Consider the following 107,750-nt stretch of genomic DNA (forward strand, 5'->3'; position numbering starts at 1 on the left):
GCCCGGGGCGGCACCCTGATGTCGCTTCCGGAAGGCATAGCCGCCTCCACCCGCGAATTGGCAAGAGCAACCAGGACGGTTAGGCAGCCGCCTCGCAGAAGGTCACCGTCACCGAACCGTTACCGCGCTCGCGCATCCACTGCGGCGCGTTCTCAGCCGAAACAATCGCACCCTCGCTCACGGACGGTGCAATGTACGAGCCGCCCGCGCCACCTGCGCCGCCCTGCATCGTGTAGCCGATGCCCTGACGCACGCCGGTCGGGCTATTCAGCCACTTCTGGGTCAGCACAATCGAGGAGACGGACTGTGCCGCGCCGGAACCGCCACCACCGTAGCCCGCGCCGCCACCGCCGGACACCACGGACTGGTAGCCGTTGAAGTTCTGCGCGTACGCGCCCTCGTCATGGTAGATGTCCAGGTCCCAGCTGCGGTCCTCGTAGGTGCCCTTCTCGTGCACGCTGGCGGGGTTCTCATCCAGCTGGTAGGAGTATGCGCCCGCGCCGTCGCCGCCGTTGCCCGCGAAGCCGCTCGTGCCCGCGTTACCGGCAACAAACTGGCTGAATAGCACCTGGTTGTTGGTGGTCTCGAAACCGATGACGGGGCCGCTGACCGGCAGGGTACCCGCCGCACCACCGGCACCGCCCGCACCCGCCGCGCCGCCGAAACCGGAGTTGTAGATCAGGACCTTGGAGCGTTCAGCGTTGTAGACTTCGTAGCCGGGGGTGCCGTTGGAGCCTGCCGCCGCGGAGGCACTACCCGCCGCGTCGAACTGCGGGGATGCATCCGAACCGAGGGGCGCCACACCGGCGTCGATCTGGCCGTTGAGGTTGGAGTACCAGGGGTCTGCGTAGGACACGCCGGAGGTGGTCATGCCCGCGCCGCCACCGCCGCCTGCTACAGCTACGACGACGCCGTCGATGAGCAGCGCGGAGGAGCCGCCGCCGGATGCCGCGTACGCCTGGGTCTTGGAGTTTGCCGGGTTGGGGTATTTAGCGTCAACCTGCGCGGTGATGGTGGCGGGGATGGTGTAGGCGGGTACGGAGCCGCCGTTGCCGTATCCTTCACCACCGGCGGTGGGGGTGAGGGAGCCGTCACCAATGCCACCTGCCGCGGCGATAATCTGCACGATGGAGCCGGGGGTTACGGGGATGATGCCGGTGACCTTCGCGCCGGAGCCCGCCTGGGTCATGCGGTTGTTGGTGCCGCCCGCGCCGCCGACCAGTTCAAAGCGGAGCTTGTAGACGTTGTTGGGCACGGCGAAGCTCTGCACGGTCTTGGTACCTTCGTCGGTACCGGAGATGCTGTACGCCGGGCTAGCTGCCAGGATGCAGTCGTTCGTAGCGGCGACGGATGCTGCGTAAGAGGGAATGGTTGCGGAGGCGGCGACGACCGGTGCCGCCCAGGCTGCACCGGCGACGAGCTTGCGGCGGGTCAGGGATGTAGACATGGTATGCCCTTTATTCAGGTGGGGTGATGTGTTTGTGGCGCGGATGCGGGAGCCTGCAGGCCTGCGCCCGGACGCCGAGGAAAAGCATACCTTGAACCTCAGCTTTAACATAAATCCCTAGCTCGAGCACAGTATGGGAGCTCTTGGGCATCTCGCGCCGCTCCCCTCCTGCGCTCCTGCAGGGGAACCCGCCACGCCCGGACGCTCCGCTTCTCCTTGCTTCGCTGCGGAGAGCGCCCGGGCGGGCACCCTGATGTCACTTTCGGAAGGTGCGGCGCGGGCACAATTTCAGCTCACCTGTCCGGCGGAGCCAGCAAAAGATTGAGAAGGTGACAGCCCCCTCCCCCTCCAGTTCGTTATACCGGTATCGCGCACCCAAGCCCTGCCCTTACTGAACCGGGGTCGAGTGTTTTACCTACGAGGCGGAGGGATGGTGTCCTCCGTCGTGACATCGGGGACGCGGAGCGGGGGCGAGCGTATTTTCCGGAAGCGCCCTCAGGGTGCCCGAAGCGAAGCGAGGGCGGGTCCCCTGCGACGGCGCGGAGGAAATATACGGAGCACCGCCTCCAGAATAAACACAAGTCAGCTGAGGAGCACCGCCCCTCTAACCAAAACCAAAAAAGTTAAACACAAAAGCCCTTAGCTCGAAAGCTAAGGGCTTTATCTGTGCGCGATACTGGGATCGAACCAGTGACCTCTTCCGTGTCAGGGAAGCGCGCTACCGCTGCGCCAATCGCGCTCACAAAACAGTTGTTTTGTTGCGAGGTGAGGACGGGATTCGAACCCGCGTACACGGCTTTGCAGGCCGCTGCCTAACCACTCGACCACCTCACCGCATACGCTCCACGAGGGAACGCGTTCGAACTCTTGGAGTCCTTACGAGCGGTTGACGAGACTTGAACTCGCGACATCCACCTTGGCAAGGTGGTGCTCTACCAACTGAGCTACAACCGCATATCAGCGTATTCAATTTGAATCATTCCGTTGGAGTTTTTCGCTCCGTCGTGCTGACAGGTAAATACTATACGGGGTTTTTGAGTGTTTGCCAAATCCTTTGTAGATCATCTTGTGTTCCGCGTGTTTCCGGGGCAGAACGGGGTATTTGGGCTCGTTTTTGAGGTGTGCGAGCAAAATTTATTTTCATGGTGCCGGTCACATTTTTGGGGTTTTGGGGTGGTTACTGTTCCCGTGAACGTGGCGGCGGGCGCACGATGTCCGCTGAGTGTCCGCAAAATTTTTCACAAGGACACGAAAAAGGAGGGGCGAGGATCCAGGCTCCCTGCCCCTCCCCTATGAAATTCGCATCAGAAATCCGCACCGGCAAAAACGCCAGGCTCATATTTTTCTGGAATCTCTAGAGCCCTTCGAAGAAGAGGCGTTCGTAGACCTTGCGGGCGTTGCGAGTTTGGCGCAGGTAGTCCTCTTCGAGGGCGCGGGCACTGCCGGCCGGGTATCCGCACCAGCGGGCGATTGCTTCCAGGTCGGCGCGTCCCGAGGGTAGGGTGTCGGATTGGCGCACGCCGCGCAGTACGTTGCCGCCGCGAATCTTCGTGGCGAGTAGCCAGGCGCCGCTGAGGACTTCAGCGTCCGCGGCGGCGACCAGCCCCGCCTCAACCGCGGCGTTTAGCGCCTTCAGGGTGGAGGTGGTTCGTAGCCCCGGCACGGCGTGCGCGTGGCGCAGCTGCACGAGCTGGACCAGCCATTCCACGTCAGAGAGGCCGCCGCGGCCGAGCTTGAGCTGGCGGGTGCGGTCGGCGCCGTGCGGCATGCGTTCGTTTTCAACGCGCGCTTTCATGCGGCGAATCTGCTGCACCTGTTCGGGCGTGAAAGTTGCCGGGTAGCGGTACGGGTCGATGAGCTCCACGAAAGCCTCGCCGAGCGCCTCGTCGCCCGCGATGGGGCGGGCGCGGGTGAGCGCCTGGAACTCCCAGGTTTCCGCCCAGCGTTCGTAGTAGGAGCGGTAGGAGTCCAGCGAGCGCACGATAGCGCCCTGCTTGCCTTCGGGGCGCAGGTCGGCGTCCACTTCGAGGGGCCGTTCGGCGCGAATGGCGGGCTTGACGGGCTGTTTGAGGAGCGCCAGGGTGCGGTTGACGATGCGTGCCGCCTGTTCCTGTGCGGCGTCTTCGTCGGCCCCGTCGAGGGGTTCGTGAACGAACATGACGTCCGCGTCGGAGCCGAAGCCGTTCTCGGCGCCGCCGAGGCGGCCCATGCCGATGACGGCGATGCGGGTGAGCAGCTTCTCCCCCGCTGTCGCCTCAGCTTCGGCGGGTTCGGCGCCTTCCGGTGCCGTTTGGAGTTCACGCAGGGCAATTTGCAGCGCCGCACCGATTGTGCACTCGTCGATGGCGGCAAGACCGGCGCAGGTGTCCTCAATGTCGACGATGCCCAGGGTCCAGCCCATGGCGGTGCGCAGGGTTTCGCGGCGGCGCAGGTAGCGCACGGCGCGCATCGCCTCGGCGGCGTCCGCGTGGCGTGCCAGCAGGGAGGAAATTTCGGAGGCGAGCGCTTCTTCCCCCAGTGGTTTGAGGTCGGCGACCTTGTCCAGCCAGGCGATGGAGGCGGAGGCGTCCTCAAGCAGGTCGGTCATGGGGCGCGAGCTGGAGAGTAGCTGACTGAGGCGTTCGGCGGCTGCGGGTGAGTCGCGGAGCATGCGCAGGTACCAGCTGGTGCTGCCGAGCGATTCGGAGACGATGCGGAATCCGAGCAGGCCGGCGTCCGCGTCCACGCCGCGGGCGAACCAGCCCAGTAGCACGGGCATGAGGTGTCGCTGAATGTCTGCACTGCGGGAAAGTCCCGTGGTGAGTGCCTTGATGTGGCGCATGGCGCCACGCGGGTCGCGGTAGCCGAGGGCGGCAAGACGGTCCTGTGCCGCCTGTTCGCTGAGCACCACTTCGTCGCGGCTGAGCGTGGAGACGGCGGCGAGCAGCGGGCGGAAGAAGATTCGTTCGTGCAGTGAACGGACGTTCCGTTTAATTTTCTGCCATGCCTTGAGCATCTGCTCGGCGGAGAGCGTGCCGTTGCGTTCCGGGGAAAGGATCGAGCGGGCGAGGGCGCGCTGTTCGGCGTCCTTCTCGGGCATCAGGTGGGTGCGGCGCAGCTGCTGCAGCTGGATGCGGTGCTCGAGCACGCGCAGCTTCTTGTAGTCGCGGCTGAATGCTTCGGCGTCGGTGCGGCTAATGTAGCTGACGGCGGTCAGCGCCGCGAGGGAATCCACGGTGGATTTGGTGCGCACAGCGGGGTCGGTTCGACCGTGCACGAGCTGCAGCAGCTGCACGGTGAACTCGATATCGCGCAGGCCGCCCGGGCCCAGCTTAATCTGGCGGTCCACCTGGTGCGAAGGGATATTGTCGGTCACCCGGGCGCGCATCGCCTGCACGGATTCCACGAAGGATTCACGGGCGGCGGACTCCCACACGAAGGGGTCAATGGCGCGGGCGTAGCGGGCACCCAGCTGCGCCGAACCGGCGATGGGGCGCGCCTTGAGCAGCGCCTGGAACTCCCAGTTTTCCGCCCAGCGCTTGTAGTACTGAACGTAGGATTCGACGGTGCGAACGAGCGGGCCGTCCTTGCCTTCGGGGCGTAGGTTCGCGTCGACTTCCCAGAGGGCGGGTTCGGGTGCGGGGCCCATGATGGCGCGGGTGAGGGCGTGCACGAGCTCCGTGCCGATGGTGGAACATTCGTTCTCGGTGAGCTTGAGCGGGGTGCTCTCCCCTTCTGCCCCGGCATGAGGCGCGGCGCCAGCGGTGGCGGGTTCCACGGGCGCAACCACGTACACCACGTCAACGTCAGAGATGTAGTTCAGCTCGCGGGCACCGCACTTACCCATACCGATAATCGCCAAGTCCAGGGCGTCTACGGCTTCGCCTCGGCGAGGAGCCGCCAGGCCGGGGCCCAGCCCCTCCGCCACTTCGGTGCGGGCAATGGCGAGTGCACCCTCCAGCGCGGCGGCAGCCAAATCGGCGAGGTGACGACCGATGGTGGGCATCATTTCGACCGGGTCTTCACAGCACACGTCGAGCAGGGCGATGCGCGCCAGGGCGGCGCGGTAGGCGACGCGCAGGGTCACGTAGCCGTCCTTGCCGGTCTGTTCGGCGGCAGCGCGCGGACGCTCCGCGTGGGGGTCGGCACCGAGGGCGGTGAGGATATCGCGGCGGTAGGGGGTATCCAGCGGTGCGATGGGGGTCAGGAATTCCCCGTCGGTTTCCGGCAGGATTGACGCCGGGTGCTGGGAGCGAATCAGCGCGCTCTCAGCCGGGTACACCTGCGTGTCGAAGAGCGGATCGATGAGCTCGGGGCGGCGGTAGAGAAAATCGCCAATCGCCTGGGATGCGCCGAGCAGTCGGTACATGCCGAATTCTTTGTCGCCGCGGTTGGCGCGTTCGGCGACCGCCGGGTGCTTCTCGATGAGACGCACGAGGGCGGGCAGGGCAATATCCGGTGAGGGTGCGAGGCGCAGCCCGGCAAAGAGCGCATCCTGCGAGACGTGCTTCAGTTCGGGTGCGTTGAGCCAGCGTTCTGCCTTGGACGGGTCGTGGAAGCCGGTGGCAATCATGCGGGTGTGCAGGCGCAGCTGTGCTTTGCGTTCGGCTTCGGCGCGCTGTTCGTCGTCGAGCGCATCGGGGGCGATGTCGGTCAGCGGCTTGGGTTCTTTGGCGGGGTCAACAATGCGGATGAGCCCGGTGACCGGGTAGTGAGAGCTGTCAGTCATAGCGTGAGAACTGTGGGTAGAGAGTATAAATTTCGGCGGGATAAAAAGCGATGCTGATACACCTGTGGGCGGTACCCGCCGGCGTGTTACCGGTAGCGGGTACCGCCCTGAGGCTGTCAGCGCTCACTCATCCTGTGAGGAGGTGAGAGGATCCAGCCGTTAGAGGATTCCGAGGTTGTGCTTGAGCTCGTAGGGGGTCACCTGAGCCTGGTACTGGTCCCAGTCGGCGCGCTTATTGCGCAGGAACTGCTCGAAGACCTGCTCGCCCAGAACCTCCGCCATGAACTCGGATTCTTCGGTGATATTGATGGCTTCACGCAGGGACGCGGGCAGCGGGTTGTAGCCCATGGCGCGGCGTTCGGCGTTGGTCATGGCGGCGAGGTCTTCGGTCACGGCGGGCATGAGCGGGTACTCGTTTTCGATGCCCTTCAGGCCTGCTGCAAGAATCACCGCGTAGGCGAGGTACGGGTTCGACGCCGAGTCCAGGCCACGGTACTCGATGCGGGCGGACTGCATCTTGTTCGGCTTGTACAGGGGCACACGCACGAGGGCGGAGCGGTTGTTGTGGCCCCAGGAGACGTAGGAGGGCGCCTCGCCGCCGCCCCAGAGTCGCTTGTAGGAGTTGATGAACTGGTTGGTGACCGCGGTGAATTCGGGGGCGTGCTTGAGCACACCGGCGATGAAGTGGCGCGCGGTCTTGGACAGCTGGTATTCGGCGCCGGCTTCGAAGAATGCGTTGGTGTCGCCTTCGAAGAGGGAGAAGTGGGTGTGCATGCCGCTGCCGGCGTACTTGGTGAAGGGCTTGGGCATGAAGGTTGCGTACATGCCCAGCGAGTAGGCGACTTCCTTGATGACGGTGCGGAAGGTCATGACGTTGTCGGCGGTCTGCAGGGCGTCGGCGTGGCGCAGGTCGATTTCATTCTGGCCGGGGCCGGTTTCGTGGTGGCTGAATTCGACGGAGATGCCAACTTCTTCGAGCATGGTCACTGCCTTGCGGCGGAAGTCCTGCACGATGCCGCCGGGGGTGTGGTCGAAGTAGGATTCGTAGTCCACGGGCACGGGGAATCCGTCGGCGCCGAGCTTGGAGGATTCGAGCAGATAGAACTCAATTTCAGGCGAGGTGTAGCAGGTGAAGCCCATCTCCGCAGCTTTGTTGAGTACGCGCTTGAGCACGCCGCGGGTGTCGGATGCGCTGATTTCACCGTCGGGGGTGAGTACGTCACAGAACATGCGGGAGGTGATGTCTTCTTCACCGCGCCAGGGCAGAATCTGGAAGGTGGAGGGGTCCGGCTGCAGCAGCATGTCGGATTCGTAGATGCGGGAGAAACCCTCAATCGAGGAACCATCGAAGCCCAGGCCCTCGTCGAAGGCGCTTTCTACCTCGGCGGGCGCGAGCGCGACGGATTTGAGGGTGCCGACCACGTCGGTGAACCAGAGGCGGATGAAGCGGATGTCGCGCTCTTCGATGGTGCGCAGTACGAATTCCTGTTGACGGTCCATGAGTTGCCCTCTCGGTGCGGGCGCGCATCCGCGTGGTACCCGTCTGTGGGTGGCGGAGGCGCGCTAAATTTGCTGCCGAGGTGTGGAAGACCCTGCTGCGGAAAGCCCTGCATGTCCCATGGGATTCCAGAGGATTCCAGGGGGTTCCGCAGTGTTGCGTGCCAGCGGTGCTGGCGCCTCCTTGCCCCGGCGTGTGTCCTGTTGTTATCTAGCCTATCGGGTTCTGCTCTGTGGCGGGCGGGTGGGAGGTTTCGTTTGTGTAAATTCTCTTTTTCTGCGCCGCGGTAGCTCAGATTCTGGGCGATGCGAGGAGGGGCGCTCCCCCGCTTTTTCTGCGGTGTGGGTTTTACTCAGATGCCAAGCAGGTTCAGATACCTAGCATATGACGGTTCTCGGGGCGGGGAGCGGGGTCGCCTTGCGATAATGGGAGTATGCTACATTCCATTCTTCCCTCGACTGTGCAGTTTCCGTCGGAGCAGTTTCCATTGGCGCAGCTTCCGCTGGCGACCAGCATCGTTGCCGCTGATCCTACCGGTTTAGAGTGGCTACTACTTATTGCCGCCCCCATTGTTTTCTTGGTGTTGTACCTGGTCTGCCTTTTTGCGGTTGCGGTCTTTGGCCCGACAGTCATGAAGAACAGCAAGTCTGGTGGCACGACCTACCTGCTGGATCGCCCCTCCCGCGTGGCGTTTAGGACTCGCACCGTGGCACTCTTTGCGGTGGTGGGTGCGTTTGTAGAGCTTCTTTGGCTCGGTTATACGGGGCGCGTGGGGTCGATGGCGGTCATTCCGATCCTGCTCTTCACGTGGTCGTGGAAGTACACTTTCTTCTTCCTGCCGCTTCAGCTACTTCGTGCCTGGTATGTTCACGCAAGCCGCGGCAAGTATGATGCGCTGTCGGCTGAGGGTGCTCAGCGCCGTGAGAAGCTGAACCGTAAGAGCGCTTACGAGGTGTCGAAGATGATGCAGCGTAACCCGCAGCAGTTCGCGATGAGCAAGGAGCTGCATACGCTGGCGCGCGGTCAGAAGATTGCGGGCATGCGTCCGTTCCAGCACCTTGATGAGGCGGGCAAGAAGCGCCGCGCGAACTATACGGTGGAGCTGGCTGTGGCGCTCATGCAGGCGCGTGCCATGAACCCCGGTAAGCTTCCGTCGGAGGCGTTCGGTGAGGGCATCCTGGGTATGGGTGTTGGCATTGCGTCTGATCGGGCGGTGGAGCAGACCTGGTTGACTCTGTGCACGGAGCGTGTCAACGCGCCGGATGCGCCGAACTACCCGGATTCGCTGGGGCCGGTGGCGGCTCGTTTTTCGCTGTTTACCACGATGTCGCTGTTGCATCCGGTGATGGGTCGCCCCTATTCGCCGTTTACTGCGCCGGATGCGCGCCGTTTTGTTCCGCGTGATTTCTCGGCGGATACGGTGCTGTTGAAGACTGAGGAGTTGGGCAAGAAGGCTCTGATGCAGAGCGCGATTTTCCGTCAGCTTCATGAGCGTCTTCTGCCGTTGCATCAGCAGCAGCCTCAGCTGGTGGATGGTCGCGCCCTGGCGTATTGCGGTGCCCTGCTGGTAAGCGTGGCGAAGGCGGAGGCGGAGAGCCAGCGGTTGACGAGCCAGATTCTGGCGGAGGCTGCTTCTGAGCGTGGCATCCTGTCCTTTGGCGTGTTCTCGCAGATTTCTGAGGATTATCAGTGTGTTCAGCGTCTGCTGAATCTGATGGTGAAGGCGACCGCCGACGTTGAGCGTTTCATCAACGCGGTGGAGGCGCTGGTGCAGATGCATTCTGGTCCGGCGCAGCCTTCCGGTATTGCGTACGAGAAGGTGCAGATGGAGTACATCGCTGCTCTTCTGGACGTTATTGTCTTCTCTTCGCACGCCCCGCTTGCCGGTTCTATTCAGGCGTCTTACGCCCTGCTAAAGGCAGACTATGAGGCGTTTACTTTCAACACCACCGATGAGTTGAGCCGTAGCTACTGGCTGCAGTACGCGAAGAACGCGGTGAACGCCTGCGACACGGGTCTGTCTCAGGGCTATGAGGGTTTCTTCGATAACGATGCGGCGCTCCCGGCGTGGGAGTCCTACGCGGAGGACGTCGTGAAGGAAGTCTGCACCTATTCGATCATGCAGCTGTACTGGGATGCTCTGGTGCAGCAGGCGCTCATTCAGCGCGATTTGCCGCGTGAGTTTAGTGATGCTTCTTCCGCTATTCCGGAGCTGATGAATAAGAACGCCGCCGCGTCGTTCCCGACCTACTACATTAACCTCATCTGGAACTAGGCATAGTTGTTCCCTCGTGGTGAGCGGTACGCCAGGTTGGAGCCGTGCAGGGTTAGAATAGTCAGCATGACTACTGAGCGTTCTTCCGAGATCTCTTCGCCCTACGCGGCACAGCCTGCCGCTACCTCCGCGGTTGCTCCCGCGACTGCTTCTGCGTCGAAGCCTTTTGACCTGGACGCCGTCAAGAAGGTTCGTACCGTTCACCTGGCTCAGGCTAAGGCGACCGGTCAGAAGTTCTCCATGCTGACCTGTTATGACGCTCTGACGGCGCAGATTTTTGATCGCGCCGGCATCGACATGCTGCTGGTGGGCGATTCAGCGGCGAATGTGGTGCTCGGCTACGAGTCCACCCTAACCATTACCCTGGATGAGATGATTCCGCTAGTTGCGGCGGTTTCTCGCGGTGCATCCCGCGCCATGGTGGTTGCCGATCTGCCGTTTGGTTCCTATGAACAGTCCCCGCAGCAGGCGGTGGCGAGCGCTGTTCGCCTGATGAAGGAGGGCGGCGCGCACGCGGTCAAGATTGAGGCTGATGCGTCGATGGCTGAGTGGGTTCGTGCCCTGGTGCGTACCGGTATTCCGGTGGTGGCGCATGTTGGTTTCACCCCGCAGTCGGAGCATGCCCTGGGCGGTTTCCGTGTGCAGGGCCGCGGTGATGCGTCTGAGCGTGTTCGTGAGGATGCGGTGGCGCTGGCTGAGGCTGGCGCGTTCTGCGTGCTGATGGAGATGGTGACTACCCAGACTGCGCAGCTGGTGGATGAGGCTGTGGGCGCTGTACCGACTATTGGTATTGGTGCCTCGAATGTGACGACCGGTCAGGTGCTGGTGTGGCAGGACATGATGGGTGTTCGCGCCGGTCGCGTGCCGCGTTTTGTGAAGCAGTTTGCGCAGGTCGGTCAGGTCATGGAGGACGCTGCGCGTGCTTATCGTGAGCAGGTTCGTTCGGGTGAGTTCCCGGCGGCTGAGCACACTTTTGAGTAGGCTTTAGGCTGAGAAGAAAAGCGTGAGAAGAAAAGCTTGATGAAGAAAGACCCCCGTATCCGGTGCTCCGGGTGCGGGGATCTTTCGTCTCAGACTGTATGTCTATTGGGCGGCGTGCGCCTTGAGCAAGGCTGAGGGCGTTGGGCAAGGCTGAGGGCGTTGGGCAAGGCTGAGGGTGCTCGTTCTTTAGAGCCAGCCGCCGTCCTTTTCCCAGGCGTCGTTGCGTTCGCGGGCGCGGTCCATGGCGTGTGCCGCCTCCTCGTAGGTTTTGAAGGGGCCCCACAGGGAGGTGACGGCGCTCTGCTGGCCGCGTTCAACCTCGCCGGTTTTGAGGTTGTACCAGTACTCTTCGGGGTGCGGGCTGGTGGATTCAGTCGCGGAGTTCAGGGTCTTTTCGACCGCCGATTCGATGGCTTCGCTCAGGTGGTTTTTCTTCTCACTCATGGTTTCTCCTTCGACGGTGAGGGGTTGGTGTTTCTAGCTTCTCACGCGCGTAGGTTCGTGGCAATGAGGCGGGTGGAGCTTCTCACGGCGTTTCCCCTCCACGGTCTTCCGCCCCGGTCTTCCGCCTCTGCCTTCCACTCCGGCTTTTCACCCGCGTAGTTTTGCCGCTAGCGTGCATGAAATTTTATTCACAATCTGGGAAAAAGGTACGGCTTGTGTATCCGCCGCTTTTTTAGCGCCTGAGCAAGGGACACAACCCGCCCACGCCCGGTAAGATGAAACTATGTCTTCAACCAAAACGAATACTTCGCACAATCTTCCTGCAGAGCCCGGTCGAGCACCCGTGGGTTGTCTGACCCCCGGACGCATCACCCCCATGCGCCCGGTCCCCTCGCACATTGTTCGCCCCGAGTACGTGGGTAAGCCCACCGCCAACGAGGGTAACGACTCGAACATGTACACCCCCGAGGAAGTTGAGCGGGTTCGCGCAGCCGGCAAGATTGCGGCAGGCGCCATTGTTGAAGCATCCAAGATTTGCGTGCCCGGCACCACCACCGACGAGATTGACGTGCTGGTCCACGAATACATTTGCGACCACGGCGCGTACCCCTCCACCGTGGATTACCGCGGCTACCCCAAGTCCGTGTGCACCTCCCTGAACGAGGTCATCTGCCACGGCATCCCGGACTCCACCGTGCTGGAGGACGGCGACATCCTCAACCTGGACGTCACCGCATACCTGGACGGCATGCACGGCGATACAAACAAGACCCTACTCGTCGGCAACGTGGACGAAGAGTCCCGCCTGCTGGTTGAGCGCACCGAAGAGTCCCTGAACCGTGCGATTAAGGCTGTGAAGCCGGGCCGCCAGATCAACGTGATTGGTCGCGTCATTGAGAAGTATGCGGCACGTTTCGGTTACGGCGTGGTTCGCGACTACACCGGTCACGGTGTGGGTCGTGAGTTCCACTCGGGCCTCATCATCCCCCACTACGATGCGGCACCCGCCTACGACACTGAGATCCGTGAGGGCATGATTTTCACCATCGAGCCCATGCTGACCCTCGGCACCATCGAATGGGACCTGTGGGACGACGACTGGACTGTGGTCACCCGCGACCGCAAGCGCACCGCGCAGTTCGAGCACACCCTCGTGGTGACCGCTGACGGCGCGGACATCCTGACCCTGCCCTAAGCGCAGCCCTCTGGGTTTCCTACTTGTGCAGGTATTGTGCAGGTACGAGCCCAGCACCTCACTTTTATATCAATTCACCCACTGACAAGCCCGCCCACTCCCCTAGGTTACACGGCAGTAGGCGGGGCGAAAGAGAGAGAAAACCATGAGCGAATACGCAGAACCCGGCGTCATCAACGAGCTGCCCGCCCCCACCCCCAAGGACCTGCAGATTGGTGTGGACATTGGAGGTACCGGCATTAAGGGCGGTATCGTCGACCTGCGCACCGGTAACCTCGTGTCCGACCGTTTCCGCATTGACACCCCCAAGCCTGCAACCCCCGAGGCTGTGGCTGAGGTTGTACGCCGCGTAGTGGATGAGCTGCAGGGCCGCGACCTGGCACCGGACCCCGAGTCCGCTGTCGGCATCGACTTCCCCGCAGTGGTGAAGAACGGCATGGTCTTCTCCGCAGCGAACGTGGACGACTCCTGGATCAACACCGACCTGGAACAGGTCATGAGCGAGGCTCTGGGCGGCCGCACCGTCTACGGCCTCAACGACGCTGACGCAGCCGGTCTGGCTGAGGCAACCTACGGCCAGGGCCGTAACCGTGACGGCCTGATCGCTGTCATCACCCTGGGCACCGGCATTGGCTCCGCCCTCATCAACGACGGCGTGCTGATCCCGAACACCGAGCTGGGCCACCTGGAGATCGACGGCCACAACGCCGAGTCTCAGGCTTCTGCCCGTGCCCGCGAGGTGCACGAGCTGTCCTGGAAGAAGTACGGCAAGCGCCTGTACCGCTACTTCGAGCACGTTCAGATGCTCTTCTCCCCCGACCTGTTCATCATCGGCGGCGGCATCTCCAAGAACCCGGAGAAGTTCATGCCCTACTTTGAGGACCAGATTCGTACCCCCATGGTCATGGCTGCCCTGCGTAACAACGCGGGTATTGTGGGTGCGGCACTGTGGGCTGGCGGCATGCTGCAGGAACGCAAGCGCCGCGGCGAAGCGTAAAGTGTAGCTACAGCTAAAGGGGCTGTTCCTGAGATAGATATCTCGGGAACAGCCCCTTTTTATATGCCGCCGCTCATGTAGCGGCGGCTGAGCTCATTAGCTACTGGGCTGGCCAGTTACTGGGCTAGCTAGTTACTGGGCGATGCGGTCCTCACGCAGACGCGCAATCGCCTCCTCAAAGTCTTCAAGGTTCTCAAACGCCTGGTACACGCTCGCAAAACGCAGGTAGGCGACCGCGTCCAGCTTCGACAGCGGCTCCAGGATGGTCAGACCCACCTCGTGCGCGTTAATCTCCGCCAGACCGCGAGCACGAATCAGCTCCTCAACCTCCTGGGCGAGCTTCGCCAAATCGTCCTCACCCACGGGGCGGCCCTGGCATGCCTTACGCACGCCGGCGGCAATCTTCGAACGGTCGAAGGGCTCGGTCACGCCGGAACGCTTAATCACCGAAATGGTGGTGGTTTCAACGGTCGTGAAGCGGCGAGCGCAGGAGGTGCACTGGCGGCGGCGGCGAATTGCGGCGCCGTCATCGGTGGTGCGGGAATCCACCACGCGCGAGTCGGTGTGCTTGCAATAGGGGCAGTACATTCGTTTCTCCTTGGCTGGGCGCTAGCGCCCGCGTATACAGCGCTCAAGAATATTTATACCTATTCTACCGTGATATAGAGCGGATACACCGTATGTTGTGAGTGAATATACGCTCAGGGTGGACTCTGCTATGCAGAATCCACCCTGTCATTCCCCTCATAGGGGCGTGTTATTAGCGTGCGTTGTTAGCGTCGAATGCAGCTCGGACCGAAAATCGTCTTGATTTCACCGAAGAGGCTCGGGTTCGGTTCCACGCGCACGCTCGCATCCAGAAGCACCAGCTGCTCCTTATCGCGGGTACGCACGAGCATGCGCACATCCGCGGTGCCCTTGTGGTCGCGCAGGGTCTCCTTCAGATCCTTCAGGTTCGCCTCGGTCACCAGGTACTCGGGTACCACGATAGTGATGGGTGCGGCGCGGCCGTCATCGCTGATTTCCAGGATCTGCAGTTCCTGCGCGCTCATGTTCACACTACCGTCGTCGCGGCGCTGCACGCGGCCACGAATCGAGCAGATGAGGTCGTCCGCCAGAGCGGCGCCCATCGTCTCGTAGGCGCGGGAGAAGAACATGACCGTAATGGTTGCGCCCGAGGGGTCTTCCAGCTCCACGGAGGCGTACTGGTTACCGCTGGACTTGGCGATACGGCGCGAAACGCCGGTGAGCATGCCCGCAATGGTGACGGTTTCGCCGTCGCGCACGTGCGAGTCTTCACCAATGATGTCGTGTACCGAATGGCTTGCGGCATCCGAGAGCGCACGCTCCAGTCCGCGCAGCGGGTGGTCCGAAACGTACAGGCCCAGCATGTCACGCTCAAAGTTCAGCTTCTCACGGCGGTCCCACTCGGGCACGTCGGGGATGGTCACGGTCAGCTCATCACCCAGGGCGTCATCCATTCCGAGGGAGCCGAAGAGGTCGAACTGACCCGCCGCTTCCTTACGTTTGACCGCCACGGCCGCGTCCACTGCCGCCTCGTGAATGAGGGACAGCGAACGGCGGGTGTGGCCCAGGTCGTCGAAAGCGCCCGCCTTAATGAGCGACTCGATGGTGCGCTTATTGCACACCTGCAGCGGCACCTTCTTCAGGAAGTCGTTGAAGGACTCGTAGCGGCCCTTCTCCTCGCGGGCGGCAATCATGCCTTCGACCACGTTCGCGCCCACGTTACGGATCGCGCCCATACCGAAGCGGATATCGTCACCGACAGGGGCGAAGGTCAGGGTGGACTCGTTCACATCCGGCGCGAGCACGGTAATGCCCATGGCGCGACATTCATTCAGGTACAGCGCGAGCTTGTCCTTGTTATCGCCCACGCTGGTCAGCAGTGCAGCCATGTACTCCTGCGGGTAATGCGCCTTCAGGTACGCCGTCCAGTACGACACCAGACCGTACGCAGCCGTGTGCGCCTTGTTGAACGCGTAGTCAGAGAACGGCAGCAGAATATCCCAGAGCGCCTTAATAGCGCCCTCAGAGTAGCCGTTAGAAATCATGCCGTCGTGGAAGGTAGCGTACTGCTTATCCAGCTCCGCCTTCTTCTTCTTACCCATCGCACGGCGCAGCAAGTCTGCCTCACCCAGAGTGTAGTTCGCGACCTTCTGAGCAATCGCCATAACCTGCTCCTGATACACAATCAGGCCGTAGGTGGTGTCCAGAATATCCTTCAGCGGCTCTTCCAGCTCGGGGTGAATCGGCTCAATCTCCTGCTTACCGTTCTTACGCAGAGCGTAGTTGGTGTGCGAGTTCGCGCCCATCGGGCCCGGACGGTACAGCGCCAACACTGCCGAAATGTGTTCGAATTCCTCAGGCTCCATGAGCTTGAGCAGCGAGCGCATCGGGCCGCCATCGAGCTGGAACACGCCGAGGGTGTCACCGCGCGCCAGCAGACGGTACGATTCCGGATCGTCCAGCGAGAGGGATTCAAGGTCCAGGTCGATGCCTCGGTTAGCCTTAATGTTCTCCACCGCATCAGAGATGATGGTGAGGTTACGCAGACCCAAGAAGTCCATCTTGATCAGGCCCAGGCCCTCACAGGTGGGGTAATCGAACTGGGTGATGACCTGGCCGTCGGCCTCGCGGCGCATCACGGGGATCACGTCCACGAGGTCCTTGCTGGACATAATCACGCCTGCAGCGTGCACGCCCCACTGACGCTTCAGACCCTCCAGGCCCTTCGCGGTTTCGAACACCTGGCCGTAGATCTTATCGACCGGGTCCTCGATGAGGGCGCGCAAATCTGCCGCCTCGGCGTAACGCTTATCCTCTTCGTTGTACACGTTCGCCAGGGCGATGTTCTTACCCATGACGTCCGGCGGCATCGCCTTGGTGAGGCGCTCGCCGACCGAGTACGGCTGATCCATCACGCGGGAGGCATCCTTGAGCGCCTGCTTCGCCTTAATGGTGCCGAAGGTGACGATCTGCGCGACCTTCTCTTCACCGTACTTTTCGGTCACGTAGTCGATGACTTCGCCGCGGCGACGATCGTCAAAGTCCACATCGAAGTCGGGCATGGAGACGCGGTCGGGGTTGAGGAATCGCTCGAAGATCAGGTCGTGGTCGAGCGGGTTCAGGTCGGTAATACGCATCGCGTACGCGACCATGGAGCCTGCACCGGAGCCACGGCCGGGGCCCACGCGAATACCGTTGCGCTTAGCCCAGTTGATAAAGTCGGCGACCACGAGGAAGTAGCCGGGGAAGCCCATGGAGGTAATAACCCCCACCTCGTACTCTGCCTGCTTGCGCACATTGTCGGGAACGCCCTGTGGGAAGCGGTAGTGTAGGCCCTTCTCGACCTCCTTCACGAACCAGGATTCCTCGTTTTCGCCCTCGGGCACGGGGAAGTTCGGCATGTAGTTCGCCTTGGTGTTGAACTCCACGTTGCAGCGTTCAGCGATTTCGAGGGTGTTCTCGCACGCGCCGGGAATGTCGCCGAACAGGGCGTACATTTCTTCAGCCGAGCGCAGGTAGAAGTTATCCGCGTCGAACTTGAAGCGCTTGGGGTCGGTGAGGGTCGAGCCGGACTGCACGCACAGCAGCGCCGCGTGGGCGGTGTGGTCTTCCTGGCGGGTGTAGTGCAGGTCGTTGGTGGCGACGAAGGGCAGGTTCAGCTTCTTGGCGAGGCGGTGCAGGTCCTCCTGGACGTTGCGTTCAATGTCCAGGCCGTGGTCCATGACCTCGCAGTAGAAGTTATCCTTACCGAAAATATCGCGGAATTCGCTCGCCGCCTGGACCGCCTCGTCAAACTGACCCAGGCGCAGGCGCGTCTGAACCTCACCGGAGGGGCAGCCGGTGGTCGCAATCAGGCCCTTCGAGTAGGTCTGCAGCACCTCGCGATCCATGCGCGGCTTGTACAGCTGACCTTCCAGCGACGCAATCGAGGAGGCACGGAACAGGTTGTGCATGCCCTCAGTGGTTTCAGCCCACATGGTCATGTGGGTGTAGGCGCCACCACCGGAGACGTCGTCGCGGGAGCCGTCGCCCCAGCGCACACGCGAACGGTCGGTGCGGTGCGTGCCGGGGGTCAGGTACGCCTCCACACCAATGATGGGCTTGATGTCGTGCGCTTTAGCCTGGCGCCAGAAGTCGAAGGCACCAAAGAGGAAGCCGTGGTCACTGGTCGCCATGGACTTCATGCCGAGTTCTTTAGCGTGGGTGAACAGGTCACCCAGGCGCGCGGCACCGTCGAGCATGGAGTACTCGGTGTGCACATGCAGGTGCGTAAATTCTTTGGTTGCCACGGGAATCTCCTGGAGGTGTGGGCTGGAGGATGGGCGGTGAATGTGAAGCTGTGTGCGACGGCCCGCGGGCGGCTATAGTTGCCGAGCTGTCTAGCCGAGCTGAGCTGTCTAGCCAAGCTGAGCTGTCTAGCCAAGCTGAGCTGTTTAGCCGAGCTGAACCTTACCCTCGCGCAGAGCGGTCAGCGCGTAGGACAGGTCGAGCGGGTACTCGCTGGTGAAGGTCACGCGCTCGCCGGTGCCGGGGTGGTCGAAGCCCAGGCGGTGCGCGTGCAGCCACTGGCGGGTCAGACCCAGTTCGGCGCTAAAGCGCGGGTCGGCGCCGTAGGTCAGGTCGCCGCAGCAGGGGTGGCGCAGCGCGGAGAAGTGCACACGAATCTGGTGGGTGCGCCCGGTTTCCAGGTGCACCTCCACCAGGGATGCGGGGCCGAAGGCTTCGAGCACATCGTAGTGGGTGATGGAGTTGCGTCCGTCTTCAACCACGGCGAACTTCCATTCGTTGCCGGGGTGGCGGCCGATGGGTGCGTCAATGGTGCCGCGTAGCGGGTCGGGCAGGCCCTGCACGAGGGTGTGGTAGACCTTGTCCACGGTGCGTTCCTTGAAGGCTCGCTTGAGTTCGGTGTAGGCGCGTTCGCTGCGGGCTACGACCATCAAGCCGCTGGTGCCCACGTCCAGGCGGTGCACAATGCCCTGGCGCTCTGCCGCGCCGGAGGTGGCAACCGAAATGCCCTCGCCCATGAGCGCGGAGATGACGGTGGGACCGTGCCAGCCGGGTGAGGGGTGTGCCGCCACGCCCGCGGGCTTGTCCACCACAACGATGTCCTCGTCCAGGTGCACGATGCGGAAGCCGTCCACCTTCTCGGGGCGGATGTCCGCCAGATCGCGCGGTGCGGGTGCATCGACGACGACCTCATCGCCTGCGGAAAGCTTGTAGGACTTGCCAATCTTCACGGTCTTGCCGTTGTTGGTCACGGTCACGTGGCCGTCACGAATCCACCCGGAGGTGCGGGTGCGCGGCGCGTCGAGGGCACCGGCGAGCGCGGCGTCCAGACGCATACCGGCGAGCGCGCCTTCAACGGTGAATTCGGCGCGGATGCGTGCCGTATCTTCGGCGGCGTTGGTGGTTTCGCTCATGCGGCTCTCCTTCGGGTGGTGTTTGCTTAGGTTGTCTGTGTGAGGGGTCGTCTGTGTGAGAACGTCTTAGTAGGCACGTGTGTCGGCAACGTAACCGTCGGCGCGTATGCCGGAACGGGGAGCTACTTGGCGCTCTTCTCTGCCGCATTCTTGTCGTCAGCCTGCACACGGGTTCCGTTGAGGTTCAGGCCCTTGAAGTTCAGCAGAACGATGAACGCCATGCACACGCAGATTGCAGAGTCTGCAATATTGAAAATCGCGAAGTTCGGCACGGAAATAAAATCAACCACGTGACCGGAGCCGAAGCCGGGCTCACGGAAGAGACGGTCGAAAAGGTTGCCGCAGATACCGCCGAGCAGACCGCCCAGCGCGAGGGTCCAGGACAGGGCGCGGGTGCGGCGCAGCAGGTAGAGCACCACGGCTGCGGCGGCGACCATGACGAGGGTGAAGACCCAGGTGACATTCTCACCCATGCTGAATGCGGCGCCGGAGTTACGAATCGAGTACCACCACAGCAGCCCGTCAATGACGGTGATGCGCTCCCCCAACTGCATCTGGGTGACGACCAGGTATTTGGTGCCCTGATCGATTGCGAACACGACGGCGGCGAGCACGAGCGCGAGGATTCCCACGGAGCGAGCCGAGAGGATGCGCACGCGGTGTCCAGTAGCTTCTTCGGTGGTGTTTTCAGCGGCGTTATCGCTAGCCTGTGCGACTGAGGATTCAGCAGTCTTGGGGGTATTGGTCATAGCTCTCCTCTAGTCTGTGCCGGTTGGTGCCCCTACGGTACGGAGGCAGGGCGCGCTCGCGTTCGATAGTGCCCCTCTAGCTTAGCAAATCGGGGTAGCGCATCGAGTATTCGGTGGTGATGTGGCGGGTGCTCTCCCTCGCTTTGCATGCTGGGTTCTTAGGCCGTGCCGGGCGGGCATGAGAATACCGCCCGGTTCTCTCGATCTTCCCCGGTGAATAGCGGTGGAAGAGAAAGAATCCGGGCGGCATACGCCTCAAAGCGTCGTTAGCTTAGCAGCGTCGTTAGCTTATTTAGGCACGCTGATTTATGCGGAAGCCTCGATGGACTTGAGGTTCTTCAGCTCCTGAACCTGTGCGTCCAGGTGCTGCAGCAGCTTGGAGCGGTAGCGGCTCTCGAAGCCGCGCAGAGCCTCAACAGCGATCTCCAGCTCTTCCTTCTCGTCGGTGAGGCGAGAGAGAACCTCTTCGCGCTGCTGCTGAGCTTCGCTCACCATAGCGTCTGCCTTCCTCTCTGCCTCTTCGAGCAGTTCAGCCTTAGCCTTCTCGCCCTGTGCCACGTAGTCGTCGTGAACCTTCTGTGCCATGGCGAGCAGCGCCGCCGCATCCTGAGGTGCAGCCGATGCCGCCGAGGACTGTGCGGGTGCTACAGCCGCTGCGGGGGAATCGGGTGCGTTTGCAGAGAGCTGCTCAACCTGACGCTCCAGAGCGTCACGCTCGGAGTAGAGTGCGCGCAGTTCGACAACGAGCTCGTCCAGGAAGTCGTCGACCTCGTTGCGGTCGTAACCGGACTCTTCGGTGACGATCTTGAAGCTCTTAGTGATCAGGTCTTCGGGGGTGATTGCCATGGGCTTCTCCTCTGGGTATCCCTACGGGGTTTGGTGGTGATGTTGAGTGCCGCGGATTCACCAGCCAGATAGGGCGTGGCCCCAATATTTTAGGGTCCCGATGATTCAGGGCATGGTTATGCCGCGATGCAGTCGTTGGCACCAATTCTACTATTCTTTGGTTTCTGTGCCCGGTTATACGTCGGTTGAATCGTAAAATATTCGCTCGGCGCAAGGGTGGGATTCACCACGCGCTGCGTTTATCCCTATCCCCGCCGTAATCAAGCTCGATATCTGCTCGCGGGTGCATTTCGCATGATTCGACGCCGGCTGTATTCGTCTCTCCCCCCTCGCGGGAGGTTCTTCTCGGCCCAGAAATTGGGTACAGAAAACCCCGCCAGCACGTCATCCCATGTCAGGATGCCAAGCGCAAGCGGGGCTCTCATGCCTAGTTCTCGTATCTCTCCGATGGAGGGGCTACGTTAGGACAGCTTCGCGGTAATCGTCATCATGATGTTCAGCAGGAAAGACAGCAGAACAATCAGAATCAGAAAACCGGTATCCAACGCAACGTTACCCACACGCACCGGCGGAATCAGACGACGCAACAGGTTCATCGGCCAGTCCGTCACCGCGTACACGCCACTGGCGAAGAGCAACACAATGCCCTTGGGGCGCCACTCCGGAGCGAACATGCGTACCCAGTCAAAGAGCATGCGCAGCAGCATGGAGACGTAGAGAACGTACAGAATAATCGTAATGAGGGCGAAAATATAACCCATCTATCAGTCCTTAGCCCTGGTCGAAGGGGAATTCGCCGTCGGTCTCAAAGCCGGCGGGAACCTCGGAGTTAGCCACGCCCAGAACCTCCAGGTTGGAGGGGGTCAGCAGGAACACCTTAGCGGTGACGCGCTCAATGCGGCCCTCCAGTGCGAATGCCAGACCGGATGCGAAGTCCACCAGGCGCTTTGCGTCTGCGTCAGGCATTTCTTCCACGTTCATAATCACGGGGATGTTCTCGCGGAATGCCTCACCAATGATCTTTGCGTCATTGTAGGAGCGGGGGTGGATAGTGGTGATACGACGCAATTCGTCCTCTTCTTCCTCGTAACCGTAGGTGTATCCGTTGGTTTCTTCGGGCTCGTAGCCCTGTTCGTAGTAGCCGTCGTTGGAGTACGTATCGGCGTACTGCTCGGTGTATTCGGTATTCGGCACCGGGGTGTCCTCCCAATTGTCTGCGCTGGCGTCGTCCCAAGTCTGTTCGGTTTCCGCCAGATCAGCTGTGGTTTCAGGTGTATGAGCGGTGGCGTGTGCCGCTGCATCTACGGCTGCTCGTCCGTCGGCAGGTTCTTCTGCGTCCAGATACTCGGTTTCTGTACCGTCATCGTAGCTATCAGCCTGCAGGTACTCTTCCTGTTCAGTATAGGCGGGTTCGTCCTGCAGGTGGTAGGTTTCGCCCTGAGACCCGGCATGCGACTCGGCGACGCTGTACTGTGCCGAGCCGGGCAGTGCTGAGAGCCTGTTGGCGCTATCGGTCTTCTGTGCTGTAGCAGCCTGCCCTGCGGAGGCGTTCGCCTCCTTGCGGGTGTCAGCCTGCACAGCCTGCGGGGATTCTTCCGACGTCGCCTCGGCGTCCTGGTATCGTTCCAGGCCGAGGAAACCCGCCAGACGGCTTTGCTTCGCCATGATTCTCTCGCTGTTCTTTGCTTGTGGTGTACAGGGTCTGCCGTGGTGCTTCGTCAGAAGGTGTGTGCGTGACGGTACGTCATGCACCGGCATGTATATATTACCAGCGCCCACCCCGCGCGGGTGGTCAGGGCACCGATGATTATGCCGCCGCCAGCAGACCCATCAGCTGAAAAGACTAACGGCTAAAGGGCCTAGAGCGCCGGGCGCTTACCCATGATGTCGCTACCCACGCGCACGCAGGTTGAACCCCAACGCACCGCCGCCTCCAGGTCGCCGCTCATGCCGGCGGAAATCTCGGTCGCGTGCGGCACCTGCTCACGCACCAGCGACGCCAAGCCGTACAGCTTCTCGAACGCCTCGTCCGGGTTCATGCCCAGCGGCGCCACCGCCATCACGCCACCGCAACGCAGGTGCTCGTGGTTCTCAATGCGCTCCACAAGCTCCAGCAGCTCGGATGCACTCGTACCGCCGCGCGCGCCCTCGGCAGCGTGGCCAGCGGTCGCGACCTCCGCCAGGGACACCTGCACCAGGCAGGTCAGCGCACCCTGCTCCGCCGCCGCGGGTGCGGGCGCCTCCCCCGCCTCGAAGCGTGCCAGTTGGTTCGCGTACGCCTTCGCCAGCGCATCCGCCAGGGAGGGGCGGTCCACCGAATGCACGCTGGAGGCGTACTTGACCACAGACTTCGCCTTGTTCGTCTGCAGCTGGCCAATAAACGCCCAGTGCGGGGGCTGCACCTCACGCTGGGCGCAGTATGCGGCGAGCTCACGAGCCTTCGCGCTCGCCTCCTGGTCGCGGTTCTCACCGAAGAGGGTCACTCCCCCATCCAGCAGCGCCGCCGCGTCGGAGGCGGGGAAGAACTTCGTGACCGTCACCAGCTGCACCGGGGTGCTCGCCTCGGTACGCACGGCGCTGTGGTCCTGCTCCGCGGTGCGGATACGCTCAAGCACGCGGCGGTAGTTCTGCAGCAGCTGCTCGGCGCGTTCGGGAGTGTACTGCAGGTTCTCTTCTACGTTCATTTCAGACATCTTCTCTCCTTCAGCGGCTTTCTATCTTTAGCAGCTCTAGGCGGCAGGCTCTGCCGCCTTCTCGATCCACACCAGACCTGCGATGCGGCCCGGCTTCTCACCGCGGTTCGTGAACCCGCGATGCGAATACACCTCAGGCTCCTCAAAGGTGCACTGGGCGCAATCCATGCTCACCTGCACCCCTGCCTCTTCCAGCACGGCGCGGGCGCCTGCGGGCAGGTCCAGTCCGGGGGTCTGCTGACTGGTCACCGAATGCACCTGCGGAATCAGCTCGGTGGATTTGGCGCGCATCGCCTCGGGCACCTCGTAGCAGCTACCGCAGATGCTCGGACCCAGCCAGGCGGTAATTTTCTCCGCGCCAAGCTGACGCATCCGTTGCACGGTCTGCTGGAGCACACCGTCGAGCAGGCCGCGGCGGCCAGCGTGAGCCACCGCCAGGATTGGTTGCCAGTTCGCGACCCGCTCACCCACCAGCACCACGGGAATGCAGTCCGCCACCATAATCGCCAGGGGCACGCCCTCACTGCTAATCGCCGCATCGGCGACCGGGGAGTTCTCCAGCACCGCGCGGGCACGCTCAGCGGTACGCTCCTCGGGTGCACCGGGCGCGTAGGATTCCACCGCGTAGTCTTCCGGGTAGGCAATCTGCACGCCGTGCACCTGGTTCAGGTAGAAGAACGGCTCGGTGCCCAGCGCCTCCTCCAGGGCGGCACGGTGGTTGAGGGTGCGCACCAGGGAGGCGTCCATGCCGCCGCCGAGCTCATCGTCCACGTGCAGACCCAGGTTGCCTGCCGCGCGGGAAGTGAAACCCACCCGCACACGCCAAGAGCCCAGGGTGCGGGTATCGGCTGAGGCAAGTAGTGGAGTTTTGGGAGCGTCGCTCATCGTCTATTCCTTCATCAGATGTCAGCAGGTATAACGGCGGGTATAGCAAAGGGGAGCCGAGAACAGCACAATGTGCGTGTTTCTCAGCTCCCCTATAGCTTCATAAGACTCTCAGCCGTGCAACGCCTAGGTGGCGTTCACAGCCGGGCAGACTACTTCAGGAAGTCAGGGACATCCAGGGTGTCGCGGCGAGCCGGAGCTTCCTCCACAACCGGGGGAAGGTCAACGTCGAAGCCAGCAGCGCCGGTGGAAGCCGGAGCAGCAGCGGGTGCGTTGTAGCCGTAGCCGTTAGCAGCCGGAGCAGCGGTGGAACCGCCGAAGGATGCCTGGGTGCGCTGAGCCTGAGTAGCAGCAGCGGTAGAAGCGTTGGAGTTGGTCTCCGGGTTCACTGCGTCGAAGCCAGCAGCAATCACGGTCACGCGAGCCTCATCGCCCAGTGCGTCGTCAATAACAGCACCGAAGATGATGTTTGCGTCGGGGTGAGCAACTTCCTGAACCAGGCGTGCAGCCTCGTTGATCTCGAACAGACCCAGGTCGGAGCCACCCTGAATGGACAGCAGAACGCCGTGTGCACCGTCGATGGATGCTTCCAGCAGCGGCGAAGCGATAGCCAGCTCAGCTGCCTTCACGGCACGGTCCTCACCGGATGCCGAGCCGATACCCATCAGAGCCGAACCTGCACCCTGCATGACGGACTTAACGTCAGCGAAGTCAAGGTTGATCAGGCCGGGGGTGGTGATCAGGTCGGTAATGCCCTGCACACCGGAGAGCAGAACCTGGTCAGCGGACTTGAATGCGTCCAGCATGGAGACGTTACGATCCGAAATCGACAGCAGTCGGTCATTCGGAATAACGATCAGGGTATCAACCTCATCGCGCAGAGCAGCGATACCGGTCTCAGCCTGGTTGGAGCGGCGACGGCCTTCGAAGGTGAAGGGGCGGGTCACCACACCAATGGTCAGAGCACCGAGGGAGCGGGCAATACGTGCCACGACGGGTGCGCCACCGGTACCGGTGCCACCACCCTCACCTGCGGTCACAAAGACCATGTCTGCGCCCTTGAGGACTTCCTCAATTTCCTGCGCGTGATCCTCGGCTGCCTGACGGCCAACCTCGGGGTTTGCGCCCGCGCCAAGACCGCGGGTCAGCTCACGACCAACGTCCAGCTTAACGTCTGCATCGGACATCAGCAGAGCCTGAGCGTCAGTGTTGATAGCAATGAACTCAACGCCGCGCAGACCAACCTCAATCATGCGGTTGACTGCGTTGACGCCACCGCCGCCGATACCAACGACCTTGATGACTGCCAAGTAGTTCTGGGGAGTTCCAGCGTCCATGTATTCCTCGATTGTTCCGTGTTCCAGCTTCGGAAGACCCGCAGCTTAATCTAAGCCTGAAGGTTTCCTCTAAAGAATGACTTTATCTGCTAGGATACCAAACTGTTTTTGTCGGTTCCTAGTCACACAGCGCAATTACCCCCTCTTTTTGCGGATTTCACACAAAAAGGGAGGATAAAGCGCCTGAATGGTTCCCCTAACGGGTCACCGGTACGCGCGGGGCAGACACGTCATAGACGGTCACCTTCTGCGTCTGTGCCTCGGAGGAGGTCTCCTCCTGGGCACGCTTAGCAATAGCCTGGCGCAGGGAGAGCAGGACCTTAGCCTTCAACTCACTCTCTTCAGCGGTTCCCCACTGCACCGTAGTATTATCCCTCAAGGTTAGAGTGATACTTGAGGTTGACGTAGCGCCGGCTTCCTTAACCTGAGCTAGAAGCTCAGAGGGCATCGCCGAAAGCGCGGTAGAAATAGTGCGGAACTCAGCCGAAGTCTGCGGGTCATCACCGCTGAAACGAACCAGCGGCACCGACGTATCGGGCTGAGTTGCCGACTCCAGAAGGCTCACACCATCACTATCAACAGTATGGTACGTATCGCCCTGCTTCACAACCGCAACCGCGGTACGCTCCTTCAGAGTCACCACCAGCTCATGCGGCGGACGGCTCTCCACCTGCACGCTACGAATCACATTATCCTGCCCGATCAGCTCACGCACCTTCTTCTCATCGATGCGAGTGAGCGGAACGCCGCGCAGAGGCTCAAGCTTCTGCTCCACCTGGGTGGTTTCCAGCAGGGACGTGCCGCGCACCGTGATCTTCTGAGTCGCCAACAGGGGCGAGAAGAAGACCAGCACCACATACAGCACCGCGATAATAGCCAGTGCCGAGACGGTGTACAGCAGCTTACGGGCACGAGTCAGAGGCGCACGCTCCTTACGGGGGCGCTCCTCAGCACGCAGACCGTCCAGACCCGGATCCTGACGCAGACGCTCACGGTGAGCCTGACGGCTCGCACGCTCGCGCTCCTTCTCAATCTCCGCTGCACGCTGCTGCTCACGCTCGGCACGCCAACGACCAAAACGGCTCGCGGGACGAGGCTCTTCAACAGCCTTCTCCCCCGCCTTATCGGCGCTTTCTTCAGCTTTCTGAGCGGCAGACTCTTCGCGAGATTCAGCAGAATCGGCAGAAGACTTCTTATCAGAACTCTTCTGAGCAGCCTTCTGATCGGCTACTTCCTTTTCTGCGCTCTTCACCGACTGCGAGGATGCAGTCTGAGCAGATGCACCCTTGGCGGATGAAGTCTTCGACGAAGAATCCTCAAACGCCTCAACATCAAACAGCTCGGGCGCATGCTCAACCTCAGACACGGTACGACCGGTCATCAGCGCAGAACGCACCGAATCCTTCAAAGACTGTGCTGAAGAATGAACCGCCGCAGCGCTCTTGGACGCCGAAGAATCAGCACCGTTCTGACTGGGCGACTTATGCACCACCGGCTTACGCGGCATGTGTCGCACGGAGCTCGAAGACTGAGTAGCGGAAGGCTGATTAGCGGCAGACTGCGCACCAGAAGGCTGAGCAGAAGCCTCCGAGGATGCAACCTCGACAGGCTTCACGGCGTCCACAGACTTCATAGCTTCCGAGGGCTTTGCAGTCCCAGTAGCTTCTGCGCTCTTCACAACCTGAGGCTGGGTGGCCTGCGGCTGAGTCAGCTGAGACTGCGCAGATTCAGCCTGCACAGACTCAGATTTCTTAGCCTCAACCTGCGCATTCTCAGCTACCTGCTGGGCGCGCAAACGAGCACGCGAACGCGGAGCCTTCGGCGCGCGCGAGGAGGAATGCCCCTCCGAAGAGAGACCAGAACTCATCGGCACAGCCTAAGCCTCCGACTTCTTCGACTCGCCACCGTGACGGATTTCCAGGGACTCCAGCAGACGCGCACCCAAAGCGGTCACATCGCCAGCGCCAACGGTCATCACAATATCGCCAGCCTGAGCGCAGGTCACAATATCCTCAATAGCGTCCTCAGCGGTAGCGTAACGAACCTCAGAGAAACCAGCACCGGTAATCAGCTCACTAGTCACACCCTCAATCGGCAGCTCACGAGCCGGGTAAATATCCAGCACATGAGCACGGTCAGCCATCGACAGAGCCTCAGCGAACTCCTTCGCGAACTCGCGAGTACGAGAGAACAGATGCGGCTGGAAAATCACGTACAGGTTGTGGCCATCAGCCACGGTACGACCGGTCTCCAGAGCGCGGAACACCTCGGTCGGGTGGTGCGCATAGTCATCAAAGACCTTCACGCCCGCAACCTCACCACGCAGGGTGAAGCGGCGGTCAGCACCCACAAACTCAGCCAGAGCGCGAGCAATATCGGCAGCCTCGTAACCAGAAATCAACGCCGACGCAAAAGCAGCCGAAGCGTTCAACTGGTTATGAATACCCGGCACCTTCAGCGCAAGATCCTGCTCACCCTCATAACGCACGCCACGGCATTCAAACGACCAGGACAGGTGCGACGACGAGGAAGAACCAGCGCTGGTAATCTCACTAATACGCAAGTCAGCATCCGCCGACTCACCGTAAGTCACCACGGGCACACCCGCCGCACGAGAACGAGCAGCCAAATCAGCCGCGCCCGCATCATCAGCACAGGTCACCACAACACCGTTAGGTGCCAGCGAACCCACAAAACGGTTGAACGCCTCAAAGACACGCTCATCCGTCTCGTAGAAATCCAGGTGGTCCGGCTCAACATTCGTCACCACAGCAATAGCCGGGCGGTAACGCACAAACGAGCCGTCCGACTCATCAGCCTCAGCCACAAAAATCGACTCCGGGCCCTGAGCACCCAGGTGCGCGTTCGTGCCGCGACCAGCAATCACAGTACCCACCGCAAACGACGGGTCAGCACCCAGCTGATCAAACATCACAGAAATCATGGAGCTGGTCGTGCTCTTACCGTGAGTACCGGCAACAGCAACCACCTGAGACTCACCCATCACGGCGGCAAGAGCCTCAGAACGATGCAGCACACGCAGACCCTGCGCACGAGCGGCAACAAGCTCCGGGTTATCCTCACGAATCGCGGTAGAAATCACCACGGTATCAACATCCACAATGTTCTCAGCCTGCTGAGGAACACCCACACGAGCACCCGCAGCACGCAAAGACTCAATAGTAGCCGACTCCGCACGGTCAGAACCGCTCACCGTCACACCAGCCTGCAGCATCAGAGCGGCAATAGCGCTCATACCCGCGCCACCAATACCGATGAAGTGCACACGGCCCAACTCGCTCATCTTCGCACGCTCAGGGAACGGCGGGTTCAGCGGTGCAGGCAACACCATCTCAAGATTCATCAATTCAGTCATTACTTCTCAGCTGCCTTCAATACTGCTTCAGCCATAACGCTCGCCGCGTCACGGATACCAAGTTCATACGCCGCAGCGCCCATGCGCTCCAGCTCCTCCGGATTCGCCATAAGAGCCGGAATCTCACGGGCGAACCACTCACCGGTGACCTCTGCATCCTTCACCAGCAGAGCCGCAGACGACTCCACCAGAGAACGAGCATTCAGAGCCTGCTCACCATTACCAATAGGAAGCGGCACAAAAATCGCGGGAACACCCACAGCGGCAACCTCACTGACGGTCGCCGCACCCGAACGCACCAGCAGAAGATCAGCGGCAGCATACACATCCTGCATGCCGTTGCTGAACTCAATCTGACGGTAATTCGGCGCACTCAGCGGCTCACCATTCTCATCCAGAACAGCCTTACCCTTACCGGTAATGTGCAGAATCTGGAAGTCCCACTCCGCAAAGTGGTCACGGCACGCCGCCACCGCATTATTCAGACTCAACGCACCCAACGAACCGCCGGTCACAATCACGGTCGGCTTCTGCGGGTTCAGGCCCAGGTTACGGCGAGCCTTCGAACGGTGCGCCTCACGGTTCAGGTAGGCAATCTCATCCTTCATCGGCATACCCACCAGGGTCGCGCGCGGGAAAGGAGTATTAGGGAACGCCACACCGGTGAACTTCGCAAACGTGCCACCCAGGCGGTTCGCCAAACCGGGCTTCGCGTTCGCCTCATGAATCACCACGGGAATCTTAGCGCTCAACGCCGACAGATACGCCGGCGGGCACACGTAGCCGCCCACACCAACAACCACATCCGCATCTGCTTCCTTGAGGATGCGGCGGGTCTTCGACAGACCACCAAAGAACTTAGCGGGGAAAGCCAAAGCGTCACGGTTAATGCTACGAGGGAACGCCGCACGAGGAATAAACTCAATATCGAAACCAGCTGCCGGAACCAGCTCGGCTTCCATCTTGTCCGCAGTGCCCAGCATCAGAATCTTAGCGTTCGGCTCAAGATCACGAACCGCACGCGCAATCGCGAGCATCGGATTAATATGACCGGCGGTGCCACCACCGGCGAAGACTATAGAGGGCGCCTTCTTCGTCATAGGTCTTTCTCCCAACACATCGGTACAGCATCATTTTACGCTATCGCACCTGTTCAATAGAGCGCCCCCGCCATTGAGCTATGACTCAACGGCGAGGGCGTTATCTCTTATTCAGCGCATATTCATCACGGGTAGAGGTGCGAACCGCAGCTCACTTCCCCGATTGCCAGCCCCCGATATGCAGGCTTCGCGGAGCGGGTTCCGCGGGGTTTAGCCCTGCTTGCGGGTGCCGCGCTGAGCCGAGTTCCGAGCCGCGCCCTGAGCCGGACGCTGCGCCTGCTGAGCGCTGTTCTTCGGAGTACCCTTTGCCTGGGTGCCCTGTCGCGGCGCTGCCTGACGTTGAGCGCCCTGTCGAGGATTACCCAGTCGCTGGGCACGACGCTGACGGTCCTCCGGATGCAACGGCTGCAGACCCGCAGGTAGCGAACCCGACGGACGGTGCTGTGCGCTACGGGGCTGAGCGCCACGAGGCTGCTGCACTCGCTTCTGCGCGGCGGGCTGCTGAGCGGTACGAGGCTGAGCAGCAGGCTGCTGAGCGGTACGGGGCTGAGCAGTACGAGGCTGAGCAGGCTTACCCTGTGCCGCTCGAGCAGAGGCAGTACTCTTCTGGGCAACACGAGCCTGCTGACCGGTACGAGGCTGAGCGGGAGCCTTCTGCGGAGCTGCCTTCTTCGGTGCAGGCTTCTGCGGGGCAGGTTTCTGCGAGGCCTTCTGTTTCTGAGCTTCAGCCTTCTGCTCCGCCTTCACACGGGCAGCTTCCTCACGAGCCAGACGTGCCTCCTCACGAGCACGACGAGCCTCTTCTCGAGCCTGCGCCGCCTCCCGGCGAGCCTGTTCCTCCTCGCGACGAGCCTGCTCCCGAGCCTGGCGCTCCTGCTCCTTCCGCTGCTCACGAGCTATACGAGACAACTCACGCTGCTGATCCGGCGCAAAACCCAACCAGCGGCGCAACGTACTCTCCGGACCGAAAACAACCTTCAAAGGATTATGTTCCTTCATCAGGTGGCCACCGGCAGCCGCACGAGCTGCCTCCTCCTGATTCAGCACAATCTGCAACGGCGTACGACGCTGCCAATCAGCATTCGCACGACGAACCTCACGCACGCTCTGAGTCTCAATATTCGACGGTGCCGTCGCGCCACGCAACGGAGTCTGCCGCGCAAACGCCAACAACAAACCCGCCGCAAACAACGAAGACAACAGCGACGAACCACCATAGGAGACAAACGGCAGAGGCACACCAATCACCGGCAAAATACGGGACACCATGCCCATATTGATAATCGCCTGAGAAGTCAGCCAAATCATGATGCCGCCCGTAGCCAAACGCACCAGCGGGTCAGTAGTGCGCAGCATAATACGCACCGCACAATACACCAGGCCCGCATACAGCAGCAGAACCGCCAGCGTACCCAGCAGGCCCAGCTCCTCACCAATAATGGCGAAAATATAGTCGTTATGCGCCTCAGCCAAGTAGTTGTACTTCTGACGCGACTGGCCCAGGCCAACACCCAAGAAGCCGCCGGTCGTCAGCGCCACCTCACCAGAATTCGCCTGGTCACAGTTAGCGTTCGTGCACGAGCCCCAAACACCGAAAATACGAGCCACACGGTTCGCGCTACTGAGAACGCCCACCAGCGCCAACGCCGCAAACGCGCCGCCAATCTTCAGCAGCGAGCTACGAGAAGCGCCCGCCAGCCACATCATGCCCACAAAGATGAAGCCGTACACCATGGCGGTACCCATATCACCGCCGAGCATAATCAGCAGCACCAGGGCACCCACACCATAAATCGAGGGGAACAGAGTACGCCAAATACTGCGAGAAATATCGCCGTGGCGGCTGTACACCCATGCCAGCCACATAATAATCGCCAGCTTCGAAAACTCCGACGGCTGAATCTGCACGCCGCCGGGGAATTTCAACCAGTTACGGTTACCGTTCACCTCAACGCCAACGACCACCACAGCAAGCTGCATGACCAACGCGGCAATCAGCATCGCGTTCACCGCAAACTTCTTGTGGTAGACACCCACCGGGATGCGCGTAATACCCGCCATCGCAATCACGCCAAGAACCAAGAACATGATCTGAGACGAAACCTGCGAGAACGGCGACTGACCCTGAGAAATCATGGTGACGCTCGAGGCCGACAGCACCATAATGCAGCCAAAAATAGCCAGACCCAAGGTAGTGACCAGCAGCATCACCGGCACATCCCACAGGTCAGCCTTCAAACCACGACGGTACAGCCTATCGGCACGAGCACGGAACGGCGCAGAGAAATCCTCCCAACCGGCTCGCAAAGACGCCCAACGACCACTCGTAGTCGAACGCGCCGAAGAAGCCGAACGCTCCGAAGATGCGCTGGTACTCACATGCCCTCCTATAGGCCTCAACTGCCACGGATCCGTCGTGGCGAATACACGAAAAAGGTTCAGGGGTGGGACACCGTTACCATCCCACCCCCGAGAAGAACCCGCAGAAAGCACCCCGGTTACCCGAGACGCCCCTGCAGGTAACCTCCTAAGAGTCAGCCAGCTGGGCGGCAACAGCGTTCGCAAACGCATCACCGCGCACCGCATAATTCTTGAACTGGTCCATCGACGCAGACGCGGGAGCCATCAGCACGGTATCCCCCGGATGCGCCAGCTCAGCAGCCTTCGCAACGGCCGCGTTCATCACGGCAATGCCGTCCGAAGAATCAGCCACAGCGGCGGTCATATTGTAGGTCGGAACCTGCGGAGCGTGGTTAGCCAATGCCGACTTCAACGCCGCAGTATCGGTACCGATAATCAGCACAGCCTTCAGACGCTGCGCGTGGGCAGCAATCAGCTCATCGTACTCAACGCCCTTCGACAGGCCGCCAGCAATCCACACCAGCGAGGGGTAGCCGCTCATCGACGCGTTCGCGGCGTGAGGATTCGTAGCCTTCGAATCGTTCACCCACATGATGTCGTTTGCGTAACCCACCAGCTGGTTGCGGTGCGCACCGGTCTTGAAGGAACGCAGGCCAGCGCCCACAGCCTTCGGGTCAATATCAGCCGCACGGCACAGAGCCGCAGCCGCCAAAGCGTTCTCCACGGTGTGCTTCGCAGGCATCTTACCGGGAGCCGGAGCCAAATCCTCCAGAACCACCAGCTCATACGCCTCGTTGTAACGGTTCTTCAAGAAGGCGCGGTCCACCATGATGTCCTCAGCCAGGCCGAGCATCGACACGGCGGGCATCTCAGTGGAGCTGAAGCCAATCGCACGAGCGCCCTCAATAACGTCCGCGTTCTCAACCATGCGCAGGGTGTCCACGTGGTCGGTGTTGAAGATGCAGGCAACCTGAGTGTGCTCATACACGCGAGCCTTATCAGCCTTGTAACGCTCGAACGAACCGTGCCAGTCCACGTGGTCCTCAGCAATGTTCAGAACCACCGAAGCGTACGGGGACATCGAATGGGTCCAGTGCAGCTGGAAGCTGGACAGCTCCACCGCGAAGAACTCATAGGGCTCATCGTCGGCAATGGCGTACACGATGGGCATGCCCACGTTGCCTACCTGAATAGCCTTCTTGCCGGCAGCCTTCAGGATGGAATCGACCATGCCCACGGTGGTGGTCTTACCGTTCGTACCGGTCAGGCACAGCCACTTGGGAGTCGGGCGGTCGTTGCGCTCATTCAGGCGCCACGCCAGCTCCACATCGCCCCAAATCTGGATGCGACGCTCATACGCGTCCAGCATGACCGGGTGGTCGGGACGCACGCCCGGGGAGGTCACCACAAGCTCGGGTTCCTGACCGTCCACCGGGGGCAGTGCGCGCATGTGCTCGGGACCGAACAGACCCTCAACGTTGCCGTAGGCGTTAGCGTACAGGTCGATGCGTTCACGCTTCTCCGGGGTATCAGCCCCGTCGATGACAACGATCTTCGCACCCAGCTGGGCGAGCACATCGGTCACAGCGTCGCCGCTGGTACCCATGCCCACCACGACCACGCGCAGGTTAGCCCAGGGCGCACCCCAGTGAGTCAGCTCCGCGAGGCGCTCGTTCTCATACACCGGGTTCACCGCAATAGCGGCGGCGTTCGCTTCAATGCGAGCTGTATCCGGCTGTTCATTAGTTGACATTAGTGAATCACTCCAGAAGTCTGCGAGAACCAGTCACCGAAGAACAGCGCCAGGGCAACGAGCACGCAGAGGGCGTTAACAACCCAGAGGCGGAACACGGAGTTCACTTCGCCGCTGCTGACGGTACCGGGGGCAATGCCTCGCTTATCAATTGAGTATTTGCCGTTGACGCCGACCTTCTCCATGTGGTGGTGGAAGGGGGTCATACGGAAGTAACGGTGCGCGTGCAGGGGCTTCTCCCCCGCTGCGACCGAACGCTTACGGCTGGTCTTGAACACGAACTTCTGCACAATCACAGAGAACACTTCCAGCACGGGAATCAGAGCGATGACCAGCAGAAGCAGCTCGGTGCGGGTGAACAGCGCGAAAGCAACCATTGCGCCACCGAGCGCCAGGGAACCGGAGTCGCCCATGAAGATCTGTGCCTTCGACACGTTCCACCAGAGGAAGCCAGCCAGCGAACCCACCAGGGATGCGGCAATCAGCGCCAGTGAACCGGGGTCGCGCACATCGTAGCAGGCGGTGCCAGCGCCAGCGGAGCAGGCGTGTACGTACTGCCAGATGCTGATGGTCAGGTAGCCGGAGAAGATGGTCATCATGATGCCGCCAGCCAGGCCGTCCAGACCATCGGTGAAGTTCACCGCGTTCGTACCGGACAGGGAGATGAGGGTAATCCAACCAACCAGCAGGATGGAACCGAAGACCGCGCCCGCCGCGAACAGGTCAATGGGCAGGTCACGTACGAAAGAGATGGCGGTCGACGCCGGACGAGCACCCGACTCATTCGGGAACTGGAACGCCAGGTACGCAAAGGGCAGGGTCACGCCCAGAAGACCAATGGTCTTCTGCTTCTCGGTCAGGCCCTCGTTGCCCTTATTGCGGAACTTCATGATGTCGTCCGCCGCGCCCACACCGAGCATGCCCAGGGTGAAGGCGATGGTCAGCCACGCGGTAGCGGTCGGTACCGGCGCGGTTCCGAAGAGCAGTGCGCTCACCGCCAGGGTCAAGAAGTAGGCGAGAATCGCCGCGGGGATGAAGATCAGACCCGCCATGGTGGGGGTGCCCGCCTTGTGCTGGTGGGCTGCCGGGCCTTCCTCACGGATGAGCTGGCCAAGGTTGAGGGCCGACATCTTCTTGATGAACACCGGCAGCGCGGTGAGGGAGATGAGGAATCCGAAGATTCCAGCAATCAGCACGGTAATCATAAAGCGCTACCCTTCGTTCGTGGTCTGTTCGGTCGAAGTACGGTCGCCGTTAGCGGTGCCGTCCAGGTGAGCGGCAAGGTGGTCGCTCAAATCGGTGGTTTCAACAAAGTCACCGGCAGAAAGCCAGGTCGGTGCCTGCTCTTCCTCAGCACCGAAGGTGTACTCGGCGAAAGCAACCTGGTCACCCAGAATGCCCAGCTTCGCGCCGTTCGAGGACTTGAAAAGCACAATGTCACCGGGGCGAACCTCGGCGCGCAGAATCTGCTCTGCCTCTTCCGGGGTCTTCACCCAGGTCGCCTCATTACCCCAGGAGCCTTCCAGGTGAGCCGCATTGTAGGTGGGCTTCGTCTCGTCGCCCACAGCAATCAGCTTGGAAATGTTCATGCGCACCACGAGGCGGCCGATGCGGTCGTGCTCCTCCAGGGAGGCGTCACCGAGCTCCAGCATGGCGCCCAGAACAGCCCAGGTGCGGTGCGGCTGACCGGTCGCTGGGTCAACGGTGCGGCCCAGCTGCGCCAGGGTGCGCAGTGCCGCCGCCATCGACTCAGGGTTCGCGTTGTACGCGTCGTTAATGACGGTCACGCCGTCGGCACGGTCGGTGCGAGCCATACGCCACTTCGAAGCTGCCGCCGCCTTGTTGAGCGCGCGAGCAATCTTCTCACCCGAAATACCGCTGTTGTAGGCGATCGTCGCCGCAGCCAGCAGGTTGTGCACGTGGTGCTCACCGATCAGCTGCGAGGAAATCTCGTACTCGCTGCCGTCGGGCAGGCGCAGAGTGAACTCGGGGCAGCCGGCGTCGGTGGTGCGCAGGTTCAGCGCCGCCACGTAGCGTTCGTAGGGCTGACCGTTCGCGTCGGTCTTCTCGCCCACGCCGAAGTACGTAATGGGTGCAACCGAACGCGACGCCATACGCAGTACGCGCTCATCGTCAGCGTTCAGCGCCAGGGAACCGGTCGGCTGAACACCCTCAGCCAGCTCGCCCTTGGTGCGCTCAATATTGTCCACGCCGCCGAACTCGCCAGCGTGCGCGGTACCAACCTTCAGGATTGCACCGTGATCGGGGTGCGCAATATTCGCCAGGTACTCGATATTGCCCACACGGTCCGCACCCATCTCAATGACCAGGTAGCGGGTGGACTCATCCGCACGGAAAACGGTCAGGGGCACGCCCACTTCACTGTTGTAGGAGCCGACCGGGGCAACGGTCGGGCCCTCCGGGGTGAAAATGGCGGCAAGAAGGTCCTTGGTGGTGGTCTTACCTGCAGAACCGGTAATACCGATAACGGTCAGCTCACCCTGAGCGCGCATCTGCTCAATGGAATAGCGCGCCAAATCGCCCATCGCTAGCACCACATCGGGCACCTGGATGCTCGGGTAGGGCACGCCCTGCTCATCGAGTACTTCACGCTCGACCAGAGCCAGGGTCGCGCCCCGCTCAAACGCCATGGGGATGAACCTGTGACCGTCAGTGACCGCACCGGGCTTCGCCACGAACAGGGTGCCGGTCTGCACCTCACGGGAGTCGGTAGTGGCGAAGTCTGCGTGCACCTGCTCCTCACGGCCCTCCAGGCCGATAGCGGTGCCGCCGGTTGCCTCAATAATCTGGGCGGCGCTGAGCTTAATCATTCTTCACCATACCTTCAGCGGTCTTAGAGTCACTTTCTTCGAGCATGCGCTGGTAGTCAGGCAGAATCTCGAAACCGTGCGCACGCAGGGCACGGGCGGTTTCAACGCGGTCGTCCAGGGCGATATCCACGCCGTCAACATCCTGTTCGGTTTCGTGGCCGCGGCCAGCAATCAGGATGGCGTCATGCTCGCCCGCCAGGGCAATTGCCGCATCAATAGCGGCGGCACGCGGAGAAATATTCAGGATCTGGGTGGCTCGGCGGTTCTCAGCCTTCTGCGCGCCCTCCTCAACGGCGGCACGAATCGGCTCGGGCGCCTCACCGTGCGGATCGTCATCAGTCACAACCACAATATCTGCATACTGTGCCGCAATCGCACCCATAATCGGGCGCTTGAGCTGGTCACGCTCACCGGTCGCACCGAAAACAATCATGACCTTGCCGTCTCCGGGGCGGTCCATCGCCTCCAGGGCACGGGTCAGGCCGTCAGGGTTGTGGGCAAAGTCCACAATCGCGTGCGGAGCCAAAGAAATCAGCTGCATACGACCCGGCACCACCGGAGTCAGAGCCGAACCGGACGCCAGCTCGGGCAGCAGGCGCTCACGCTCAGCGGAGTCAGTGTCCAGGTACGCCATGAGCGCCGCCAGCGCAGCATTCGAAACGTTAAAATCAGCGGGCAGACCGGTGTAGCATTCAACGCTCTCACCGGCACCATTAGCCACGTGGAAGCGGTGGCCCAGACCCTCACGCTGAACCTTCACCACAGCCCAGTCGCGGGCACCAAACTCTGCGGGCACCTCAGCCAGACCGGCACCGCGCGCAGTCACCAGACGGTGCACCTGCTGCGCACCCATCTGCTCGCAAGCGGCGGAGAACATCTTCTCGCCCCACTCGTCATCAGCAGTAATCACAGCCAGCTCGGCACGTTCGGGGGTGAACAGCTGAGCCTTCGAGTCGAAATAATGCTCCATAGTGCCGTGCAAATCCAGGTGATCCTGAGTCAGGTTCGTAAAGCCAGCAACCGCATACTTCACGCCGTCCACACGGTGGTAATCAATCGCGTGTGAGGAAACCTCCATTGCGGCGCAACGCACCTGATGCTGACCCATAATCGTCAGCAAAGAATGCACGTGAGGAGACTCCGGGGTGGTCATCTTCGAAGGAACCGACACACCATCAATCAGAATCTGAATAGTGCCAATCAGACCGGTCTTCACCCCCAGACCGGTGCGGAACACCGACTCCAGCATGTAGGTGGAGGTGGTCTTACCGTTCGTACCGGTCACAGCATAACGGTGAGTGGCGGGGAACGACGCCGAACCATAAATCAGCGCAGCCAACGGACCCACGTACTCGCGGAGGTTCTCCGTCACCAGGACAGGCACCGGCGCCTCGCCCAGCAGCTGCGCACCGGCAGCATCCGTCAAAATAGCGGAAGCACCCAGCTTCAACGCAGCCTCAGCAAACTGCGCACCGTGCACCTTCGCACCGGGCAGAGCCACGTACAGGTCCTGAGGGCGAACGCCTCGGGAATCCATGCTGATACCGGTGACCTCAACGGCATCAGCGGATTCAGAACCCTGAACACCCTTAGCCGGCTGGGCACTCACCTGAGCGCCCAAGCCCTGCAGATGTTCGCGAAGGTGCGCCAAACTCACCGGGCGCACAGAATTCGGGCGCAGAGTCTGAGCGTCGCCGCCCAGCAGGTTCTGGCCGGGTGCGTGAGATGCGGTATCCATCGTCCTTCTTTCCTCTCCGCTGTCCGAAGCGGTGAGCTCTGTATGGTCAATGCGCTCAAGGCACACAGGGTCATTCAATATTCTACGGTCTTTAGGCTTCGACAGGTGTTCAGTACCGGCGCTTCTTCATCACGAATCAGCTACCGGGCGCCTCTCCCCCGCTCGCCTTTAGCTCGTCTTATTGGGGCTATCCTCAGCAAAAAGCGGAATCAACTCCGGTTCACCGGTAGAACGCGGCACATTATAGGTGTGCAAAGTCTTCTCCATAATCTTGGAGAACTCAGCCGTCGTACCGTTCGCACCCACGCTACCCTCAGGACGCTGCATGGTCACCGCCACCAAGAACTGCGGGTTCTCAATCGGCGCCACACCAATAAAGGACGTCGTGTTGCCGTCGTAGCCGCCCTTCTCACTCGGAGTTTCCGCAGTACCGGTCTTACCGCCCACGCGGTAGCCGGTCACCTTCGCCGGACGGGCGTGGCCTTGCTCCACCACATTCTCCATGAGAGTCAGGCAGGAAGCGGCAGTCTCCTCGCTGACCATGCGTTCGCCAGGCTCTACGGCACGCTTATGTTCGGTACCGTCGGCGTCAATGATCGCGTCCACAATGCGCGGCTTCAGACGAACGCCCTTATTGCCCAGCGCCTGGAAAATCATGGCGGTCTGCAGCGGAGTCTGCGCAACACCCTGACCGAACAGCACAGTGTACTGCTGACGGCCATCCCAATCACGCCAATCAGCGATTATACCCTGCTCCTCACCGGTCAGCTCAATGCCGGTAAACTCGCCGACGCCGTACTTCTTCAACCAGTTGTAGCGCTCTTCCTTGCTGAGCTTCTGACCGACCAGCACCGTACCGGTGTTCATCGAGTCATGAATAATGCCCGAGAAAGTACGCCGCTGCGCCCCGTGCTCAAACGCGTCCTTAAAGGTCTGGCCGTCAATCGTGAGGGTCGCGGGCACGTCATACACGCTCGTCGGGGTGGTCAGGCCCTGCTCAATCAGCGCCGAAGCAGTTAGCATCTTCTCGGTCGAACCGGGCTCCACGCTCTGCGAAATAGCGCGCGGGGTCATGTCCGCCGCGTCCTCAATGGTTGCCGCGCCCGGGTCCATCGTGGAGGAATCAGCAAGAGCCAAAATGGAGCCGTCACGCACATCCATAACAATGGCGGTACACCATTCAGCTTTCAGCTCCTCGGCGCGGGCACGCACCACCTGCTGCGCAAAATACTGCACATCACGGTTAATGGTTAGGCGAATATTCTTACCGTCCACCGCCAGGCGCTGCTCTTCCTTCGCTACGGGGATACGCACGCCATCAGCGCTAATCTCGTAGGTGCGCTCACCGGGGGTACCGGCAAGCTCCTTCTCAAAGACACGCTCAATGCCCACGGAGTAGTTACGGGACACCGTACCGCCCGTACCGTTGCCGTCTGCCTCTTCAACAATGTTGTACTTACCGACCACGGAACCGCCCACACTACCGTTGGGGTACAGGCGCTGAGAGAACGCCTCACCGTAGATGAAGGGCGCACCCAGGGCATCAATCTTATTGAAAATTTCCGGGGTGATATTTGCTTTGATCACCGAGTACTTTGAGGTGCCGTCCAGCTTGGACTTGATGAACTCGTCGGTAATGCCCGGGTCAACGGTCTTGAGAATATCGACCATCTCGTACACCAGCTGGTTGGGGGTGACCTCAACCTTCTGGGTGCGATCCTCGTTGTAGCGTTTGAAGGTCGCCACGGCGCTCTGGTCAGCAGTCAGGTTATAACGCTGCACAGTACGCGCCATGACGTTGCCGTTGATATCGAGAATCTGACCGCGCACAGCAGGCAGCACCTGGGAGCGCAAACGCTTCTGACGGGACGCATTCGCCACTGCACCGGGGTCAAAGCCCTGGCGGATAAACAGGTTCGCACCGATAACGCCCAGAGCGCAGGTGGCTGCGGCGCCTGCGACGAAGCCACGGCGGGTCAGATCCGGCTGACCGGATGCCGATTCGTTCGCGTTCTTACGCGCGTCGGAGCTCATGCGGTGGTCCTTTCGCTGGTCTAGTCTATCGGTGATGCTACGCATCCTGTGGTCAATATTGTTTATCGTGCAACCTGGCTTGCCGCGGGGCTAGCTGCGGGCTGCTGAGCGGCGCTCGGTGCGGCGGAAGCAGCCGGGCTAGCAGGGGCGCTATTCGCCGGTGCGGGGTTGGCCTGCTGAGCGGGGTTAGCCTGCTGCGCGGGGCTTGCCGAGGCGCTTGCAGATGCCTTTGCCGTAGCGCTCGCCTGGCTGTGTCGCTGCTGAACAGACTTGTCAGCATCCACAATGCCCTTGGCGTAGCTTTCTTCCGAACCCGCTGCCGGCGGCGAAATCAGGTTCTCCTGCTTGGATCCTTCAATACCGGTGGGGCTTGCAGCCGGGGCGGGGGTGCCCTCAATCGTGGAAGTCTGCAGGTTCAGGGTCGCCTGCGAAGAGCTCACAAACATGCCCAGGGTACTGGCGCGTATCGCCAAATCCTGCGGGGCTTCCTTGAAACCAATCTCCTGCTGCAGCGCCTGGTTCTCCTGCACGAGGCGCTGTTCTTGCGCGCGCAAATCCACCATGTCGTACTGTCGGGTCACAATCAGCACGTTAAGCAGCAGAATAAAAATCAGGGTCAGCGGAATTGCCGCAAAAACAGCGAGCATGGTGGGCGGGCTGAGCTTACGGGCTCGGCGGCGCACAGTGGACAGCGGGTTACGCTGCTTGGGCTTCGTTTCGCGTGCTTCTTCGGTGCGTGCTGCCGCACGGACGCTCGAGGGAACACGGCTCGCGTTCGTTGAGGTGCGCTTACCACCGTGAGATGCGGCGGTGCTGACGGGGCGGACCACCGGCTGGGAGGCGGTGACCGGCTCCAGACGCGCGGTGCGGGTGCGGCCGGAGTGTGCTCGGGTGGAGGCGCGGCTCGCCCCGGTAGAGCCGCCAGTAGAGGATGCGCGGGTAGAGCCAACGGCGCCGGGGGTGCCGGCGGCAGGGCGCGAGGAACCGGCGCGTCGACTCCGCGGGGCGCCCTGGGTGCGGGTGGGGCGCTGGGATGCGTGCTGGGTGCTCACTCTTCTTCGCTTTCTGTCTTCTACTTGGCGGGGATGCGGATCTTCTCGGCGGCGCGCAGCTTGGCGCTGGCGGCGCGAGAGTTCTGTTCGATTTCCTCGTCGGTAGGCGGTTCGGCGCCGCGGGTAATGATTTTGATGGTGGGCTTGTGCTCTTCAAGCTCTACCGGGAAGCCCTTGGGTGCTTTGGAGGTTGCCTCCGCGGTCAGTGTCCTCTTGACGATTTTGTCTTCGAGGCTGTGGTAGCTCATGGCGACAAATCGGCCGCCGAGGTTGAGCGCCTCCAGGGCTGCCGGTACGGCGCGTTCGAGGGCTTCCAGTTCGTGGTTCACTTCGATACGCAACGCCTGGAAGGTGCGCTTGGCGGGGTGTCCACCGGTGCGCTGCGCGGCGACGGGCACAGCCTTCTGGATAATGCGTACGAGCTCACCGGTGGTTTCCAGGGGCGCGTTGGCGCGGGCGGTGCAGATGGCGCGGGCGATACGCGATGCGAACTTCTCTTCGCCCCAGTTGCGGATAATGCGGCGCAGCTGGTCTTCGCTGTATTCGTTGACGACGATGCGGGCGGTGAGCTCGTCTTCGGAGTTCATGCGCATGTCCAGGGGAGCGTCGTAGGAGTAGGCGAAGCCGCGGGTGCGTTCGTCCAGCTGCATGGAGGAGACACCCAGGTCCATCAGGATGCCGTCGATGCCCTGCACGCCGGCAGCTTCCATGGCGCGGTCAATCTCATCGTAGACGGCGTGGACGGGTACGAAGCGGTCACCGAAGCGTGCCAGACGCTCACCGGCGATGGCGTGTGCCTGCAGGTCGCGGTCAATGCCGATCAGCACAAGGTTTTCGAAGCGTTCAAGCAGCGCCTCGGAGTGGCCACCCATACCGAGGGTGCCGTCAATAACGTAGGCGGTGCCGCGCTCCTCGACGGCGCGTTCAATGCCGGGTGCCAGCAGGTTAATGCAGCGGTCCAGCATGACGGGCACGTGGCGTTCGCTGGCTTCACGCTGGGAGAGGTTCTCAATGGATGCGCCGGGGGCCTTGGCGGCAGTACCGGAGTCGGTCGTACCGGTTTCGGGGGCGTGTTCTACGCTCATGGGTGCTCCTGTGAGAGTTTGTCCTGCGGGAAGATTTACGGAAGAGTGGTGCGGTGACGATAGAGAGATGCCGGGGCGGTAGCCGTCGCGTCGGCGGGATGCCGGTTAGAGCAGCGGGCTGAACGGGTCCTCGTCGAGGGCAGCGAATTCAGCTTCGGTGCGGGCGAGGTATTCCTCCCAGGCCGCTGCATCCCAGATTTCTGCGCGGGTACCGGATCCGATGACAACGAGGTTGTCGGTCAGTCCTGCGTATTGGCGCAGTATCGGCGGGATGGTGATGCGTCCCTGCTTATCAGGCAGTTCGTCTGAGGCTCCGGAGAGGAAAACTCGCAGGAAGTCTCGGGCGGCTCGTCCGGGCAGGGGCGCGGTGCGCATCCGTTCGTGGATGCGTTCAAATTCTGCGGCGGGGAAAACGTACAGGCATCGTTCTTGACCGCGGGTCAGAACGAGGCCTGCTGAGAGTTCCTCACGGAATTTGGCGGGAAGGATGATGCGTCCTTTGGCGTCCATTCGTGGTGAGTAGGTACCTAAGAACATTCACTTCACCTCCCCGATGTGTGCCCCTGATGTGTGCCGATGTGCTGAAGCCTGCGGGAGCGGGGGTGCTCCACACATCCTGTAGGTGCCGGTGGCGGGGTGTGCCGGGCCGGCGCCTCCGCCGTTTGTTTGAGGGCACGACGATAGGACTGACTTTCAGCTTTCCCCTCCACTTTACCCCACTTTCCACCACCCACCCCACCCGGCAGAGCATCTTTTAGTGTTTTTATGCTCTCTCCTGCATTTTTAACGCTGACGCACAGCTTCTACACAGCTTCGGGTGTGTCCGCTCAGCGGACCGCCTTCATCATGTTTGCTATGTCCTGACTCAAGTACAAAGTCAATGACGGGGCCAGTTGCAATAGTCAGTGCGCTCCATCCGCCCGCCTCTAAAACGTCCATCTCTCACTGGTTCGGGCATAGAAAAAGCGGAAGGTAAGAATTCTTACCTTCCGCTTGTGAAGTCTTGAGCCCCTAGAGAGTACGGATACTTAACTAAGGAAAACTATTGCGACAAAGAGTATTAGAACTGGCCGTTATTACGCTCGTCCCAGCGGTCCTCCAGACGATTCATGAAGGAGGAACGCTCCTTCTGCTCACGCTGACGCACACGAGCTGCGCCCTCTGCCTTACCGCCGAGGAAGGAATCTACCGGGGTCTTCTTGCTGGTGGTTGCGAAGTACACGCCACCTGCAGCAAAGAGGAAGCCGAATACGCCCAGCCAAATCATATTAGATGCGACCGCACCAATAATGATGCCCAGGCCAATAAGAACAAAGAGAATACCGAGAGCCAGGTGGCGAGCGCTAAAGACCGGCGCGGTATTGCCAGTTGAGGACATGGAGGAGGCAAAGTGCGGATCCTCATTGCTCATGAGTTCTTCGAGCTGGTCCAGAACCTTCTGTTCACGCTCGGACAGTGCCATCGTTTTCTCCTTTGAGGTGTCTCTACTCAAAATGACATTCGTATCAGCAGGGTTAGCTGGTGTACCAGCTGGCGCGGTGAGCGCATCTTCCCGTCGTATGCTTCCCATCGTACCCCGCCGGGTGGGGTTGGCGCATTCTTTTTCAGGCAGAAGTACCTCAATGTCTTCCGTGGAGGGCGCTACTCTTTCTGCGATGGTTCCTCTCGGGCTAGTTCCCTCCTTCAGCCTTTTGCGTAGTCTTTTACTCAGCCGTTTTCTCGGCCCTTTCCTCAACCTTCTGTTCCGGCACCGCCACCCCGGAGGCTGGTTTGAGGCTTTCCTGTGAGTACTTGCGATGAATCGCGTCCATGACGTGCTCCACCTCGGACCATCTACCACTCTTCACAAGGCGAGCGCCAGAACCCGAGCGAGTACCATTCCCGAAGCTTTTGCCCGCTCCCCCGCCGCCTCGTTGTGAGGAGGCGGTTTGTGAGGAGCGTGGGTTTGCCCCGCTCTCAATGGCATCAAAGAGGGTTTGTTGCACTCCGTCTTCTGCGCGGGCGAGCTTTTCGGCACGCACCCCGATGAGTCGCAGGGCGCGGGGTACCATCTGCCCTACCACGATTTCATCTGCTCGCAGGGCTTCCAGAGCCAGGGAGGCAATCTGCATACCGGAGTCCACAGGCACGTTTAGGGGGATAGCGCGGGTGTGCGTTTCGAAGGTGCTGTAGCGGATTTTGAGGCTGATCCCGCCGGCAAGTTTCCCCGCGGATCGCAGGCGCTTTCCCAGCTTGAGACTCAGCTCCCGAATAGCAGCGCTCACCTCCTGGACATCGGTCGTATCCGTCTCGAAGGTGTGCTCGCCACCCATGCTTTTCTCTTCGCGCTCGGTGATTACGGGGCGTTCGTCAATGCCGCGCGCCATGGCCCAGAGGTGCTCGCCCTGGGCAGTGCTGAAGCGTTCTTTGAGCCAATCCAGGCTCATGGACCTCATCTGGGCGATGGTGTGGATACCGTATCGGGAGAGCTGCTCGGTACTTTTCGCACCCACTCCCCACAGGTCGGAAACTTTTCTCGGGTCAAGAAATTCTTGAACGCGCTCGGGTGGAATGACCCACAGCCCGTTGGGTTTACTACCGGTCGACGCCATTTTTGCGAGTAGTTTATTGGGCGCCACCCCCGCGGAGGAGGGCAGGGAGAGCTCCTGCGCGATGCGGTCGCGAGCGCGCTGCGCCAGGGCGACGGGGTCTTGGCCGTGCAGGTAAGCGCCGGTGAGGTCTACGAAGGCTTCATCCACGCTGACCTGCTCCACGTAAGGGCTCAGGTCGTGAAGGATTGCCATGACGGCGCGCGAGTAGTGCCGATAGTCGCCGCGCAGCGGCAGGACGGTGGCGTTGGGGCTGAGGTTCCGGGCGCGGCTGAGCGGCATTCCGGAGCGCACTCCGTGGGCGCGCGCCTCGTAGGAGGCGGAGCATACGACCGAGCGGGGGCCCAGGGGCGCCACGATAATGGGTTCGCCGCGCAGAGCGGGGTTTTCGAGGAGTTCGACGTTGACGAAGAAGGCGTCCATGTCCAGGTGCATAATGACGCGGCCGTTCCTTACGCCGCTATTCTTGCCGGTTCGCGTCTGCCCCATGTCGCCTCCTCTCATAACTTCTACGCCCACCTACCGAAAATATAGCACATTTCTACGAACAATAGGGGTAATATATCGTAAACGTGTTCGCAAATGCGTTCTCTTGGGCTTTTCTCCACTAAGCTAGAAGAAGTGCACACCGCACGGCATCAGGACCGTACATAGCGACCATCAGCGAGGATAGTATGACTCCCCCTTCTCCTTCCGGAGCACCCACTCCCCAGGCGACCGAGAGCCTCACCGTAGCGGCACCGAATATCCCGGCGACTTCTGCGCACCTCGCTGAGCGTATTGCTGAAGAGCAGCGAGCCTACCTTCACGCTTTTGACACTCTCATGGCGGAGTTTTTTACCCGCCAGCGCGAGCTACTTGAGGGTATTTCTGCCGAAACTCTACCCCTGCTGGAGGCTATTGAGTCTCTCTCCACCGGCGGCAAGCGCCTGCGTGCCCTGTTGAGCTACTGGGGTTGGCGAGGTGCCGGCGGTGCACCAGTAACCGAGAACCGCGCGTCCTGGTCTATTGTGAAGGCCGGCATGGCGGTGGAGCTGTTCCAGACCTCCGCACTGATTCACGACGACATTATCGACCGCTCCGATACCCGCCGCGGCGCTCCCTCCGTGCACAAGCGTTTCGAGGCAGCGCACGAGCAGAATAGTTGGCGCGGTGATGCTTTCAACTACGGTCTGACCGGCGGTATTCTTGCTGGAGATCTGACCCTGGCGTGGTCTGCCGAGGTTTTCGCGTCCCTGGGTGAGGGAGCGATTTATGGCGCCCCTGCGCGCACTATTTTTGACCGGATGCGCACCGAGGTTCTGGCGGGTCAGTATCTGGACGTCTACTCCGAGGTTCTCGAAACCGAGGACGCTCAGGCGGCTCTGCAGCGTGCCCTGAACGTGATTCGTTTCAAGTCCGCCAAGTACTCGTGCGAGCACCCCTTCACGATTGGTGGTGCTCTGGCTCTGCAGGCTGCCGCGCTGGAGAGCGGTGCCGGTGCCGTGAGCGAGCAGCACCCGGTACTTGCCGGTTACCGCGCGTTCGGCCTGCCGCTGGGTGAGGGTTTCCAGCTGCGTGATGACGAGCTGGGTGTCTTCGGCCAGCCCGAGGTGACCGGTAAGCCCGCTGGCGATGACCTGCGTGAGGGTAAGCGTACCGTGCTGGTGGCGCTCACCTCCGCTGTCCTGAACGAGAAGGACGCGGCGCTTCTGCACAATAGCTTGGGCGACCCCGAGCTGAGCGATGAGCAGGTGGAACGCATCCGCGAGCTGATGGTTTCTTCGGGCGCTTTCGCCAAGCATGAGCAGCTGATTGAGCAGAAGTCTCAGGCTGTGTTTGGGGCGCTGGAGGCGATGAACCTGGACGAGCTGACGCATGCGGCGCTGACCGATATCGTGGGCCGTGCTCTGCGCCGCAAGGCATAGATGCGCTACGTCGCAAGGCGTAGAGGTTCAACACAGTTAGAACGTTAAATAGGTTGAGGCGGCATACCGAAGTATGCCGCCTCAACCTATTTAGCTATAGTACTGAGCCGCTATTACCAAGCCAGATTACCAAGCCAGTGCCTGCGCACGGCGACGGATCTCGGTCTTACGACCGTCAATCAGCGCGTCGATGGGGCGGCCGGGCAGAGAGTCGTCGTTGGTGTACAGCCACACGATAGCTTCTTCATCGCTGAAGCCGGAGTCCTTCAGGACAGCGAGGGTGCCCTTGAGGGATTCGAGTACTCGCGAACCGTTCATGAACAGTGCGGGTACCTTGCGCACGTTGGTTTCCGGGTCGCGCAGAGCGATGAGCGTACCGTCAGAAATCAGGTTGTGAACGCGGGTCACCTTCAGGTCGAGTGCCTGCGCAATTTCGGGGATGGTTACCCAATCGCCGACGAGGGCGAAGGTCTGAGCAATATTTTCGTTAGTCACCTTTTAAGAGTGCCAGAGCTGGCACGTATTTACCACTTTTGACCCGCCGCAGGCTTTGGAGCCTTGCCATATATCTTTCGTTCTTGTGCCCTGCCCGTTGTTCTTGCGGTGGAGTCGGGTCCACCGGCACTTTGTAAGAATTCGCTGAGTGTTCACCTGCCCGGCGCCCTTTGGCATCGCTTCTGCCCAGGTGGGCGGGCTAAAATGTTGAGACGTATGAATACTCCCAGCCCACGCCGGATTTCTCCTGTGAACCCTCGTTCTTCTGCAAATACTTCTGTTCCTCCCGCCACTCGTCCCGCTGCCCCGGATACCGCTATTGGTTCTTCGCAGTGGCTCAGTGGCGCCATTATTGAGGGTCACTACCAGGTGGGTTCGCTTATTGGCCGCGGCGGCATGAGCGAGGTGTATTATGCGCTGGACCTGTGGTCGAATAACCCGGTTGCGCTCAAGGTTCTCTCCCCCGCTCTGGCTGAGGATGCAGCGAACCGTCAGAAGTTCCACCGTGAGGAGCGCTCGATGCGCCAGGTAGGTGGCGGCGGGCATACGGTGGGTGTGATTTCATCGGGTACCGAATATTTTTCGGGTCAGATGGTCATGTATATCGTGCTCGAGTATGTGCACGGTTGTACGCTGAGCCAGCTGCTACGTGTACGTAATGCTCTATCCCTGGGTGAGGCGCTGGACATCCTCATTCCGGTGGTGGAGGCGCTCTCCGAGGTGCACGCTAACCGCTACCTGCACGGCGATATTAAGCCGGGCAATATTCTTCTCGACGCTAACGGCCAGGTGAAGCTGACGGACTTCGGTCTTTCCCGCCGTGACGATCAGGTGGATGCGGGCGCCCCCATGGGCACCCCCGCCTACGTGGCGCCGGAGGTTCTTGATCCGAAGGTGAAGGTCGGAGCTCAGGCTGATATTTTTGCGCTCGGCGTGATGATGTACCGCATGCTTTCAGGTCGTCTGCCCTTTGTGGGTCTGGAGAATGACCAGCAGGTGCTCTACCACAACGCGAATATTGAGATGCCCGCGCTGACCGATGTCGCACTGGGTGCGGACCGCGATATTGCGGGGCTGATTTCGTGGTGTACCCGCAAGCAGCCTCACGCCCGCCCCGAGGATGCGACCGAACTATTCACGGCCCTGCTGGAGATTTCTGAGTCGCTGGGTGAGTCTGAGCGTGCTTGGCGCGCCCCCTCGTGCCCGGAGCCGGAGCTTCCCCTTTGGGAAGCTGTTGCCGATATTGCGGAGCGTAGCGGTGCCGCGCAGATGGTGCGTAACACCCCGATTAGTGCTTTTAGCGATGCCCGCGATCTGCTCGCCTACGATGTGTACTCCCCCGACAGCCTCGTGTACGATGCCTCGGCAGCGGGTCAGGGCGTGCACCTTGCCGACGTGGATGCTGAGGACTCCGTGCTCAACCGCCAGGGCATTCCGCCTCTGGTGAGTTCCGCCTCCGATAATGACGATTCTGACGCTGATCAGAATCAGGAAGGCTCAAAGGGCAAATCCGGCAAGCGTGGTCTGGGCTCATTCATGAGCCGTCGTACCGCCACGGCGAAGGGCCCGCTGACTCAGTCCGTTGGTATTGGCCCGCAGACGGAGCAGGAGTTCATCTCAGCTCATGGCGAGTACGCCCCAATCCATGCGGAGCGTTCGTTGAGCCCCTCGGGTGCGCGTCGTTCGAAGTCTAAGGGAGCGGCGAGCGCGTCGGAGGCTTCACCGGCAGAGGAGGCCGCTTCTTCTCAGGAATCCGAGCAGTCTTCGCAGAAGGATCCTCGCCTGCCCGCCAAGCAGTTTAGGACCCCGCCCTCGGGTATGGCGGTGGGCGGTTGGGCTCTGGCGCTGATTCTGCTGGGCATGGGTTCGAGCTTTACCGGTTGGTGGCTTGCGACCTCACTGGTGCAGTCGCAGTGGTGGCGCAATATTGAGGCGTTCCTGACCTTCTAGTAGTGCTCCCCCTCGAGCGCTCTGTCCTCGTCTGTGCACTCCGTCCTCGTCTGTGTGGTGCACAGGTTAAACGCAATGCCCGGGTCTTCATTCACAATGAGTGAAGACCCGGGCATTGTTTTTCTGCTATTTCTCACCGACTAGTACGGCGAGGCGTATGAACGTTTTATGCGCGGTTCTTGAGGTACTCGGAGACCAGGAACGCGATTTCCAGGGACTGCGAGTGGTTCAGACGCGGGTCGCACAGGGACTCGTAGCGGTCAGCCAGTGCTGCCTCGTCGATAGCGTCGGAGCCGCCCAGGCATTCGGTCACGTCGTCGCCGGTCATCTCCACGTGGATACCGCCGGGGAACGAGCCCAGAGCCTCGTGCACCTCGAAGAAGCCGCGAACCTCGTCGAGCACGTCGTCGAAGCGACGGGTCTTGTAGCCGGAGGGCACGGAGATAGTGTTGCCGTGCATCGGGTCGGTAACCCAGACGACCTTCGCGCCTTCAGCCTGCACGCCTTCAACGATTGCGGGCAGCTTCTCGCGGATGTTCTTCGCACCCATGCGGGTGATGAAGGTCAGGCGGCCGGGCTCGCGGTTCGGGTCGAGCTTGTCGATCAGTGCGAGTGCATCCTCAGTAGTGGTGGTCGGGCCCAGCTTCACGCCGATGGGGTTGCGGACCTTGGAGAGGAAGTCTACGTGTGCATCGTCGATGCCGCGGGTGCGCTCGCCAATCCACAGGAAGTGTGCGGAGGTGTCGTAGGGCAGGTGGGTGCGCGAGTCGATGCGGGTCAGGGCACGCTCGTAGTCCAGCACGAGTGCCTCGTGGCCGACGTACATGTCGGTGGTCTTGAGGGCTTCGAAGTTCACGCCGCATGCTTCCATGAACTTGAGGGCGCGGCCGATTTCGTTGGCGGTCTTCTCGTAGCGCTCATGCGCGGGGTTGGAGGTGAAGCCGCGGTTCCACTGGTGTACGGCGCGCAGGTCTGCGAAGCCGCCCTTGGTGAAGGCACGCACCAGGTTCAGGGTGGATGCGCTGGTGTGGTAGCCGCGCAGCATGCGCTTGGGGTCGTGTACGCGGGCTTCGGGAGTGAAGTCGAAACCGTTGACGGTCTCGCCGCGGAAGGAGGGCAGGGTGACGTCGCCGCGGGTTTCCATGTCTGCGGAGCGCGGCTTGGAGAACTGGCCCGCCATACGGCCCATCTTCACCACGGGCATGGAGGCGCCGTAGGTGAGCACTGCAGACATCTGCAGGATGGTCTTGACGCGGCCGGAGATCTTGTCGGCGGTTGCACCAGCGAAGGTTTCTGCGCAGTCGCCGCCCTGCAGGAGGAATGCGCGGCCTTCAGCAACCTCACCGAGTGCCTGGCGCATGGCGTCGACCTCACCGGCGAAGACGAGCGGCGGTACCGAGTTCAGCTCGGCGATGGTGCTCTCAAAATCTTCGTGCTCGCTCCAGGTGGGCTGCTGGTCAATGTGCAGCTGACGCCAGGTGTCCAGGCCGTGGTCGGGGGCCTGCGAGGTGCTGAGGTTTTGGTTGCTCATCTTCACTCCATCGGGATGGTCTTGTGCGTTTTCTGATTCAGCCGCGTTTCGGGTGCTCGGCGCGCCGTGTGTGGCGTGCTGGCTTGCGATTCTTCAGGCCGAATAGACCTAATTGTACTCTTGCTTGCTTCAACACCTAACCCTGCAGTCAGGTATATCTCACATGTTTAGATAGCGCCACCCGGTGTCGGCGATACGCGGGTTGATGAGCAGGAGGTTGATACGCAGCGGGTTGATGGGCACTGTTGCAGAACGGCATACGAAAGGGCGGGGCGCGGCGCGTACCGCATCCCGCCCTTGGCGTAGTCGCATACCCGCTTGGGCAACGTTTAGTTAGTTCTGTAGCTGTGCGACTGCCGCATCAGCGCTCATGTTTTTATCGGCCATGAGTTTCTTGACGCGGTCGGCGTACACGTCCACGTATTCCTGGCCGCTGAGGGCACGGATCTCAGAGCCAATACGGTCGGCGATTTCACGCTGAACGCGGTGGCTCAGGTCTGAGCCGTCGGTGTATTCCTCGAAGGTGAGAGGCTTGCCGATAATGGTGCGCACCTGGATGGGCTTGCCGTCGTGGCGCAGACGGATACGGTTCGAGCCGGAGGGCTGAATCAGGTCGGTACCGATCTGTCCGATGGGCACTACGGGCACGCCTGCTTCAACTGCGAGGCGGGCGACACCGACCTTGGGGCGGTAGCCGCGTCCGTCGGGGCTACGGGTGCCTTCGGGGTAGATGCCAATCACGCCGCCGTCCTTGAGGACCTGCGCACCGGCGTTGAGAGATTCCTGGCTCTTCTGGCCGCCGGAACGGTCCATGGGAAGCTGACCGACACCACGGAAGAACGCCGCCATAGCACGACCCTTCACGCCGGGGGTGGTGAAGTAGTCGCTCTTGGCGAGGAAGTTCACGGTGCGCGGCATGGCGAGAGGAATAAAAATGGAGTCGCAGAATGCCAGGTGGTTGCTGGCGACGATGTAGGGTCCCTCGGGCAGGTTCTCCAGGCCAACCACGTCATGGTGGTACAGTCCCTGCAACAGGGGGGAGCCAAGAACCTTGAGCGTTGAATAGAGGGCGGTGTTAGACATTGGGGTCTCCTCTCTGAATGTTCCCGGCTCAATTCTAGCGTGTCTGGAGAGGCGCGAGGGAACGCGCGATAATTAAAGAAAAGAGAACGATTTTTCTGCGCACCGGTGTATTCGGGTGCGCTGGAGGCGATATACCGGCATCGGCGCTGTATCTGTTGCGCCCCACCGGGGTACGCTATAGAGCCTGCACCTGCGTTCATATTCTCGCAGGTTGGCGAAGGAGGACCATGAGCATTTTTGATAACTCGTTGGAGCCGCTCAAGCGGATGCGCCGCAAGGCTCGCGAGCGCAGGCTTTTAGCAACCCAAAATGTCAAGGACTCCCTGGCGCGTCGCCTCGAGGGCGACCAGGAAGCGTTCGATCACTCCCCCGTTTCTTTTAGTCCTGACCCGGCGCAGCATTCTGTGGGTATTTTGCTGGTGCACGGTTTTACGGGTTCACCGCATAGCATGCGCCCGTTGGCTCAGCGTTTTATGGAGCTCGGTTACGCAGTGGAGATGCCTGTGCTGACTGGGCATGCGACCCGTTGGCAGGATTTGCGTGATAGCACGTACCAGCAGTGGCTGGCTTCTGCTGAGCGGGGGTACCGCCGCCTAGCTGATCAGGGCCTGCAGGTGGTGGTCATTGGTATGTCGATGGGTGGTACGGTGGCGACTCACCTGTCGGCGCGTCTGCCGGTGGCGGGTACGGTGCTGATTAACCCCTATATGGTGGATGTGAACCCGATGATGCGCCACGCCGGTAAGGTGTCGAAGGTTCTGCCGATGCTCAAGGCGATTGGTTCCGATATTGCGGTTCCGGGTGTGAGCGAGGGTGCGTATTCTCTCGTTCCGACGGCGGCGGTGCATCAGCTGCATCTTTTGGGTGCTGAGACTCGTGCTCTGATCCCGCAGTTGAAGTCGCCGGTTCTGTATTTGCGTTCACTGGGCGATCATACTGTGTCGGATAGCTCCCACAAATATTTTCTCGAACATTGTTCAGTTCCTGTAGAATTTAGGTGACTGACCCGCAGCTACCATGTGGCAACGCTCGACTACGACGCCGAGTATCTTCTCTCTACTGTTCAAGCTTTTGTCGCATCCCTAAACCACTAAATTCTGAAGGTTCAGCGCACCAATCGGCGAATGCATCACCCGCCGAGGTGGGCAGAACATTCAGATAGCCATCACGGCACCTCGAGAAATCGAGGACAGCCCGCGGCACCGGATCCGCCACGGGCTCACGCCCTGATTCGAAAGGCGCATTATGAAAGTCTTCTCCACTCCCGCTGAGGTTCTTGTTGACCCCTCGCTGAATCTGACAAGCATTGTTGAGCGCCACCGTGCCGATAGCTCCAACCCGTTGCTGTACCGCCGTCAGATGTCTCCGGGTAACTGGCAGCCGGTTCACGCCCAGCAATTCCACCAGATGGTGACCGACCTAGCTAAGGGCATGATTGCTGCGGGCATCCGCCCGGGTGACCGTGTGGGCATTATGAGCCGCACCCGCTTCGAGTGGACCGTCATTGACTTCGCGATTTGGTACGCGGGCGCCATCTCCGTGCCGGTGTACGAGACCAACGCACCCGCACAGGCGGCGTGGGCGCTCGCCCACTCGGAGGCTACCGCCATCTTCGTTGAGGATGAGAAGCTTCTGGCGCGCATCGCGGAGGCTGAGGAATTCGCCTCCACGACCCAGGAGCCCATGCAGTTGAAGCACCGCTGGGTCATTGAGAATGGCGACCTCGATACCCTGAGCACTCGCGCCTCCGAGGTAAGCGATGAGCAGCTGGAGCAGGTACGTTCCGCAGCCGGTTGTGACGACCTCGCGACCATTGTGTACACCTCCGGCACGACCGGTCGCCCTAAGGGCTGCGCGCTGACTCACGGCCACTTCCTGAACCTGATTGCCAACACCAGGCTGGTCGAGCCCGAGATTGCGAACTCCCGCAACTCCTCCATTCTTTTTTTGCCGCTGGCGCACGTTCTCGCGCGCCTGATTCAGGTTCTGGCGCTGGATGCTGGCCTGGTTATTGGTCACTCCCCCAACATCAAGAACCTGGCGTCTGACCTGGATAGCTTCAAGCCGACCATGCTGCTGGTGGTGCCCCGCGTCTTTGAGAAAGTGTACGAAGGTGCCATGGCAAAGGCGGCTAAGGGCGGCAAGTTCAATAAGTCTCTGTTTGAGCGTTCCACCGATATTGCGGTGCGCTGGTCGCAGGCGAAGGTTGAGGGTCGTGTGCCCCTCAAGCTGGCGGCGCAGTACGCTCTCTACGACAAGCTGGTCTACTCGAAGCTGCGTGCGGCTCTCGGCGGCGAGCTGCGTTACGCGGTCTCCGGCGGTGGCCCCCTCGGCGAGCGCCTGGCGCACTTCTTCCACGCGGTGGGTGTGCAGGTGGTTGAGGGTTACGGCCTGACCGAGACCTGCGCCCCGATTGCGGCTGGCCGCATCAACCCGTACCAGATTGGTATGATCGGCCCGCTCATCCCCGGTTCCGAAGGCTATATTGCTGAGGACGGCGAGCTTCTGGTTCGTGGTGTGGGCGTGATTAGCAGCTACTACAAGAACCCTGAAGAGGACGCTCAGGCGTTCACTGAGGACGGCTGGTTCCGCACCGGTGACCTGGCTCGTTTCGATGAGCGCGGCTACCTGAAGATTGTGGGCCGCAAGAAGGAAATCATTGTCACCGCCGGCGGTAAGAACGTGATTCCGGGTATTGCGGAGAGTCATCTGCGTACCTCTCCCCTGGTTTCTCAGGCGATGCTGGTTGGCGACGAGAAGCCGTTTATTGCGGCTCTGGTGACCCTGGATCCGGATACCCTACCCGAGCAGTTGGAGCACCTGGGTCTGCCCCGTTCACTCTCCATCCCGGAGGCTGCTGTTCACCCGGCGGTTCGTGCCGCAATTCAGAAGCTCGTGGACGAGGCGAACCAGCTGGTTTCCCGCGCCGAGGGTATTCGCGAGTTCCGCATCATGAACCGTGATCTGACCGAGGCGGACGGCTACCTGACTCCTTCGCAGAAGCTGCGCCGCGCGAAGATTCTGCAGGACTTCTCCTCCTACGTGGATGAGATGTACGGCAAGGTTTCTGATAGCACGTCGGATTCTTTGGCTCGTCTGCAGGAGTACGCGGCGGAGCAGTCTGAGAAGTTCGCTGAACTGCGTGAGCAGGCTGCGGAGCGTCTGCACGAGTACGCGGATCATCAGGCGGAGCGTCTTGCCGAGCTGCGTGAGCAGGCGGCTGAGAAGTTTGAGGAGCTGCGTGAGCAAACCGCCGAAATGATGCAGAAGCCTCATGAAGAGAAGGCCGAGGAAGAAAAGGCTGAGGACTCCTCCGCTGAGGTTTCTTCCGCAGCGGCTCCCGCCGAGAAGCCCGCACAGGCTGAGAAGAAGGCTGCTACAGAGCAGAGCCCTCAGAAGTCTGACACCGACAAGGCATAACCGGCTCTGGCCACCATTAACGAGAGGCCATACACGAGAGGAGGAGGTCGTACCGCTTAGGTACGACCCCCTCCTCTCTGTTTGTTCGCTAGATGCCTCGGCTTCCGAGCGTTATCTAGCCGTCGTTAGCTGGCGGATCCTTAGTTTGCGGGCTCGTCGAATTCCAGGCCGAGCAGCGCGTTCTCAATGATTTCGGTCAGTGCCGGGTGGATCCAGTACTGGCCGCGTGCGAGGGTGCGCGCATCCATGCCGAAGCTCATTGCCTGCAGGAGCGGCTGGATGAGCACGGAGGACTCTTCACCGACCAGGTGTGCGCCGAGCAGCACGCCGTTGTCCTTGCGGGCAATCAGCTTGCACAGGCCGATCTTGTCTTCCATTGCCCAGCCGTAGGCGGTGTCGCCAAAGTTCTGTGCCTTGACGGTGATCTCAAAGCCTTCACGCTCAGCGGCCTGGCGCGCCTGCTCTTCGGTCATGCCGACCACGGCAATCTGCGGGTTGCTGAAGACCGCGGCGGGTACGTAGCGGTGGTCGCTGGCACGCAGGTCCTCGGGGTGGCTGAGGTTGTGCTGCACAACGCGGGCCTCGTGGTTTGCCACGTGCTTGAGCTGGTAGCGGCTGGAGACGTCGCCGAGGGCGTAGACACCGGGTACGGGTGCACCGTTGTAGAGCACGCGCTGGTACTTATCGACGCTGAGCTGACCGCCGTCCTGCACGTCGAAGTAGTTCTTTGCGTTGAGGGTGTCGGTGTTGGGGCGGCGACCGGTTGCTACGAGCACAGCGTCTGCCGGGATTTCGAGCAGTTCTTCACCGTTCTCGGTGGTGCGCTTCGCTACGACGGTTACGCTGCCGTCGGCGTTCTCACGGATCTCGGAGAGGGACGCATCCTTGACGATGTTCCACTGCTTGCTTGCGGCTTCTTCGAAGCGTGCCACGACCTCTTCATCCACGCCGCGCAGCAGGCGGGAGGAGCGGTTCAGCTGGGTTACTTCGGTGCCGAATGCGGAGAAAACGTGGGAGAATTCTGCCGCAATCACGCCGCCACCGATGACGACCATGCGGGCGGGCAGCTCGTCCAGGCGCATGACGTTGTCGTTAGTGTAGACCTTAGAGGAGTCGATACCGGGCACGGGAGGCAACACGGCGCGCGAACCTGCCGCAATGACAATCTGGCGGCCCTGCAGGCGGGTGCCGTCGGTCAGCTCAACGGTGTGGGAGCCGACGAAGCGCGCGTACTGGTCGTAGAAATCGACGTTGGGCAGACCGGCACGCCAGTCGCGGCCACCTTCAGAGATCTGGTCGATGCGGGAGGCGAAGATGCGGTCACGAATCTGCGCCCAGTGCACGGCGTCTACGTGTGCGTCGACGCCCAGGTGCTTGACCTCGCGGGTCTTCTGCGCGATGGTCGCCGGGTAGACGTACATCTTGGTGGGGATGCAGCCAACGTTCAGGCAGGTGCCGCCGAAGATACCGCCGTCGATAAGGGCGACCTTCTTGTCGTCCCATTCGGGGCCGATGAGGGTGTTGCCGGATCCGGAGCCGATGACGATGAGGTCGTATTGTGCTACGCCGTCAATGCGTTCTACGTTCTCGATGCTCATGTGGTCCTCTCGTTGTTGGTGTTGAGGCTGGGCTCGTTCCCAGCGTGCTCTTCGATGGCGGGGTTATTTCTGTTACTGCCACTATAACGCGTGGAGGCTACCGGCTATTCCCACTATCTAGTGTCAATGTTGACGGATATACGAAAGTGCGCCGTCCCAAAGAACACAGCGCTGAGAACACAGGGCTGAGAACACAGGGGTTCTTTGAGAAGACGCACTCAAGCATTGAAACTATTTGAGCCTGCGGATTGGTGACGCACAGGTATCTGCGTTTAGATGTCTGCGATTAGAAATCAGCCATGAGCCCAGCCAGCAGACGGGTGAAGTCAATGGCGGGATCAACCGATTCTTCGTCAGGCCAAAAATGAATCGGGTACGCCGCACCCTGGGCACGCTGCAGCACGGGGCTTTCAGCGAGCACGGGTTCTGCCACGAGCTCGCCGAAGAGGGAGCGCATTTCGTCGCGTCGGTAGTGGTGTTCGCTGTCGTTGGGGCGCATCTTGTTAATAACTACTCCCGCACCGTCAATGCTGATGCCGCTTTCCTGCTGAAAGCGCACGATGGCGCGCAGGGTTCGTTCGGTGCCCGCCACGGAGAAGAGGGAAGGCTCTGCGACCGAAAGGATGCGCTCGCTAACCGCCCAGCCCATCGAAGACAGGGTTCCGAGGAACGGCGGGCAGTCAATCAGGATGACGTCGTAGGCGTCCGCTGCCGCCTCCACCATGCGCTTGAAGCGGCGGATGAACGGTGCCGCTTCCTGACGGTCCACGAGGGTGGAGCGTGCCGAGCCTCGCGCCACCTTCACGCTACCGGTGGTCACGGGGTTATTGGTCAGCAGGGTGGGTTTGCCGACGAGCGCGTTCCAGGAGGAGCTACCGGCTTCCTCCGCGAAGGCGCGCTCATTGGAGCTGGCAATCAGGGAGGCGACGTCGGGGATGGTTTCATCCACTGCCAGGCCGGTGCTGACGTCGCCGTGGGGGTCGAGGTCAATAACAAGTGTGGAGAGTCCGCTGTGTAATGCCGCGGAGGCGAGCCCCAAAGTGATGGACGTTTTGCCAACGCCACCCTTGAGGCTGCTGATACTGACGATGCGGGGCATGCAGGTCCCTTTTATGAGTGAGGTGTAATGCCCCTTTATTTTAGCGAATCTTCGCTTTTCTTCTGGCTCTGACAGGGGTGTATCTTGACTTTTTTCTCAAGTGAGCATTGAATATTCCCTCGCATTAAAAGCTTCAGCCCGCGCTCGCTACCCGATAGGTAGTGAGCGCGGGCTGATTCACGTTTTGCGTTTTATGCCTGTGCGCGGCGGGCACGGCGGGCGGCAAGTTCGTCGCCTTCGAAGTTTTCGTGCATCTCTTCGCCGGGCTGGCCGTTGAGGTTCATTTCGATTTCGCGCCAGACGCGACCGATAGCGATGCCGAAGACACCCTGACCTGCCTGAACCAGGTCAATGACTTCGCTCGGGGAGGTGCATTCATAGACGGTGGTGCCGTCACTCATCAGGGTAATGTTCGCGAGGTCGTCAATGCCGCGGGTACGCAGATGCTCGATGGAGGTGCGAATCTGTTGCAGGGACACGCCGGTGTCGAGCAATCGCTTCACAATCTTGAGCACGAGCACGTCGCGGAAGCTGTAGAGGCGCTGGGTGCCGGAGCCGGATGCGCCTCGCACGGTGGGTACGACCAAATCGGTGCGTGCCCAGTAGTCGAGCTGGCGGTAGGTGATGCCGGCTGCCTTGCAGGCGACGGCGCCGCGGTAGCCGAGGTTTTCCTCGACGACAGAGACAGGGTCGGTGAAGAGCACGCCCTGTTCACCACGCGGAGGCGGTGCTACAGGGAAGAGGGTATCGAAGCCATCCAGGGGCTGGTCGAAGCCCTGGGGTGCGTGCGTGGTTGCGGCCTCGCCTGCATTTTCGGCTACCTGCTGCTCTAGCACGGTCCCTCCTTTTCGTTAAACCCTTTTAAGTGCTTCACCGCGCCCCATCAAATGCAGTCGATATCGTTCCGGTGTAGACCCGATTCTCGGGGTGAGATATCGGGGTGAGATTCTAGGGTTGAGGTCTAGAATCTGCGTCTATGATTCGCGTGGCTCCTCTACTGGGTTCCGGCGCGGTTTTCAATACTACACAGCGGTTCGACAGTGCGACCGATGCGCGATAGGCGCGGTTGTTCAATCCATTTTAACTGATAGAGGGCTCTACTTAAAATTGAACCCACCGAAGCGAATGATCTTTTCAGATTCATTCTTGCCTCATTAACGCCTCATAGGGGCGCCCCTCCCCCACTGTTCCCTTCGCTTTTCTGGGCACCCACCCCACAGAGGGAGTTTATGCAGGAGGAGTTTAAAAAGTAAATGCGTACGGACTGGTAGTCCGTACGCATTTACCGCTGAGTTGAGTGAATAGCCTTGGCAGGCCGGGAGCCCCCTGGTGAGAAAGCTCTTCGTGTTGGACGAAGGGGTAGAAATTCCGAGCGTGCCAGCGTCGGCTTCGTCCAAGTCTAGAGGCCGCTACCCGTTGGTGCAGGTAGGGACTGTAGAGGGAATCACCGTGGTCAGTGGTGTTTCCCGAGGGAAATCCCCGTTCGGGGTGCGGTGGAACCGCATGGGTTTTGAAGGGTAGACAGTCCGGTCGTCTGCGTCTTCGGTCGCCTACTCGTAGGTAGGCATCGCCGATTCGACGAGAGTTGCATGCAGCTGCAGGCACAACTTGCGAATCTTGTTGGCTCGTTCCTGCGCCTGAGCCTGGGAGGCTGCGTCGCGGCGCGAAGCCAGCGGAGCCACCGCAATTTCCACGAGGGAAATTTCACGGTCTGCCGCAGACTTAAATGCGCGCAGGTGGCGGGGCTGAATACCGTGCTGGGTCAGTTCTGCACTAACGCGGGCGATCAGCACATCGTAATCGGTGTACTCCACATCCGAACCGTCTTCGAGCAACCCAAAGTCAATCAGCTCGCGAATCAGTTCAGGGGTGGTGTCAGCGTATTCTGCCAGCTCGCGGAGAGTGTAGGTGCGACCTTCCTGCTCGTTCGGGCCGAGGACGGTGTCTAGCACGTCTTCGCTTACGGTGGCAGGCATAGAGTTCAGTACGCGACCGGCTTCCAGGTCCTCCAGGTGCTGACGGATTACCTTGAGCGGCATATAGTGATCGCGCTGCATAGTGAGGATGTAGCGCAGGCGCTCAATGTCAGTCTGGGAGTACTTGCGGTAACCGGTTTCGGTACGGCTGGGGTGCACCAGGCCGCGCTCCTCCAGGAAGCGAATCTTGGATGCGCTAATTCCGGGGAACTCCAGGTCAAGCTGGCTAAGAACCTGACCAATGGTCCGGCTCTTAACGTCACGCGGGTTACGGTCAGAGTCGCCGTTCTCCACGTCCTCTAGTTGAACCTCAGCGTTAGTGAGGTTCTCATCGATGCGTGAGGTCATCTATGTCTTTCGGGTACTTGTTCGGTCGATGACGATACTCGCCGTATTTGAGTGAATGGCTCGTTCCCCCGGTCGGGGGTCTCGCTCCGTGCCGAACATCTTTGCTTAGTGTTGAGAGTGTGATAGATAAGTTTAGTTGTTTATCACGAAATGATAAACCGCAAACCTTCGAGACAATCTTATAGCCTCACAAGGCATTTTGCTATTTAGTTCGCCCTTTTCAGAGGCTTTTTGAACCCAAAAATAGCCACACAATCAAACATTAATCAGTAGAGACAGTACCAATTTTAGCAAAATTCCAATACTTCGAACACATATATCTCATATTGGACTGCTTTACGAGGAAAATTTTATCTTCTCGCGATAGTTGAAGTTTTCATCACATTTAACTTGAAAGAGGCCCCCACTAGGGGTTTAGTCATCCTTCAAGCCCCTTTAGTGAATTCCTGCACCTTCAAGACGAACCTTAAATGCGCCCAACTATTTGCGTTTGTGTGCATTTTAAAAGAAAAACGGCGAGACCAATCGGTCTCGCCGTTTCATCAGTACGTACCTCTTAACACGAGGGACGCCAGAGCTATAGAGTCTATCGAGCTAGACTATCGACTTAGAGCTTAGCCAGCTCAGCCTTGTACGCCTCTGCATCCAGCAGGTTAGCCAGATCATCAGCGTTCTCGGGGCGAATCTCAATGATCCAACCCTCGCCGTAGGGATCGGAGTTGACCAGTGCGGGGTCATCCTCCAGGCCCTCGTTCACTGCGACAATCTCGCCAGCGATGGGAGCAAAGAGATCGGAGACAGACTTGGTGGACTCAATCTCACCGAAGCTATCCTCAGCAGCTACAGAATCGCCGACAGAGGGAAGGTCGACGTAGACGACGTCACCCAGTGCATCCTGAGCGTGGTCGGTAATACCAACACGTACGGTGCCCTCGGCGGTGAGAGCGGAAACCCACTCGTGCTCAGAAGTGTACGAGAGTTCTGCGGGAACGTTGCTCATAGCAGCGGTGTCCTTTCAGTGTGTTCTTGCGTAGCGCGGACCGTCCCGCGCACGGTGTCGTTCCGTATGTGGGATGACGGAACGTCCTACACCAATTATCACATAAGAAGTAATGCGGGGCACGTCCAAACACCCCCGTACCACTTCTAAGACACTATATTTTCCTTATCCTATCTAGCCGCTCAACAATCACCCCTTCCCAAGGCCCTAGAAGCACCCCTATTACTCACCTCCAGTAGACAGCCATTCAGACACACCAAAAGGCTCAGGGCCCCACACCATGAAGGTGCAGGGCCCTGAGCCTTAGGCTAGAGAGCTAAACTCTCACAGCGCCTTAGCGGGAAGAAATGACGCGCTCGGAGAAGCGGTTCGGGTTACCGAAACGGTGTGCGGTAATCGAAACAGCCTGCTCGCGGAGGAAGGGCAGCATCTCGATACGGCCAGCCTCGGTGACCGGTGCGAAGTACACTGCAACATCCGGGCGACCGCCCAGTGCCGAGTAGATGGACTTCTCATCGTTACCGATGTAGCGGATACGGGTGCCTTCCAGCGGGGTACCAGCCAGTGCACGAACCGGGGTCTTAGCGTTCGAAGCCAGGTACTCGCGGAACTGAGCGTCCGACTTGACTTCGTACTTGATGCCCTTGTTCTCGAGGACGCCACGGACGTCGACCGGCAGGTCCTTACCGACGGACAGAGCAACCGGTGCGTTAGCTGCCAGACCGGCGAGCACAACGCGCAGGGTCTCTGCTGCGGATGCGGACTCGTCTGCACGAACCAGAACCTGGGTGGGTACGTAGCGCAGGATGTTGCGCTCGACGCCCAGCTTCGAGGGGTCGTGGCCGAAGCCGAACTCGGTGTCCCAAGCGTGTGCGTCAGAGGAGACACCGCGCTTGATGAATGCGAAGTCATCGCGCTTGCCGAGCTCGGAGTTCTCGATGGTAGCCAGGGTCTCGCGAACGGTCACGGACTGGGTGGTTGCGGTCGCGGTTGCCTGTGCCGGCTCCCAATCGGACAGAGCGATCAGGTAGCTGGGGCCACCAGCCTTGGTACCGGAGCCAACGGTGGACTTCTTCCAACCACCGAAGGGCTGACGCTGAACGATTGCACCGGTAATTGCACGGTTGACGTACAGGTTACCTGCCTGGACCTTGGAGAGCCACAGCTCAAGCTCATCAGCATCCAGCGAGTGCAGACCTGCGGTCAGACCGTAATCGGGTGCGTTCTGCAGCTCGATTGCCTCTTCCAGGGTGTCAGCGGTCATGATGCCCAGGATGGGGCCGAAGTACTCGGTCATGTGGTACTCGGAACCGGGCTTGACGCCTTCGCGAACACCGGGGCTCCACAGGCGGCCAGTGTCGTCCAGTTCCTTAGGCTGGATGAGCCAGCGCTCGCCCGGGCCGAGGGTAGTCAGACCGCGCAGCAGCTTCTCTTCCGGCTTCTGAACAACGGGGCCCATCTCGGACTCGATGTCCTGCGGGTGTGCCACGTGCAGGGAGCTGACAGAGTCAATCAGCTGACGACGGAAACGCTCGGACTGTGCAACGGAGCCAACCAGGATGACGGTCGAACCAGCGGAGCACTTCTGACCTGCGTGACCGAATGCCGAGTAGACGACGTCCTTGACGGCGAGGTCGATGTCAGCGTTCGGGGTGACGATAATCGAGTTCTTACCCGAGGTCTCACCGAACAGGGGCAGGTCATCACGCCAGGAGCGGAAGAGCTCAGCGGTCTCGTAACCACCGGTCAGGATCAGGCGGTCAACCTCGGGGTGCGAGATGAGCAGCTTACCTGCAGCGCGGTCAACAACCTTGACGAGCTTCAGAACTTCCTTGGGAACGCCTGCATCCCACATGATCTCTGCGATCAGGGCACCGGTGCGAGCGGTGATGGTTGCGGGCTTGAAGATGACAGCAGAACCTGCAGCCAGACCAGCCAGAACACCACCGGCGGGAATAGCGGTCGGGAAGTTCCACGGGGGAACAACCAGGGTCAGGTCAACAGACTTGGGCTTTGCGCCGTCGATCTTCTCGAGGTCCTCAGCCAGCATTGCGTAGTAGTATGCGAAGTCGATTGCCTCGGAGACCTCGGTGTCGCCCTGCTCCAGGGTCTTGCCAGCCTCAGCTGCCATAACCTCCAGCAGGTCACCGCGGCGCAGTGCGATAGCCTTACCGACCTTGCGCAGAATCTCTGCACGCTCGTGACCGGAGAGCTTGCCCCATGCCTTGCCGGCTTCCTCAGTTTCCTTGATCAGCTTCTCAGCGTCAGCTTCGCTGGTCAGCTCGTTAGCCTTGAGGGTTTCGATGCCCAGCTTGGTGGTCTTGGAACGCTCGAGGATTGCGCGACCCCACTCGCGGTTACCGGAGAGTGCGGGGTCGGTGTCGGGGGTGTTCTCGAAGCGGCCTGCCGGTACGAAGACGTTGTCCTCGTTCTCGGTCAGACGGTTCTGGGTGCGCTTGGATGCGGGAACCTCGTCGGTGACGGAGTTCAGTGCACGCATGAAGCGGTCCTCTTCGCGCTTGAAGATGGACTCGTCGGTTGCCAGGTCGAAGATACCGGACATGAAGTTCTCGGAGGAAGCGTTCTCCTCGAGACGACGAATCAGGTATGCGATTGCAACGTCGAATTCCTTGGGGTTCACGACGGGCACGTACAGCAACAGGTGGCCAACGCGGCGGCGGATGATCTCAGCCTGCTGCTCAGCCATACCAATCAGCATCTCGAACTCGACGCGGTCCTTCACGCCGCGGTCCTCAGACAGCAGCAGTGCGAAAGCGACGTCGAAGAGGTTGTGGCCTGCAATACCGAGGCGGATGTTCTTCACGTGCTCGGGGCGCAGTGCGTAGTCCAGAACGCGCTTGTAGTTGGTGTCAGCAGCCTGCTTGGTGTCCCAGGTGGTCAGCGGCCAGCCGTGCATAACAGCTTCCACAATCTCCATGGAGAGGTTTGCACCCTTCACCAGACGGACCTTGACGCCAGAGCCGCCAGCCTCAACACGCTTAGCAGCCCATGCCTGCAGGCGCTGCATTGCAGCCAGGGTGTCGGGCAGGTATGCCTGGAGCACGATACCGGCTTCCAGGTCCTTCAGGTGCGGCTGGTCCAGAATCTTGGTGAACACCTCAATGGTGAGGTCCAGATCCTTGTACTCCTCCATGTCCAGGTTGATGAACTTCTTGGGGGAGGTGGATGCAGCCAGCTCGTACAGGGGGGTCAGGCGACGAACTGCGGTCTCAACGACCTCGTCGAATGCCCAGTGCTGGTGGGGGCCGGAAACAGCGGACACCTTGATGGAGACGTAGTCAACGTCGTCACGTGCCAGCAGGCGCTTGGTCTCAGCCAGGCGGTGCTCTGCTTCCTTGTCACCCAGAACTGCCTCACCGAGCAGGTTGACGTTCAGGCGGTTACCGGTCTTGGTCAGCTCTGCGATTGCGTCGCCCAGCTTCTCCTCGGAAGCGTCGACAATCAGGTGACCGACCATCTCGCGCAGCACGCGGCGTGCAACGGGAACGGTGGGCCATGCGACCTTGCCAGCCAGCTTGCCACCGAAGCCAACAGCGGACTTCATGTACCAGGGCAGGAAGGAAGGTGCCAGGCCGGAAATACGGGAAAGGTTGCGGCCGGAGACGTTGTCGTCTTCGGGGCGAATAACGCCATCAACAAAGCCGACGGTGAAGGGAAGACCATTGGGGTCCTTCAGAACACCGGCGAGCTGCTCAGCCGCGAAGGTGGGCTTGATCGACTGGGACTCATTTACCCACTGACGAACAAGCTGACGAGCTTCCAGAGCCATCTTCTGGTAGTGCTCAGATGCGAAAGGATGGGTCATCCTTGACTCCTAACTATCTCACTGTGTGCGGTGCACACCACGTTTGGCGATGTCTCTATTTCACCACAAAAGGGTAATAAATACCTCATTAGAAAAACTGAATGTTTTTTCCAAAATCCATTTAGTTTTTCTAAATGATTGTGCGGTGAGGTTTTCACCCCACGCCCCCTCCGAACCTCCTGTTCGAAGAGACAAGGTGAAGTTTGTAGCGACATCGCTATCCATCTCTCTCAGGCTAGCACTTTCAGAAAGCAAATACCGAACCGATTTCGTAACAATCGAACACTTCAAAACCATTCCCAAAAGCATCTTCGGCTCTAAGAATCATCACAATCAGCGCGAAAATACTCGCTACACAAGCCAACATGCCGGCACCCCACTTCAGGCGTCTCAAAAAGAGCCAGCCGGAAGCCCACGCGGTACCATAGACAAGAGTCCACGATGAGAGACGCACCACGGAAGAACTCAGAGGCACAATCTGCAGAACAACCAGGCGCGCCAGGGAGGAAACACATGTCAATCTACGACATCCGACGCATGCAAATGCTCCTCGAAATCCAAGAACGCGGCACCGTCATCGCTGCTGCAGAAGCGCTCAGCCTCACCCCCTCCGCCGTCTCCCAGCAGATTGCCACCCTCGAAAAAGAAACCGGCACCCCGCTTCTGCAGCGCATCGGCAGGCGCGTACAGCTCACCAGCGCCGGACTCATCATCGTCGACAGCGCCCGCAGCATCCTGCGCGAACTCGACCGCATGCAAACCTCCGTCGCCAACCTCACCGGCGAACCCGCAGGCATGGTCCGCCTCGCCATCTTCCAGTCCGCGGCCTTCGCACTGCTACCGGAAACCCTCAGCTACCTTGCCGAACACGCACCCTCACTCACCCTGCAAGTACTGCAAATCGACCCCGAAACCGGAACCTCCCTGACCCGAAGCCGCGAATACGACATGGTGCTCTCCGAAGCCTACCCGCACCACCACATCCCCGAATACCCCGAACTGCATTCCGAGCTACTCACCGAAGACCCGCTCAGCCTCATCGTGCCCAGCACCTCCACCATCACCTCGATTGAGGAAGCGCACGCACTGCCCTGGGTTCTCGAAATGGAACAGAACACCTCCCGCAGCTGGGCGCTCAACCAGTGCCGCACCGCAGGATTCGAGCCGGTCATCCGCTACAGCGCCAATGACATGATTACGAACTCCAACCTCGTCAAAGCAGGATTCGCCGTCACCATCGTGCCCGGCTTCATCCTCTCCTCCCTCTCCACCACCGAGGGGCTACGCATCGTGGAGCTGCCCGGCAAGCCCTGCCGCAAAATCTTTACCGCCGTACGCCGAGAGTCCGCCGCCAACCCCGCCATCGCCATGGTGCGCGAAGCACTGCACCACGCGGTGCAGGTGGCATTCGGCGAACACGACAGGACCGAAACCGCATAGGAAAAATCAGCTACCGCTCACGCCGGCAGACTAGACAATGCAAAGGTCGGGGCCGTTCCCACGAACGACCCCGACCTTTCAACATACCTTTTTGAACAGGCGCCTATATATAAGGTATAAAAACACACAACGGAGCTACTCCCCCGCCGTGCCCATCCTTCACAGGAGCCAGCCCAACTGCTAGTTCAGCGAAGCAACCACAGCCGAGCTCTGCACCTCGTAGAACGAAGAGGACAAACCAGCCGCCGCCATATCCAGCACAGCGCTCACATGAACCTGCTTCAACGCAGAACCGGCAACACCCGAAGCCACCTGATAATTCAGCTGAACATCCAGGCGATGACCGCGAGGAATAGCAGTGCGCAACTCCAGAACGTTCTCGCTACCGGCACCAGCCTGACCGGTCTGCTCGCTACGGCGCACCGCATCAAGATTCAGAGCATCCACAGGAGCCACCAGGGCCGAAGCACCCAGGTTACCCGAAGGCAGCACCGCCTGACCCGAGGAAACACGAAGAGTCACCGCTGGCTTCAACAACAAACCAGTCTTCGGGTCCTGCGCGCGAGCACGCACCATCAGGCGAGTACCCACCGGCAGCGTCGAATTGCCCTCATTAATAATGCTCAGGCGAGTCGGCAGATTCCGGAAAGCAACAGTACGCGCCGGCTGACTCTGCAAAGGCACAGCCTGCACACCGTTAGCAGCCTTCAACTCCAGGCGGATGCACGACTCGTTATAGCGTATCGGCACCTGCGCCAGAGCGGAACTCGCCGCGCCACCGTGCTGTCCACCGCCGTGCTGACCGCGCTGCCCGCCACGCTGTCCGCCAGGACGCTGGGTCACCGGGGTCACGCGAGCGCGCTTACCGCCCGAACGAGTTGCCGCCTCCGCAGCGCTCACGCCGCCAGCCACCAGGGCAGCCGAAGCGCCCGCAACCTTCAACGCGGTACGGCGAGAAGCGTTCATCAGATTATTCTTAGTCATTTTCTACTCCCCTAAGCCTTCGCGATACGGTACACGCCGCTAATCGTGCCCTGCCACCAAGTGCCGTAACGGTCAATCGTGCCCACCATCTGCAGGGTGTCGCCACCGCCAAGCAGCAGGCTCACATGCTGAGGCAGGCGCTGCTCGTGCATCGTCTTACCGGTTTCCATGTCCAGCGCGACAGCCCACGCGTAGGCACCATTCGCTAAACCAGCCGGGCCGCGGCGACGCTCACAGGTGTAAATTAGACCGTCAGCGGTGGAATAGCGAGGAACAGCCGAAGAGTATACGTCCTTACGATCCCAAATCTTACGCAGACCGCGATTGGTAATATCCCAACGCTCCATACCGGGAGCAAAAAGCGCGTTCGCAGGAACCGACGGGCCGGCACCCTCCGGGTACTTCGGGTAGGGGTAGCCGTAGGTGCTTGCACCGACCATCGTGTTACCCACACCAATCATAGAATTCTCAGTGCCAGAGGTACCGGCAGTAAACAGGCCGGCGCTACCGACCTTCGCACCGTTATCAGTGCGGTACACAATGACCGACTCCTGAATATCAGAGTTATCGGTCAGCATCACGTAATCCGAACCGTTCGGGCCAAAGAACGTCGGGGAGGCACCGGAACCCCACGCGAGCTTACCCGGCTTGCGGGCGCTACCGCGGTCGTACGCATGCCACCATTTGAGGGTGGGCGCACCGGTTGCAGTAGCGTTCAGCATATAAATAGCGTGAGAAGTCACCACGCTCACGCCCTGCGGGCACGCCGAAATCGAGTTATCAATACGCTCACCCGCAATCGACGCCTTATTCAGGCGCATCGAGCGAATCGTGCCGCGGGCAGAATCAATCACCGCAATGTAGCCGTTCTTCGTCGCAACCCAAATGCGGCCGGACCAGTCGGGTACCAGACCGACCACAGCGTCATTGGCACTCTGCGCGAGCATGCGGCTCAGGTCAATACGCTCATCAACTCGGATGCTGCGACCGTCAGCAGAGTGGGAGAGGCGTAGCAGGCACTGAGAGCCATCCACCAAAACCATGCGGTCCTGCGCGTCAAGGTAGGCATACACACCACCGAGCAGTGCGCCCTTCGGGATGTCCAAGTGGGAGAGCTCGCGGCCGGTATGCGGGTCAAGGATAGAGAGCTTCGGGGTAATGAACTCGCCGTGGGCGAAGACCTGGGTGCAGAGCACCTGAATGAAGCCGTCGCGTCCGGCAAGGATCGTCGGGCAGGCGCCGCCGAGCTTCGTGCCGGTAATCTTCCAGTCGCCAGCGCCGGGGCCAGCAAGAGGAGTAGCGTCAGAGGACTGGGCATCACCGTGCATGGTGGTAATGCCGGGTGCGCCCAGGTGCGGATTCACCTGGGCGTTATAGGTGGGGGTCATGGTTGGTTCTTTCTAACGGTGAGTGGCGCACACCTTCAATGGAGTGCACAAATATGCACTTTCACATGCGCAAACGTTTCACATTGTAGGGTCAGAAAGCAGTTTTTGACGACACTAAAGGGCACCTTGAAACATTGTTCATGCGGCGCTTGAGAGCTTCACCAGGAAAGCTCTCAAGCACTACCTTTTCAGATTCAATGTGCCCCTTTCCCCCATCGCCACAGGCCCTCATACCCGCGGCGATTATTTTTAGCTATTTCTCCATGAGCGCCTTTGCCAGCGCGTCATCAAGAACCAAGTCAGTAATCGCACCCGTACGCAAGGCACCACGCAGGGCACGCACACGATGGGTACCGGACGCAACGCAAATACGGCGCGGAATACGAGCCAGCTCCTTCGGAGTCGGACCGGACGCACGCTTATTCAACTCAAGATCAGCCCACGAGCCGTCCTCACGCAGAAGAATCGTGCACATATCCCCCACAACGCCCAGCTCACGCAGCTGACGTTGCTCCTGCGCCTCAAAATAGCCACCCGAATACACGTGAGAAGGAATAGGGCCACCAAAAGCACCCACACCAAAAATAGCGAGGTCAACATTATGCTGAGCATGCAAATTCTTCTGAACGCTACGCTCACGCCACATGGCGGTCTTCGTATCCGCATAGTCAAAGAACGCGGGAACAGGGAAGTGAATCGCCTGCGCATCATAAGCATTCACCAGCTGCCCCAGCAGAGAGCCCAGGTACGGAATACCCGAATGGTGCGCATTACCGGCGCCGTTCATCTGCACGACAGTCACGCCCTTCAGCGGGCGGCGCGGCAGATGACGAGAAATCTCAGTCATGGTCGAACCCCACGCCACACCCAGGCTCGTTCCATTATCAATCAGGGAGTCAAGTAGAGCCGCCGCAGTACGGGATACCTGACTCATACGGGCAATGGGGGTAGCATCCGGGCGCACGTTCACGAGAGTAACGCGCACCTTATAGCGCTCACCGATGCGGCGCTCAAGCTCGCTGCGGGCGCGGAAGGAATCATCTAGACGGATCTGTACCATGCCGCTCTCACGAGCACTTTTAAGCAGACGTGACACAGTGGCTCGAGAAACCCCCAGACGAGCCGCGATAGCGTCCATCGTCATGTTGTGGATGTAGTACAGCTGCGCTGCCTCATATGTGTGGTTAGTGCGTTCGTTCATTGAGTACAGACCTCCGATGAAAATCCGTTCATGTGGCTTGGTTATTATTTCACCATTGGGTTTTACTATTTGCAAGATGAAACCCCACGCCGCTCACGCGGCACGACAAGAAAGAGCAATACATGAGCTCCCAGCACATTGCACAGCAGTCCCAGCTGACCGCTGAGTCCCGCGCCAAGGCCCTCAAGAGCATGGTCAACGAAGAACTCGACATCCTGGTTGTGGGCGGCGGCATTACCGGTGCAGGTATTGCCCTCGACGCAGCAACCCGCGGTCTGCGCACCGGCATCGTCGAAGCAGGTGACTGGGCTGCAGGCACCAGTGCATGGTCCTCCAAGCTCGTTCACGGTGGCCTGCGCTACCTCTACAACCTCGACTTCAAGCTCGTGACCGAAGCTCTCACCGAGCGCGGCCTGTTGCTGAACAAGATTGCACCCCACCTCGTGCACGCACAGCCCTTCCTGTGGCCTCTGAAGATGCCCGTCATCGAGCGCGCATACTCCGCAATCGGCATCGGCATGTACGACACCCTGGCATTCCTCGGATCCCGCGGCAACAAGGGCGTCCCCTCCCAGCGTCACTTCACCAAGGCCGGCACCAAGACCGTCTTCCCCGACATCAAGGACTCCGCATTCAGCGGCGCAATCCAGTTCTACGACGCACGCGTTGACGACGCACGCCTCGTCATCGACGTCGTCCGCACCGCTGCAAGCTACGGCGCACTGGCTGCATCCCGCACCCAGGTTGTCGGCTTCACCAAGGACGCATCCGGCCGCGTCATCGGTGCAGAGCTGGCAGACCTGGAGACCGGCGAGCGCCTGAACGTGCGCGCAAAGCACGTCATCAACGCAACCGGCGTGTGGACCGAAGAGTCCGAATCCCTGGCTAACCCCGAGGGTGGCCTGGAGGTTCTGGCATCCAAGGGTATTCACATCGTGGTTCCCCGCGACCGCATCAACGCAACCAGCGGTATCTTCACCAAGACCGAGAAGTCCGTTCTCTTCATCATCCCCTGGCAGCGTTACTGGATCATTGGCACCACCGACACCCCCTACGCCGAGGACCGCGAGCGCCCCGTCGCAACCAGCAAGGACATCGACTACGTCCTGATGCAGGCGAACAAGCTGATCGCTAACCCGCTGACCCGTGAGGACATCATCGGCACCTACACCGGTCTTCGTCCGCTGCTGCAGCCCAAGGTCAAGGACGGTGCAGCATCCACCAAGGTTTCCCGCGAGCACACCGTGACCGAGGTTGCACCCGGCATGAGCGCCATCGCAGGCGGCAAGCTCACCACCTACCGTGTCATGGCTGCCGACGCTGTCGACTTCGCACTGGGCGAGCAGGCTAAGCAGAACCCCTCCGTGACCGCAACCATCGGCCTGGTCGGCGCAGACGGCTACCACGCAATCGCTGCTAACCGTGCACGCTACGCCGAGCGTTACGGCTGGGACGAGGCCCGTATCACCCACCTACTCGAGCGTTACGGCGCACAGATTGAGGACCTTGGCGCCCTCATCGATGCAGATTCCTCCCTCGGCGCTCCCCTGGCTAAGGCACCCCAGTTCCTGCGTGCAGACGTCGTCTTCGCTATCCGCTACGAAGGTGCCCTGCACCTGGAGGACGTTCTGGTCCGCCGCGTACGCCTCGACCTCGAGCAGCGCGACCGCGGCCTGGCAGCAGCGGAGGAAATCCTCGACATCCTGCGTGCCGAGCTCGGCTGGGACGACAAGAAGGTCAAGGAAGAACTCGACCTCTACGCCGCACGCGTTGCAGCAATGCGCGAGGCAGAGTCCACCTCCACCGATGCTGAGGCATCGGCAAAGATTGAGGCTGTCACCCCCGTGGCACCTCGTGTGAAGCTCTAATCCTTAGAGATTCCACACATACCTTTCGTAACCGATTATTTGGTACGAACCGACCATTCGCCCCTCACCGATATGGGCTAACTCATATTTTCGGTGAGGGGTGGACGGACGGTTAAATAACCGTTTACGATAAACCCCCTGCACAAGAAGCAGAGCGCTAAATACAGGACTAACCCACAGTGCAATCTGCTTCCCATTCAGACATTCAACCAATATTTTCGTAGCAACCGCTACACATTTCAGCACAGCGTTGTGCCCCAAAACCGCATTGCGGGGAGGACGGCACAGGAACAAACAAGCATCGGTTCGCTTGCCTTCCAGACGCTTCGTCTTCAAGGAGCATCAATGTCTCTTCTTGCTTCCGCAGGAACTGTACTTGCAGCCGGTTCATCCGCACTCGTGGATGCATCCGGGGCCCCCACCCCCCTCGGAATCTTCGCTTCCGAATTCTTCGGCACCTTTATCCTGATTCTGCTCGGTGCCGGCGTATGTGCCGCAGTGACCCTCAAGAAGTCCTACGCTAAGGACGCAGGCTGGGTTGTTATCACCTTCGGTTGGGGTCTGGCAGTGTTCACCGCCGTATACCTCTCCTTCCTCTCCGGTGCACATCTGAGCCCCGCTGTGACCGTTGGCCTGGCAACCGCTGGCCGCGACCTGGCAACCGGCGTTCCCGCAACCGCAGGCAACATCGCCCTGTACATCGTCGCTCAGATGCTCGGCGCAATGGCTGGTGCAACCGCAGCCTACCTGACTTACAAGAAGCACTTCGATGAGGACCCGGGCGACCGCCTCGGCATCTTCGCAACCGGCCCCGCCATCAAGTCCTACGGCTGGAACTTGCTCACCGAGATTATCGGCACCTTCGTCCTGATTGGCTGGATCATCGCATCCGGTAAGACCCCCGCCCAGATTGGCCCCTTGGCTGTTGCCCTGGTCGTTGTTTCTATCGGTATGAGCCTCGGTGGCGCAACCGGTTACGCTATCAACCCCGCCCGTGACCTCGGCCCCCGTATCGCCTACACCTTCCTGCCCATCCCCGGCAAGACCGGCTCCAATTGGTCTTACGCATGGGTTCCGGTTGTTGGCCCGATCATCGGCGCTATCCTCGCAGGCCTGATCGTTCCGGCAGTTCTGCCCCTCTAAACCTCTCTAATACCCCCGTTCTTTTGTTCTAAGGAAAAATCAATGACGACTTCTCTGCACTCCGCAACCCTCAACGTCGAACGCAAGTACATCCTCTCCATCGACCAGGGCACCACCAGCTCCCGCGCAATCCTGTTCAACAAGGCGGGCGAAAACGTGGCTCAGGGCCAGCTCGAGCACGAGCAGATCTTCCCCAAGGCCGGCTGGGTCGAGCACAACGCAACCGAAATTTGGCAGAACGTCCGTAAGGTCGTAGCAATGGCTATGGCAAACGGCGAAGTCAACCACCACGAAATCGCTGCAGTCGGCATCACCAACCAGCGCGAAACCACCGTCGTGTGGGACAAGAACACCGGTGAGCCCGTCTACAACGCAATCGTCTGGCAGGACACCCGCACCCAGGAAATCGTTGAAGAGCTCGCAGGCGAAGAGGGTGTTGGCAAGTACCACGACATCGTCGGCCTGAACCTCTCCACCTACTTCTCCGGCCCCAAGATCAAGTGGATCCTGGACAACGTTGAAGGCGCACGCGAGCGCGCAGAGCGCGGCGACCTGCTCTTCGGCAACACCGACACCTGGCTGGTCTGGAACCTGACCGGTGGTGTTGACGGCGGTGTTCACGTCACCGACGTAACCAACGCGTCCCGTACCCTGCTGATGAACATCCGCACCCTCGAATGGGATCCGCAGATTGCTGCAGACATGGGTATCCCCATGAGCATGCTGCCCGAAATCAAGTCCTCCTCCGAGGTGTACGGCTTCGGCCGCGCAACCGGTCTGCTCAGCGGCACCCCCATCGCGGGTATCCTCGGTGACCAGCAGGCTGCAACCTTCGGTCAGGCTTGCTTCGAGAAGGGCATGGCGAAGAACACCTACGGTACCGGTAACTTCATGCTCATGAACACCGGCAACGAGCCCGTCTTCTCCAACAACGGTCTGCTGACCACCGTCGCATACAAGATTGGCGATGCAGCACCCGTCTACGCTCTGGAAGGCTCGGTCGCAATGAGCGGCTCCCTAATCCAGTGGCTGCGCGATAACCTGCGCATGATTGAGCACGCTGCAGAGTCTGAGGAACTGGCGACCTCCGTCAAGGACTCCGGCGGCTGCTACGTTGTTCCCGCATTCTCCGGCCTGTTCGCACCTCACTGGCGTTCCGACGCTCGCGGCGTCATCGTTGGTCTGACCCGCTACGTGAACCGTGCACACATCGTGCGTGCGGCACTGGAGGCAACCGCATTCCAGACCCGCGAGGTTCTGGACGCAATGAACGCTGACTCCGGTGTTGAGCTCTCCGAGCTGCGCGTGGACGGCGGCATGACCGCTAACGAGTTCCTAATGCAGTTCCAGGCTGACATCCTCGGCGTTCCCGTGATCCGCCCGAAGGTTGTTGAGACCACCGCTCTGGGCGCAGCATACGCTGCAGGTATCGCTGTTGGTTTCTGGACCGGCGAGCAGGACGTTGTGGACAACTGGGTTGAAGATAAGCGCTGGCTACCCTCCATGGAGCCCGCAGAGGTTGACCGCCAGTACCGCCTGTGGAAGAAGGCTGTCTCCCGCACCCTCGAGTGGGTTGACGAGGACGTTCCGACCGCCTAATCGCAGCACCCGTTGCCTAACGGCACAGCCCGCGTACTAGCGAAGCTCCGGCTACTTCTCCCCCGCTATGGGGTTGAAGCAGCCGGGGCTTTTCGCTGTTTTATGACGCTCAATTCAGCGTTTATTGCGGCGTAATTTCTACAAAAATTAGTGCTGGGGTACCGTTGGTTTTTGTAAATTTGGTATCTTCCGCCGATCACCTGGCGCGGTATTGTTCGTGAGGTGTCAATACCGCACAGGACGCGTACGCGACATATTCATGCGCTGTCCTGACAGGAGCCGACGGTTCGCGCTGATACTTTATTTACGCTCCCGTCCGCCGTGGTGCTTCACGTACCGCGGCGGACGGACTTTTATCTCTTGTTACTGGGTTCTCTGCGTTAACGATGAGTGGGGTTCGCTTTTCGTGTTGCAGTTCTCGCTGTAAAAATCACTGGTTTTATGCCCCTTGTTGAGATACCCGTTCACCTGTTATGTGGGGTTGCTCTAATGGTGTTTGTAAACCTTTGATGTCTACTTCAAGCGCCGTATCATAGATATATAGGCTTATTGATTCTATTCTGACCACCGAAGATGGCGGTTAGTTACGCATCTGGCACCTTCCGGTGGTCGTGAGAACGGAGAGAGGCTCCGTTGGAAGGAGGGAGCGGGTTTCCCGCACCGATTATGGTTGATGTCCGTCGCCGTAAGCTTGCAATTATTGCTATGAACGTTTCAGTTCTTGCAGCTGCTCTCTCCTGGTTGTTGGTGCTCTTCTCTGTTATGTATTCTGCCGCCGCTGTGCCGTGGGCTCTGGGCATTGCTATCGTGCTGACGGTGATTGGCGCCTACGCGCTGTACCGCTACTACTCCAAGTACTCGCACGTGCTCCCGAACGAGGACCCGGACGCGCACGATGTGCTCGGTCACGACCTACACTCGACTCACCTGCCGCATCTGCACCACGCCGAGGGCAACGCTGATGGAGTAGCCGCTAAGTAGCGTGCTTCTCTTCCCTTAGACAGCATAAATGTGCCGCCTCACTGATACCGGTGAGGCGGCACATTTACTTTAAGATTGCGGTTCAGAGTCCGATACTGCAACCATGTCTGAACGGTTTGAGTCAGTACTTTGACGTGTTTCAGCTTCGGCTCTGGCTAGTTCTATCTTTTTGTTCTTTTCGACGATCAGAGCGTTATATTTCCAGCCGGGGATTCGTTCAAAAAGCCACCCAACCCAGAGAAGCGCAGCGGTAATGAGAGCGACAGGAATCAGGTAAATAAGAGCTCTCGGGTCGCGGGTGTGGTCTGAGCCAAGCACGGTGAGTTCCCATAACAGAAGGACTGGTGCCGCCATGGAAGGCATCACCATAAAAAGGATGAGGGCATAGTAAATGCCCATCTTGCTACCGGGCTTGCCTCTATTCATACGAGCTTGGGTAACGGCTCTCTCCAGGCGTTTGTATTCCTGCAAGGTTTCGCCGTCTAGAGGCGAAGCGTTAGGGATCTTGGCCATGATGTACCGTACAGCTTCTAAATCTGAGGGCGAGCAAATAAAGATATGTCCCTGGGACGTAACGGTATATTCTTTCGCAATGTCGAGGCACGCCTGCGCGTAACGGTTATTGAGTTCTCGGCTCTCCGGGTTTTCCTTGAGTTGCCGGCGGATGTCTTTCAGCTCTTCCATGTTTCTCCTTGCAATTTCAGTCGTCGTTGAACCCATCGTTGAGGCACGAGAAACACAGGCCATCCCCTACCCGCTGCGGGGTGGAGAAGCCGGAGTATTGAATTGCGGTGTATCGGTGTGTACTTCACAGAATGCCAGCTCTTCAGGTTCAGGCAAAATTGACGGGGCATCCTGAGATGCTTCCCAGGGGGTATAAACACAGGGGTATAAACCTCATACATAACGGCCAGTTATAGACAAAACCCGCTACGGGTACGGTACGGAGGCACCCCTCCCCTATGATGGTTGAAAGGGATATTTATCTCTAATACCATCTGCAGTACACGCCCTGGAGCCTACGAGGAAGAGCATGACCAAAGCGACCGATTCGCCGCAGCCGCCGGAAGCGCTCGCGCGCTGGTACACGCGCTACGCAAGCCCCGTGGGCACTCTCTACATCGCCGCCCGCGCGGATGCGGTTGTCGGCATCTGGTACGAGGACCAGGCGCATTTTCCGCTCCCTCATGAGCTTGGTGGACTGATTGAGAATCCTGACGCCTACCTGCGGGATCACAGCGCTACTGAAGGTGAAGAGCCTACCGGCAAGTATGCTGCGGCACAGCTGCTGTCGCGTGCTGCGGCAGAGCTCTCCGAGTATTTTGAGCGCAAGCGCACTTCTTTTACGTTGCCGCTAGATCCTGAGGGCACCGATTTTCAGCTGATTGTGTGGGAGCACCTGAAGACTGTTCCTGCCGGGTACACCACCACTTACGGTGAGATTTCGCGTGCGGTTGGCCCCGGTGCTCCGGCGCAGGCTGTGGGGCAGGCGGTCGGCCGCAATAAGGTTTCTATTATGATTCCGTGTCACCGCGTTATTGGTGCTGATGGTAGTTTGACTGGCTACGCTGGCGGTGTTGAGCGTAAGCAGTTCCTTCTCGATCTGGAGGAGCCGGAAGAGGTGCGGGAGGCGCGGCTCTTCTAGCTAGGTCACCCGGCAGTGATTGAGACTTATCAGAGGGCGGAGCGTGCATCGGATGCAGGCTCCGCCCTCTGTCGTACCTGTTTTCGGTTTCGTTGCTCTGCACCACGACACATAATCGAATATACTTGCGATTTACTCACGCTAGGGCTAGTGTTTAAGTAGAACATGCTTCCGAAATACTCGGATGAGCACAGCAATCTCAGAGAGGAGAAACCGTGACCTCGCAACCTACTATTCCCGCCAACCCCCTCGAAAACACCCCGAGCTACCCCATGTGGGTGACCGATAAGCTTCTGCGCGACTACTACGACGCCGAATGGGGCATGCCCGTCACCGATGAGCGGGGACTCTTCGAAGCCCTGAGCCTCGAAGCTTTTCAGGTGGGCCTCTCCTGGCGCACGATTCTTGCCCGCCGTGAGGCATTTCGTCGCGCTTTCGAGGGGTTCGATCCCGAACGCGTGGCCGCGTTCACCGACCAGGATGTTGCGCGACTCCTCCAGGACGAAGAGATTATCCGTAACGAGCGGAAGATTCGCGCGGTCATCTCCAATGCACAATTGACCCTTCGGATGCGTGAGCTTGCCGCCACGCCGCGTGACGCCTCCGCAGAGGATGTTCATCTTCCCCTTATCACCCACTCTTCTACCCCGACCAATACGGATAGCGTTGAAGCGCCGAATGCCTGCCGCCGTCGAGTTCGTACGCTCCGCGATGAAGATTTGGACCGGATGCGCGAGCGCACCCTATCCGATGGCACGCGTGTACCGGGCGGGCTGCCGGCGTGGCTGTGGTCCTTCGCGCCGCGCGAGACTATCGCACCGCATACCCTGGACGATATTCCGACAGATACACCCGAGTCCGCGCTTCTTGCCAAATCTTTTAAAGCTCTAGGAGGTGTGTTCTTGGGTCCGGTGACCGCCTATGCGCTCATGTGCGCGGTCGGTATGGTCGACGCTCACCTGGTGGGTTCGCATCGGCGAGGCTGTTCGGGGCTCTTTACCTAAGCCCCCTCGCCCTAAGCTCCCCTCACTCGGCGTGCTCGCGTCTAAGGGCGCAGAAAAGCCGCGCGCCACTTCGTAGAAGTAAGCACGCGGCTTCTATACGTTGAGATGTTCCGCTCTGAATTAGGTCGTCACAGGGTTAGATCATCACGAAGAGGAAGATCAAAGACAGCAGCGGCGGGGTCAGCTGAATCAGTGCCGGCTTACGCTTATTCGGGGAGGTGAGGAACAGGTAGACACCGGCAATCGCCATGGAGCCCAGGCCTGCGAACATGAGTGCCACACCCACCTGCGGGGAACCGAACCAGAAAGCGAGCAAACCGGTTGCGGCGATCCAGGCGAGCATCAGGTTGTACAGGCCCTGGTTTGCCGCCATCTCCTTGGTGGACTCGGCGAATTCTTCGGTCATTCCGAAGGTTTCGCGGCCCTTGGGCTTAGTCCAGAGGAAGGATTCGATAATCCAGATGTACACGTGAATAGCGATTGCTACGAAGGCAAAAACGGTGGTGACCGTTGCGAGTGCCTGCATTGTTTCTCCTTGAGTAGTAGGTCATCTGTTAGCCGTGTGTCTCACGCAGCGGGCGAGCGAGTAACGCACAGATAACAGCCGGGCAGCCTCTCCTGTGCACGTCTCCGGTGTGTGGGCACAAACACTAATTCTACTCCTGCCGAGTGGATTATCCGCATCGTATGACATTGGGTACCTCAGATACGGCGAACGCTCACCGCGACATGACCTCGCAACGAGCGTTCTGCGTATCTCTCCGGTTCTTCCTCGAAGACAGGAAAAGTCGCTTAAAAGCCTAGTGCACGATGAGCGTGAGCAGGTACGTCCACATGCACAGCAGTACCAGCAGGAAGAGACTGTACTTGATGGTTATGGAGGTAACCTTCGACTCCTGCCCTGCCTCGTTCACGGCGGCAACCGCCACCGCAATCGACTGCGGGGACACAATCTTACCCATCACGCCACCAGAGGTATTGGCTGCAACCAGTATGGCGGGGGCTACACCAATCTGATGCGCGGTGCTTGCCTGCAGACCGGCGAAGAGCACGTTGTTGTTGGTCACCGAACCGGTCACGAACACGCCAACCCAGCCGATTATGGGCGAGAAGAGCGGGAAGAGTGCACCCGCGGTAGCTACCGCCAGAGCGATGGAGGAGGTCATGCCCGCGTAGTTCATGAGGTTTGCTACGGACATGACCAGGCAAATCATGTAGATGGGCTTCTTCAACTGCTGCCATGCGCCGTTGAGTTCTTCCAGAGTCTCACGGACGGTAATTTTCGAAGTGAACGCAGAGAGCAGAGCCGCCACCAAAATGGCGGTACCCGCCGCACCCAGAATGTTCCAGTTGAAGACTGCGTGGATAGCGAGGCCTTCACCGTCGCCGATCTGATGGTGGATACCGGGCACGTGGAAGCTCAGGTTTGCAAAACCCAGGGCTCCGTTATGGTCAAAGACGGGGCGCAGCACGGTGGACCAGAGCAGGATGGTGATGGAAAGGAAGATGAAGGGGCTCCAGGCGCTCGCAACTTCGCGCAGGGTGTACGTCGGTTCGTCCTGTGCGGAGAGCTCTTCTAGAGTCGGTGCGGTGGGCTCGCGATAGATGTTCTTGGGCTGCCAGAAACGCATCACTACTGCCAGGAACACCAGGCCGACAAGGGGCGGCACAATGCCGATGAGCTCGGGGTCCTGCAGGACCCACAGCATGATGCTCTGCAGGCCAGAAATCACGATACCGGTTGCGAGCGCTACTAAGCCTACCTCACGAATGCCGCGCAGACCGTCCTGAATAGCTACCACGAGCACGGGTACGAGGGCCGCAAAGATCTGCAGGACCCAAACCATCTGGTTGGATAGGTGCCCCAGGTCTACGTTACCGATAGCGGCACCGGTGGTCACAGGAATACCGACCGCACCGTAGGCGCCCACGGTGGCGTTAGCGACCAGGGAGAGCATAGCGGCTTTGAGCGGGTTGAAGCCCAGGGCAACCAGTAGCGCCACAGAAATAGCAATCGGGATGCCGAAGCCCGCCGCACCCTCAATAAACCCGGCAAAGCAGAGGGCGATGAGTAGCACCTGGATGCGCTGGTCCGCTGAGATTGAGGAAACAGAGGACCTCACGATGGCGAATTTTCCGCTGCGCACCGCGATGCGGTAGAGCCACACTGCCATGAGCACAATCCATGCAATAGGCCATAGCGCTGAGAGGAATCCGTAGAAAATAGAACCTGCGGCTGCTGTCCAGGGCAGGTGGAAGACTCCGAGTGCGATGCACAGGGTCAGGGCTAGGGTGATTAGCGCTGATTTGATGCCGCTGAGTTTGAAAACCGTGAGGCAGAGTAGAAAAAGAATAATGGGGGATGCCGCTACAAGTGCAGAGAGCACCGGGGAGTTGAGGGGATCGTAGGTCTGCGACCACATGAGAGTGGTATGTCCTTCCTCGCCGCAGGGTGTACCTACAGCGGTTTGGATGCCGCTGTAGGGTGCGTCCGCCTGCCCTTATGGGGTAGTACGAGGCGTAGCCTCACGACGCATCTACCGCTGAGGGTCCCTGAACGTGAAAGGCGTAGCAACATCATGTGTCTGTGTTGTAGCCTTGGCTGAAGGCAGGGGGCGCGGGGAAGGATATTTCCACGATGCGGGGCGTTGGTTCTCTCGTTGGAGGCCTCGAAGCTAAAAGTTCCTTAGCTCGTGCTCTCGCCTACGGCGCCAATGCCCACTGAGAACTGTATCACTGTGGCAGGTGGGTCCTTTGCTAGGTACTGGGTGCTTTTACAGTGTGAAACGCTAGTTAAGAGTCATTACGATTTAGTCCTTGTCGGTAGTTTTTTCTCCGCTCAGTCCCTTTCTACTGCCCGAGCCAAACTTATACGGCGGCAGGTAAGACAAAGCCCCCTCCCCGACCGCACGGGTCGAGAAGGGGGCTTTACCTCAGAATCATTAGGGGTTCAGCGTCTTATTGCTATCTGCCCCGATATGAGACTCACGAATGGCTTTAGCCAGCCATGAGTGTTAGCCAGCCATGAGCGACAGCGCGAAGGACCAGACGCAGACCAGGCCCAGCAGAATAGCGCTGTACTTGATGGACATGGAGGTAATCTTCGATTCCTCGCCTGCGCTGTTCACAGCCGCCGCCGCAATCGCGATGGACTGCGGGGAGACGATCTTGCCCATCACGCCACCGGCGGTGTTTGCGGCCACGAGCAGGGTCGGGTCAACAGCGATCTGGGCTGCGGTGGTGGACTGCAGGCCCGCGAAGAGCACGTTAGCGTTGGTCACGGAACCGGTCACAAACACGCCAATCCAACCGATAATCGGGGACAGCAGCGGGAAGACCGGGCCGGCTGCCGCGAGCGCCAGAGCGATGGAGGTAGTCATACCGGCATAGTTCATGACGTTTGCGACGGACATGACCAGGCAGATCATGAGGATCGGCATCTTCAGCTGGTTCCAGGTACCGCCAAGTTCTTCGAAGGCTTCACCCCAGCTAATGGAGGAGGTCAGGATGGTGATGAGTGCCGCCACCAGAATTGCGGTGCCGGATGCTCCCAGGGTGTTCCAGGAGAACATCGCGGTCACGGTCTTGCCGGTACCGGTGGTGATGGCTTCGTGAATGCCGGGGATGGGGAACGCCAGGGTTGCAGCACCCAGCGGGCCGTTGGTTGCGAAAATCGGCTTCAGGGCAGTGGACCAGAGCAGGATGGTTGCGGAGAGGAAGATGAAGGGGCTCCACGCCTTAACAATCTCGCCACCGGTGTGCTTGACGTTCTGCTGAGCCTGGGCTTCTTCGAGGCTGGGTGCAGTGGGTTCACGGTAGATGTGCTTGGGTTGCCACTTCTGCATCACGAGCGCCAGCGCCACCAGGGACAGCAGCGGCGGGATGATGTCGACCAGTTCGGGCGAGCCGAGCAGCATCAGGATAGCTGCCTGACCGCCGGAGAAGATGATGCCGGTCATGAGTGCGACCAGGCCGACTTCGCGGATGCCGCGCATACCGTCCTGGATTGCGACCATCAGCAGCGGCACGAAGGCGACGAAGATCTGCAGTACCGGAACCATGCCTGCGGACAGGTGTGCGGTGTCCAGGCCGCCAACCTTAGCTGCGGTGGTCACGGGGATACCGATAGCACCGTATGCGCCGGATGCGGCGTTAGCTACCAGCGCCAGCATAGATGCCTTGAGGGGGTTGAAGCCCAGGGATACCAGCAGTGCCGCAGAGATAGCGATCGGGATGCCGAAGCCTGCTGCGCCTTCGATGAAGCCACCGAAGCAGAAGGCAATCAGCAGCACCTGGATGCGCTGGTCGTTCGAGATGGAGGAGACGGAGGAACGCACGATGTCGAAGTTACCGGCGCGTACGGCGATGCGGTAGAGCCACACCGCCATGAGCACGATCCAGCCGATGGGCCATGCGCCCGAGAGGAAGCCGGAGAGGATGGAACCGGCACCTGCGGTGATGGGCAGGCCGAAGATGGCGCAACCGATGATGAGGGTGGTGCCGAGGGTCAGCAGTGCTGATTTGAGGCCGCTGAGTTTCAGGACGGTCAGGCCCAGCAGGAAGAGGATGATGGGCACTGCGGCAACCAGCGCGGAGAGCACCGGTGAGTTCAGCGGGTCGTAGGTTTGCTGCCACATTGGGGCGGGTGTTCCTTTCGGTCTGTGTGTATTAGCGGTCGCTTCTTCCGGTACGGCGTCTGCGCTGTATGGAAGCGTTTGGGCCGCATAAAAACCGATGGGCCCGTCCATACGTCGTGGATGGGTCCATCGGTGAAGCGTGATGGTCTTGAGATTCTGACTGCCTGGTGATTTGCCGCGGCGATACACCCTAGCGAGACGGTGGTGAACGAAGTCTTTCCCACTCACTAGGTGCTCATGACTTTATCTGTTTAAGCTAACAGGTCTCTCCCAAGACTTCAGGATAGGATGACCTTAAGTGTGCACAAATGAAACTTATATGCATATTTACACCTCCCCCAGCCCACAAATACAGAAACGCGAAAGCCCCCTCCTACCGAAGTAGAAGGGGGCTTTCGCTAAACCGTGTCGCGGTACCTCACCTTTCAGGGAAGGCAGGTTACACGCATCGGAGCTTCACGCTGTTTAGGAAACAACCAGGGACAGAACGTAACTCCAAACACAGGTGATAGCCAGCAGGATTGCGCTGTACTTGATTGCCATGGAGGTAATCTTGGATTCCTCGCCGGAGCTGTTCACAGCAGCAGCAGCAATTGCAATGGACTGCGGGGAAACAATCTTCGCCATCACACCACCGGCGGTGTTAGATGCAATCAGCAGGGTCTGGCTGACACCAATCTGATGTGCGGTGGTAGCCTGCAGGCCGGCGAAGAGGATGTTGCTGTTCACCACAGAGCCGGTCACGAACACGCCGATCCAACCGATGATCGGGGACAGCAGCGGGAAGATTGCGCCCACAGCGGCAACAGCCAGTGCGATGGAGGTAATCATACCCGCGTAGTTCATGACGTTAGCAACGGACATGACCAGGCAGATCATGATGATCGGGGTCTGCAGCTGCTTCCAGGTTGCACCGAGTTCCTCGATAGCCTCGCCCCAGCTGATGGAGGAGGTCAGGATGGTGATGATTGCAGCCACCAGAATTGCGGTACCGGAAGCACCAATGATGTTCCAGGTGTAGGTCACGTCAATTGCCTTGGGGGTTGCAACGATCGGTGCGGTCTGCTGGATGGTCTGGTGCAGCCACGGAACGGGGAAGGTGATGTTACTGAAGGCCAGCAGACCCCCCTTAGCAAAGAGCGGCTTCATCGCGGTGGACCAGAGCAGAATCACGACGGACAGGTAGACGAAGGGGCTCCATGCCTTGAGGATTTCGCCACCGGTGTGCTTGACGCTCTGCTGAGCCTCAACCTCTTCCAGGGAGGGAGCGGTGGGCTCACGGAAGATGTTCTTGGGCTGCCACTTCTGCATGATGAGTGCCAGAGCAATCAGAGCCAGCAGCGGCGGGATGATGTCGACGAGCTCGGGGTTACCGAGGCCTGCGAGCAGGACAGACTGGCCGCCAGAGTAAATCAGACCAACAATCAGTGCTACCAGACCGACTTCGCGGATACCGCGCAGACCGTCCTGAATAGCAACAAGCAGTACGGGGATGAGAGCCGCCATGATCTGGATAACCAGGACCATTTCGATGGACAGTGCATGCAGGTCCACGCCGCCGCGGGTTGCTGCGGTGGTCACGGGGATACCGATAGCGCCGTATGCACCGGAGCTCACGTTAGCAATCAGTGCGAACATTGCGGCCTTGAGCGGGTTGAAACCCAGGGACACGAGCAGTGCAGCACAGATAGCAATCGGGATACCGAAGCCTGCAGCGCCTTCAAGGAAGCCGCCGAAGCAGAATGCGATCAACAGCATCTGGATGCGCTGGTCGGTAGAGATGGAGGAGATGGAGGAGCGAACAATTTCGAAGCCGCCGGAACGCACAGAAATGCGGTAGAGCCACACTGCCATGAGCACGATCCAGCCGATGGGCCACATGCCCGAGAGGAAGCCGTAGAGGATGGATCCTGCACCGGCAGTGATGGGCATGCCGAAGATAGCGCAACCGATGACCAGTGCAATGACGAGGGAGATAACGGCAGATTTAATACCGCTGAGCTTCAGGACGGTGAGGCCCAGAAGGAAGAAAATAATCGGGACTGCTGCCACGAGTGCGGAGAGTGCGCTCGAGTTCAGCGGGTCGTAGACTTGCTGCCACATGATGTACTGTGTTCCTTTCCGCGCCCAGGGGCGGGATTGTGTCGTGCCGCAAAACCTTCCCAGCGACGCGTGTGGCGGCGTGTGTGCCGTGTGTTGCAGGTGCGTACACCTAGCTGTTTGATGCGTTAAGGACGCTATCCCTTGGGGATATATGCCTTCACTTGGGTTCGTGTTGGTTTTGCGGTTATGAAATTTAGTGTGTTGAAACGGCGTTTTTGTCACAGAAACCTAAATATTCCTTGATTTGTCAAGGGAATTTCAGGGGCAGGATAATGAATCTCTAATCCCAAAAACGCAATTCCTTGTGTACCCAATGTACCACCGAACACCCACAAAATCGGGCATATTCCAACATTTAGATCGAAGCTCATAATTGCACACTAACCTAAAGCCCCACCGCTTTACAGGTGCAATGCCGACCCCTCCCCCGCCATCTCAAGGAAGAGAACGCACTTCGGTGCTTCCAGCCGTGTTTTGGCGCCGACTCCCGCGTTTCCTCGCCCGAGCAGGCAAACCATAAAACCACTAAACGGCATACAAAAAAGCTCCGGAAGGAAAAACCTTCCGGAGCTTTATCTGTCGGGTTGACAGGATTTGAACCTGCGACCCCTTGACCCCCAGTCAAGTGCGCTACCAAGCTGCGCCACAACCCGATTCGTTATTCACGATATTGTTTTCAAGGTTTCCCCTGAACACTCGAATAACTATACCGGGCTTTTAACCCCCGCGCAAGCCAGAATCCCTATTTCTAGAAAAAATCTTAAAAATCTTTTCCTCGCAGATTTCCATACAGATTTTCCGCACAGAATCCGGTACGCGGGGGCCAAGCCTAACAAAGGGCCAGCCCAGCAACACGGCATCAAGCAGACACCCCCGCTACTAGCGGCGGCCGCTCTTGCCCTTCTTAGCCTTCGCGCTCTGACGCTCACCCAAGGAACGACGCTCACGCACACGCATCGAAATCTCAATCGGAGTACCCGTGAAATCAAAAGTCTCACGCAGACGACGCATAATGAAGCGACGGTAACCCGGATCCAAGAAACCGGTAGTAAAGAGCACGAACTTCGGCGGACGCGAAGACACCTGAGTACCGAAGAGAATACGCGGCTGCTTACCACCACGCAGCGGGTGCGGATGCGCAGCAACAATCTCGCCCAGGAACGCGTTCAGGCGACCGGTCGGAATACGCGAATCCCACGACTCCAGCGAGTGCTCCAGGGCGGGCACCAGCTTGTCCTTGTGCCAGCCGGTCTTCGCCGAAATGTTCACGCGAGGCGCCCACTGCACGTGCGCCAGGTCGCGCTCAATCTCGCGCTCAAGCATGTAGCGGCGATCCTCATCGAGGGTATCCCACTTATTGAATGCCAGGACCATCGCACGACCCGAATCAATCACGGTCTGCACGATGCGCACGTCCTGCTCAGAAATCGGCTCGGAAACATCCAGCAGCACCACGGCAACCTCAGAACGCTCCAGAGCAGTCTGAGTACGCAGCGAAGAGTAGAACTCCGCGCCCTTAGCCATGTGCTGGCGACGGCGAATACCCGCGGTATCCACAAAACGCCAGGGGTAGCCGCCCAGCTCAATAATCTCGTCAATCGGGTCACGAGTCGTACCAGCCAGGTCGTTCACCACGGCACGCTCAGAACCAGCCAGCTTATTCAGCAGCGACGACTTACCCACGTTCGGGCGACCCACCAGAGCCACACGACGCGGGCCACCCAGCGCCTCCGGCTGAGCGAACTGCGAGTGCTCCGGCATGACCTCAAGGATCTCGTCCAGAGCATCCGCCAGGCCACGGCCGTGCAGACCCGACACCGGGAACGGCTGACCCATACCCAGCGACCAGAGGTTATAAATCTCCGGCTCCAGGTGAGCGTCATCAATCTTGTTAGCAATCAGAATGATCGGCTTCTTCACGCGGCGCAGCATACGCACAATCTGCTCGTCCGAAGCGGTCACACCCACGCGAGCGTCAACCACCAGGACCACAACATCGGCCTGCTCCACAGCAATCTCAGCCTGCTCAGCAACCTGAGCATCAATACCGCGAGCGTCAGACTCCCAACCACCGGTATCAACCAGGGTGAAGCTCTTACCCAGCCACTCAGCCTTATAGGACACGCGGTCACGAGTCACACCCGGCTTATCCTCAACCACCGCTTCACGGCGGCCCAGAATACGGTTAATGATGGTCGACTTACCCACATTCGGGCGGCCAACAATCGCCACTACCGGATCAGCGAGCTGCTCTTCCTCTTCCTCAATGTCGAAGCCCCAAGCACCCAGCAGGGCGCGGTCCTCTTCATCCAGGTCGTAATCCTCAAGACCCTCAAGAAGAGCCTGAGCACGCTGGTCAGCGGTCTCATCATCAATCTCAGCGAGGCGCTCGATAACGTCGTCCTCGCCACCGCCCAGGTACTTATCTTCGTAATCGTCGCGGATAGCGTCCTCAGCCATGCGCATTCCTTTCTCTACCCGCCCCCGCGCCCAACCAACCGGTCAGCACGCGAGCGCGGCTCAACGTCTTCTCGGGAGCGGTTGCACCACTCCCCCAGCGTTTCGGCGGAGCCTAGCCCTCGCGCTTCGCCTTCAACTGGTCATTCACAGCGTTAATCACTGCAGAGACCGTCGCATTAAAATCAAGATCCGAGCTGTCCACCAGGGTCACGCCCTCGGCAGCTTCCATAAAGTTATTGACCTTCGAATCCTTCGCATCACGCTCAGCGATCTGCTTGCTCAAGTCACCCGAAGCACCGGACTTCTCCGCGTTCTCCAGGCCGCGGCGCGCCATGCGCACCTCTTCAGAAGCAGTCAGCAGGATGCGCGCATCAGCGTCGGGGGCAACTACGGTGGTGATGTCGCGACCCTCAGCGACCATGCCGTTAATAGCGTGGTTAATCATCCAGCGCTGCAGGCCAATCAGGTGCTCACGAACCGCCGGAACCGAAGCCACAGCAGAAACGGCCGAAGAAATGCGCTCGCTACGAATCTCCTCACGGATATCGGTCGAGCCCATCAGAATCTCTTCTTCCTTAATGTTCGTACCGAACACCAGGGGCATCTCCTCGACAGCCTTCGCGATCGCCTCAGCGTCGTTCAGGTCAATGCCAAGTTCCAGCACACGGTAGGTTGCGGCACGGTACATTGCACCGGTGTCCAGGTACGCCAGGCCAAAGTGGCGTGCAACTTCCTTCGACACAGACGACTTACCGGAACCGGAGGGACCGTCAATAGCAATCGTCAGTTTAGGGTTCTCGTGCATCAGCACTCCTTCAAATTCGTCTCAAACTTTATGCCGGAAAATACAGCTTTAACTCTACTTCACAACACGCCAACCGCGAGCCGACAAATCGCGGACCAGCGCCTCATGAATAGACGGATTGACCGAGATTTCAGCCATACCCACCGGGGCACCCGTCGAGTGCTCCAGACGCAAATCCTCAAGGTTAGCGCCCAGCTCACCAATCTCGGCAAGCAAACGAGCCAGCGTGCCGGGGGTGTCGTCCACCAGCACCGTCATCTTTGCGAACGCGGCGGGGGCAGTACCGTGCTTACCCGGAATACGGCTCACGCCCGCGTTGCCTTCGCTCATCAGCTGCGCCAAATCCAGGCGAGCACCGGATGCCGTCGGGTTCTCCAGCGTCGCAATGAGGCGGTTCAGGTCATCACGCACCCCGTAGAGGGTCTGCACAATCGGGTCAGCGTTCGCCGCAAAAATCTGCACCCACAGCGTCGGGTCCGAAGCTGCGATACGCACCGTATCGCGCAAACCCTGACCCGCCAGGGACAGCGCATACAACGGAGTGTCCTGCAGACGCGAAGCCAACAGCGAACTCATCGCCTGCGGCACATGAGAGATCAGGGCAACCGTCTGATCATGCTCCTCAACGCTCAGAGAAGTCACAATCGCCCCCAGCTCCACCGCCACAGAACGCACCAGACGCACGCACTCGGGGCGAACCGAATCGTGCTCGCAGATAATCCACGGACGCGCCTGGAACAGCTCACCGCGAGCAGCCACCGGGCCCGACTTCTCACGCCCAGCCATCGGATGCGAACCCACGTAACGGGACGCATCCGCACCCGAAGCAAGCACATCAGCCAGCGGCTGCACCTTCACCGAGGCAACATCCGTCACCACGGCGCCGGGGTAGCCCGCCTCCGGTCGAGGCGCATAGGTGTTCAACGCGCGAGCGCACACGGCACCGGCACTATCCGGAGGCGCCGCCACCACCACCAGCTGCGGGGCGAAGGCGGCGCGCTCCTGCTCCGACAGGGTGGAGAAGCTTGTACCTGCACCAATATCCTGCGCCACAGCCTCGGCGGTGGGTGAAATATCTTGGACGTACACGTCCTCGCATCCTGCCGCACGCAACCCCAAACCAATGGAGGCACCCAGCAGACCCGAGCCGATAATGAGCACCGGTCCGGTCAGTGTTGAGTCGATGGGCAGCTCAGATGCGGAAAGCTCAGCGGGCGAGCTCATGACAACTCCTTAGCGTTATTACATGTCCACCGAAGCGAGCAGGTGACCGATCTCGACCTTGGAGAGGTTACGGACGGTACCCTGCTTCTGCGAACCGATACGGATCGGGCCCATTTCAACGCGGACCAAGCGCTCGACCGGGTAGCCGACGGCGTCGAAGAGGCGGCGCACGATGCGGTTCTTACCGGAGTGGATGGTCACCTCAACGAGCACGTGGCCGGGGGTGGAGTCCACCAGCTTGAACTCGTCAACGCGGGTCACGCCGTCTTCCAGGCGAATGCCCTTCTTCATGGCTGCGCCGACGCCGGGCTCCATCGGGCCGGGAACCTGCACCAGGTAGGTCTTGGGCACCTCGTAGGAGGGGTGGGTGAGGCGGTTCGCCAGTTCACCGTCGTTGGTCAGCAGCAGCAGACCCTCAGTTTCGACGTCCAGGCGGCCCACGTGGAACACGCGCTCGCTCATGGAGGAACGCAGGAAGTCAGAGATGCAGGGGCGACCTTCGGGGTCTTCCATGGTGGAGACCACGCCGGCGGGCTTGTTGAATGCCATGTAGACGAGCTTGTCGTTGGTCTGAACGGTCATGCCGTCCACCTGCACGGTTACCTTGGAGGGGTCCACGCGCACACCCAGCTCGGTCACGACTTCACCGTTGACGGTAACGCGGCCTTCGGTAATCATTTCTTCGCAGACGCGGCGGGATGCCACACCGGCCTGAGCCAGCAGCTTCTGCAGGCGCACGCCGTCGTGGTCGTAGAACTCGTAGTGGTCTACCGGGGCGTTGCGGGGGCGGCGGGGGCGGTGCGGGCCAGCGTAGTTGCTGACGCGGTATTCGCCGCGCTCGTTTGCGAAGGCTTCGCCGGAGCGGTAGGGGCGGCCCGGTGCGCGGCGTTCGCGCTTGGGCAGTTCGGTGCCGCGGCCTCGGCCGGAACCTGCGCGGCCTGCGCCGAACTTCTTCTCGCCAAACTTCTTGTCACCGAACTTCTTCTCGCCGAAGCCCTTTGCGCCGCCCTTGCCTGCGCCACTCTTCGGTGCGCCGGGACGACCGCCGCGTGCGGATGCGCCCTTAGCGCCGGGCTTACCGCCCTGACCGGGACGAGCAGCGCCGGGACGGCCACCGCGGGAGTTCTGGGGGCGACCGGATGCAGAGCGGCCGCCGCGGGAGGAGTTTCCATATGCCATGGTGTTCTTCTCTTTTCTGTCGTATAGTGCGAACGTTTCAGGCTTTTCCCGAACGTTCCTTCGTCTTATTGATTCGTTGTCTTAGTCGTTGCCCTCGGCAAGCACTGCGGCTTCCGTGTCATCGGGCAGGAAGGGCGCGAGCGCCGGCAGCTCCTCCAGGGAGTTCAACCCGAGCTTCGCCAGTAGCAGCTCCGTGGTTTCGTAGAGGGTCGCGCCGCTTCCGGCTTCTCGCCCTGCTTCACGAATCAGCTGCCGTTGCAGTAGCTGACGGATTGCCGCGTCCGCGTTTACGCCTCGAATGGAGGCTACCCTCGCCCTGGTCACCGGCTGCTGGTAGGCAATCACAGCGAGCGTCTCGTAGGCGGGCTTGCTCAGCGTCGCGCTCTTGGAGCGGGTCACGAAGCGTGCCACCCAGGGGGCGAAGTCGTCGCGGGCGTAGAGCTTCCAGCCTCCTGCGATGTTCCGCAGCTGGAATCCGCGCGGTTCGGGCGCTACCCGGTTTTCGTCTTCTCCGTAGCCGCTTTCTTCGCCGTTGTACTCGCGGTACAGCTGGTCGAGCGCGTGCTCAACAGCGCGTTCGCTGACGATGAGAGCGGCGGAGAGTTCACGCACGCTCACGGGCGCTTCGGCAACGGCGAGGATCGCTTCAATGGCGCTTTTGATGCCACCGGGGATTGCCTCGACCTTGGAAAATTCGGCTTCGGCATCGACCGCCACGCTGGGTGCGGTGGAGGGGCCTCCCGCCGGAATCTTTGCCGATTTCGCTGCCGATTTCGTTGCCGGTTCCTTCGACTCGCGGGATGCAGTTTCCTGCGATTCCTCGGAGCCGTCGGAAATGTCGGAACCATCGGAGTCCTCTACCGTTTCGGCGGCTTCAGCCTCCTCAGCTTCTTCGGTCACCTCATCCAGAGGAGCGGCCGCTACCTCGTGCTCAGCCGGCTCAGCGTCCGCCTCAGCAGGCTTCGAGATTTCAGACTCTACCGCCTCTACCGGCACCGAGTCAGCCTGTTCCGAATCCTCGTCTGCGTTCGGATCCCAGTAGCCCATGTTCACGATCGCAAGGTCGTCGGGGGTGAATTCACGGTCAAAGCGTGAGCCATGATTACTCATAATCCTCCTCTACCGATCCCGTGTTAGCTTCAGATTCGTTCGCAGATTCGTTCACTTGGGGTGATTCTGGTGGTTCAGGTGCTTCGCTGGTTTCGTGCGCATCCTGTGTGCCTGCGGTGTCTGCAGTTTCTTCACGGATCACGAACTGTGCCGCGCTCGCGCTCGCACGTACCCGAATAGCTCCGAGCGGTGCGTCCTGTTCCACGTGCAGGGCACCTTCTTTGTAGAGCTCAAGCAGGGCGAGAAAACGAACCACCGCGATTTCTAGTTCGCCGGATCCTTGAACCAGTTCGGCGAAGCTCAGTTCCCGCGCCGCGGTATCGAGCAGGCTGTGCAAAATGTAGTGTTCTTCAGCCGCGATGGTGGTTAGCGGAACGTGCAGGTGCTCGTTGAGTTCTTCAACGATTTCTTCGGGTTCCGGTTCGGGCTCTTTGGGGGTTCGGCTCAGCGCTGCTGCGGCGATGCGGGCGAACTCTTCGGCGCCTCCGGTGAAAACCAGCTCGGGAAGTGCCTGGGCGAATCGTTCTTCGAGGGCTACCGCACGAGGAAAACGTTGTGCTTCTTGCGCCCAGCGTTCAGCAAAAATATCGGCAACTTCACGGTAAGCGCGGTATTGTAGCAGACGGGCGAAAAGCAGGTCGCGTGCCTCCAGCAGTGCAACGTCCTCTTCGAGGGGTTCACGATGCTGCGGGAGCAGGCGTGCGGTTTTGAGTTCCAGCAGGGTTGCGGCGGTGACCAGAAATTCGCTGGCTTCGTCGAGTGCACGTTCGGTGCCTTCAGCGTAGAGGGCGTGCAGGTATGCGAGGAACTCGTCGGTGACCTCTGCGAGCGCCACCTCGGTAATGTCGAGTTTACGGCGCGAAATCAGGGTCAGTAGAAGATCAAAGGGACCCTCAAAATTACTGAGGGTGAGGGTGAAACCGCGTTCCGGGTTCTGCAGGCCGCGGCCCTCAGTCCGGGCGTTCGCGGCGGTGTCTGCGTTCGGTGTCGGTACCCTCACGGCAGCGACGTTCGTGGTCATAAACGACCTATTCTCCTTAGGTTTATTCTCCCCGGCTTTGTTGGTGCCGTCTCAGATGCGGCTTCTGCTTCGCCTATTTTTTCGGCGTAAGCAGTGTGCGGGGGTCTTTAGAATCCACACAATTATACGCCCTCTGCCGGTGTGACTCAAGGGTGAGAGTCACCTCAGCAGAGGGCGTATAGATGTGGGGCTTTAGCGTGCGCCGCCCTTGTAGATCAGTTCGCGTGCCACCTGGCGGTATGCTTCCGCGCCGGGGTGGCTGGAGGCGTAGCTGAGAATCGGCTCAGCGGACACCGACGCGTCCGGGAACTTCACGGTGCGCTTGATGACGGTGTCGAAAACCTTGTCGCCGAATGCGTCCACGATGCGCGCCAGAACTTCCTTGGAGTGGATGGTGCGCGCATCGAACATGGTGGCAAGTACGCCGGAGATTTCGAGGTCGGGGTTCAGGCGGTCCTGAACCTTCTCGATGGAGTCGACCAGCAGTGCGACGGCGCGCAGCGCGAAGAACTCACAAATCAGCGGAATGATGACCCCTTCGGAAGCGGTCAGTGCATTGACGGTCAGCAGGCCCAGGGAGGGCTGGCAGTCGATGAGGATGACGTCGTATTCGTCGCGGACCTTGCGCAGTGCCGAGGCGAGAACCTGCTCGCGAGCCACTTCGTTGACCAGCTGGACTTCAGCTGCGGAGAGGTCAATGTTGGCGGGCAGCAGGTCGATGTTCTCCACGCCGGTAGGCAGGATGACGTCCTTGATGTCGACCTTGCGGTCCATCATGACGTTGTAGACGGTCAGGTCCAGTTCGTGCGGGTTCGCACCGAAACCGGCGGAGAGAGCACCCTGCGGGTCGAAGTCGACCAGCAGCACCTTACGGCCGCATTCTGCCAGCGCCGCGCCCAGGTTAATGGTGGAGGTGGTCTTACCCACGCCGCCCTTCTGATTCACCATAGAGATAATGCGGGCGGGACCGTGGCTGCTCAGCGGAGCCGGGTCGGGGTATACGCGCAGGGGTCGACCGGTGGGGCCGAGTTCTTGAGCCTGAGCTTCAGTCAATGGTTCACCTTCATCAATGAATTCGAAGTTTTAAAGTTTAAGCGTTGTCTATAAGGTTACCTCAAGAGCGGCTGTTCCGCGGATTGACGGGGTTTTATCCCCGTTCGTGAGCACGCGGATGCGCCATGCGGTACACCTCCATGAGCCCCTCGGGCGTAACCTTGGTGTACACCTGAGTGGTGGCGATGGAAGCGTGCCCGAGCAGTTCTTGCACCACGCGAATATCGGCTCCGCCCTGCAACAGGTGCGTTGCGAAGCTGTGGCGCATGGAGTGCGGTGAGAAGTCGGAGCTGAGCCCGGCGGCTTCGGCGGCTTCCTTGAGGATGAGCCAGGCGCCTTGGCGTCCGAGTCTGCTGCCTCGGCCGTTGACGAAGAGCGCGGCGGTGCCTTTACCGTGCGCTACGAGGGAGGGGCGGGCACGCACCAGGTAGTCTTGGATTGCTTTTTGGGCGTAGCTACCAATAGGTACGAGTCGCTCTTTATTTCCTTTGCCGAAGAGTCGAACGTAGCCGGGCAGAGTGATCTGGTTGCCGTCTTCATCGGTGAGGGTTCCTTCGAAGTGCACGTCGTCGATATCGGCGTTGAGCATTTCGCTCACGCGCGCGCCGGTGGCGTAGAGGAATTCGAGGATGGCTCGGTTACGTAGCCCGGTTGCGGTTTCGCGGTCGGGTACGGCGAGTAGCCGCTGGATGTCTTCTACGCTGACTGCTTTGGGTAGGCGTTTAACGTTCTTGGGCGGGGTGACCGGTGCCGCCGGGTCGGTGGGCACGATGAGCGCGGAGACCCAGAAGGCGTGTGCTCCGCGGACTGCCGCCATGGTGCGGGCGATGGAGTTCGGGCCCAAGGGCAGGGGCAGGCTCGGCGCGCCTTCAGCGGTTGGCGTTTCTTTTTCTGGCGCCCCGGCTTTCTCCGGCTGCCCGGCACGACCTTTTCCAGTACCTCGCCCCGACTCGGAGGCGATCATCAGCGCCAGCGATTCTGCGGCTTCTTCCTGCACTTCCTGAAATTCCTGCGCGTTCTGCTTGTTCTTCTCCCCCGCTTCAAATCCGGCAAGGGGCACGGTGGGGGCGGCGAGTTCCCGCATGAAGGAGCGTACCTGCGCGGTGGTGATGCGTTCGGGGTCGATGACGCCGAGGGTCGCCATGTAGGCGCTGTATCGTCGCAGGTCGCGCGCGTAGGAGGCGATGGTGTGTTCACTGCTTCCTCGCTCCACGCGCAGGTGGATGAGGTACTGCTCGATGGCTCTCTGCAGCGGGGTCTGCGCCTCCTGGTGGGAAGCACCCAGGGCAGAAGAACCCAGCATGGAGGAACCAGCAGAAGAGGGCACGCCGAGCAGACCCGCGCCGCGGGGTGTCTTGCTCACCGTACTTTTTGCCTGCTTCACGCTATCTCCTCTGCCGGTTCTGTTGATATTTGGGCCTCTTGACGTTTGGGTTTGCCGTAGGCGAGACTACTCCCCCGCCCTACGTTCGGTTCTTAGTGGTTGCGGAAGTTCTCCGGCTTTTCGCGGCGCTGTCCCATGTAGGGGTGGAACTCCCAGCCGCCCTCGGCGGGGCGCAGACCTTCAAAGTTGTTCTGCGCCGCCGCGTAGGTGGCGAGTACCGCCTGGATAGCGAGCGCGTTGTGAACCTTTCCGCCCAGTACCAGCTGTACTGCCTCGGCGAGGGGCACCCAGCGGTAGGTCATTTCGGCTTCTTCTTCGGTGCGTTCGCTACGTTCTTCGGCGGGCAGTTCCGAGAGATTACGCGCCAGGTAGACGCGGCCTGCTTCGCTGGTTGCGCCGGGGCTGCTGAAGTAGTCGGTCAGAGCGTTCCAGGTGCCTGCCTGCAGGTCTGCCTCTTCGGCAAGTTCGCGCTGCGCGGCGACCAGGGGGTCTTCACCGTCGATGTCGAGCAGTCCGGCGGGTACTTCCCAGAGGTTCATGCGCACCGGGTGGCGGTACTGGTTGAGCATCAGCAGTTCGTTGTTGTCGTTGAGGACCGCCACGGCGACGGCGCCGGGCATTTCCACGACGTCGCGGGTCAGCACGGTGTTTTCGTTGAGTTCGTACTCTTCAACGGTCGTTTCGATCACGTAGCCGCTGTACTTCACGGTGCGGGTGCGGATGGTGCGTTCGGAGGGTGCATCAATAATCTGCTGGTTGTTGCTCATTCTTTCATTGTAGGCGGCTTCTTAGCCCCGCTACGTTTGGCGCGTCAGGTACAGGCACGGAATAAGGCACGTTTAGGTTTAAACGAAAGCATCCCGCTCTCCCCAGTACGGGGTGAGCGGGATGCTGAACGTTCGTGCCTAGATGTTAGGCGCCGCGGCGCTCCAGAGCAGCCTTAATCAGGCCGGAGAAGAGCGGGTGCGGGCGGGTCGGACGCGAGCGGTACTCGGGGTGTGCCTGAGTTGCCACGTAGTAGGGGTGTGCCTCTGCGGGCAGTTCCACGTACTCGACCAGCGAGGAGTCCGGGGAGGTACCGGAGATGCGCAGGCCTGCTTCTTCAAGCTGCTCGCGGTACTCGTTGTTCACCTCGTAGCGGTGGCGGTGACGCTCTGCAACCTCGGTTGCACCGTACGCCTTAGCTACCTGAGAGCCGGGAACCAGGTTTGCCTTGTACAGGCCCAGACGCATGGTGCCGCCCAGGTCGCCTGCACCTTCGACGAACTGCTTCTGCTCTTCGATGGTTGCGATGACCGGTACGGAGGTTTCCGGATCGAATTCGGTGGAGGATGCTTCGGTCAGACCCAGTACGTTGCGTGCGTACTCGATGACCATGGACTGCAGGCCGAGGCAGATGCCCAGGGTCGGGATCTTGTGCTCGCGTGCGTACTTGAGGGCGCCGATCTTGCCGTCCAGGCCGCGGATGCCGAAGCCGCCGGGCACGAGGATTGCGTCCATGTTGCGCAGCTGGTGGTCTGCATCTTCGTCGGTTGCGCACAGGTCTGCTGCAACCCACTTGATGTTGACCTTCACGTTGTTTGCGAAGCCGCCGGCTCGCAGAGCCTCGGAGACGGACAGGTATGCGTCGGGCAGGTCGATGTACTTACCGACCAGACCAACGTTGACCTCTGCTGCGGGGCGGTGCACTGCGTCGAGCAGGCGGTCCCACTGGGTGAAGTCCGGTGCGGGAGCCTCAATGCCGAAGTAGTCGAGGATGTAGTCGTCGAGCTTCTGGCTGTGCAGGGTCTTGGGGATGTCGTAGATGCTGGGTGCGTCGGCGCAGGAGATGACTGCGTCGCTGTCCACGTCGCATGCGTTACCGATCTTGGTACGGTGCGATACGGGAACCTCACGCTCACAGCGCAGGATCAGACCGTCAGGCTGGATGCCCAGGCCGCGCAGTGCTGCGACGGAGTGCTGGGTCGGCTTGGTCTTGAGCTCGCCGGAGGGGCCGATGAAGGGCACCAGGGAGACGTGCAAGAAGAAGACGTTCTTGCGGCCAACATCGCGGCGTACCTGGCGTGCTGCCTCCATGAAGGGCAGGGACTCGATATCGCCGACGGTACCACCGATTTCGGTGATGATGATGTCGGGTGCGTTGTCAATTTCCGCTGCGTGACGCATGCGGGCCTTGATTTCGTCGGTAATGTGAGGGATGACCTGGACGGTGTCGCCGAGGTATTCGCCGCGGCGTTCCTTTGCGATGACGGAGGAGTAGACCTGGCCAGTGGTCACGTTAGCGGACTGGTCGAGGTTTTCGTCCAGGAAGCGCTCATAGTGTCCGATGTCGAGGTCGGTTTCAGCACCGTCGTCGGTGACAAAGACTTCACCGTGCTGGAAGGGGTTCATCGTACCGGGGTCGACGTTCAGGTAGGGGTCAAACTTCTGCATGGTCACAGAGAGGCCACGTGCGCGAAGAAGCTGACCGAGGGAAGAGGCCGACAGACCCTTACCGAGAGAAGATGCAACGCCGCCGGTTACGAAAATCTGGCGGGTTACCTTGTCGTTAGAGGACGCGTTCAGAGCGTTATTTTTTTCATTCACCACGGAATTTAAGCCTACCATTTTCTTGTCTGCTATCCAAGCAGAGGGTTTTGCCGCGAGAGGATTCTCTCAGGCGGCTTTCCCTCCCCTATTTGTCCTTATCACCACTGTAAACGGAGCTGGGGATTTATTATTCCCGCCGCGCCGTGTAGAAGCAGGTGTAGGAGCATTCACAGAGTATCTCACATCCTCTGGGCTCCATGCGCCGCTATTGGTCACCGGCACGGGCTGTACCGACAACTTTCCGAGGCACGCTCGCGCACTTCTGCCCCTTTGATGGTCTTTAGTGCGAAAGATGCCGCCTTTCGGCGCTTTTGCCAGCACTTTCTTCATGCTTTTCCCTGCCGGTTTGCCGCCGGTTTCAGCGCCCCTGCGGCACTTCTCGACCGGCGGCAAGCAGCTCTCGGGCGTGCTCTCGCGCCGATTCTGATTGATCGTGTCCGGAAAGCATTCGCGCCAGTTCCACCACGCGTTCCTCTTCGGAAAGTACCTTGACCTTTGAGAGGGACGCGTCATCGTTTTTCAGCACGAGGATGTGCTGGTCCGCGAAGGCTGCGACCTGCGGCAGGTGGGTGACCACCAGAACCTGCACATGTCGGGCGAGCATGGCGAGGCGGCGACCGATTTCGATAGCGGCCTTACCGCCCACGCCGGAGTCCACCTCGTCGAAGATGAAGGTGGGTACGGGGTCCACTTCGGCAAGCACTACCTCCAGGGCGAGCATCACTCGGGAGAGCTCGCCGCCGGAGGCGCCCTTACCGAGCGGGCGCGGCACGGCGGTTCGATGCGGCGCCAGCATGAAGGTCACGGTGTCTCGGCCGTGCACCGAGAACTTTTCGGCTTCGGCAACTTCCACGACCAGGGAGGCGTTCGGCATGGCAAGAGCAGTGAGCTCTTCGCTGACGGCGTCCGCCAGTTTCTGCGCGGCGGCACGGCGCAGGGCGGTCAGCTCTTCTGCCTGGGCGCCAAGCACCTTGCGTAGCTGTACCAGCTCGGTTTCCAGGGTTTCCTGTCGCTGCGGGTCATCCACCAGGGTCTCGAGGCGTGCGCGTGATTCTTCGGCCCATTCGAGGACCTCTGCTATGTCGGCACCGTACTTGCGGGTGAGGGTCGCCAGCTGGGCGCGGCGAGTCTGCACCTGCGCCAGACGTTCGGGGCCTTCAACATCCAAGGAGGCCATGTAGGAGGACAGATCCGAGGAGATATCGGTGGCAAGAATCAACAGCTCGTTGACGCGCGCGGCGAGGGAGGCAAGCTCTTCGTCAGCGTCTGCCTGTGCCTGTAGCGCGGAGCGGCTTGCATCGAGCAGACTCATGACGCTCTGCTCGTCGCGGGTGGAGTATTCGCTACCGCTGAGCGCTGCGGAGGCGGTTGCCGACGCAATGCGTAGCGCTTCAACGTTCATGAGCTTCACCATTTCGGCTTTGAGCTCTTCTTCTTCCCCGGCCTGCGGGTTGACGGCGCTGATTTCTTCTAGGGCACTCTGCAGGGTCTGCGCTTCGAGGGCTCGTGCGCGCGAGTTTTCGCGTACTTCCTTCAGCTCTGCGGCGGCGGCGCGGTATCGCTCGTAGTTTTCGCGGTACTTCTCCAGCAGGTTGGCGAGCTCTTCGCCGGCGTACAGGTCGAGGGACTGGCGCTGCTCTGCCGCTGATTTGAGGCGCAGCTGATCGGACTGGCCGTGGACTGCAACAAGAGTCTGACCAATCTGAGACAGGGTTCCGATGGGGGCGGAGCAACCGCCGACGTGGGCGCGGGAGCGTCCCGAGGCGTTGACGGTGCGTGCCAGAAGTAGCTCGGAGGTCTGTTCGTCGATGTCTTCGGCGGTGCCGCCGGCTTCTTCGGCAAGCTCGAGGGCGCGGTGCCCGTGGGGCAGGCGAATCACTGCTTCGGCGAGGGCGCTCTTAGCGCCGTTGCGCACGCTGGATGCGTCGGATCGGGCACCCAGGAGCATGCCGAGGGCCGTGACGACCATGGTTTTACCTGCGCCGGTTTCACCAGTCAGCACGGAGAATCCGGGTTCGAGGGGGAGCCTCGCATCGGTGATGATGCCGAGGTCTCGAATATGGATTTCCTCAATCACGAACGTTCATTCCTTTTCTTTAGTGCTTCTCGGTGTCCTGCGGACCACGCCAGCCACGGATCGGAAGCTCAAATTTACGCACCAGTCGCTCAGAGAAGGGAGCCGGGTGGATACGGGCGAGTAGCACCGACTTTTCGGAGCGTCGCACCTCAATACGGGAGCCGGGGTCCAACTCCACGGTTCGGCGGCCATCGCACCAGAGCACACCGGAGGCGCCGTTTCCGGGCATCATTTCTACCGCCAGGGTGGAGGTTGGCGCTGCTACCAGCGGGCGCGCGAAGAGCGCGTGAGCCGAGAGCGGCACCATGAGAATTGCTTCAACTTCGGGCCAGACGACCGGGCCACCGCCGGAGAAAGCGTAGGCGGTCGAGCCGGTGGGGGTTCCCATGACCACGCCGTCGCAGCCAAAGCTGCTGAGCGGGCGGCAGTCCACCTCGATAATGACTTCAATCATTTTTTCGCGGTTGCCCTTTTCGACACTGGCTTCGTTCAGCGCCCAGTCGCTGTGCACGCGCTTGCCGTCGTTCCAGACTTCCACATCAATTGCCATGCGTTCTTCAACGGTGTATTCGTTGTTGACGATGCAGCGAACGGTTTCGGTCAGGTCGCTCTCTTCGGATTCGGCGAGGAATCCGACGTGTCCCAGGTTCACGCCAATGAGCGGAACGCTGGTTCGGCGTACCATTTCTGCGGCGCGAAGAATCGAACCGTCACCGCCGAGCACCACGCCGAGTTCAATATCGATGAGCGCTACAGATTCGTGGACGACCTGCACGGGGACGGGCTCGTCCCAGTTTTCGCTCAGGGTCTCCAGATCGGAGCGAGTCATGACGGGTGCGAGTCCCGCTTCGTAGAGCTGGGTGCATGCCTGTCGGGCGGCATCTCGTGCTTCTTTGCGCCCCACGTGGGCGAAGACGAGAATCTTACGGTGACGCTGCCCTACCGAGTCTTCGGAATCATGGCGCGCGCTAATTGTGGGCAACTGCGAGAGGTCAAAATCTCGCGTTACACGACTTTCCTGTTTTGCCATAACGACTCTCTCCCATCGAGATGTTGAGATGGTGTATCTACACCTATCATACCGAATATGTTCTCGAAGATTTTCTAAATAGCTATATTTTTAGAAAATTATTTCGAATAATGTATAGCTGGGGTATATCTAAAATACCTATGAAAAAATACCTGCGAATAGCGTGGCAGCCTGAGAAAGCCCCGCCCTCAACGCGTCCTGCGTTACCGAGCGGTTTTTCTCAGACTGCCTTAGCACTATTTATTTTCGGCACTATATTTACTTTCGACACCGTTGAATAGGGAGTTGTAAAAAAGTTCCCTTAGCCTGCACAGCAAGATAATTTCGAAACATCTTTGTCAAAAGTTAGGACAGCCAGCTTCAATCCTTCTGCCATTGTTAGATATGGACACATCGTTTCTCTCAGATCTCCAACAGTTAAACCGAATTTCACAGCTAATGTTGCTGCATAAATTACGTCTCCTGCGTTTTCTGCCACTACATGCGCCCCTAACACTTTCAATGTTTTCGCGTCTGCCACTAATTTGAAAACACCTGTTGTTTCCCGATTAACGAGCGCTCTTGGAACAGCATCCAACGGCAATACCGATGTTTTCACTTCATATCCTTTTTCTTTTGCCTGTTGCTCCGTTAAACCAACCGTTGCAATCGATGGAGAAGTAAACGTAACGCCTGGAACCACTTCTAAATTGACCTTTTGATTTAGTCCTCCGATTGCATTACGAGCAGCAAGTCCACCTTCATAAGCAGCTACATAAACAAATTGGGGACCGAGAGTGACATCTCCAGCTGAATAAATTCGGGAATTGGTCGTTTTAAGATAATCATCAATGACAATTTCACCACGGGAACCAACTTCAACGCCTGCTGCATGTAAGTTTAATGATTCTGTATTTGGTTTTCTTCCAGTGGCAATTAGCAATTGTTCTGCTTCAATAATTCGCTTTTTACCATTTATCTCAACATGAACTTTTTTAATGTCTCCATCTTGCTCAACTCGTTCATAGGTTGCACCTGTTACTAAATTAATTCCCTGTTCTGTTAAGGCCTTAGTAATGGCTTCTGAAATTTCAGGATCGTATTCTTTTAATAGACGCTCGCTTCTTTGAATCAAAGTGACTTCTGACCCGAGGTTATGAAATAGTTGTCCTAATTCCATGCCGATATATCCTGAACCAATTACGGTAAGACGATTTGGAACCTTCTTTAATTCCAATAAGCTAGTGCTTGTTAAATAATCTACTTCATCTAATCCGGGAATATTAGGTGCAGTTGAAGAAGCACCTGTAGCTATTAAAAATCTTTTGGCTGTGATTTGATTGCCATTTACTTCAACTGTATTTTCATTTACGAATTTTGCTTCACCTTTTATTAATTCAAAACCATAATCATCAATTAAATTCACATATTTTTCATTTCGCATCTCGGTTACTAAATCATTCTTTTGTTTTACTAATGGCGCTAAATCAACATTTGAAGCCGAAGTGTGTAATCCTACAAATGGATTATTTTTTGCTAGATGATTGATTTCCCCTGCTCTTAATAAGGTCTTAGAAGGAACGCATCCGACATTAACGCAAGTTCCACCCACCGTTCCACGCTCAATCATAGCCACTTTTGCGTTCAAAGTAACGGCTTCAATGGCAGATGAAAAGGCAGCTCCACCAGAACCGATGATGATGTAATCATAATCATAGTTACCTTCATCATTTAAACTTACATCTGTCCTTTTTTCCGATTGCACTTGTATTTCTTCTGCTTCGCCCGGGTGATAATTTGCGTCAGCAATCGCCTTTATTGCACTTTCAACCTCAATATCATCGGACAGTTCAAATACTGCTTCACCACGACGATAACTAGACTCAATATTTTTAGCACCTATCTTTTCAAGTGCTGATTCTACGTGTTTTTCACAACCCGTACAAGTCATTCCTGAAATGTTTACCTTAAATTTATTCATAAAAAAGCTCCTTTCGTTTGTTAATTTTTCTATTATAACATAGTTTCAATTCGTTTCAAATCATCTATTTGTTTTCGCACTTCCTTTTGTTTTTTAGAAACAAATTCGAATATATCTTGACAACGAACTTCATCTTTATCTACAACACCAAGTAATTTATAAATCTCGCTTAAAGAGAAACCAAGTTCCTGTATTCGTTTAATAAACCCAACACGCTTAACGTCATCATATGAATATATCCGATAACCAGCTTCCGTTCGGTGAGGTTCTTGTAATAAATTTTTTCGCTCGTAATATCTGATCGTTTCTTTATTAACTCCACATTTATCTGCAAACTCACTAATGCGATAAATCATCTTATTTCACCCCCCTGAATATTATAAACCATGTACCATAGTACACGGTCAAGTAAATTGGACTATTTTATTTTTTCCCAAAGTATCACTCGTATGTGATTGATACTTTTATATAATACTATTGATTATCCTAACATCCCACCAGAAAATCCGATTTAAACACCAGTTGTTTTTAAACTATTAAGAAAGTAATTCCACTATATATTCCGAAGACCCTTTATTTTTTGCACCATAGGAAGTACTCTACGTTGCCGTCCTGTCCGGGGAGCGGGCTGGGTTCCATACCCATCACACGCAACCCGTGGCTCACCGCAGATGCCTGAACTTTTTCCACTGCTTCACGGCGGGCAGATTCTTCGTGCACCACTCCCCCGCGTCCAATGCGGTGCTTGCCGACCTCGAACTGCGGTTTGACCATGAGCACCAGGTCGCCGCCGGTTTCGGTGGCGTTCGCTAGCGCCTCCATGACCAGGGTCAGTGAGATGAACGAGAGGTCAGAAACCGTCAGTTCGACCTGCCCACCAATGTCTTCGGGCTTCATGTAGCGAACGTTGAGTCCTTCGTACACGCCAACTCGCGGTTCTTCGCGTAGCGTGTCCACGAGCTGCCCGTGTCCTACGTCAACGGCGGCTACGTGGGCTGCTCCTCGGCGAAGCAGCACGTCGGTAAAGCCTCCGGTGGATGCTCCCGCATCCAGGCAACGCTTGCCTTCTACCTCGATATCGGGGAACGCGTCGAGGGCACCTGCGAGTTTGTGGCCTGCGCGGCTGACGTATTCGGTCAGCTCGCTCTGGCGCACGTAGAGGGTGTCCTCCGGGCCCACAAGCATGGACGCTTTGCGCGCAACCTTGCCGTTGACTTGCACGTCTCCTGCCGCGATGAGTTTTGCGGCGAGGGTTCGGGAGCTCACGAATCCGGCTTCGACCAGGTATTTATCGAGGCGCACGGTGTCCTTGTCTTCTTTCTGTCGTCGTCTGGTGACGGGTTATCTAGTGCTCCTCAGAGCATTGCTGTTCTGAGGGATCACTGCTGCGAACTAGGAGAGGTTTTCGAGGTCCTTCTCCAGTTGCTCGCTCATCGTTTCGAGGCGCTTGACACGCTCTACGGGGTCCATGGCGAGGGTCGCCGCGAGTTGGCGCTCGAATTCTGCATCAAGCTCAGCGGTTTCCTCTGCCGTGCTATTAGTCTCCGGTTCTTTAGGCACCGGGGATCCCCTGGATGTTGGGGCGTGCGCCCTGTTCGGGGTTTGCTGCCCACCATGCTGCGCAGGCTACGCGCCATGCTTCGGCTTCGCTCTCGCTGCCCGCGAATGCTTCGGTGTCTTCAATCTCGGGGCCGGTCAGGCTCAGGTTTTCACCGCGAACTCGTGCCTGCCAGGTGGGGCCGGTTGCGATGACTTCGTACCCTTCGTAGAGCACCTCAATTTCGGGGTAGGGCGCGAAGAAGTCCTCGAGGGTGCGCAGAATATAGGTCGGACGCTGGTTCGGCACGGCCTCGATGACGTCCTGGTAGGTCTGTACGCCGGTGAGGACGAGGGCGCCGTCCATCTTTGCATTGTTTGCACCGAGAATGTCGGTGTCCAGGCGGTCACCCACGATGACGGGGCGGCTGGAGTTCACAGCCTGCGCTGCGGTGTGGAAGATGGGCGCTTCGGGCTTGCCCGCGACAAGCGGGGTGCGGCGGGTTGCGCTTGCCACGGCTGCTACGAGGGTGCCGTTACCGGGTGCCTGGCCTCGTTCCTTGGGGATGCTCTGGTCGGTATTGGTGGCAATCCAGAGGATGTCGGGGTTTGCGAGGGTGTAGGCGGCTTCCGCAAGGTCTTCCCAGCCGATCTTGGGGTCGAAACCCTGGATGACGGCTACGGGGCCTTCTTCTTCCTTACGTACGGTTTCGAGGCCTACTGCACGAACGCAATCGGCAAGTGCTTCGGTGCCGGTGATGAGTACTTTGGAGCCTGCGGGTACATGCTGTGCGAGCAGTGCGGCGCCTGCCTGTGCGGAGCTGACGACTCGTTCTGCTCGGGTGTGCACACCCAGTTCACGCAGGTGCTCTGCTACGGATTCTACGGAGCGCGATGCGTTGTTGGTGACGAAGATGACCGGTACGTTGAGTTCTTCTTCGGCACGGTTGAGCGCTTCGGGTGCACCTTCGATGGCGAAGGGACCCGCGTAGACTACGCCGTCCAGGTCGGAGAGGAGGGCATCGTAGCGGGATAGGAGTGCATTCGTGGTCATAGAGTGTTCCTCTCGGGGGCTCTGGCGGTTGTCGCTATTAATCGTACCTGTTAGACACTCTAGCGTTGGCGCCTTCGGGCGTTTATATGGAAAACCGCTGGACGCTCTCCCCTGCTTGGGTGTGGCGTCCAGCGGTTTCACGCTGACACTTAGGTCAAGTATTCAGAATTTTAAGTTCTCTGCAGTCTTATTCTGCGGAGGTTTCTTCTGCTTCTTCAGCCTTAGCCGCATCAGACTTAGGTGCTTCGGTCTTCTCGTCCTCAGCAGCCTCTTCTTCAGCTTCGTCTGCTTCCTCTTCTGCGGAAGCTTCCGCGGTCTCTTCAGCGTCTTCTGCGGTCTCAGTGAGTTCTACAGACTTCTCTTCCTGTTCGAAGAGGCCTGCTTCACCGAACATGTCGAAGATTTCGGGTTCTGCGAAGTTGCCCTGGCCCAGTGCTGCTTCTGCCATGAATGCGAGGCGTGCCCAGCGTTCTGCTTCCTGGTTACGGCCTGCGTTAGCTAGCGCGTCGGAGTATGCGCTGAACAGGCGGGGGCTGTACTCGAAGGCGCGCTTGGGGTTCAGCTGAGGAATCTGCAGCGCTACGACAGCTTCAGACTTCTTGCCCTGATCGCTGAGGATGCCGGATTCAACGATGGCGAGCTCTACGCGCACGTTGGCGGGCAGTTCTTCCTTCTTGAATTCTGCAATCATTTCCATTGCCTTGGGAAGGCGGCCGAGCGCGCGTTCGCAGTCCACCAGCAGTGCCAGGTGGTCTACGGAGCCGCTAATACGGCGGTGGGTGCGCAGTTCGCGCAGCGCCAGTTCGAAGTCTTCTGCCACGTATGCGGCGACGCCAACGGCTTCGCGTACTGCGGCAATACGGCCTGCACTGCGGGATGCGGCAACGGCGTGTTCCAGCGCGAATTCGGGGTCGATGTCGAGGTAGCGACCAGCCATGGCGAGGTGCTTTGCGACGGTTTCTGCGTTGCGCGGTTCCAGGGCGCGCAGCTGACGGAAGGTTGCGCCGTCCAGCTCGCGACCGGTGATGTCGTCATCAATTTCCGGCGCCTTGGGCTTTGCGGGACGGTAGCCTGCACGGCCACCGATGCTGCGTACTTCTTCGCGAGGTGCTTCAGCCTCGGGACCGTTAGAGCGAGGTGCCTTGGAACGGGAGTCGGAGCGACGGCCGTCGAACTTCTTGCCTCCGCGGTCGTTACGCTTGAAACCGCCCTTGCCACCGAAGTTCTTGCCGCCCTTCTTGGAGCGGAAGTCCTTTCCTCCGCTGTTCTTGCGGGGCTGGCGGGGGCCGGAGCCGTTAGACTCGTGACGGGGGGTCTCAGACATGAATCTCCTTGGGAGGTATCCGCTCTTGGTCGGGTAGGGTATGCAGTCGATTCGGTCGAACCGCTGCCTGAGGCATCAACTCTATGAGGGGTGCTTTAGATACACCCGCTAATGCCTAAACATAAGCCATACCATTCTAGTATAGAGAGCACCTTCCGTGCACCCGTACTGATGGGATGTTAAAGACAAATGGGGAGGCCCTAGGGCCTCCCCAAACAAAAATAGCCCCGGCGAAGCCGGGGCTATTGAATAATAAAGCGGCAATAACCTACTCTCCCACACCCACAAAAGTGCAGTA

General features: G+C 59.8%; 76 protein-coding genes, 4 tRNA genes and 2 pseudogenes. 15 read left to right on the forward strand and 67 right to left on the reverse strand.

The annotated features are described in order from the left end of the window. Nucleotides 1-79: 79 nt before the first annotated feature. The 6 genes from HMPREF2836_RS03935 to glnA form a co-directional block, all read right to left on the reverse strand. Entirely contained in the window at nt 80-1,447 is a 1,368-nt protein-coding gene (locus tag HMPREF2836_RS03935) for a hypothetical protein (protein WP_070629509.1), read from the reverse strand. Nucleotides 1,448-2,114: 667 nt separating this feature from the next. Continuing rightward, nucleotides 2,115-2,186 (reverse strand) — tRNA-Val (locus tag HMPREF2836_RS03940). 24 nt (nt 2,187-2,210) lie between these two features. Continuing rightward, nucleotides 2,211-2,281: transfer RNA gene (locus tag HMPREF2836_RS03945), tRNA-Cys, on the reverse strand. Nucleotides 2,282-2,328: 47 nt separating this feature from the next. Further along, nucleotides 2,329-2,401: transfer RNA gene (locus HMPREF2836_RS03950), tRNA-Gly, on the reverse strand. A gap of 400 nt (nt 2,402-2,801) precedes the next feature. Continuing rightward, nucleotides 2,802-6,155, reverse strand: a complete 3,354-nt coding sequence (locus HMPREF2836_RS03955) for a bifunctional [glutamine synthetase] adenylyltransferase/[glutamine synthetase]-adenylyl-L-tyrosine phosphorylase (protein ID WP_210394331.1) — start codon at nt 6,153-6,155, stop codon at nt 2,802-2,804. Nucleotides 6,156-6,314: 159 nt separating this feature from the next. Continuing rightward, entirely contained in the window at nt 6,315-7,655 is a 1,341-nt protein-coding gene (glnA, locus tag HMPREF2836_RS03960) for a type I glutamate--ammonia ligase (RefSeq protein ID WP_049340701.1), read from the reverse strand. A 431-nt stretch (nt 7,656-8,086) separates the two neighbouring features. Between glnA and HMPREF2836_RS03965 the strand changes: the two genes are divergently transcribed. Then, nucleotides 8,087-9,928: a geranylgeranyl pyrophosphate synthase gene (locus tag HMPREF2836_RS03965; protein WP_070629510.1), complete on the forward strand. Its 1,842-nt coding sequence runs from the start codon at nt 8,087-8,089 to the stop codon at nt 9,926-9,928. 66 nt (nt 9,929-9,994) lie between these two features. After that, nucleotides 9,995-10,909: a 3-methyl-2-oxobutanoate hydroxymethyltransferase gene (panB, locus tag HMPREF2836_RS03970; RefSeq protein WP_070629511.1), complete on the forward strand. Its 915-nt coding sequence runs from the start codon at nt 9,995-9,997 to the stop codon at nt 10,907-10,909. A 186-nt stretch (nt 10,910-11,095) separates the two neighbouring features. Here panB and HMPREF2836_RS03975 read toward each other — a convergent pair whose 3' ends face one another. Continuing rightward, nucleotides 11,096-11,353, reverse strand: coding sequence for a hypothetical protein (locus HMPREF2836_RS03975; RefSeq protein WP_080975560.1), 258 nt, complete (start codon nt 11,351-11,353; stop codon nt 11,096-11,098). Between the two features lie 283 nt (nt 11,354-11,636). Between HMPREF2836_RS03975 and map the strand changes: the two genes are divergently transcribed. Both map and ppgK read left to right on the forward strand, forming a co-directional pair. Then, nucleotides 11,637-12,548 (forward strand): type I methionyl aminopeptidase, encoded by a 912-nt coding sequence (gene map / locus HMPREF2836_RS03980; RefSeq protein ID WP_005506520.1) that lies wholly within the window; start codon nt 11,637-11,639, stop codon nt 12,546-12,548. Between the two features lie 145 nt (nt 12,549-12,693). Continuing rightward, nucleotides 12,694-13,545 carry a polyphosphate--glucose phosphotransferase gene (ppgK, locus tag HMPREF2836_RS03985; protein ID WP_049340710.1) on the forward strand — a complete coding sequence of 284 codons (852 nt, stop codon included), beginning with the start codon at nt 12,694-12,696 and terminating at the stop codon, nt 13,543-13,545. 132 nt (nt 13,546-13,677) lie between these two features. On the opposite strand, the gene nrdR is transcribed toward ppgK, so the two are convergent. The 24 genes and pseudogenes from nrdR to dinB all read right to left on the reverse strand — a co-directional run bounded on the left by nrdR (nt 13,678) and on the right by dinB (nt 45,909). Continuing rightward, complete coding sequence (gene nrdR, locus HMPREF2836_RS03990; RefSeq protein ID WP_005506525.1) at nt 13,678-14,133, reverse strand: transcriptional regulator NrdR; 456 nt, start codon at nt 14,131-14,133, stop codon at nt 13,678-13,680. Between the two features lie 185 nt (nt 14,134-14,318). Then, on the reverse strand, nt 14,319-17,861 hold the full coding sequence (dnaE, locus tag HMPREF2836_RS03995) for a DNA polymerase III subunit alpha (RefSeq protein ID WP_070629512.1): 3,543 nt from the start codon (nt 17,859-17,861) through the stop codon (nt 14,319-14,321). A gap of 144 nt (nt 17,862-18,005) precedes the next feature. Further along, nucleotides 18,006-18,992, reverse strand: coding sequence for an RluA family pseudouridine synthase (locus HMPREF2836_RS04000; protein ID WP_005506532.1), 987 nt, complete (start codon nt 18,990-18,992; stop codon nt 18,006-18,008). Between the two features lie 122 nt (nt 18,993-19,114). Then, nucleotides 19,115-19,741 (reverse strand): signal peptidase II, encoded by a 627-nt coding sequence (gene lspA, locus HMPREF2836_RS04005; protein WP_070629513.1) that lies wholly within the window; start codon nt 19,739-19,741, stop codon nt 19,115-19,117. 306 nt (nt 19,742-20,047) lie between these two features. Then, a complete protein-coding gene (locus HMPREF2836_RS04010; RefSeq protein ID WP_049345219.1) occupies nt 20,048-20,587 on the reverse strand; it encodes a DivIVA domain-containing protein in 540 nt (179 codons plus the stop codon). A 461-nt stretch (nt 20,588-21,048) separates the two neighbouring features. Further along, nucleotides 21,049-21,348 (reverse strand): YggT family protein, encoded by a 300-nt coding sequence (locus tag HMPREF2836_RS04015; protein WP_070629514.1) that lies wholly within the window; start codon nt 21,346-21,348, stop codon nt 21,049-21,051. 10 nt (nt 21,349-21,358) lie between these two features. Next, nucleotides 21,359-21,670 (reverse strand): annotated as a pseudogene (locus tag HMPREF2836_RS09405) (cell division protein SepF); the annotation flags it as partial. Between the two features lie 776 nt (nt 21,671-22,446). After that, nucleotides 22,447-23,280 (reverse strand): YggS family pyridoxal phosphate-dependent enzyme, encoded by an 834-nt coding sequence (locus tag HMPREF2836_RS04025; RefSeq protein ID WP_070629516.1) that lies wholly within the window; start codon nt 23,278-23,280, stop codon nt 22,447-22,449. Nucleotides 23,281-23,316: 36 nt separating this feature from the next. Continuing rightward, nucleotides 23,317-24,165, reverse strand: coding sequence for a purine nucleoside phosphorylase YfiH/LACC1 family protein (locus tag HMPREF2836_RS04030; protein ID WP_070629517.1), 849 nt, complete (start codon nt 24,163-24,165; stop codon nt 23,317-23,319). Nucleotides 24,166-24,317: 152 nt separating this feature from the next. After that, complete coding sequence (gene ftsZ / locus HMPREF2836_RS04035) at nt 24,318-25,502, reverse strand: cell division protein FtsZ (RefSeq protein WP_049354877.1); 1,185 nt, start codon at nt 25,500-25,502, stop codon at nt 24,318-24,320. 196 nt (nt 25,503-25,698) lie between these two features. Next, nucleotides 25,699-27,369, reverse strand: coding sequence for a cell division protein FtsQ/DivIB (locus tag HMPREF2836_RS04040; protein WP_246822816.1), 1,671 nt, complete (start codon nt 27,367-27,369; stop codon nt 25,699-25,701). Between the two features lie 9 nt (nt 27,370-27,378). Beyond that, nucleotides 27,379-28,878: a UDP-N-acetylmuramate--L-alanine ligase gene (murC, locus tag HMPREF2836_RS04045; protein WP_070629518.1), complete on the reverse strand. Its 1,500-nt coding sequence runs from the start codon at nt 28,876-28,878 to the stop codon at nt 27,379-27,381. Further along, nucleotides 28,878-29,978 carry an undecaprenyldiphospho-muramoylpentapeptide beta-N-acetylglucosaminyltransferase gene (gene murG, locus HMPREF2836_RS04050; protein ID WP_070629519.1) on the reverse strand — a complete coding sequence of 367 codons (1,101 nt, stop codon included), beginning with the start codon at nt 29,976-29,978 and terminating at the stop codon, nt 28,878-28,880. The genes murC and murG overlap by 1 nt, the downstream gene beginning before the upstream one ends. Before the next feature lie 210 nt (nt 29,979-30,188). Further along, complete coding sequence (locus HMPREF2836_RS04055) at nt 30,189-32,357, reverse strand: peptidoglycan glycosyltransferase FtsW (RefSeq protein ID WP_070629520.1); 2,169 nt, start codon at nt 32,355-32,357, stop codon at nt 30,189-30,191. A 148-nt stretch (nt 32,358-32,505) separates the two neighbouring features. Beyond that, on the reverse strand, nt 32,506-34,092 hold the full coding sequence (gene murD, locus HMPREF2836_RS04060) for a UDP-N-acetylmuramoyl-L-alanine--D-glutamate ligase (protein ID WP_070629521.1): 1,587 nt from the start codon (nt 34,090-34,092) through the stop codon (nt 32,506-32,508). Continuing rightward, complete coding sequence (gene mraY / locus HMPREF2836_RS04065; RefSeq protein WP_049353001.1) at nt 34,092-35,297, reverse strand: phospho-N-acetylmuramoyl-pentapeptide-transferase; 1,206 nt, start codon at nt 35,295-35,297, stop codon at nt 34,092-34,094. Before mraY ends, murD begins: the two co-directional genes overlap by 1 nt. A 6-nt stretch (nt 35,298-35,303) precedes the next feature. Continuing rightward, on the reverse strand, nt 35,304-36,923 hold the full coding sequence (gene murF, locus HMPREF2836_RS04070) for a UDP-N-acetylmuramoyl-tripeptide--D-alanyl-D-alanine ligase (RefSeq protein WP_070629522.1): 1,620 nt from the start codon (nt 36,921-36,923) through the stop codon (nt 35,304-35,306). Continuing rightward, nucleotides 36,916-38,661 carry a Mur ligase family protein gene (locus HMPREF2836_RS04075; RefSeq protein WP_070629523.1) on the reverse strand — a complete coding sequence of 582 codons (1,746 nt, stop codon included), beginning with the start codon at nt 38,659-38,661 and terminating at the stop codon, nt 36,916-36,918. The genes murF and HMPREF2836_RS04075 overlap by 8 nt, the downstream gene beginning before the upstream one ends. 168 nt (nt 38,662-38,829) lie before the next feature. After that, entirely contained in the window at nt 38,830-40,695 is a 1,866-nt protein-coding gene (locus tag HMPREF2836_RS04080) for a peptidoglycan D,D-transpeptidase FtsI family protein (RefSeq protein WP_049345236.1), read from the reverse strand. Between the two features lie 62 nt (nt 40,696-40,757). Beyond that, nucleotides 40,758-41,747, reverse strand: a complete 990-nt coding sequence (locus tag HMPREF2836_RS04085) for a cell division protein FtsL (RefSeq protein ID WP_070629524.1) — start codon at nt 41,745-41,747, stop codon at nt 40,758-40,760. Nucleotides 41,748-41,767: 20 nt separating this feature from the next. Next, on the reverse strand, nt 41,768-42,832 hold the full coding sequence (rsmH, locus tag HMPREF2836_RS04090; RefSeq protein ID WP_070629525.1) for a 16S rRNA (cytosine(1402)-N(4))-methyltransferase RsmH: 1,065 nt from the start codon (nt 42,830-42,832) through the stop codon (nt 41,768-41,770). A 105-nt stretch (nt 42,833-42,937) separates the two neighbouring features. Further along, nucleotides 42,938-43,369, reverse strand: a complete 432-nt coding sequence (gene mraZ, locus HMPREF2836_RS04095; RefSeq protein WP_005506565.1) for a division/cell wall cluster transcriptional repressor MraZ — start codon at nt 43,367-43,369, stop codon at nt 42,938-42,940. 523 nt (nt 43,370-43,892) lie between these two features. Continuing rightward, nucleotides 43,893-44,294 (reverse strand): DUF3040 domain-containing protein, encoded by a 402-nt coding sequence (locus tag HMPREF2836_RS04100; RefSeq protein ID WP_005506566.1) that lies wholly within the window; start codon nt 44,292-44,294, stop codon nt 43,893-43,895. Between the two features lie 241 nt (nt 44,295-44,535). After that, nucleotides 44,536-45,909 carry a DNA polymerase IV gene (gene dinB, locus HMPREF2836_RS04105; protein WP_070629526.1) on the reverse strand — a complete coding sequence of 458 codons (1,374 nt, stop codon included), beginning with the start codon at nt 45,907-45,909 and terminating at the stop codon, nt 44,536-44,538. A gap of 185 nt (nt 45,910-46,094) precedes the next feature. On the opposite strand from dinB, the gene HMPREF2836_RS04110 reads away from it, so the two are divergent. Next, the gene (locus HMPREF2836_RS04110) at nt 46,095-47,327 is read left to right on the forward strand and encodes a polyprenyl synthetase family protein (RefSeq protein ID WP_070629527.1); all 1,233 of its coding nucleotides are present in this window, start codon (nt 46,095-46,097) and stop codon (nt 47,325-47,327) included. Nucleotides 47,328-47,453: 126 nt separating this feature from the next. Here the strand turns inward: HMPREF2836_RS04110 and HMPREF2836_RS04115 are convergent, their stop codons facing one another. Next, nucleotides 47,454-47,822 carry an Rv2175c family DNA-binding protein gene (locus HMPREF2836_RS04115; protein ID WP_070506761.1) on the reverse strand — a complete coding sequence of 123 codons (369 nt, stop codon included), beginning with the start codon at nt 47,820-47,822 and terminating at the stop codon, nt 47,454-47,456. Between the two features lie 249 nt (nt 47,823-48,071). Between HMPREF2836_RS04115 and HMPREF2836_RS04120 the strand changes: the two genes are divergently transcribed. After that, entirely contained in the window at nt 48,072-49,772 is a 1,701-nt protein-coding gene (locus HMPREF2836_RS04120; RefSeq protein ID WP_246822817.1) for a serine/threonine protein kinase, read from the forward strand. A gap of 166 nt (nt 49,773-49,938) precedes the next feature. On the opposite strand, the gene HMPREF2836_RS04125 is transcribed toward HMPREF2836_RS04120, so the two are convergent. Beyond that, nucleotides 49,939-51,303, reverse strand: a complete 1,365-nt coding sequence (locus HMPREF2836_RS04125) for a class II 3-deoxy-7-phosphoheptulonate synthase (protein WP_049356190.1) — start codon at nt 51,301-51,303, stop codon at nt 49,939-49,941. A gap of 333 nt (nt 51,304-51,636) precedes the next feature. Next, nucleotides 51,637-52,386 (reverse strand): lysophospholipid acyltransferase family protein, encoded by a 750-nt coding sequence (locus HMPREF2836_RS04130; protein ID WP_070629529.1) that lies wholly within the window; start codon nt 52,384-52,386, stop codon nt 51,637-51,639. 227 nt (nt 52,387-52,613) lie between these two features. On the opposite strand from HMPREF2836_RS04130, the gene HMPREF2836_RS04135 reads away from it, so the two are divergent. Both HMPREF2836_RS04135 and HMPREF2836_RS04140 read left to right on the forward strand, forming a co-directional pair. Next, nucleotides 52,614-53,387 (forward strand): alpha/beta hydrolase, encoded by a 774-nt coding sequence (locus HMPREF2836_RS04135; RefSeq protein ID WP_246822818.1) that lies wholly within the window; start codon nt 52,614-52,616, stop codon nt 53,385-53,387. Nucleotides 53,388-53,631: 244 nt separating this feature from the next. Then, the gene (locus HMPREF2836_RS04140; protein ID WP_070629530.1) at nt 53,632-55,806 is read left to right on the forward strand and encodes an AMP-binding protein; all 2,175 of its coding nucleotides are present in this window, start codon (nt 53,632-53,634) and stop codon (nt 55,804-55,806) included. Nucleotides 55,807-55,946: 140 nt separating this feature from the next. Here HMPREF2836_RS04140 and HMPREF2836_RS04145 read toward each other — a convergent pair whose 3' ends face one another. The 6 genes from HMPREF2836_RS04145 to HMPREF2836_RS04170 all read right to left on the reverse strand — a co-directional run bounded on the left by HMPREF2836_RS04145 (nt 55,947) and on the right by HMPREF2836_RS04170 (nt 65,653). Further along, nucleotides 55,947-57,404: a mycothione reductase gene (locus tag HMPREF2836_RS04145; RefSeq protein WP_049356200.1), complete on the reverse strand. Its 1,458-nt coding sequence runs from the start codon at nt 57,402-57,404 to the stop codon at nt 55,947-55,949. 286 nt (nt 57,405-57,690) lie between these two features. Then, entirely contained in the window at nt 57,691-58,503 is an 813-nt protein-coding gene (locus tag HMPREF2836_RS04150) for a ParA family protein (protein ID WP_070616615.1), read from the reverse strand. A 191-nt stretch (nt 58,504-58,694) separates the two neighbouring features. After that, nucleotides 58,695-59,339 carry a MerR family transcriptional regulator gene (locus tag HMPREF2836_RS04155; RefSeq protein WP_005507725.1) on the reverse strand — a complete coding sequence of 215 codons (645 nt, stop codon included), beginning with the start codon at nt 59,337-59,339 and terminating at the stop codon, nt 58,695-58,697. 714 nt (nt 59,340-60,053) lie between these two features. Continuing rightward, complete coding sequence (locus HMPREF2836_RS04160; protein WP_070629531.1) at nt 60,054-60,827, reverse strand: transcriptional regulator FtsR; 774 nt, start codon at nt 60,825-60,827, stop codon at nt 60,054-60,056. 607 nt (nt 60,828-61,434) lie between these two features. Continuing rightward, the gene (gcvH, locus tag HMPREF2836_RS04165; RefSeq protein WP_005507722.1) at nt 61,435-61,827 is read right to left on the reverse strand and encodes a glycine cleavage system protein GcvH; all 393 of its coding nucleotides are present in this window, start codon (nt 61,825-61,827) and stop codon (nt 61,435-61,437) included. 334 nt (nt 61,828-62,161) lie between these two features. Beyond that, a complete protein-coding gene (locus HMPREF2836_RS04170) occupies nt 62,162-65,653 on the reverse strand; it encodes a bifunctional proline dehydrogenase/L-glutamate gamma-semialdehyde dehydrogenase (RefSeq protein ID WP_070629532.1) in 3,492 nt (1,163 codons plus the stop codon). Nucleotides 65,654-66,166: 513 nt separating this feature from the next. Here HMPREF2836_RS04170 and HMPREF2836_RS04175 point away from each other — a divergent pair. Beyond that, nucleotides 66,167-67,093 (forward strand): LysR family transcriptional regulator, encoded by a 927-nt coding sequence (locus HMPREF2836_RS04175; RefSeq protein ID WP_005506591.1) that lies wholly within the window; start codon nt 66,167-66,169, stop codon nt 67,091-67,093. Nucleotides 67,094-67,273: 180 nt separating this feature from the next. Here HMPREF2836_RS04175 and HMPREF2836_RS04180 read toward each other — a convergent pair whose 3' ends face one another. The 3 genes from HMPREF2836_RS04180 to HMPREF2836_RS04190 all read right to left on the reverse strand — a co-directional run bounded on the left by HMPREF2836_RS04180 (nt 67,274) and on the right by HMPREF2836_RS04190 (nt 70,666). Next, nucleotides 67,274-68,077 (reverse strand): transcriptional initiation protein Tat, encoded by an 804-nt coding sequence (locus HMPREF2836_RS04180; protein ID WP_070629533.1) that lies wholly within the window; start codon nt 68,075-68,077, stop codon nt 67,274-67,276. An 11-nt stretch (nt 68,078-68,088) separates the two neighbouring features. Then, nucleotides 68,089-69,465: a 6-pyruvoyl tetrahydrobiopterin synthase gene (locus HMPREF2836_RS04185; RefSeq protein ID WP_070629534.1), complete on the reverse strand. Its 1,377-nt coding sequence runs from the start codon at nt 69,463-69,465 to the stop codon at nt 68,089-68,091. A 253-nt stretch (nt 69,466-69,718) separates the two neighbouring features. Further along, nucleotides 69,719-70,666 carry a sugar-binding transcriptional regulator gene (locus tag HMPREF2836_RS04190; protein ID WP_070629535.1) on the reverse strand — a complete coding sequence of 316 codons (948 nt, stop codon included), beginning with the start codon at nt 70,664-70,666 and terminating at the stop codon, nt 69,719-69,721. Nucleotides 70,667-70,788: 122 nt separating this feature from the next. Here HMPREF2836_RS04190 and HMPREF2836_RS04195 point away from each other — a divergent pair, with 122 nt between their 5' ends. The 4 genes from HMPREF2836_RS04195 to HMPREF2836_RS04210 all read left to right on the forward strand — a co-directional run bounded on the left by HMPREF2836_RS04195 (nt 70,789) and on the right by HMPREF2836_RS04210 (nt 76,257). Continuing rightward, nucleotides 70,789-72,534, forward strand: a complete 1,746-nt coding sequence (locus HMPREF2836_RS04195; RefSeq protein WP_070629536.1) for a glycerol-3-phosphate dehydrogenase/oxidase — start codon at nt 70,789-70,791, stop codon at nt 72,532-72,534. A gap of 345 nt (nt 72,535-72,879) precedes the next feature. Further along, the gene (locus HMPREF2836_RS04200) at nt 72,880-73,677 is read left to right on the forward strand and encodes an MIP/aquaporin family protein (RefSeq protein ID WP_070629537.1); all 798 of its coding nucleotides are present in this window, start codon (nt 72,880-72,882) and stop codon (nt 73,675-73,677) included. Between the two features lie 42 nt (nt 73,678-73,719). Beyond that, entirely contained in the window at nt 73,720-75,276 is a 1,557-nt protein-coding gene (gene glpK, locus HMPREF2836_RS04205; RefSeq protein WP_070629538.1) for a glycerol kinase GlpK, read from the forward strand. 705 nt (nt 75,277-75,981) lie between these two features. Beyond that, the gene (locus tag HMPREF2836_RS04210; RefSeq protein ID WP_246822819.1) at nt 75,982-76,257 is read left to right on the forward strand and encodes an N-acyl-D-glutamate deacylase; all 276 of its coding nucleotides are present in this window, start codon (nt 75,982-75,984) and stop codon (nt 76,255-76,257) included. Between the two features lie 69 nt (nt 76,258-76,326). Here the strand turns inward: HMPREF2836_RS04210 and HMPREF2836_RS04215 are convergent, their stop codons facing one another. Beyond that, entirely contained in the window at nt 76,327-76,941 is a 615-nt protein-coding gene (locus HMPREF2836_RS04215; RefSeq protein WP_070629540.1) for a hypothetical protein, read from the reverse strand. Between the two features lie 349 nt (nt 76,942-77,290). On the opposite strand from HMPREF2836_RS04215, the gene HMPREF2836_RS04220 reads away from it, so the two are divergent. After that, nucleotides 77,291-77,902 carry a methylated-DNA--[protein]-cysteine S-methyltransferase gene (locus tag HMPREF2836_RS04220; protein ID WP_070600458.1) on the forward strand — a complete coding sequence of 204 codons (612 nt, stop codon included), beginning with the start codon at nt 77,291-77,293 and terminating at the stop codon, nt 77,900-77,902. A 215-nt stretch (nt 77,903-78,117) separates the two neighbouring features. Further along, a complete protein-coding gene (locus tag HMPREF2836_RS04225; protein WP_070629541.1) occupies nt 78,118-78,906 on the forward strand; it encodes a DNA-3-methyladenine glycosylase I in 789 nt (262 codons plus the stop codon). 136 nt (nt 78,907-79,042) lie between these two features. Here the strand turns inward: HMPREF2836_RS04225 and HMPREF2836_RS04230 are convergent, their stop codons facing one another. From HMPREF2836_RS04230 to HMPREF2836_RS04330, 23 genes and pseudogenes are all read right to left on the reverse strand, one after another. Then, nucleotides 79,043-79,432, reverse strand: coding sequence for a DUF1304 domain-containing protein (locus HMPREF2836_RS04230; protein WP_070629542.1), 390 nt, complete (start codon nt 79,430-79,432; stop codon nt 79,043-79,045). 274 nt (nt 79,433-79,706) lie between these two features. Beyond that, nucleotides 79,707-81,329, reverse strand: coding sequence for an L-lactate permease (locus HMPREF2836_RS04235; RefSeq protein ID WP_070629543.1), 1,623 nt, complete (start codon nt 81,327-81,329; stop codon nt 79,707-79,709). Nucleotides 81,330-81,920: 591 nt separating this feature from the next. Further along, nucleotides 81,921-83,543, reverse strand: a complete 1,623-nt coding sequence (locus HMPREF2836_RS04240) for an L-lactate permease (protein ID WP_070629544.1) — start codon at nt 83,541-83,543, stop codon at nt 81,921-81,923. Nucleotides 83,544-84,008: 465 nt separating this feature from the next. Further along, complete coding sequence (locus HMPREF2836_RS04245) at nt 84,009-85,646, reverse strand: L-lactate permease (RefSeq protein WP_070629545.1); 1,638 nt, start codon at nt 85,644-85,646, stop codon at nt 84,009-84,011. A gap of 579 nt (nt 85,647-86,225) precedes the next feature. Then, nucleotides 86,226-86,299: transfer RNA gene (locus tag HMPREF2836_RS04250), tRNA-Pro, on the reverse strand. A gap of 226 nt (nt 86,300-86,525) precedes the next feature. Continuing rightward, the gene (der, locus tag HMPREF2836_RS04255) at nt 86,526-88,106 is read right to left on the reverse strand and encodes a ribosome biogenesis GTPase Der (RefSeq protein ID WP_049340798.1); all 1,581 of its coding nucleotides are present in this window, start codon (nt 88,104-88,106) and stop codon (nt 86,526-86,528) included. 112 nt (nt 88,107-88,218) lie between these two features. Then, the gene (gene cmk, locus HMPREF2836_RS04260) at nt 88,219-88,911 is read right to left on the reverse strand and encodes a (d)CMP kinase (protein ID WP_049326860.1); all 693 of its coding nucleotides are present in this window, start codon (nt 88,909-88,911) and stop codon (nt 88,219-88,221) included. A 54-nt stretch (nt 88,912-88,965) separates the two neighbouring features. Further along, the gene (locus tag HMPREF2836_RS04265) at nt 88,966-90,135 is read right to left on the reverse strand and encodes a prephenate dehydrogenase (RefSeq protein WP_005507700.1); all 1,170 of its coding nucleotides are present in this window, start codon (nt 90,133-90,135) and stop codon (nt 88,966-88,968) included. Nucleotides 90,136-90,153: 18 nt separating this feature from the next. After that, entirely contained in the window at nt 90,154-91,314 is a 1,161-nt protein-coding gene (locus tag HMPREF2836_RS04270) for a pseudouridine synthase (RefSeq protein ID WP_005507699.1), read from the reverse strand. A gap of 81 nt (nt 91,315-91,395) precedes the next feature. Then, entirely contained in the window at nt 91,396-92,424 is a 1,029-nt protein-coding gene (gene scpB / locus HMPREF2836_RS09110; RefSeq protein WP_083309157.1) for an SMC-Scp complex subunit ScpB, read from the reverse strand. After that, nucleotides 92,417-93,445, reverse strand: a complete 1,029-nt coding sequence (locus tag HMPREF2836_RS04280; protein ID WP_070629546.1) for a segregation and condensation protein A — start codon at nt 93,443-93,445, stop codon at nt 92,417-92,419. Before HMPREF2836_RS04280 ends, scpB begins: the two co-directional genes overlap by 8 nt. Nucleotides 93,446-93,637: 192 nt before the next feature. Then, a complete protein-coding gene (locus HMPREF2836_RS04285; RefSeq protein WP_005506637.1) occupies nt 93,638-94,498 on the reverse strand; it encodes a ParA family protein in 861 nt (286 codons plus the stop codon). A 94-nt stretch (nt 94,499-94,592) separates the two neighbouring features. After that, the gene (locus HMPREF2836_RS04290) at nt 94,593-95,882 is read right to left on the reverse strand and encodes a site-specific tyrosine recombinase XerD (protein WP_060823707.1); all 1,290 of its coding nucleotides are present in this window, start codon (nt 95,880-95,882) and stop codon (nt 94,593-94,595) included. A 92-nt stretch (nt 95,883-95,974) separates the two neighbouring features. Further along, on the reverse strand, nt 95,975-96,649 hold the full coding sequence (locus tag HMPREF2836_RS04295) for an NUDIX domain-containing protein (RefSeq protein ID WP_049350387.1): 675 nt from the start codon (nt 96,647-96,649) through the stop codon (nt 95,975-95,977). 145 nt (nt 96,650-96,794) lie between these two features. Then, complete coding sequence (locus tag HMPREF2836_RS04300) at nt 96,795-98,489, reverse strand: CTP synthase (RefSeq protein WP_005506644.1); 1,695 nt, start codon at nt 98,487-98,489, stop codon at nt 96,795-96,797. 340 nt (nt 98,490-98,829) lie between these two features. Continuing rightward, on the reverse strand, nt 98,830-100,548 hold the full coding sequence (gene recN / locus HMPREF2836_RS04305) for a DNA repair protein RecN (RefSeq protein WP_070629547.1): 1,719 nt from the start codon (nt 100,546-100,548) through the stop codon (nt 98,830-98,832). Between the two features lie 19 nt (nt 100,549-100,567). Then, nucleotides 100,568-101,578 (reverse strand): NAD kinase, encoded by a 1,011-nt coding sequence (locus tag HMPREF2836_RS04310; RefSeq protein WP_083309158.1) that lies wholly within the window; start codon nt 101,576-101,578, stop codon nt 100,568-100,570. A gap of 301 nt (nt 101,579-101,879) precedes the next feature. Beyond that, nucleotides 101,880-103,538, reverse strand: coding sequence for a mercury(II) reductase (gene merA, locus HMPREF2836_RS09115; RefSeq protein WP_083309159.1), 1,659 nt, complete (start codon nt 103,536-103,538; stop codon nt 101,880-101,882). A gap of 35 nt (nt 103,539-103,573) precedes the next feature. After that, a pseudogene (gene merR, locus HMPREF2836_RS09120) lies at nt 103,574-103,894 on the reverse strand (Hg(II)-responsive transcriptional regulator); the annotation flags it as partial. Between the two features lie 217 nt (nt 103,895-104,111). After that, complete coding sequence (locus tag HMPREF2836_RS04315) at nt 104,112-104,840, reverse strand: TlyA family RNA methyltransferase (protein WP_070616645.1); 729 nt, start codon at nt 104,838-104,840, stop codon at nt 104,112-104,114. Between the two features lie 90 nt (nt 104,841-104,930). Beyond that, nucleotides 104,931-105,098 (reverse strand): hypothetical protein, encoded by a 168-nt coding sequence (locus HMPREF2836_RS04320; RefSeq protein ID WP_005506658.1) that lies wholly within the window; start codon nt 105,096-105,098, stop codon nt 104,931-104,933. Beyond that, nucleotides 105,091-106,128 carry an HAD-IIA family hydrolase gene (locus tag HMPREF2836_RS04325; RefSeq protein ID WP_070616648.1) on the reverse strand — a complete coding sequence of 346 codons (1,038 nt, stop codon included), beginning with the start codon at nt 106,126-106,128 and terminating at the stop codon, nt 105,091-105,093. The genes HMPREF2836_RS04320 and HMPREF2836_RS04325 overlap by 8 nt, the downstream gene beginning before the upstream one ends. 187 nt (nt 106,129-106,315) lie before the next feature. Next, nucleotides 106,316-107,452: a tetratricopeptide repeat protein gene (locus HMPREF2836_RS04330; RefSeq protein ID WP_070629548.1), complete on the reverse strand. Its 1,137-nt coding sequence runs from the start codon at nt 107,450-107,452 to the stop codon at nt 106,316-106,318. Nucleotides 107,453-107,750 lie beyond the last annotated feature (298 nt).

Origin of the sequence: Rothia sp. HMSC065C12 (assembly GCF_001812085.1) — a bacterium.
In the GTDB taxonomy this organism is placed as follows: domain Bacteria; phylum Actinomycetota; class Actinomycetes; order Actinomycetales; family Micrococcaceae; genus Rothia; species Rothia mucilaginosa.

What these genes read in the sequence shown, in the direction of transcription:
- ppgK (WP_049340710.1), top strand. Translation starts at nt 12,694, where the DNA reads ATGAGCGAATACGCAGAACCCGGCGTCATCAACGAGCTGCCCGCCCCC.
- HMPREF2836_RS04160 (WP_070629531.1), bottom strand. Translation starts at nt 60,827, where the DNA reads ATGACCTCACGCATCGATGAGAACCTCACTAACGCTGAGGTTCAACTA.
- glnA (WP_049340701.1), bottom strand. Translation starts at nt 7,655, where the DNA reads ATGGACCGTCAACAGGAATTCGTACTGCGCACCATCGAAGAGCGCGAC.
- scpB (WP_083309157.1), bottom strand. Translation starts at nt 92,424, where the DNA reads ATGAGTAATCATGGCTCACGCTTTGACCGTGAATTCACCCCCGACGAC.
- HMPREF2836_RS04330 (WP_070629548.1), bottom strand. Translation starts at nt 107,452, where the DNA reads ATGTCTGAGACCCCCCGTCACGAGTCTAACGGCTCCGGCCCCCGCCAG.
- murG (WP_070629519.1), bottom strand. Translation starts at nt 29,978, where the DNA reads ATGACGAAGAAGGCGCCCTCTATAGTCTTCGCCGGTGGTGGCACCGCC.
- panB (WP_070629511.1), top strand. Translation starts at nt 9,995, where the DNA reads ATGACTACTGAGCGTTCTTCCGAGATCTCTTCGCCCTACGCGGCACAG.
- HMPREF2836_RS04220 (WP_070600458.1), top strand. Translation starts at nt 77,291, where the DNA reads ATGACCAAAGCGACCGATTCGCCGCAGCCGCCGGAAGCGCTCGCGCGC.
- map (WP_005506520.1), top strand. Translation starts at nt 11,637, where the DNA reads ATGTCTTCAACCAAAACGAATACTTCGCACAATCTTCCTGCAGAGCCC.
- HMPREF2836_RS04030 (WP_070629517.1), bottom strand. Translation starts at nt 24,165, where the DNA reads ATGAGCGACGCTCCCAAAACTCCACTACTTGCCTCAGCCGATACCCGC.
- HMPREF2836_RS04175 (WP_005506591.1), top strand. Translation starts at nt 66,167, where the DNA reads ATGTCAATCTACGACATCCGACGCATGCAAATGCTCCTCGAAATCCAA.
- HMPREF2836_RS04110 (WP_070629527.1), top strand. Translation starts at nt 46,095, where the DNA reads ATGACTCCCCCTTCTCCTTCCGGAGCACCCACTCCCCAGGCGACCGAG.
- HMPREF2836_RS04300 (WP_005506644.1), bottom strand. Translation starts at nt 98,489, where the DNA reads ATGGTAGGCTTAAATTCCGTGGTGAATGAAAAAAATAACGCTCTGAAC.
- HMPREF2836_RS04025 (WP_070629516.1), bottom strand. Translation starts at nt 23,280, where the DNA reads ATGTCTGAAATGAACGTAGAAGAGAACCTGCAGTACACTCCCGAACGC.
- ftsZ (WP_049354877.1), bottom strand. Translation starts at nt 25,502, where the DNA reads ATGGACGCTGGAACTCCCCAGAACTACTTGGCAGTCATCAAGGTCGTT.
- HMPREF2836_RS04130 (WP_070629529.1), bottom strand. Translation starts at nt 52,386, where the DNA reads ATGTCTAACACCGCCCTCTATTCAACGCTCAAGGTTCTTGGCTCCCCC.
- HMPREF2836_RS04310 (WP_083309158.1), bottom strand. Translation starts at nt 101,578, where the DNA reads ATGGCAAAACAGGAAAGTCGTGTAACGCGAGATTTTGACCTCTCGCAG.
- mraZ (WP_005506565.1), bottom strand. Translation starts at nt 43,369, where the DNA reads ATGTTCTTAGGTACCTACTCACCACGAATGGACGCCAAAGGACGCATC.
- HMPREF2836_RS04235 (WP_070629543.1), bottom strand. Translation starts at nt 81,329, where the DNA reads ATGTGGTCGCAGACCTACGATCCCCTCAACTCCCCGGTGCTCTCTGCA.
- mraY (WP_049353001.1), bottom strand. Translation starts at nt 35,297, where the DNA reads ATGATTACCGTGCTGATTGCTGGAATCTTCGGATTCCTCATCTCCCTC.
- HMPREF2836_RS03935 (WP_070629509.1), bottom strand. Translation starts at nt 1,447, where the DNA reads ATGTCTACATCCCTGACCCGCCGCAAGCTCGTCGCCGGTGCAGCCTGG.
- murD (WP_070629521.1), bottom strand. Translation starts at nt 34,092, where the DNA reads ATGTCAACTAATGAACAGCCGGATACAGCTCGCATTGAAGCGAACGCC.
- HMPREF2836_RS04000 (WP_005506532.1), bottom strand. Translation starts at nt 18,992, where the DNA reads ATGAGCGAAACCACCAACGCCGCCGAAGATACGGCACGCATCCGCGCC.
- lspA (WP_070629513.1), bottom strand. Translation starts at nt 19,741, where the DNA reads ATGACCAATACCCCCAAGACTGCTGAATCCTCAGTCGCACAGGCTAGC.
- HMPREF2836_RS03975 (WP_080975560.1), bottom strand. Translation starts at nt 11,353, where the DNA reads ATGAGTGAGAAGAAAAACCACCTGAGCGAAGCCATCGAATCGGCGGTC.
- HMPREF2836_RS04280 (WP_070629546.1), bottom strand. Translation starts at nt 93,445, where the DNA reads ATGACCACGAACGTCGCTGCCGTGAGGGTACCGACACCGAACGCAGAC.
- HMPREF2836_RS04325 (WP_070616648.1), bottom strand. Translation starts at nt 106,128, where the DNA reads ATGACCACGAATGCACTCCTATCCCGCTACGATGCCCTCCTCTCCGAC.
- dinB (WP_070629526.1), bottom strand. Translation starts at nt 45,909, where the DNA reads ATGGGGCAGACGCGAACCGGCAAGAATAGCGGCGTAAGGAACGGCCGC.
- HMPREF2836_RS04040 (WP_246822816.1), bottom strand. Translation starts at nt 27,369, where the DNA reads ATGAGTTCTGGTCTCTCTTCGGAGGGGCATTCCTCCTCGCGCGCGCCG.
- HMPREF2836_RS04270 (WP_005507699.1), bottom strand. Translation starts at nt 91,314, where the DNA reads ATGGCATATGGAAACTCCTCCCGCGGCGGCCGCTCTGCATCCGGTCGC.
- HMPREF2836_RS04015 (WP_070629514.1), bottom strand. Translation starts at nt 21,348, where the DNA reads ATGGGTTATATTTTCGCCCTCATTACGATTATTCTGTACGTTCTCTAC.
- cmk (WP_049326860.1), bottom strand. Translation starts at nt 88,911, where the DNA reads ATGCACGAGAACCCTAAACTGACGATTGCTATTGACGGTCCCTCCGGT.
- HMPREF2836_RS04210 (WP_246822819.1), top strand. Translation starts at nt 75,982, where the DNA reads ATGAACGTTTCAGTTCTTGCAGCTGCTCTCTCCTGGTTGTTGGTGCTC.
- HMPREF2836_RS04245 (WP_070629545.1), bottom strand. Translation starts at nt 85,646, where the DNA reads ATGTGGCAGCAAGTCTACGACCCGCTGAACTCGAGCGCACTCTCCGCA.
- HMPREF2836_RS04190 (WP_070629535.1), bottom strand. Translation starts at nt 70,666, where the DNA reads ATGAACGAACGCACTAACCACACATATGAGGCAGCGCAGCTGTACTAC.
- HMPREF2836_RS04200 (WP_070629537.1), top strand. Translation starts at nt 72,880, where the DNA reads ATGTCTCTTCTTGCTTCCGCAGGAACTGTACTTGCAGCCGGTTCATCC.
- HMPREF2836_RS04240 (WP_070629544.1), bottom strand. Translation starts at nt 83,543, where the DNA reads ATGTGGCAGCAAACCTACGACCCGCTGAACTCACCGGTGCTCTCCGCG.
- HMPREF2836_RS03955 (WP_210394331.1), bottom strand. Translation starts at nt 6,155, where the DNA reads ATGACTGACAGCTCTCACTACCCGGTCACCGGGCTCATCCGCATTGTT.
- HMPREF2836_RS04215 (WP_070629540.1), bottom strand. Translation starts at nt 76,941, where the DNA reads ATGGAAGAGCTGAAAGACATCCGCCGGCAACTCAAGGAAAACCCGGAG.
- murC (WP_070629518.1), bottom strand. Translation starts at nt 28,878, where the DNA reads ATGACTGAATTGATGAATCTTGAGATGGTGTTGCCTGCACCGCTGAAC.
- HMPREF2836_RS04100 (WP_005506566.1), bottom strand. Translation starts at nt 44,294, where the DNA reads ATGGCACTGTCCGAGCGTGAACAGAAGGTTCTGGACCAGCTCGAAGAA.
- HMPREF2836_RS04295 (WP_049350387.1), bottom strand. Translation starts at nt 96,649, where the DNA reads ATGAGCAACAACCAGCAGATTATTGATGCACCCTCCGAACGCACCATC.
- glpK (WP_070629538.1), top strand. Translation starts at nt 73,720, where the DNA reads ATGACGACTTCTCTGCACTCCGCAACCCTCAACGTCGAACGCAAGTAC.
- HMPREF2836_RS04185 (WP_070629534.1), bottom strand. Translation starts at nt 69,465, where the DNA reads ATGACCCCCACCTATAACGCCCAGGTGAATCCGCACCTGGGCGCACCC.
- HMPREF2836_RS04135 (WP_246822818.1), top strand. Translation starts at nt 52,614, where the DNA reads ATGAGCATTTTTGATAACTCGTTGGAGCCGCTCAAGCGGATGCGCCGC.
- nrdR (WP_005506525.1), bottom strand. Translation starts at nt 14,133, where the DNA reads ATGTACTGCCCCTATTGCAAGCACACCGACTCGCGCGTGGTGGATTCC.
- HMPREF2836_RS04075 (WP_070629523.1), bottom strand. Translation starts at nt 38,661, where the DNA reads ATGGATACCGCATCTCACGCACCCGGCCAGAACCTGCTGGGCGGCGAC.
- merA (WP_083309159.1), bottom strand. Translation starts at nt 103,538, where the DNA reads ATGAATAAATTTAAGGTAAACATTTCAGGAATGACTTGTACGGGTTGT.
- HMPREF2836_RS04170 (WP_070629532.1), bottom strand. Translation starts at nt 65,653, where the DNA reads ATGACCCATCCTTTCGCATCTGAGCACTACCAGAAGATGGCTCTGGAA.
- HMPREF2836_RS04150 (WP_070616615.1), bottom strand. Translation starts at nt 58,503, where the DNA reads ATGCCCCGCATCGTCAGTATCAGCAGCCTCAAGGGTGGCGTTGGCAAA.
- HMPREF2836_RS04230 (WP_070629542.1), bottom strand. Translation starts at nt 79,432, where the DNA reads ATGCAGGCACTCGCAACGGTCACCACCGTTTTTGCCTTCGTAGCAATC.
- rsmH (WP_070629525.1), bottom strand. Translation starts at nt 42,832, where the DNA reads ATGAGCGTAGAACACGCCCCCGAAACCGGTACGACCGACTCCGGTACT.
- der (WP_049340798.1), bottom strand. Translation starts at nt 88,106, where the DNA reads ATGGCTGAGGACGCTATCCGCGACGATTACGAAGATAAGTACCTGGGC.
- HMPREF2836_RS04265 (WP_005507700.1), bottom strand. Translation starts at nt 90,135, where the DNA reads ATGAGCTCGCCCGCTGAGCTTTCCGCATCTGAGCTGCCCATCGACTCA.
- murF (WP_070629522.1), bottom strand. Translation starts at nt 36,923, where the DNA reads ATGATTAAGCTCAGCGCCGCCCAGATTATTGAGGCAACCGGCGGCACC.
- gcvH (WP_005507722.1), bottom strand. Translation starts at nt 61,827, where the DNA reads ATGAGCAACGTTCCCGCAGAACTCTCGTACACTTCTGAGCACGAGTGG.
- HMPREF2836_RS04140 (WP_070629530.1), top strand. Translation starts at nt 53,632, where the DNA reads ATGAAAGTCTTCTCCACTCCCGCTGAGGTTCTTGTTGACCCCTCGCTG.
- HMPREF2836_RS04010 (WP_049345219.1), bottom strand. Translation starts at nt 20,587, where the DNA reads ATGGCAATCACCCCCGAAGACCTGATCACTAAGAGCTTCAAGATCGTC.
- HMPREF2836_RS04180 (WP_070629533.1), bottom strand. Translation starts at nt 68,077, where the DNA reads ATGACTAAGAATAATCTGATGAACGCTTCTCGCCGTACCGCGTTGAAG.
- HMPREF2836_RS04080 (WP_049345236.1), bottom strand. Translation starts at nt 40,695, where the DNA reads ATGAGCTCCGACGCGCGTAAGAACGCGAACGAATCGGCATCCGGTCAG.
- HMPREF2836_RS04145 (WP_049356200.1), bottom strand. Translation starts at nt 57,404, where the DNA reads ATGAGCATCGAGAACGTAGAACGCATTGACGGCGTAGCACAATACGAC.
- HMPREF2836_RS03965 (WP_070629510.1), top strand. Translation starts at nt 8,087, where the DNA reads ATGCTACATTCCATTCTTCCCTCGACTGTGCAGTTTCCGTCGGAGCAG.
- HMPREF2836_RS04125 (WP_049356190.1), bottom strand. Translation starts at nt 51,303, where the DNA reads ATGAGCAACCAAAACCTCAGCACCTCGCAGGCCCCCGACCACGGCCTG.
- HMPREF2836_RS04195 (WP_070629536.1), top strand. Translation starts at nt 70,789, where the DNA reads ATGAGCTCCCAGCACATTGCACAGCAGTCCCAGCTGACCGCTGAGTCC.